Origin of the sequence: Brevibacillus daliensis (assembly GCF_021245735.1) — a bacterium.
GTDB lineage: Bacteria > Bacillota > Bacilli > Brevibacillales > Brevibacillaceae > Brevibacillus_B > Brevibacillus_B daliensis.
Map to the genome: position 1 here is coordinate 1 of NZ_JAJISB010000029.1, position 111,686 is coordinate 111,686.

A 111,686-nucleotide genomic window follows, 5' to 3' on the forward strand; every position below is an offset into this window, starting at 1 on the left:
GATGGAAAAGCTGGGCCTGAATGTAAAGTTTGCGGTTAAAGCAAAAAATATCGATGAAGAAACAAAAAAGAAGCTAGATGATATTCGAGAGCAAGTAAAAGCTGGAACTTTAACTCAGGAACAAGCAGCAGAAGAGATGGAAAAGCTGGGCCTGAATGTAAAGTTTGCTGGTGAATCCAAAAATATCGATGAAGAAACAAAAAAGAAGCTAGATGATATACGAGAGCAAGTAAAAGCTGGAACTTTTACTCAGGAACTAGCAGCAGAAGAGATGGAAAAGCTGGGCCTGAATGTAAAGTTTGCTGGTGAATCCAAAAATATCGATGAAGAAACAAAAAAGAAGCTAGATGATATTCGAGAGCAAGTAAAAGCTGGAACTATAACGCAGGAACAAGCATCTGAAGAGATGGAAAAACTGGGCTTCAAGCACGTAGTTCGTGAAAGCAAAGAAAATATCATGGAACAGATTAAAGTAGCAGCTGATGCAAATGATGCTGATACAGTGAACAAACTGCTACAAGAGTGGTTAGAGAGAATGCAAAACATGAAACACCCTGAAGCAAAGGCTGAGTAATTGGAACGTGTAAGTAGTTGGAAAAGCTAAAAATAGTGGCTAACAAGTAAGTCAATAAGTAGGCTACAGATGAGCCTAGAAGAAGAGCGGAACTGTTGGGTAAAACAGTGAAAGTAGCAATATCCTCATGTTTTAAAGGACCCTCCGACTCTCTTTATAAGATGTCATAAGGCTGGCTTTCCTAGATAATGGGAGAGCCATGCCTGCGTTTAATTGACTGGACGTTAACAACCAAAACATACCTCTTTCCCTTTCGGTATGTTTTTAGTGAATTTTGAATAAAGTTGAATCGTTTTTAAAAAAATGATAATTCGTAAAAAAACCTAATCAAAATCTTGTAGTGAATTAAAGATTCCATTTTTGATATGATTGATGTAAGAATAATGAAAAAGTGGAACCTATTTATGCAATAATATTAATAATATTTACTTTTATTGGATGCGTTTTACCTTTCTATCCTCTATGTCACAATCACAATATTAATTATTATTAGTCTCGCATTTATGCGAGGCTTTTTTCATTGTGTAAAGGAGTACAGCCCACATTGTAGTAAGAAAATCTCACCATTTTTTATATTAATAGAATAATTAAGGAGATGTAATATATGAAACGTTTACCATGCGATGGATGTAGAGGGTTGTGCTGCGGACCAGTACCTGTCACTGAAAGCGAATTTATGATAATAAAAAAGAAGATAAAATCAATGCCGACTAAGGTACTTTCAGAGCTTGAGAATCAAAAAAGATATTATGGAACATGTATCTTCTATGACCTAAATAAAGATAAGTGTGGAATTCATTCGGTAAGACCTGAAATATGTCGTATGTTTGGTTATTATAAGGAACTAGTTTGTTTTCGGGAACCAGATTTAGCAACAAAAAGCATAGAGGGTACTGATAAAAAAGAACATGTTGGGATTTTAACTCTGGATTTCACATGGAAAGACTTTACAAAGTGAGAGGCCTTTGTTTTTTTTGAACGAACGTAAATCGAAGGACTTAACTCTGGGTAGACTTTATTGGTTTTTCATAATGCGCAGTTAGAGTCTACTTTTATTGGTCTTCTTTAACTTAAGAGGGCTTTAGAAGGATAAGGATAATAAATTAGTGGCTAACAAAGTTTGTCATGAAGTAGATACTGGAATCGAAAGAGAAGCACGAGAGATAAAACATAGATTATCAATAGGATAGGCACTAAAGGGTGATATTCCGTCAAAATAAAGTTGTAGACCTTTAAAAAAAGTATTAGACTAGCCCCCAATAAGTTCAAACAAACAATCACTATATTTTGGTTCATATGGTAAAATCATACTAAACATTTTTCTTTTTTGGGGGGCTTATGAATGGCCGAAACAATTTTCAATTATAACGTTGTTCTAAAAAATGCTAGATACGTTATTGAAAGAACAAGCGAGTTTTAATTGGGATATATTTTATTCTGTTAAAAACAAAGGAGTACCTTTTTTCGTTAATGCCCCTGATGAAATTTAGTCCAATATTTCGAACAAGAACAATTGCAGTCAGGTAAAGTGCTAGACCTTGGCTGTGGTCCTGGGAGAAATGCATTTTATTTTGCTCAACAAGGTTGTGAAATTGATGCAGTGGATCTGTCGTAGAAAGCAATTGAATGGGCAAAAGAACGAGCAAAAGAAAACAATATTAAAGTGAATTTCATTAATAAAAATATCTTCGAATTAGAGTTAGAAGAAGGGGGATACGATATCGTATATGATTCTGGCTGTTTTCATTATATACCTCCACACCGACGAATGGATTATGTAAGTCTAATAAAAAAGGCATTAAAACCCAACGGTTCCTTTGCTTTAACTAGTTTTGTGTTAGGGGGAGAATTGGGAGGATCAGATATATCTGATTGGGATGTCTATCGATTACGTAGTCTTAAAGGAGGCTTGGGATATACTGAAGAAAAGTTACGAGCTATATTTAGGGAGTTTGAAGTCATCGAAATACGCAGAATGAAAGAACTTGAACCATCAGACGTTATTTTTGGTAAATCATCTTTGTTAACTTCTTTGTTTAGAAATAATTAATTCCCTAAATTTATTTCAAATTATTCAACAACTCATGCACCAGAAACCAATAAAAAAAGCGGAACCGGTAACGGAAAAGGGGGTAGTGAGATAACAAATCAACAGAAGAGCTCAGAGATAAATAAAGTAATTCTTAATCAGAATTTTCTATCTCGGATTAAAATTAATAAAATTCAGGTTTTTACCATTAGAATAGGAACACCGAAAGAAATTAGAAGGGGAGAGTATAGTAATTCATCTATTATACAGGTTTTCCCTAATTTGACAATACGGCTTGGAAGAACAGGCTGACCCCTTTGTGCAACAATTTCAATAAAAATGCTATAGAAAAAAGGAGTGTGTCGATTATGAAGATGAAAAAAACTCTCTTGTGGGAGTAATATTGGCGCTGGCTTTAGTGATTGGTATACCTACTGTATTTACTACATATTCTGCTGTGAATGCAGATTCTTCAACAAATAGTATAACTACGGTTGAAGAAAAAGTTCCTGACTATCCTGTCAACGAACAAGGACAAACTTATGGACATGTGCCTTACCATTCTGGACCAACAACACAAGAACCAGACTTAATTAGTACGGTAGGAGAAAATGGGGTTGTCGGATATGTAAAAGCCTCCGATATGGCTCCATCGGTTTCTTCACCGGAAGAGGCTATAGCCTATCAAGAATCTATGGAAGCTATCGGTTACAAATCAATTCCCCTGTATGAATCAGATGGCAAAACTGTAATCGGTGAATTTATAATGTATTCTTCAAATAGGGATTAATGCAATTAAACATAATCCAACATTCGTCAGAATACCGTGTTGCAGCTATACTCATTGCAAATTGAAGTTTAGGAGGAAACCAATGAGAGCCATTGTATGCACGAAATACGGATCACTAATTGAGGGCCAAGCATCCCAACACGCTAAGTCGGGCGTGTTGGGATGCTTGGTAGAGGACGTAACTTCTACATCTGCTTCTCAATTAGAAGCCGTGCGGCACTGAGAAAATCCTCCTGTTTAAAAGCAGATTTGTCTATATAAGAGACCATCACTGCACCATTGCAAAGCATCTTCAGCTGCGCGGCCAACTCTCTAGGATTTATAGCCCCACCCTTTCGCATGACTTCCTCTACTTTTTTCCATAGCTCTCGACGGCTTTCCACAGCTTTTTGATGGCCGGAATGATTCGAATCTGGAAATTCCACCACTGTATTCATGAATGGACATCCACGGTAATCAGGTTGATTCATCCTTTCGACCAGCTCATCAAGCATCGCAAGAAGTTGCATTTTGGGAGAATCGGGATGGCGTTCCTCTGCCTCATCCAAACGTTCCAAGGTTAGGCCTTCTCTATATTCTAAGTAATTCACTATCAAATCATCTTTACTGGCGAAATTACGGTAAAAGCTCGCCTTGGCCACTCCCGATTCCTCTATGATCCGATCGATTCCGACAGATCGCACACCTTCCTTGTAAAACAAATCAGACGCTACTTGTAATATTCGCTCTCTTGCCGACTTCTTATTATTCACAAAAATCACCCGGTTTTCAAAAATATAGTAAAAACTTCTTTACATGAGACAGATCTGTCTGTATCATAATAACCAAAGAGACAGATCTGTCTCTCATATTTTAAAGAAACATCTTGGCTGTTGTCAATCAGCAAGGGTGTCAAGAAATGGAGTGTGATCGATGTCCCCTGAAATCAAATCTGGCTTTCCCAGCGTCCATCAGCAACTAGCAAGCAATCCAGCCCGCGCAGTGCCACATTTGACACTTTCTGTCTTGCTTCTATCCACATTTATGACAATAGCGAACGTTTTTATTGTCAACGTCGCGATCCCTCGATTCAGCATAGCCTGAACGCAAACTTTTCGGACGTCCAATTTATCATCACAGGCTACACGTTGGCTTTTGACGTCGCCCTTATTGCTGGAGGTATTTGGGCGGAAAAAGATGTTGTTAATCGGTGTTGCTGGCTTTACGCTATTCTCTTTGTTTTGCGGCTTGGCTACCAGTGTGGACATTTTGACAGTGGCTCGGATCTTCCAAGGGTTAAGTGCCGCATTGATTTCACCGCAAGTATTGTCGCTCATTCAAGTAAACTATCCACCTGAAAAACGAGGTGCAATTTTCGGATGGTATGGTGCCACACAAGGGCTAGCTGCATCGACGGGGCAAATCATTGGGTGTCTGCTGTTGCAGGTAAACCCATGGGACTTGGGTTGGAGAACGATTTTCTTTTTCAGCGTAATGATCGGCTTGTTAATCTTGTGCTTGACACCCTTCATTTCGGAGTCCAAAACAGCTGACAACACCAAATTCGATTGGGCGGGAGCTTTCCTTGTCGCGGTAGGACTATTACTGCTTGTGTATCCGCTCGTGCAGGGTCAGAAGGAAGATTGGCCGCCTGTGCTCATTTTCAGTTTGATCTTTTCGTTTCCTGTCTTGGCGGCATTCGTGTGGGTTGAAAAGAGAGTCCAGCGAAACAATCGTGTTCCATTCATGCAAGTGGGTCTTTTCCGTCAACGGGAGTTCACTGTCGGCATGCTCGTCATATTTCTGCTGATGTCCTCGCAAGCCGCATTTTTTCTCATTACCGCTTACTTGCTTCAAATTGGGCTAAGTTTTACAGCATTGAAAGCAGGCTTCGTCATTTTTTCGATGGGAATAGGTTATTTTCTAGCTTCTCTGCTATCGTCCAAAATAGCCAGCAAGATTGGCCCTCATGTACTTACGATGGGTTCCATCCTGACGGCAAGCGGATATATGCTTCTCGCTTTTTTCGTTACAATGACGGGAACCTCGGCAGCCATTGTCCAATGGATTCCCGCTTTGGTCGTTCTCGGTATCGGTCAAGGTTTTATTGCTGCTCCTTTAACAAATATAGTTCTCACAAAAATACGAAAGAGTGATGTTGGTTCCGCGTCAGGGATCCTAATGACAGGGTTCCAAATTTCTTATGCGATCGGGATTAGTTTGATCGGTATCGTATGGTTGAACGGGCTTAGTTACCATGCAAATATGATCGGTACCCAACAAGCAAGCGCGCAAAACTATATCGATACTTTCAGCCTCTGTCTTTACTTACTAGCCGTGTATACCACATTCCTTATTCCGCTTGCGCATGTTCTTGTTAAAAACACCAGAACGAAAACGGCGCAATCGGTTTCAGACATTTAATCCTTACGAAAATTGAGGTGTCTATCCATGAATCAAAAGTTACACACAGAAGAAAGCGTGAAGAATGAGAGTATTATTCGCTATGTTTTGTTAGCGAATGGTTTCTCTACGGGGGCATTAGGAATCATTTTGATCTTCTTCTCACATTTCGTGGCAACCTTGACGGGACTGGATCATTCATCTGCGCTAGTCAAAGTGGGGATTTTTCTTGTAGTTTTCGTAGCCTTTGTTTTTTGGACGGTAAAACTGAAATTCATTCCACCTAGGAATGTGCTTATCTTTTCTGTGGTGGACTTTCTCTGGGTAATTGGGAGCGTTTTTCTGATTGCGACGGATGGAATCTCGTTTATGATGACGTATCTGGGAATATGGGCTGTTAGTCTTGTGGCACTCGTAGTTGGTGTATTTGCCATATTTGAGTTTAATTATTGGTGGGTAAACAGATCACTGAAGAGAGCCCCAGATTGATTTTGTTGTCAATAAATGGAACAAATCAAGCTCTGTGAAGCAAAATTCCATTAAATTTTGGGTAGTGCAACTAATCATTGCGGGAGAGCGCTACACTGGCAATGTAGAGGTCAAGGTTCGATCCCGCTATACTCCACCTATATCAACTACGGAAACGGCAGAGATGCCGTTTTTTTGTATGAAGAAAAAAGAATATCAGGCTTTAAAACTCGTACTGACTGTTTAACTAACCCCACTGTGGGAGAGCGCTGTCTAGGGATCAGAGGAGAACTTCAACACATTTGATACCTCATTTGACAACATGCTAAATCATTGTGTACACTTTTTTTATTCTGACTGTTTGGTATAAAAAAGAATTGGATAAGGTGAAATAATGCCCAAATTAGGAATGGAACCAAAGCGTCGAGCAGATGTCATAAATGCCACGTTAACCTGCATTAGCATTCACGGGATTAATGGCATGACACTGGATAAGGTTGCTGAGTATGCTGACTGCTCAAAGGGAGTTGTCACTTATTATTATAAGAACAAGGATAATCTGACGATCGAAGCCTTTAAGTCGTTCTTGGCCTATTATGGTCTAAAGATAGAATCAGAAATTGAAAATACAATGACAGCCCGGGAAATGATTGACGTTACTTTGAAACATATACTACCGCCATACCGTGATGACACGGAGAAGAGGATTAATGTTTCGCAGCTGGATGGTATTGAAAAGATGTTTATCCCGCATGAAGATCAAGCAAGGCTCTTTCTACAGTTTTTCTCAAAAGCCGTGTTGGATCGCAATTTGCAGGAAGTAGTATCCAAGAGTTATATGGCTGATCTCCATGGCATAGCAAAGATTTTTGATTACGGTAACATGATGGGGCATATGTCTGTAGAAGATTCCAAAAGTGCTGCATATGGACTGCTTGCGATGGTAGTTGGACTAAGCTTCTTTAGAGTAGCGAGCATACCGCCCATAAATGGCGAAGATAACCGATACATTTGTGAGGATTATGTGAGAAGGTTTACCGATGTATGATGAGTATAAGCTAACTAGGAGGGTGATTATGAATATAGTGAAGGTAGAAGTAGGTGGGGGAAATATTGCCGTCGTGAGCAGCAACGAGATATTAATAGGGGATGTTCAGTCAGCGTTGGATCTTATGGCAACCGTACAATATGAATCAGGCTGCAATCGTATCATTATAAACAAATCCTTACTAAGTGAAAGCTTTTTCGATTTGAAAACACGCCTTGCAGGCGAAATCCTTCAGAAGTTCATCAATTATCGCGTGAAGGTTGCAATTATTGGAGATTTTTCTGTGTATTCAAGTCAAAGCTTAAAAGACTTCATCTATGAATCTAACAGCGGAAACGATATCTTTTTCTTGCCGACCGAACAACAAGCGATTGAAAAGTTAAGCATGTTGAAGTAGAAGATGGAACGGGAGGAAGATAGATGTCAAACGCACGGCGTAGTCATGCTCAGTATCCAATGGTGAAAATTCCTGCAGGTGAAATTGAATTAAGGGATGATCGAATAAAAATTACATGGACGGTTGAGGTGGATACTTTTTTGCTTGCACCGGTTCCTGTTACGAAAGCGTTATATTTCTCGATCGTGCAAAAGAAAGCCGTACCTAATGGCGAACCACAGGTTCCGGTTGTGGATGTCTCATGGAATGATGCAATCTCATTTTGTAATTTACTATCTAAGCACTCAGGTCTAAATGAATGTTACTCAGTAAGTGATGATGGTGAGAGTGTCGTCTGTAACTGGGGAGCGGATGGTTATCGTCTTCCTACAGAAGCGGAATGGCAGTATGCGTGTAAAGCGGGAACAACTGGGTATCTATACGGTAAGCTGGATGAGATAGCATGGTATCGTGGAAATTCTGAGGGCATGGTCCGTGAGGTGGGTAGAAAGGAGCCGAATATGTGGGGGCTCTACGATATGCTAGGAAATGTTTGGGAGTGGTGTTGGGATCTATACGATGTGAAAGTATACGATTCCTACAGAATTTTCCGCGGTGGTAGCTGGGCGGAAGAGGCTAGGGGTTGTGGGGCGACGTGCCGCCGCCGCAGTCACCCTACTTTTCGAATTGATGATCTCGGCTTTCGTCTTGCTAGGTCCCTGTAAGGGGGCGAAAAACGGCAAGAGTGGCGAAGATCGTTAGGTTCCAGTACAACTCCGTATTATAAGAATAAACAAGGGATTTATCCTTGGTAATTTGATAGTGCAACTGATAAGTGTGGGAGAGTGCTTAACTGGCAGTCAAGAGTTCAGGGGTTCGATATGAAACTCTTAAATCGGGGATTTTCTACAGAACCTATTCTAGGTTGGACTTTGATTGAGGGAGAACACTTTAAAAGAGAAATTGAAGAACAGCAAAAGACCTTTCACATTTGGCTAAGGATTTTATTCAAATTAAAGAAGTATTGAGTGGCTGGTTAAAAAAGGAGGTTTTTAAAGAGGAATATAATAAATACGGTAGTTCGTTTACTTTTGAGTAATTAGTTGAATACTCTGAACAAAAATTAGAAGAAATGATTGAATATAAACGATTTCTCCATCAAAAGTTGAAAGATGCAATAAAAGAAGATGAAAGCAAAATAAGGCTCTTGTTTCCAGCAAATAAATTGAGGAAAATAGAGATGTACTACACAAACAACCAAAAAAGGATTACGTTGATGCATAACTATAATATTTGGGAAAAAGTGTTGTTTTTGCCTACTGTTTTGGACAAGAAGAAGCTTGCAAACTCCGTACAAGGCAAGACGATTGTGATAACAGGTGCGAGTTCCGGGATAGGTGAGCAGGTGGCTTATCTTTTGGCTGATTTCAACGTTCATCTGATCCTTGTGGCAAGAAGAGGGGAAAAGCTACAAAATATGAAACAGGAAATTGAAAAGAAGGCTGCCAAGGTAAGTTTCTTTCAGGCAGATTTAAGAGATACGGATGAGATGGAAGGGTTCCTAACGTTTCTTCATCAACAGCCTGTCGGGGTGGATGTCATGGTGAACAACGCAGGCCTATCCATCAGACGTTCGATTATGGACTCGTTGGATCGTTATCACGATTTTACGCGAACGATGGCTATCAATTATTATGCGCCAGTGAGATTGCTATTGTCCGTCATTCCGCAGCTTAAACAAAATAATGGACAGATTATCAACATTTCTACTATAAACACTTCGTTAATACCTATCCCTTATTGGGCTGCGTATCAGGCTTCCAAGTCAGCTTTCGATACGTGGTTTCGGTCTGCAGCACCTGAATTGAATGCGTTGGGGATCTTAACGACGTCCATCTATCTTCCATTAGTGAAAACGCCAATGATCTTGCCAACAGCTGCTTATCAAAACATGCCCGCCATGAGCCCGGGACACGCAGCCCAAATGATCGCAAAATCGATGTATACAAAACGCAAAAACATGATGCCGTGGTGGTTGATTTTTGGACAATTGGCATCCATTTTTTGTAGAGGGCTTTGGGAACGGGTCATTCCGGGAAGGCTGCGAAAAAGGAGGAAGTAACGATGCGGATCATTTATCTCTTTGATGTTCTATACAAAATGAAAATACTTTCCCCAGTGAGTTTTTATAGGTTAATCGTTGCCATTTATCAGTATGGAATCAACTTGATGACACTCTTAAAGGTTGCAGAGAGAACTCATGGTCATAAAGTCGCATTGGTGGATGAGCAGGAATCAATCACCTTTCAACAGTTGTTATCCAAATCGGAGCGCCTCTCTATCATTCTGAAGCAAAAATATGGACTTACCAGCGGCAAGAAGGTCGGTTTTTTATGCAAAAACCATGCTTCTTTGGTGAAATCCATTTTTGCTGCTTCATTCACTGGTTCAGACATTTTTTTGCTCAATAGCGAAATGAGCATAGGACAGCTTAATCAACTTCTGGAAGCTTATGATTTAGATTTTCTTGTGCATGATGTGGAGATGACTACAATAATTGAAAAATCGTCGTATTCGAATGAGAAGGTTTTGAGTTACCATGATCATTTGCCTGCCATCAATAATTTACTTCATACATTCGTTTATGATGAAAAACAAAAGCGGCAGAGAACGTCTTCAAGCAAGATCGTACTGCTAACAGGCGGAACTACGGGGAAATCTAAAAAGGTCGCACACAAACCATCCTTATTCAATTATTTGCCTCCGTTTTCAATGTTACTTACCAGACTTCAACTACTACGTTATCATACGGCTTATATCGCTACTCCTATTTATCACGGATATGGGATCGCTATTTTACTTTTGTTCATCGCATTAGGGAAAAAAATAGTCATAACATCTGGTTTTGACGCTGCAAAGGCATGTGACCTCATACAAAAGCACAAGGTTGAAGTCGTAACCGTCGTCCCGTTAATGGTAAATAAAATGCTGAAACATAATGTCGAGGACTTGAAATCGCTTGCCTGTATCGCATCAGGCGGAGCAGAGCTCAATCCGAAACTTGTAGCGGAGGTGCTTAGCAAATTAGGAGATGTATTATACAATTTGTACGGTACTTCAGAAGCTGGCTTGAATATCATTGCAACGCCACAAGATTTGAAATACTCGGCGAATACGATTGGTAAAAAAATAAAAAGCGTCAGATTACACGTGTTGGATCAGAATAAGAAAAAACGTGGAGTGGGTGAAATAGGAGAATTTTGCATAAAAAATAATTGGTCAATGAGAAATAGATATCGTTCATGGATCGAGACTGGCGATTTAGGTTACCGGGATGATTATGGGTATTATTATTTATGCGGAAGAACAGATGATATGGTGGTTTCAGCTGGTGAAAATGTTTATCCCATTGAGATTGAACAAATACTTATCCATCATCCCTCGGTAGAAGACGTAGCCGTTATAGGGGTTCGTGATGAAATGTTTGGGCAAAGGTTGAAAGCTGTTGTTCAACCAGTTCAAAATGCTGATCTTACAAAAGAGACCCTACTGGATTGGTTGCGCCCTAAAGTTGCAAGGTATCAATTGCCTAAAGAGATCGACTTTGTTGATCGGATATCCTATACACATTTGGGGAAGCGCGATAAGAAGCAGCTTAAATAGACGAAGGTGTACATTTCATTTCGATGGGCAGTGCAACTAACTAGGCTACGGTAAGGTAGCATTGAAAAAACTTATTGAACATATGGGCTTAATGAACTGCAAAAGAATAATGATTGGACACAGACCCAATAACCAAATTGCTGGGAACTTGTATGAATCTTTGGGGTTTAAAAAGGTCAGTGAAGAAGTAATAGATGGTGAAATCATACGTCTACTTCAAATTACTTAGCAAAAGGCTTTGCCTTATAGAAATCGCAATGACTGTCGATAAATGCCGACAGTCATTGCGATTTCTATAAGGGGAGAAAAAAAGAAGCGAATATTTATAACAGAAGATTTAGTAAAAACGTTCCTCATTGCTTAAAAGAATAGGTGGAAGAAACAGAAATATATAATAAACAATAGACACATTGTATAAATATAATAGATTGAATTATCTGAATATTAGTACAATATGTGTAATGACTCGTTCTGAAAATAAGAGTAACATTAGCATAATAATTTTCTTTAGAGGGTTGAGGTGGTAATAAATGAAAGGGTACAGGTCAAGTGGGTAGTTACTATTATTTTTCTGAAGGGCGTAAAATATGTATTGATTAGGGAAGTAATAGGTTGTGACCATCATTCTATGAAATAAGGGGGCAGTCTATGAATAAAAATAGAAAATCAATCTTTTCGTTCGTTCTTATCCCGATTATTCTGGCAACAACTGTTCTGAGTGGCTGTGGGAATAGCGCTAGTTCTGATAAAATGATAACGACATCTGAGATTTCAGATCCAGGTACGACAGATGTTCAAAAAACCACTTCAGAATATACGATTCCCTTAAATATTTACGATCGCCTTGTTGAAGCAATAACAGTCTCCCCAGGTAAATCCGAACTTGTTCCCGGCCTTGCAGAAAGTTGGGAAGTCTCTCCAGATGGTCTCAAATATACCTTCCATATAAGAAAAGACGTAAAATTCCATAATGGTGAAATCTTAAAAGCTGATGACGTACTATATACCTTTGATAGAATGCTCGATCCTGCAACAAAGGCATTAAATACAGATTTTCTTGACATGATAGCAGGTGCTAAAGACAGAATGGACGGTAAAGCGAACAGCGTTAGTGGAATCAAAGTAATCGATGACAATACGATAGAGATTACTTTGGCGAAAGCCTTTGCGCCATTTTTAGCTAATCTTGCAACGCCAGCAGGTTCTATTTATAATCGCAAAGCAACCACGGAAGCTGGAGAACAATTCGGAATCGACCCTCAGAAAACGATTGGTACAGGTCCATTCAAAATGAAATCTTGGGCATTAAATGACACAGTTGTATTAGTATCAAACCCAGATTATTTCCAAGGCGCCCCCAAAATTGATGGTGTCAATATTAAGATAGTTCCTGACGCTGAAACGAATCGAATCATGTTTGAAACAGGGAAACTAGACATTTTCAATTTAAGCAATTCAGCCTCGCAGATCCCGCAGTTTAGAGACAATGAGAAATGGAAGAATAGCATAGTAAGCGGGCCTATAGTAGGACTTTATTACTATGCATTGAATGAAGATATTAAACCATTGGACGATGTAAGAATAAGAAAAGCCTTACAAATGTCTATTGATCGTCAGACACTTCTTGATAAGTTGTACTATGGAGAAGGTCAATTAGTTCATGGAATTTCGCCTCCTGGGCTTTTGGGCTATAATCCAGAATTGCCAAAAATCGAATATAATCCAGAAAAAGCAAAACAATTACTGACAGAAGCTGGCTATCCGAATGGATTTGACATGGAAATTGTGCAGACAACAGATAGTCCAAATACGTTGAAAATCAATGAAGCTGTGCAGGCTATGTTACAGAAAGTTGGCGTTCGTGTAAAAATTACACAAATAGATGAATCAACCTATTTTGCAACAAGACAGGTTGGAAAGCTTCCATCGAATCAGAATGAATGGTCTGCCGATTATAACGACCCCGACAACTTCTTCTACACATTTTTCTCTCAGAAAAATAGCAAAGTCAGATCTTACAATTATAATAATTTAGAAGTGAACGCGAAACTAGAAAAAGCTAGAACAATGGTTGATCAAACCGAAAGAATTAAGTTGTACCAAGAGATGGAAAAAACCATCGCGCAAGAAGATGCAGCGTGGATTCCTTTGTTCGCTCTTAATCAATTATTTGTTGTTCAACCAAGGGTGAAGAACTTCCAAGTGGCTTGGAATGGCTGGTCATCCATGAGCTATTATGGGTTAGAAATTGTTGAGGCAAAATAGAGAATTATCCATGTAAGAAATAATAAAGATGCTTCTAGTAAAAATAACTACTGATTTCAAGTAGTTATTTTTACATAGGAAGAAACGAAGAGGAGGGGTGGTTTAGTGGGACATTATATTATTAGAAGACTTGTCATTTCCATACCTGTAACGTTTGGAATCGCACTGATTACTTTTATTCTCTTGAATGTTATTCCCGGTGATCCTGTCGCACTCATGATGAAAGATCATATCAGTGCAGATGTTGTGGCAAGAGTTCGCGCACAGATGCAACTAGATGACCCTGCTTATATCAGATTTTTTAGATTTATTTGGAATGCACTGCATGGTGATTTTGGCGTCTCCTATAAACTAAATCGATCTGTTTCATCGCTTCTTATGGATGCTTTCCCTAACACGTTGATTCTAGCGATTTCTGGGGCTTTGGTATCATGGATAATCGGCATTCCAGCCGGGGTTTTATCCGCTGTGAAGAAGCGTTCCTTTCTCGACAATTCCATTATGGGATTCTCACTTCTTGGTGTTTCCATACCCGTTTTTTGGGCAGGTCTACTTTTCCAATATATCTTTGCTTTTTGGTTAGGGATTTTACCAGTTTCTGGATTCGATGGTCCCGAATATTTAATCATGCCTGCTATTGTCCTTGGGTGGAGTTCTGCCGGAACAATTTCACGACTAACAAGATCAAGCCTACTAGAAGTTATGCGAAATGATTACATTCGTACAGCAAGAGCAAAAGGAAATCTCGAACTAAAAGTGGTCATCAATCATGCACTGAAAAATGCCATGTTGCCTGTTGTAACAGTGATGGCACTTCAAGTTGCAGGGCTTTTATCTGGAGCCGTTATAACAGAGACCGTGTTTGGAATACCAGGCATTGGGAGAATTGCTGTCAATGCTATTCAAAACAGAGATATGCCACTTCTCCAAGGGGCCGTGATGTTTACGACAGTACTGGTTATCTTAGGAAATCTGGTAGCAGACGTTCTCTATTCCCTGTTAGATCCTCGGATAAAATATGATTAAAGGAGGTACTAGAAATTGAATATCGCGAAGAATATGTTATTTAAAAAAGAAATTATCGAACCCAGTGATGAACTCGTAAAAGAGACTTTTTGGCAGGATGTCTTCAAATCATTACGAAAAGATCGAATGGCTATGGCTGGTGGTACGATCATCGCTCTGTTCATTCTGGTGGCCATATTTGCCCCCTATCTAGCTCCTTATAATCCGTACGAAGTATCCCTGGATCTTCAATTTCAAAAGCCAAGCATGGAATATTGGCTGGGTACAGATATGTTTGGAAGAGATGTTTTATCCAGAATCATATACGGTTCGCGAATTTCTTTGCTGATCGGAATTGTTCCTAGTCTGATTACGATGTTAATTGGGATCATATTCGGCATTATCGCAGGATATTTTGGACGCAAAACAGATTTTATTATCATGACCGTATCTGATATGGTTCTATCTTTTCCATCGTTACTACTGGCAATGGTCGTCATGTACACGCTAGGTGCTAGTCTTTTAAATATCTTTATCGCACTAAGTATTGTTGGCTGGGCGGGAACTGCAAGGGTGGTTCGAGCACAAACTCTTTCCTTAAAAAACAAAGAATTTGTAGAGTCAGCCAGAGCTATTGGCGTCAAGCCTTCTATCATCATGATTCGTCATATCTTACCGAACTGTATCCCACAACTCCTTGTTCTGTTTACATTAGAGATCCCGGGGTCTATCTTATCTGAAGCAAGTCTTAGTTTTCTTGGAGTAGGGGCACAACCGCCAGCCTCCAGTTGGGGACTCATGGTATCAAATGGTAAGGAATTTTTATTTAATGCCCCTTGGGTCGCAATTTCTCCGGGAATCGCTATTTTAGTGATAGTCTTGGCATTTAATTTTTTAGGAGATGGTCTTCGGGATGCCCTAGATCCATACTTAAAACAATAGGGGGAATTGTGAGATGAATGATGCTAGTACCATTTTAGAGATCAATAATTTAAAAACCTATTTCTACACGGACAAGGGCGTAGTGCCAGCGGTAGATGATATTAGCATAAAGGTTAAAAAGGGGCAGATTATTGGCATTGTTGGAGAATCCGGTTGTGGAAAAAGTATGACCTCCTTATCTATCATGCAATTAATTGCTCCCCCAGGAAAAATTGCAGGAGGAGAAATACTATTTCAAAATAAAAATCTCGTAGGAATTTCTAAAGCAGAAATGCGTTCTCTTAGAGGAAATGAGCTATCAATGATTTTTCAAGAGCCAATGACTTCATTAAACCCTGTATATCCAGTAGGAAAGCAAGTTGCAGAAACTCTACTTTTACATAATAAACATATGAAAAAAGCTGAAGCGAAGCAAAAAGTAATCGAGATGTTTAAAATGGTGGGCATTCCAGAACCTGAGGAAAGATATCGGGTCTTTCCTCATCAATTATCAGGAGGATTACGGCAAAGAGTGATGATTGCAATGGCACTGATTTGTCGATCAAAACTACTAATCGCAGATGAACCTACCACCGCCTTAGATGTCACCATTGAAGCTCAGATATTAAAGCTAATGAAAAATTTGCAAGAAGAAATTGATACCTCAATTATCATGATCACCCATAACTTAGGGATTGTTGCAGAAATGTGTGATTATGTCTATGTCATGTATGCAGGCAAGATTATGGAACAGGCTGATGTATATGAACTGTTCGATCATCCAAAGCATCCCTATACGGAAGGATTGCTAAAATCAATTCCAAGAAGCAATGTTCAACAGAACAAAGAAAAGGGATTATACAGCATCAAAGGAATGGTTCCCAATATGCTGAATTTACCAAAAGGCTGTAGATTTCACCCTAGGTGTATCTATGCAGAAGATGCATGCAGAGAAGTGGAACCTGATCTCGTGGATGTAGGTGAAGGACACTTGGTCAGATGCATAAAATACAAGAATTAGGGGGTGATGATGTGAATCGTGTACTCATGAAAGTAAGAAATGTGAAAACATATTTTCCAGTTGAAAAAGGGATGTTTCGAAAAAAATCTGCGATGGTTCATGCTGTTGATGATATCAGCTTTGATATCTATGAAGGCGAAACGCTTGCTATCGTTGGAGAATCTGGTTGTGGTAAAAGTACCCTTGGCAGAACGCTTCTCCGCTTGCTAGACGCAACAGAAGGAGAAGCCTATTTTGAAGACCAGAATATATTCGAGCTAACAAGTAAAGAACTGCGCCAATTGAGAAAACAAATGCAAATCATTTTTCAAGATCCCTTCGCTTCTCTTAATCCACGGATGAAAGTAACTGATATCATTGGAGAACCCTTGGTAACTCATGAGTCAATGAACAAAAAAGAAAAGGATGAAAGAGTTGCAGAATTAATGGAAGTGGTCGGTTTAAGAAAAACATATGGCAATAGGTACCCTCATATGTTCAGTGGAGGACAAAGACAACGAATAGGCATTGCTAGGGCTCTTGCCTTAAATCCCAAATTCGTCGTTTGCGATGAACCTGTGTCAGCTTTGGACGTATCAATTCAATCTCAGATAATTAATCTATTACAGAAGCTTCAGGAGCAAAAACAATTAACCTATCTATTTATCTCGCATGATCTGAATGTTGTACGCTATTTTTCAGATCGTATCGGTGTCATGTTTGTCGGGAAAATCATGGAGCTAGGTCCAACAAATGAAGTATATGATCATCCATTGCATCCCTATACAAAGTTTTTGGTTGCAGCAGCACCTGTCCCTGATCCTCATGAAAGAAGTAAGGAAAAGCTCATATTGGAAGGGGAGATTCCAAGTCCGATAAATCCGCCTTCTGGATGTAGATTCCATACCAGATGTCCATATGTTCAAGATAGATGTAAAAGTCAGGAGCCAGAACTTAAGCAGATAGAAGGCAGAATGGTTGCCTGTCATTATCCGCTAGTATAAGAATTTTGTGTAATAAATAAGATTAAATATGAAACAATGGAAAATTTTAAAAGGATACCATCTCTTTAATAATCAGCAAATGATATAATGCAAGTACGAGAGAAGAATGCGGTTATTTCTGTTCTTCAACATAGATTGTAGGTGGATTCATCTTGACAAAAAACAAGCCGATTTACGTTGAGAGTACGATACGTACAGATATCGAAACATTGTGGAAATACACACAAACCCCTGAACTGCACGAGCAGTGGGATTTGCGTTTTACGAAAATTTCATATCTTCCGAAAAAGACTGAAGCTGAACCTCAACGTTTTCTCTATCAAACGAATATCGGTTTTGGCTTATCAATTTCGGGTGAAGGGAAAAGTGTCGGCACTACCGAGAGAGACGAGACGAAGACTTCAGTCCTGAAATTCTGGTCTGACAACGCCATTTCACTAATTCGCGAGGGTTCGGGATTCTGGAGATACGTACCTAGTGAAGATGGGATACGTTTTTTTACACGATATGATTATCAAACAAGGTTTGGAACAATGGGCAGATGGCTGGATCGTATGTTGTTTCGACCTATGATGGGCTGGGCAACGGCATGGAGTTTTGACGCCTTGCGTCTGTGGATAGAGAAAGGAATTCATCCAAAATTATCTTTTTTGCGAGCGCTAACGGAGTTGATTTGTTGGAGCATTCTTGCTTTCATTAGGATGTATCAAGGGTTGTTTCCAAAACTACTCTACCCTCAGACCCGGGAATTACAATTATTACAAGCGACTCAACTATTCCAAGGTTATGAACAACTGGTACTGTTTTTTGTTGGTGCTGGAGAAATCGGATTTGGGCTACTCTTCTTTTTAGTAGGAAGAGGACGTCGAAAAGCACTATACCTAGGGAATCTGTTTTTGCTTGTTTTTCTTGGACTCGGGGCGTTAAGTCAACCCAACGTGTTTGTCGAGCCGTTTAATCCGGTTACATTAAATATCTGCATGATGGCATTATCCGTGATCGGAATTCTCAACCTGACGAATCTGCCCAATGCGTATGCCTGCTTGCGAAAACCTACGACCGACAAGTTAGGAACGCAAGTAAATAGCAATTTTAATTAAAAGGAGATGTAAGTAAAATTGTGCTCTATTTACCAGAGATTACTTGGAGCAGACTTCGAAAAGCTTCATCCGAAGATTCAGGAACGATTCGGGTTTTCCAGCATAGATAAGCGAGCGTCGATTGGTCGCGGAATCATGGAGAAAGTGTGGTACGGGAAAGCTTTTACACTTCCTTTTCTCTATATTGGGACCTGGAGGAACATCATGTTTCCCGAGCAAGGGCAAAACGTACCATTTACTATCGAAAATTATGCATATGTAGACAGCTTCGGCCGTGAGACGGTTACGTGGGTACGAAAATACGAGTTTTCTAATCGTCTGCGCCGCTTTGATGCAACAATGATTTACAGTGAGAAAAGGCAAAAAATCATCGATTACCTTGGAACCCACCAGCATCTTGCTGTGGAAATAGAGATGTCTGTAGTGGAAAATGGGGGAATGCATTTACGATCGGGAAATCAGTACTTTTACGAGGGATGGTTCGGTTTCAAGTTCCCAATGCTGTTTTCCGGTTACGCAGATGTATATGAATGGTACGACAAACAAAGAGAAAAGTATCGGATCGATGTCAAGATCTCAAATCCAATTTTTGGAGACCTATTTGGCTATTCGGGAGCATTTGATGTTGAATATCTACATGTAGAGCTAGAACATATACCAGAAGATGTGAAACCGGTGCGTGAAGAAAGAAGGGAATGAGGGCTGCATAATTATTTCAAGTTAAATAACAAAGGATGATACAGAATACAAAAGAGAATCGATGCAAGATTTAGCTAAACTTATATTATTAGATGTACAGTGACACAAAATTGCATACCAAAATGGTAATAGAATATCCCGTACATATGAGGTTTTTCTTAAAAAAGGTAACAAGTTTGTAGCACACTAAAATATTTGAATCCACACGGACATATGTTGCCCAAACTCCATAAACAATTCACATAGGGTAGAAGGGTAGTGTTATATAACTACCCTTATTTCTTTTTGATTATTTATTACAATACTTCTTGTATTCCATTCTTCTTCATGATTGATTTCTCGAACGGTGTATCTCCTCATATGCATATAGAAAAGAAACAAAAGCATAGGATATGGCACTGTGACACATTTTTCACACGTAAGAATAATGTATGGTTGAGGATCAGTCATTATAATGCTAATATAGCAATATGGCTATATGATTAATAAAGGATGTGTTTTTGGAATGGATTTAATCCAATTATCTGCTGCTTTTAAAGCATTAGGTGATCCTACACGGCTTAAAATCATTGCTTTGTTAAATCAAAGAGACTGCTGTGTGTGTGAATTAGTCCCGATTTTTGGTATCTCGCAACCATCCATATCGCGACATATGAGTCGCCTCAAGACAGAAAACCTGATTAAAGAGACTCGAAAAGGGCAGTGGGTTATTTACTCACTAAACCGTATTACCCTGGAACAAATCGGAATATCATTATCTCAGTTACCAGATTGTACGCTAGACTTCGAAAAGCTAAAAGAAGCAAATCTTCAAATTACCTGTGAGTAATATTATCAGACAAAGATTATGTAAGGAGGTGCCCTAATGAGCAATCAAGGTAAAAAGCGCCTTTCATTTTTAGATCGATACTTAACCCTGTGGATCTTTTTAGCGATGGGGATTGGGATTGGATTGGGCTTTATCTATCCGCAGTTTGTTTCTGGACTAAATAGCCTACAAATTGGTACGACATCGATTCCATTAGCCATCGGTCTTATCTTAATGATGTATCCACCACTTGCAAAAGTGCGGTACGAAGAGATGGGGCGGGTATTTAAAGATACAAAGGTCTTAATGCTTTCGCTGGTCCAAAACTGGATTATTGGTCCTATTTTAATGTTTGGATTAGCAGTCATTTTTTTATACGATAAACCCGAATATATGGTCGGTCTCATCATGATTGGACTTGCCCGTTGTATTGCCATGGTAATCGTGTGGAACGATCTAGCAAAGGGTGATACGGAGTATGCTGCAGGGCTTGTCGCTTTTAACTCCGTTTTTCAAATGCTCTTTTTCTCGGTATACGCATATGTGTTCGTAACGGTTATTCCAGAATGGCTAGGCTTAGAAGGTGCTGTTGTAAGCATCACCATGCTAGAAGTAGCGAAATCGGTTCTCATATATTTAGGGATTCCATTTTTTGCAGGGATGCTAACTCGTTTTACTTTGGTTAAGATGAAAGGCCGCCAATGGTATGAAAAAGTATTCATTCCTAAAATCAGCCCGATTACATTAATCGCATTACTTTTCACGATTATTGTGATGTTCTCTTTAAAAGGAGGTACCATTGTTAGTCTACCGTTAGATGTCATTCGTATAGCTATTCCGTTATTAATCTACTTTGTGGTCATGTTCTTTGTTTCATTCTTTATGGGTAGAAAACTAGGAACTAGCTATCCAGTTACAACAACGCTTGCGTTTACGGCAGGAAGCAATAACTTTGAACTTGCCATCGCAGTAGCTGTAGGTGTATTTGGTATCCATTCTGGAGCAGCATTTGCAGCTGTCATTGGTCCATTGGTGGAAGTACCAGTTATGATTGCTCTTGTTAATGTAGCATTATGGTTTAAAAAGAAATATTTTTCTGATCGACTTTCATAAAAGGACGGTCCTTGCCATGAAAAAAACAATTTACTTCTTATGTACAGGTAACTCTTGTCGCAGCCAAATGGCAGAAGGATGGGCTAAAAAATACCTAGGGGACTCTTGGGATGTATACTCTGCAGGTATTGAAGCTCATGGAGTGAATCCAAATGCAATTAAAGCAATGAATGAAGTGGGAATCGATATATCGAATCAAACTTCCGATATCATCGATCCAACCATCTTGGAAAAAGCAGATCTTGTAGTCACATTATGTGGCCATGCGAACGATGTATGCCCTGCAACACCTGGTAAAAACGATCGAGTTCATTGGGGATTTGACGATCCGGCTAAGGCTGAAGGTTCTGAAGATGAAAAATGGGCATTCTTCCAGCGTGTCCGTGATGAGATAGGAGCTCGAATTAAAACATTTGCAGATTCAAGGGAGTAGAAATCACTAAAATCTGATGTGATTGATCCGCAAAATCCTGAATCGAATATTTCCTAACGGAAGGAAAGTATTTCACACTTTGAGCCGACCCTTGTGGTCGGTTTTTACACTGGAGCAAGAAGGAGTAACTGGTTATGAAAGGCACAACCGATTTAACGCAAGGTCCTATTATGCCAACTCTGATGAAATTGACGCTTCCCATCATTGCCACCAATTTCATTTCAACCACCTATGGGCTTGTCGATATGATTTGGGTTGGCCGGCTAGGGAGTGGTCCTGTTGCCGCGATTGGGACGGCAAGCTTCTTCATCAATTTAGCGATTGCACTATCCACAATGATTACGATTGGAACGGGAATCAAGGTGTCCCATTGTATGGGGGCAGGTAAGGTAGACAAAGCTAAGATATATGTGAAGAACGGATTTATCATGTCTGTATTACTGAGTCTTCTCTATGTGGTTTTTATCTTTTTGACTCAGAATCAGCTCATTGGTTTCTTTGAGCTTGGTAGTATCGAAATTGAACGGATGTCAAAACAGTATTTATTGATTTCAATCCTGGCGACCGTATTTTCAATCCTGAATACTCTATATGCAACTATATTGAACGCGATGGGGAACAGTAGGCAGCCTTTTCAACTTTTCTCGATTGGTCTTATTTTGAATATCATTCTCGATCCATTTCTGATTTTTGGAGTGGGCAGTTTCGAAGGTTGGGGTGTTGTAGGGGCTGCCATTGCCACATTAACAGCTAATATAGTCGTGACGACACTATTCATCATTCAAACAAGAAATTTGGAATTGATCTCCAAATCATCGGTCTGGGATAGCCGTCACATGAAAGAAGTCATTCGAATGGGGATTCCGATTACCATTCAACGGGTTACATTTACGTTGATTTCGATCATCATTGCTAAGATCATTGTGCGATGGGGCGCCGATGCTATCGCGGTTCAAAAAGTAGGGATTCAAATTGAATCGATCTCCTATCTGACAATCGGGGGACTGCAAGGGGCAATCGCGGCTTTCTTTGGACAAAATTACGGAGCTCGTCGAATAGATCGTATACAACAGGGCTATCACAAAGCATTGGTGCTGACATCTGTGTTTGGCATTGTCATATCACTCATCTTTATTCTATTTCCGAAGCTGCTTTTTTCTCTATTCCTATCGGATCAGGCAAGTTTAGCGCTCGGTACCGATTACATGCGGATTATTGGATTCTCCCAATTGTTCATGTGTATGGAGCTCATGACGGTAGGAGCATTTAACGGAATCGGCAAGACCCATGTTCCGCCTATCTTCAGTATTACATTTACGGCTTTACGAATACCACTGGCTTTGATTCTATCCGAACCTTTCGGCTTGAACGGCGTGTGGATGTCGATTGCGTTAAGTAGTGTGTTCAAGGGTGTAGTGTTGGTCTTCTGGTTTAGGAGATCTCTCGGCAAAATGAAGGTCCCGCAAACCGGGATTTAAAACAAGAAAAAAGGTAGGTCAAAAAAATGAATTTGTTAAATCGAGAATTTATACAGCTAATAAGAGACAAATCGTTAAATAAAGACCTAGTTCGAGGACATTTTGGACTAGAGAAAGAAAATGTTCGGGTGGATAAAGAGGGAAAACTGGCATTGACCCCTCATCCAAAAGCTTTTGGCAGTAAAACGGAAAACCCTTATATTCAAACGGATTTCTCCGAGAGTCAAATTGAGATGATTACCCCAACCTTTGACTCACTTGATGAGGCATATTGTTTCATGGAAGCCTTGCAGGACATTGTATCCTTGGAATTGAACGAGCACGGAGAATACCTGTGGACGAGCAGTAATCCGCCCATGTTGCCCAAAGAAAAAGAGATTCCAATCGCTCAAATGAACGATCCTATTGCGGATGAATATCGGAGTGAATTGGCAGATAAGTACGGTCGTAAACGGCAACTACTAAGTGGAATTCATTATAACTTCTCGTTTGATGAGCACTTCTTAAGAAAGTTACATAAAGTTGAACGGCGTTCTGAGGATTTTAAAACGTTCAAAGATGCCATTTATTTTAGAGTTGCACGTAATCTGCTCAGATACCGTTGGTTGCTGATTTATTTAACAGGAGCAAGTCCAGTCTTTGATAAGACCTATATCGAAAAGTGTGTAGCATTAGGACAATCCGAGGATGATAGAAGCTACTACTTCCCGAATATGAACTCACTTCGAAATAGCGTTTGCGGTTATCGGAATGAGAAACCATTAATGGTTTCTTTTGATTCTACTCTGGATTATGTTCACGATCTTCATGAACTCATTCAAAGGAATGAACTACTGAGCGTGAAGGAATTCTACTCTCCTGTTCGCATGAAAACAGCGAAAGGTATTGATCCATTAAAAGAACTTGTGGAGGATGGTGTGGCTTATTTAGAGCTTCGCTTTATTGACTTAAACCCGCTTTATAAGATCGGGATGAGTATTGATACAATGCGGCTTATTCATCTGTTCCTGATCTTTATGCTACTTAAAAAGGATGAACCCTTCGGTATAGAAGATCAAAAGATGGCCGATCTAAATCATGATCAACTGATTATGGAAGGCATAAGAAGCCGTTTTCATGATGCTGTAGATCGTCCGATTACGATGGAGGAAATGGCACTAGCTTGTATAGATGAGATGCAGGAGATGTTGCGTCTCTTGTTCCCTAACGTGGAAGAGTTCTTGCCTATCCTATATGGTGAGAAGCAAAAGATTTTGAATCCTGAATTGAGTTTTGCATCGAAGGTAAAGGCTGAGATTCATGAGTCATCCTATGTTACATACCATTTGGATAAAGCAAAGCAATATGCTGAACAGAGTATACGAAACGGATACGGCTTTGCAGGTTATGAGGATCTCGAATTATCGACTCAGTTGCTATTGAAGGCGGCGGTTAAACGCGGCATTAAGTTTGATCTGTTGGATCGGGATGAGAATTTTGTACGGCTATCTCATAGGGATCACCAGGAATATGTGAAGCAAGCGACGAAAACATCCCTTGACTCCTATAGCACGGTGTTGATCATGGAAAATAAGATCGTGACGAAAGCTGTTCTTTCACAGTATGACATTCGTGTACCGTCAGGTGAGGCATTCCGAAGTCTGGATGATGCGATGTCTACTTACGAAGCCTATCGTGGCAAACCCATTGTGATCAAGCCTAAGTCCACGAATTTCGGGTTAGGCATCACCATTTTTAACCGAGACTTTTCAAGAGAAGATATGCATAAAGCGTTTGAACTTGCCTTTCAGCATGACCGGACGGTTCTTCTTGAAGAATTCATAACAGGTAAAGAGTACCGTTTCTTGGTAATGGGAGACGAGGTTGTAGGGATTTTGCATCGCGTCCCAGCGAATGTAATTGGTGATGGTATCCATACGATTGAGCAACTGGTTCATGAGAAGAATAAAGACCCTCTTCGAGGACGAGGGTATAAGACACCTTTGGAGAAAATTCAAGTTGGCGAAGCAGAAGAAATGTTCTTGAAGAATCATTGCAAGGGATGGAGTGATATTCCACAAAAAGGGGAGGTCGTCTATCTGCGTGAAAACTCCAATATCAGTACGGGTGGAGACAGCATCGACTTCACTGACGACATACCTGATAATTATAAACGTATCGCGATTCAATCTGCTATAGCTGCAGGCGCTACAATATGCGGTGTGGACATGATGATTGATGATATTCATGTCGATGCAATGGAGTCTAATTACTGCATCATAGAGATCAACTTCAATCCTGCCATTCATATTCACTGCTATCCCTACACGGGAAAGAATCGAAACGCGAATGAAAAAGTTTTGGATTTGCTTTTTGGTTAGTTCTAAAAAAGTCGTTTCCTATAGGTTTAGGAATCGACTTTTTTATGTGTGTCCGGCATGGACGTTATCTATAAGATTCAAGTCCCGAATGGTGAAGGCGGTAGTAGCTACGAGCATGCATCTCATTTATCGGATTTGAAAAATATGTTGATCTATGTGAATCTTATACTAGCCCTCGACCTCTTACATCTTTTTTATACACGGGTCCACAAAGGCGGTTACTTCAGACAATGAGTAGTAAGATTCAATAGCCCTTTGTCTTTCCAACAAGGAGAGATAAGGGTATTATTTATGTTTCGGGTCATTTTGTTGCCGGATATGACCGATAAGTTTTTACATGATAGAACGATAAACTCGAAAATTATACCAGCTATTCACTTATGATTGCATATACCAAAAAGAGATTTTGAAGATTAGAGGAGAGATTATTTTGAAAAGAAACGATGAATTAAGCATTCCTTTCAAGTGCAAAAGATCTATATGTAGGAATTATTTCATAAGCGTAATCATTTTTCTGTGCTTTTTGGTTCTTCCCGTTTCTGCTTTTGGTGAAACAGCCAAACTTATGGCTCCATCAGCAGAATCGAACGCCGCAAAAACGACATCAGATGCACTCAAAATACCATCTATTGGTTCACTCAATCTTAAACTCAAAACATCCGTACTTGTGGAACCAATAACAGGACAAGTCTTATTGTCCATAAACGCAGATCAGGCTTACGCTCCTGCAAGTATGACGAAAATGATGACAGGATACATTGTCGCGGATCAAGTAAAAAAAGGAGAAATTTCATGGGACGACGTTGTCACAGTGAAAGAAAATGCTTCTAAAACCATTGGTTCTCGTGTTTTCCTTGCGATTGGGGAAACGCATACTGTAAAAGAGCTATATACTGCGATGCTCGTACATTCCGCGAATGACGCCGCCGTTGCGATTGCGGAATACGTATCCGGCTCTGAGCAGCAATTCGTTGAACGAATGAACCAGGAAGCCCAGCGTATGGGAATGAAAAATACTTACTACATTAATGTAACTGGTTTGGACCCTGCGGATATGCCGATAACATTTCGTCCTGAGGAAAAAGCAGAGAACATGATGTCCGCAATGGACGTTGCGACACTAGTTACATCTATCATCCAGAATCACCCTGAAATTTTAGAGGTGACCACTATCCAATCCTATAAGTTCCGTGTTTCAGACAGAGAACCTCTTGTAAACACAAATTGGATGCTGGAATCAAATAAAAATACAAAATTTAAGCAATACGCTTATGAGGGTCTTGACGGATTGAAGACAGGCTTCACCGACAGTGCAGGTTATTGCTTTGCGGGTACTGCAGAACGTGATGGAATGCGATTGATCAGTGTCGTAATGGGAACAGAATCGATGGACAAACGATTCACGGAGACGAAAAAAGTGTTGGACTATGGCTTCAATCACTTTGAAGTAAAACAAGTGGTTGCCGGCAATAGTACGGCAAAAGGCGTGGAAAGTGTTCCAGTTAAAAAGGGTAAAGAAACAGAGGTTCCTGTGCTGACTGAGCAAGCCGTTCATTTTATGGTTCCAAAAGGCACCGATTCTTCTCAGCTATCATTTAAGACCAATTTCGAAGTGGAAGCGCTCACTGCTCCTTTTCATGCAGGTACAAAGACGGGGACAATTACTTACACTTACCAAATGGAGGGAATGGATACGGTCCAAGAGAAAACGGTTAACTTGGTCGCTGCGGAAAAGATGGAAAAGGCAGGATGGATCCGCCTATTGTTACGTTCTATATGGGAAGCATTTACTAGTTTTTTTTGAGTTAAACGAATCTGCAAATGGAAACTAAAGTCAGTTATAAGACCTTAAACGCTGTGTGACAATCATTGTTCCATCAATGGTTGTCACATTGGTTACATGTATTCAAAGTGGTTGACGGGAACAGGAGGAAGCTGGAATGATTAATGAGGCATATACCAAATTGCTGAGAAAAATGCTTAATATAATGAAGCACATGTCGGCTGAAGAGATATCACAAAAAAATTTAGCGTATCTAGAAGACCGGATTTGCTTCTATGAGCGTAATCCTCAAAAGTACGGCACAGAATTTGATTGGTCATTGGAAGGGTACTTTGAACCATGGGTATTACAAATTTCAACACAAGTTGATAATTGGCGTAAACAGTTGGGAATGGATCCGCTTGATCAAGTAAAGACAGAGATGACAAGTAATACTTCTAGACAAAAACTTTCTAGTCAAGCAGCCAAAAAATTACAAAGAGAAATGGAAGACTGGTTAATTGAGAAAAAAGGGAGTCGAGAGCATGAGCGAACGGTATAAAAAGCAACATAGTTGTTTCCGAGTAGCTTCAAGCCCCGCTCCTTCATCGCACCGTACAACATCCATAAAAATTGGGTTGAAGCTTACTCATTTTATCAAAAAAAGCATGAACTGTTGCGAAGAACAGGGGGAGGGCTTTATATCGGGGAAGAGAACAGTTTAAAACACAAGTAGCTATATCCTTTTCGTCTCTTGTCATATACAGCCAACCATTTCTAACCATCATCAACAGTGGCTATTGCTTGATATCACGATGTTTATCAATTCGTAAAAAATGTATGGATCTTTTTGATTTGAAAACTATTCTCCAATAATTGATGTGAAAGGTTCTGCCGGCTTCTGTCATCCCCCTAACAATAGCGCCTATGACTTAAGCTCAAATTCGTGCACGCTCAGCTCGATAGGAAAGCAGGTAGCGGTGTAGATGCTCCTTGCAATACGCGATATGGCTGTTGTCACGTGCAAGCTTGCTTGCCATAATGGCGCCCTCCAGAGTAGATAAAATCAAAGAAGACAACGAAACGACTTCAGCATCTGATCGGAGCTCCCCACTTTGAATCCCATTCTGTATAATCTCCTGAACGGTAGCAAGAAATTGTTTCATAACCCGCAGGGCTTGCTCGCGCAGTTCTGGATGGGTATCGTCGCTTTCAATCGCTGTATTCAATAGCGGACAGCCACCTATTACAGGTGGATCATTGACAGCATCCTTGTAAACGTCAAATATCACCAATGTCTTCTCAATCGCCGTATCGGCACTTTCCACCGCTTTAGAGAATCGTTCTGACAAAATAGCAGTCGCATAATCAAAAGCCTCAGCAGCAATCTGATCCTTGCTTGTAAAGTTGCGGTATATGCCGCCTTTTTTTAAACCAGTCGCCTTCATGATGTCGTTAATGGTAGAACCTGCATACCCCCTGACATTAAATAGCTCGGCAGACTTTTGAATAATGTGCTTTCGTGTTTGCTCGCCCTTTCGCATGATAACCTCCATCGAGTAGTTGTTGTTTTAAAATTGTAACATATGTCTGTTGAGAAAGGAGATTCTATCCCTTATCATAAAAGAGACCGATCGGTCCTTTTTCTACAAGAATAAAAGAGGCGGATCATGAAACTATTGGAGAAAAGTCTTTATGTCATCCTAAGCATCCTGTCTATCGGCTGGGCCGTTCACATGTTGGTCAACTATTGTATCGTCGATCCAGGGGCAACGAAGCATCTTCAGCATAAAGAGCTCGGCGAAAATTTCATACAGACACAAGGAGAGATCACTATGGAAACAGTAATCATGCTTTACGATGGAATCACTGCGTTAGATGCAATTGGTCCATACGAAGTATTTGCTGCCACACAAAAATGTAACGTGAAGTTTGTCGCTAAGAACAAAGGTCTCATCAAGCTTGACACAAAAATGGGTTATTTGCATGCCGATTATAGCTTTTCTGAAATTACCATGGCTGATCTTCTCGTGGTTCCTGGTAGCAGTCCTCCTAACTACAAAACCCCAATGAATGATGAAGAGACGTTGAATTGGATCCGCAAAATTCATGAGACGACTAAATGGACTACGTCAGTTTGTAACGGCTCTCTGATCTTAAGCGCAGCAGGCTTGTTGGATGGAGCGGTGGCAACTTCCCATTGGGGATCTTTTGACCTGCTTCAATCGCTTGGAGCTATCCCAACAGATGAAAGGGTGGTCCGCCACGATAAAATCGTAACGGCAGCTGGTGTCTCCGCTGGTATCGATATGGCGCTTCAATTGGTAGCTTGGGAAATGGGGGAAGAGGTGAGCAAAAGAGTCCAATTGATTTTGGAATATGATCCACAGCCACCATTCGATACAGGTTCAATTAATAAAGCTCCTGCACCATTGATCGAAGAGTTAAAAGGGCTCTTTGAACGAATTTCAAAGAATGATCCCGAAAAGTAATACATACTAAATTACTACGCCAAGGCCGAATAAAGTGGTCTTGGCGTACAACTCGATGTATGAAACGATATATGTTTGGGAAAATAAATGACCCTGAAAATAGTTTCAACATTGAAGAATTTATAAGATGCTTATTAAATTTTTGGGTAGACCATTATGGATTGCCCTTATTTTGAGTTTAGAGTTAAGTAGTTAGAATGTGTGTTACGATTTGTGCAAGAAAACCTGGAAGGTGACCTGCGCCGGTTAACAGAGCAAGATGATGCGGTTTTCTCCGAGTTCCAGTCCTCCGCCTCGGAACAAGACTTGGATGACGCTTATGTGGAATTGGATCATTGGGCGGTGTTCGGCTCTTTTGAGCAAAACCGCCTGGTCAGCGCCGCCAGCATGTATCCCTGGGAGAATGCGCAAATTGCGGATCTCGGCGTACTGACTCTGACGTCCTTTAGAGGAAAAGGTCACGCCCGCAAAGTGATGCGTTCAATCAGCAAGTACGCCTGTGATCTGGGATACGAACCCCAGTACCGATGCCAGCTCGATAACCAGTCGTCTACGTCGCTGGCTAAAGCGGCGGGTTTGACGCTGTTTGGAAAGTGGGAAGTGATTTCTCCCGACTCCACTGACTGAGAGTCCGACTCAAAATTAAATTCTTTTAATTCAAACTCTTGCGCCGGATGGCTGCGATGAGCAGCCAGGCTTATTCGAAAAGAATTCTTGGAATAAGCATGGGAGCATGCAGATGTCAGTTATTAAGCAATCGTTCCTGTCCGCCGATCCGATTCGCTATCCGCTGATCGCTAGTCTGAAAGAGGAAATGTTCGCTGGAAATACTGCATCGAAGGAATGATTTCACTGGGGCTCGAAGTGATTTTACAGGGCATTATACAGACACATTAGAAAAATCAAGCCCGTATCGTTTTATCGAGAAAGCTTGATTTTTTCGTATTGTAGCGTGTAATTGAACTGCTGCATAGGGACTAATACGGAACAATGGCTTCAGTCTCTTGCGAATCGGGGGATACTCGGCGGTATAGGTTTATATAAGCTCGCCCTTTTTTTGTTTGCCTCTTGCCTGATATAAGTAATTGCCATACCTACATTTTTAGATTGCCACAAACAGTCAAAACTGTTTTGCTCTAAAATATTTAGTCCTGCGCTGCCAATTAGCAGCACGACATTATAATTGCGAAGCAACAGAATATGCGCTAGCTGGTAAACTTGATCCATGCTGTACATTCTATACTGATTGTTATCTATGTAAGCAGGTAGAAGAACTCCTTTCTCTTCAAAATAACGAATTTGATGAACAGACACGTTCATAAGCTTAGCTAACTCGCTAATGGTAATTTCACTCTTCATAAACGTTACTCCTATGGATGTGTTGGGATACCTCAACAATACACCTTAGGTCAGACATAAGGTCAAGTGGTTCGTTCAAAGAATGATTGCCTCTTTTGCTGGCGTTCCGTGCGAATATTAACCACAACAGAATTTTACCGATATCTCCACAAGGTTGATCCGTTTCACATGTTACGAAAGGTTCTTGTATAGCGTGTTCAATATCTCAAAAAAGGAAGTGGTAGTCGAGGGCTTTATTTTCAAGTCCAAAACTACCACTTCCTTTTTTGAGATTCGTCAAACAGATCGATATCAAACCTTGTTTTATTAACGAATCAGAGACTGTATCGCCAATCAACGAGTCCAGACTAAGACTTTATTTTAATCGAAATAGTGTAGATCCCTATTGATAGGAGTGATGGCGATTTGTGGTTGACCTTGACACATTGTAAATAGAATGAGTTTTACCTTCGTAGAATGAGTGAAACCTTGTGAGAAGTAACGAAAACATTGCATTTTATATGCCTGCATAATGGGAAAAATATGAGGGACCGTGGCTCCAATGGCCCCATAATGGAACCAATAAAGGCGAGGGTTACAGAGCTAAGCTCGATGATATTTGGGTAACGATGGCAAAGGAGCTTCACTGTGGTGAAAATGTGCATATTGTTGTATGCAATGATGCAGAAAAAGAGCATGTCCAATCAAAATTGAATGAAACGAAAGTAACTATGGATAAAATTGATTTCTTTTTTCAAGAAACCGATGACATCTGGATAAGAGATAATGTTCCTATTTTTATGAAAGATAAGGAAGGCAATCTTTCACTAACAAATAGGATTTTCAACGGCTGGGGAAATAGATTTCCATATGAAAACGACGAGATGGTCCCAACAAAAATAAGCGAGAACTATCGTATCCCAAGAGTTGAGGCCAGTGTTTGCCTGGAAGGCGGAGGAATTGAAGTAAATAGAAAAGGTAGCTTATTGGCAGCAAAATCCTCGATCATGAATGAGAATCGAAATCCTACGCTTTGTCAGGAAGAAATCGAAAGTGCGTTAACCAAGTATCTGGGGGTAACGAACTTTATCTGGATATCCGGGCTTCGTGGGGAGGATAACCATAATGAAGTAACGGACTACCAAATCGATGGTGCAGAACGCTTTTCAAATGAAAATACCATCTTCTATGAATATGACCCTTTTGGCGAAAGTGAAGCTTATCTTTTGGAGGCGTACGAAAAACATTATCAGGAATTACGACAAGCAAGAAATACGGATGGTAAGGCATTCCAACTCATTCCAGTGCCCGTAACAAGAAACGTAGTGAAAGAAGCTGGCTCTAAAGGTTCGTATTTAAATTTTTATTTTGGAAACGAAGTAGTATTGGTTCCCATCTATGGTGATGAACATGACCGGTTAGGGCTTCAAATCATTGAAGGCCAATTCCCGGGTAGAAGAATTGTCGGTATTAATGTTAGTAAATTGTATGCGTACGGTGGCATGATTCACTGCGTAACGCAACAGCATCCTAAATAAAAAGCATTTTTATCGTTTGTTAATAGAATATTCAATATATTTAGGGGTGTTTTTGATGAAGGACAAGAGATATCCTGCAATTCCACCGAGACAGAAGACCAGATTCATATGGTGAAATATTGAAAGTTTCTCTTTAACAAGGTTCAACCTATTTGAAGCAGAAAGATGGTGGCGGGATGGAAAAGAGAATCGTTGTATCGAATGCTATCCACAATAATATCTATGTTGCGGCTCCAAATCGAGTTGGAAAAGAAGATGCTACAAATGGAAGCGGCTACATGACCTTTTATGGAACGAGTTTTGTGGCTGATCCTTGGGGAGAAATTGTATCAGATGCCCAAACCATAGAAGATGAAATTATTTTGGCAGAAATTGATTTACATGAGAAATCGACATTCTTGCTTTTTTCAATTCCTATAGTGTTCCATATTACTTAAAGAGTAAGAGTAAAAATACAGTAACATAAAAGGCTTGCACTTTTTACATATATTGAAGGTTGGTACAACCGCAAATGAATACATAGAGGTTTAGGATACAAAACCCCTTAAGCAGTAGAAGATTTGCTGAGAAAAGCATCCGAGCACTTAACTTTTTTGTGTCCAAGATATTGACTCAGATCCATTGCGAACGTAGTCAGTTTTATCACACATAAAACCCTTAGTGCGCTGCGGGTGATTGGATTCGTGAGACGACCAAAGCCCCTTTACAACTCATAAACGAAAGATTATATCGCTTTGATCTGCTTCAAATTTCGGATTCAACCCTATGGATGTATATGAAATGCCATCATCTGATCTCGGACGGAGGAGCTTTCGTCTATGCGGTCAATGAAATCGTCGATTTGTATAGACAATTGACGGCAGAGCCATCATTAACTGTCCGGCAGCGATCTACTTTATTGAAGAGGCGGCTCGAGATCAGCAGTATATGAAGTTCAGCAGGTACGAGAAGGACAAGCAGTACTAGGTACCATATCAATGTAGAATTAATAATACAGAAACTATATTGAAAAGTGTGACAATTTGTTAACATTATCCTTTTCCAATTAATGATAAAACTCAGAAATGAAGTCGCTAGAATCTCCTATTTTAAGGTGATATCTTCTAAAAAAAGAATTAAAATACCATATAAGGTAAGAAAAATAAAAATATTTGCCAAAAATACATTTTAATGGTAATATTTGTTAAAGGTTAGAAATTAGATAGAATAAAATCCTGAATCTTAGAGATACCTAATCAAATCAAATACCTTAAAAAATTTAAAATACAGGAAAAGGAATTGCATGGAGCTGACGAAGTAATGGTGCTTGAGTAAAGCAACTGTCCATCAGCACAAAGTCAGCTGAAAATCCGGCAGACAGTGCTCGCTGTAACAAGTCCACGACGGCATCTGGTTTGCGGGTAAGAGCCTCCAGCCGACGCTTGTTCAGATATTCCTTCATTTCTCAAATCCGATTCTGCAGTTTCGTCATGATGAAAACACGCGTACGCGAAGAAGCAATGAGCGATTAGATTGCTTAATTAGGTGCGAAAGTTGAGTTATACATAAGTTTTATTTCTTAAAAGCTTATATAATAGTATTTTATAACTTTGGATAAAGATTTTTTTAAAGTACTAATATTTACATTCAATCACTTTGTAAAGATTAATCGTTGTTTAGGCACGTTAATTTTCCTTGGTGAAAATAGTCCTCGCTAATAGTCTATCTTAAAGAAGATAGATCAGTGGCGAAGCTATGCCTTGTATGATAAAAACTGGATTTTGATTCAATACTAACAAAAAAAGGGCAAGGAATGGTTAATTAATTCCTTATCCTTTTTTTGTTTAGTAATAATTTTCAAACCGCTTAAAATATCAATTTCAATGGAATCTATCTTACAAATCATAACTCGGGAATGACTAAACCCTTGAAAACTAAAGGCTAATGGGATGCTATATGAACGTCAAATAACATTTTAGAAAGTCAGTTAAGGTAATGATTGAATTTGAAAGCCGAACTGAATAATTAAATACCGTTCAAAGGAGCTATAGTATGGGTTGGTATGCACTTTTTGTTGAAACTGGCAGTGAAGACATTGTTCAGAAATGCCTGAAGTTACAATTTTGCCAGAAAGATTTATATTCATGTGTTCCAAAACGGCTAATTCCTGAAAAAAAAGGAGGGGAATTTTACAATGTCGTTAAACCGTTATTCCCTGGTTATCTTCTAATTAATACGAAGATGACTCCATCCATGTATTATGAGCTTAAAAAATTACCCAAGTACTATCGATTGCTCCGTAATTCGGCGTTTGTGCTAGACAAAATATATCGAAGGTCGCAGAGATTGATTGATCTACGTATAGAAGAAGAAGGAAACCAGATCTATAATTACGACGATTTTTTTAACGAAATAGATGAGGTAGAAATAAGACAGATCCTGCAACTCATTAATAATGAGAATATTATCGAGTACTCGAACGTCATTGTGGAAAACTCTAAGGTATGTGTTCAATCGGGTCCGTTATATGGCTTGGAAGGGATGATCAAAAAAATTGACAAAAGGAAGAGGAGAGCTCGAATTGCTATCAATTTTTTTGGTGGAGAGAGATTAATTGAAGTAGGAGTTGAAATACTTGTGCCGGATAGCCAAGGTATGATGAAAGTTCATCAAAACATAGACTGATGAAAGGTTACATATACTGAAAAGAAGAGAGGTTATATTTTGTTAATCGAAAATCTTGAACTTACGAACGAACAAACGGAGAAACAAAAAGAATTTAAAGCTTTTGTCGATACTGACATTGTGCCCGTAGCAGGACACATTGACCAAGAGGAATGTATGCCTGATTCCGTCCTTCAAAAGATTATTGATAAAGGTTACTGGGGAGCAGCATTACCCGCTGAATACGGCGGAGCCAAAATGGATTATATTACTTATGGTTTGTGGAATGAAGAAATTGGTCGTGGCTGTGCAAGTTTACGGAATATTATTGGTGTTCAAGGCATGGTCTCTTCGTCCATTCTACGATGGGGGTCTCAAGAACAAAAGCAGTACTGGTTGCCAAAGATGAGTTCCGGGGAGCTCATGGCTTCTTTTGCTATTACGGAATCCCAAATTGGTAGTGACATAAAAAACCTTCAAACCAAAGCTCAACGAGTGGGTGCTGAGTATGTGATTTCAGGACAAAAAAAATGGATAACGTTCGGACAAAGAGCGGATGTCTTTTTGGTTTTTGCTCAATGCGAAGGTCAGGCCGTAGCCTTGTTATTAGAAAAAAATACACCCGGCCTAACCATTCGTCCGATATCTGGGTTATTAGGCTTCAGGGGCTCCTTGTTAGCTGAACTAAGTCTCGAAGAATGCAGAGTGCCGATCGACAATTTGGTTGGTAAAGTCGGCTTTGGGTTAACACTTGTAGCCAATAACGGTTTGACTCATGGACGGTACAGTACAGCTTGGGGAGCCGTAGGCGTGGCTGAGGCTTGTTTGAATGCGAGCTTAGACTATGTTGGTGAAAGAAAACAATTTGACCATTATTTAAAAGAGCATGAATTGATTCAACAGATGATTGCCGATATGGTTACCAATACGATGGCTGCAAGGCATCTATGTTTTCGAGCAGGCCAGTTATGGGACAAAAATGATATAAATGCCACGTTTGCTACTTCGTTGGCCAAATATTTTTCTTCCGTTCATGCCTTTAAAGCGGCAAAGGACGCAGTTCAAATACACGGAGCTAATGGCTGCAGCAGCGAATACCCCGTTCAAAGATATATGAGAGATGCCAAGATTATGGAGATTGTAGAAGGAAGTACACAAATTCAACAGGTCTTAATTGCGCAGGATGCCTTTAATATCTTAAAAAAATGATTTGAAAAATATAAAAGAATAGGAGGGATTTAACTATGGAGAATATTCATTACATTCTACTAGATAAACCAATATCAATAAAACACGTAGAGGAACTAGAAAAACGGATTTTTTTCATCTCAGCCAACATTAATCAATTTAAATTGATTAAAGGTGAAAGTACCATTAATGGTATAGAGGTCAGTCTATTGCCAGGAACCGATCCTTTGGAAGTTGAAACTAAAATAATATCCGTGATCGACAATGAAATTGTGTTTCAAAAGGTTTTACCACCACGAGTAATTTGGAAATCAGATGAAAACTACATGAATTATCAGGATGATCTTTTTGATAAGCTGCTTGAAATGGGAATGGTTTTTGAGATGGGCGAAGGTCAGGTATGTTTTGGAGAAAAGTTGATGTTTTTAATGGACACCTTAGATCGAATGATAAAAGAGATGACGATATCTAATTTTGGAGCAATCGAATATCGATATCCTACATTAATTTCCACCAAAGCCTTAGAGAAATGTGGCTATTTTAAATCGTTCCCACATTTCTTAATGTTTGTTACGAGATTACATAATGATATTGATATCTATCGTGATTTTCTAGAGGATTATAAATCTAATAAAGGGATCGGTTCTTATTTACTCCCCTATTGCCAAAATGTCGACTATTGCTTACCTCCAACAATGTGTTACCACACCTATCATCAATTCCAAAATACCCAACATGCTGAAACACAAAATCGTGTCATAACATCTATCGGAAAATCGTTTCGCTACGAATCGAAGTATCATCGCACCCTAGAAAGACTATGGGACTTTTCTATTCGTGAAATTGTCTTTATGGGATCAAGAGATTTCGTTTTGGATAGTCGTCAAAAATTTATGGAAGCATCGTTTTCTCTTTTTCAAAAATTGGGATTGGAGGGGCACTGCGAAGTAGCTAGTGATCCTTTTTTTTGCAGTGAAGACACGGCAGCGAAAATATTTAATCAAAGAATGCAGGAACTCAAATACGAGCTCCGGTTAAAGGTTGCAAGCGATCGAACCATTGCAGCAGCTTCCTTTAATTTTCACGATCACTTCTTTGGTGAACAATTTAATATAAGACGTGGTGAAACAGAATGGATGACAACTGGATGTGTAGGTTTTGGTATTGAAAGGTTGGCATATGCATTTATTAGCCAACACGGTTTGGATGAAAAACAATGGTCAAGGATTTTATCTGAAGGATGTCCAGAAACCATTCTCGCTGACTAAATCTAACCTACCCGAGAGAATACAAGGAGCATGAGCTGCGGCTTCGTGACGGGCGTCTGGAGCGTTCGATTGCTTGTCCAGTGAAGGGGCGGCTTCTCAAATCTTGTTTATAAATCTAAAAATATGGGGGTATAAATGGAACAACAGCGTTTATTTCAAATCTTAGAACTCAATGGCACATTACAGAATGACAATATGGTAATAAACGAAAAATTGGCTATGGAGATGTAAGAAGTGAAAAAACTAATCGAATTCACAAACGTAACGAAAGAATACAAAGTAGGAGAAGTGACGATCAAGGCCCTTGCTGGTGTTGATTTTTCCATATCAGAGGGAGAATTCGTCGTTGTCTTGGGTGCTAGTGGTGCCGGTAAAAGTACAATTCTGAATATCCTTGGCGGTATGGATACGGCTACTACAGGCCAAGTGTCTGTTGGTGATCAAGAAATCACAAGGTTCAACGAAAAAAAATTAACCGAATATCGCGGTGAGAAGGTTGGCTTTGTATTTCAATTCTATAACTTAATTCCGAATTTAAACGCGTTAGAGAATGTTGAATTTGCCACGGAAGTATGTAAAAACCATCTGGATGCTAAAGATATTTTATATAAGGTTGGATTAAAGGACCGTATCAGGAACTTCCCTTCCCAACTCTCTGGAGGAGAACAACAACGCGTTGCGATCGCGAGAGCTGTTGCCAAAAATCCGTTGCTTTTACTCTGTGATGAACCAACTGGAGCTTTGGATTATGTTACAGGGAAGTCCGTCTTAAAGCTTCTTCAAGACTTGAACAAGGAAACGAAGAAGTGTGTTGTTTTGGTCACACATAACTCCGCGATTGCTCCTATGGCGGATAAAATTATTAAGGTGAAAAGTGGAAGGATCGAAAGCGTTACGATGAATCATAACAAACAGAGTGTTGAACGGATCGAGTGGTAATGATGAAGTTATTATTAAAATTGTTAAGGGATATAAAACTATCGATCGGGCAATTTATCGCCTTTGTGTTGGTTATCACAGTGGGCGCTTTTTTCTATGCGGGGCTGGTCACGTTAAGCGATAATCTTAGCGCTTATACGAAGGCTTACTATAAAGAGCATAATTTAAGCGACTTGAATGTCTATTACAGCCAAATTTCCAAGCAGGACGTGGCGGGGTTAAGTGAAATCCAAGGTATAAAGAAAATCGAAGGACGGTACACCTTGGATGCGACGCAAGCTTTTGAAGATACGAAAGCTACCTTAAAGATTCATTCGATCCCTGTAAACAACGAAATCAATACGTCTAAACTGATTGAGGGCAAGATTCCGTTACAAAAGGATGAAATCTTGCTAGATTCCCATTATGCCAAGGAGCATCAGTACCAGGTCGGTGATCAAATTCAGATAAGTGTGAATGACAAGAATATGACGTTCACCATTAGCGGCTTGGGCGAGAATGTGGAATATGCCAAAAAGAACGCAATCCAAGACCATAAATCCTTCGGCATAGCGTATATAACTGAAGTGGCCATCCCTCAAATTGCAGGCGGCTTTTACTATAATGAAATCTTGATCGACGCCGAGGAAGGTTACGATATTAACCAATTAGGCCAATCAATAGAAGCACAATCTAAAGAATTCTCCTATGTAAGCCAAATTAGTAAAGAGCGGATGTTCAGTTATTCTCAACTACAACAAACGATCCATAACAATAACTTGATGAGCAAGGTTATCCCATTGGTTCTCTTTATAATCGAAGCGATAATTCTATTCCTTACCATGTCGCGGATCATTGATTCTCAACGAAATCAAGTAGGTATCATGAAGGCGTTGGGTATAAAAAACAGAAACATCATGCTTCATTATATGGGATATCCTGTGCTGGTAGGGATCACAGGCTCCATTTTAGGTTGTCTCCTTGCCACTAATGTATTTATTCCAATGATAAGAGCGTCGAATGCGAAAGCCTACGCGCTACCTGACATTATGTTCTCCCTATCCTTAACTTCTGTGATTCCACCTATCCTTTTCTCGAGTGCGTTTGGAATCCTGTCCTGCTACTTAAGTGGCAGAGCCATCCTACAAGAACGTGCAGCTCAGGCGATGCGTCCTAAACCGCCTAAGAAGATGCAGAAGCTGCTCATCGAAAGAATTCCGGGCCTCTGGAGTCATATTTCCTACAACTACAAAATCATTTTGAGAAATATATTTTTAAATAAATCAAAAGCGATAGCAAGCTCCGTTGGTGTTGTAGTGAGCACGGTTTTATTGATTACTGCTTTTGGTACGATGACATCTTTACAAAAAGTAGCTGACCAGATTGAAGAGGTGAATACCTATGATTTAAGAGTCGATTATAAGAAAGGAACAGCTCCGGATACGTTACAACTACCTAACGGCATTAAAAGTAGTTATGATTTATCCACCTTTCCCGTGGAATTCATAAAAGGTAATGATAACAAAAATGTAACCTTAGTTGTTACGGAAAAAGAAAACAATCTCATTCATTTCTTCGATGAAAATGCTAATCGGGTTGCATTGGAAGACGGTGGTGTGCTTGTACCCAAATCATATGCCGACAACTATCAGATTGCAGAAGGGGATATCATCCAAATCAAGTTCACCGGACCAGAGTTTGCTAATAAAACGATCGATATGAAGGTTTTACAAATATCCAACCAGTATTCGAACCCATCGTTTTATAGCACGCCAGCGTATCTCGAGAGTTTGGGCATCAAGTACAATCCAACCTCGCTTTTAGTGGAAGCTAGCAGCGCTACAGAACTTACAAGTGTTCGCAGTTTCTTCGAACAAGATCAACAGGTAGAAACAATCGCAGATAAGGATGATTTAAAGGCATCGGCTCAATATATTTTGAAGCAAAATAGTTTTATCTTTATCATGTTTATCATTTGTGCCGTCGTTCTTTCCTTTGGCGCCATCTATACGATATCTTCCATAAACATTTATGAAAGGAATCGTGAGCTGGCCACACTAAAGGTATTAGGCTATCCCAAGCATAAAATAAACCGGCTTATCTTCTTTGAGAACATCATACTCACCACTTTTGCGGTTCTTGTAGCATTACCGATTAGTGGTTATATGTATACCCTAGTAGTTAAGTCACTGTCGAGCGCCCATCAGCAAATTCCGAATCAATTAAGTCTGTTTGTCATGGTAATAGCTGTCATTCTTGCATTCGTGCTCACCATTCTCTCGAGCTTACTGCTTCGGAGAAAAGTGTCACGAATCAATATGATTGAATCCTTGAAAAGTGTAGAGTAGCGGAGAAACAGCCTTACGTTCTTTTGGAACTCAAGGCTGTTTTTTATATGTATCAAGAAATGAGTAATCGCTGAAAAGGAAAGAAAGGAACCTTTAAGGAGATGAGACAAAATGAGTTCAGAGAAAACGTTTACAAAACCTGAGATTATCGCGTTTTTAGCAGAATTAGTAGAAGAAATTTTGGATGAAAAAGTTGTGAATTATAATGAGCCATTTATCAGTTTAGGATTGGTATCGGTTGATATACCACTATTTACGAAAAAAGTATCGAACCAATTTGGAGTTGATATCGAAGTAGCATCGATATTTGAACATTCCAACATCAACCTGTATGCGGACTTTTTATTTAACACATTAAACAAAGTAGAAGAATATGCAGAAAATGATGAGGATACGGGTAGAGACAAAGGAGAAAATAATTCTCAGGAAGATGTAGCGATTGTAGGGATTAGCTGTCGCTTTCCAGGGGGAGCCAATAGTCCTGAGGAATATTGGGATGTTTTAATTAATGGGATTAACGGGATTTGTGATATGCCTGAGGACCGATGGGATGTAGATAACTATTTCAGTGCTGACAAAGAAGAGCCTGGAAAAATGTATTCTAGAAAAGGCGGATTTTTGAACGTACCCATTGATCGTTTTGACCAGAAGTTTTTTAATATATCGCCCAAAGAAGCCAAGTCATTGGATCCACAACAACGATTGCTGCTTGAGTTGACATGGGAGGCTTTTGAAAATGGAGGCATCAATATTGCGCAGCATTATGGAAGCAACACTGGTGTATATATTGGTATAGCAGGAGAAGAATATTCGTTTGCCCACTATAAATCAGGAGATTTAAGTAAGATAGATGCCTATTCGCTTACAGGGACAACGTTTAGTACGGCTTGTGGCAGAATATCTTATACGTTTGGATTTGAAGGGCCATCCTTTTGTGTGGATACGGCATGCTCTTCCTCCCTTACGGCACTTCATTTGGCCTGCAGAGCCATTAAATCTGGTGAGGTAGATACCGCAGTCGTGGGTGCCGTGAATTTGATGGTTTCACCAGCAGTTCATGTATGCTTCTCAAAGCTAGAAGCCATATCCACTGACGGGCAAAGCAAAAGCTTTGATGCTGCTGCAAACGGATATGGACGAGGTGAAGGTGGCGGGGTACTGATCTTAAAACGCCTTCGCGACGCAATAAAGAATAACGATAATATACTTGGTATCATAAGAGGTACTGCGATCAATCAAGATGGCAAGAGCAACGGATTAACGGCACCTAATGGTTTAGCTCAAGAGAAAGTAATTACTAAAGCGCTAAAAGATGCTAGATTGGATTATTCCGATATTGATTATATGGAAATGCACGGAACCGGTACAAAGCTGGGTGATCCTATTGAGGTAAAGGCTGTTGTTAACACTTATGGCAAAGACAGAGCTATGGACCATCCTCTTCAGATTGGTTCTGTTAAATCAAATATTGGGCATTTAGAAGCGGCAGCAGGAGTGGCTAGTATTATAAAGGTGCTATTAGCGTTCAAAAACGAGGTAATACCTGCGAATTTGAACTTTAATGAGCCTAACCCTTTTATCCCTTGGGAGAAATCACCGATATCCGTTATTGCAGAAAATAGGGCTTGGAAAAGCGATGGTAGATTAAGAAGAGTGGGCGTAAACGGATTTGGCTTTGGTGGCTCCAATGCCCACATTATCTTAGAAGAGCCGCCAAAGAAAGAAACACCACCTACAAAAGATACGGATCCCATCTCTATCGTAAAAATATCAGCCAAAAGTGATAAGTCACTATATGAAAATATTAAAAGCAATCTTGAATACTTGAAGAAAAATCCTCAGATCCCTATTAAAGATTATGCTTATACCAATAACAAGGCCAAGGTTGATTTTACTTACAGGTTTACTGCTTCTGGTAAAAACCGAGAGGAATTAATGAACAGGCTGCAAGCCTATTTGGATACGAACAACAAAGTTGGAATTTCAACGAGGCATAATGAAAAGATCGATTTGCATCAGGAAACAAAGCTGGTGTTCCTGTTTACAGGACAAGGATCTCAGTACTTAGGCATGGGGAAAGAACTGTACGATCACAATCCTTCGTTTAAATTAGCTTTTGACGAATGTGATCAATTGTTTGAGCCTTATGTAAATAAATCGTTAGTCGACATGATCTATAGCGATAAATATTCCAGCAAAGACATTGGAAGAACCCTCTATGCACAGCCTTTGATATTTTCAATTGAGTATGCATTACTAAAGTTCTGGGAAAGCGTGGGGGTTACTCCGGAAACCGTCCTGGGCCATAGTATAGGTGAATATACGGCAGCAGTCGCAGCAGGCATATTGAGTCTTGACGATGCTGTGAAACTGGTTGCGCTTCGAGGTCGATTAATGGATTCAGCTCCGGGCAAAGGTGCGATGTCTGCTATTTATACGAATAAAGCTACGATTGAAGCTTTACTAAAGGGCTATGAGGATAAGCTATCTATTGCCCTGCATAATGCGGAAGAAAGTATCGTCATATCCGGAGAGCTGGATGCTGTTGAGGAAGTTTCTAAAGAAGCGGAAAACAGAAAAATAAAAGTAAATAGATTGCATGTATCTCATGCATTCCATTCCCATCTTATGATTCCGATATTGGAACCATTTAGAGAAGTTGCGAAGAATGAGGTGGAATTTAAATATAGCAAGCTGCCTTATATATCGGCTACCCTCGGCAGAGCTGTGGAAAAAGAAGAATTATTAGACGCTGACTATTGGACGAATCATATCAAAGATAAAGTTGATTTTTATCATGCATTATCTCAATTAAAGGATGTACACAATACCATATTCCTCGAAATTGGAGCAAACAATACATTATGCTCACTTGGGAAGCTCATCCTTAATGAAGAGAAGATGTTGGTAAACTCACTGGATATGAAGAAAAATGCATGGGAGCAAATCACGCATTGCCTGGGAGAATTGTATTGCCGTGGCGTAACCATTCATTGGGAAGGGCTCGAGACAAGCTTTGATCGTGACTACAATCGTGTAGCATTGCCTGCGTATGTGTTTGATAGAGAATCTTATTGGATGCAGCCAGTATGCTCTCATGAAGACAACGTGCCCGCTATTGCAAGTAAGGATTATCATCCGCTCATTGGGCAGAGAATCAGTACCCCTTATTTTAAAAATGGAACCATATATCAGAGCACTTATACCATGGAAAATCCGTATTTTATGCAAGAACATATTATTTTCGATACGGCGATAGCTCCTGCTGCTGCCCACATGTCCATGCTTGTATCGATCGCTAAAGAATTTCGAAATCCGTTAAGCTGTACGATATCTAATGTGGAATTTCATGCCCCCCTAACAGCTATACAAGACGAAAAGCGGGTCGTGCAATTTCTTATCGAAGATACGAATCAAGATCAAATGAAATTTGAACTTGTAAGTACAGAGAAGCAATCACAGCATGAGAATTGGATTAAACATTGCAAGGGCAATATTGTGATGTCCCAGGGACATGAGCATGAGAAGCGTGTGTCGATCGACGAGTTAAAAGACAGGTATCCTGAAGTAACATCTGGAGTTAATGCTTATGATGTGATGAAAAAGTTTGGGTTTAAATTAGGAGATGGCTTTACACGAATTTCGAAAGTGTGGAAAGGTGAAGCTGAAGGAGTCTGCTTTATTGACCCCAAAAAGGACATTCCCGATGTGAAAGATTATATCGTCTACGCTGGTACCATAGACTCTATCTTCCAATCTGTATTTTTTGTTTCCGAATTGAGTATGCGGATGGATTCGCAGAGTGAGGAGTATACATTAAAGACGGCTATTCCCATATCGTTAGGTAAATTAAAGTATTACTACAGAGACGCTGGGAGCTTCTGGTGCCATATTAAGGTAGATGATTCTCAACAATCTGGGGTAGTGGGCGATATCGATGTTTACAATGAAAAGGGAGAAATCGTATTTGAAATTGAACGTATCATGGCGAAGATAACAGAGCGAGATACCTTACTCAAAGAGTTAAATAGTAACAGCGATCGTATGCTCTATAACATGGAATGGATGGAAGCAACAAGAACAAGCAAAAATGTAAAAGCGAATGGAAATGAAAGAATTGTATTATTCGGAAATGACCCGGATATCGTTGATCAATTCCATGAAAAATTGAATAGCAATGGAATATCTTCGATACGAGTCATACAAGCAGATAAATATGTCGAGCATGAGAATGATCTATTTTTTATGTCGTACACCAATAAACACGATGTTAAGAAGCTTCTGAAGAGTATCGCGAGTCGATATGAAAAAGAAAAATGTAAGCTAATCTATATAAGCACAACGGATGAGGCCAAGCTAAATCATCTACATGCAGAAGATTTATTGAGTACAGTGGAAAAGGAATGCAGTGGTTTATTGTACCTTGTACAATCCATAACAGAATTAAATTACTCACATAAAATGGCAATCAAAGTAATAACGAATAATGTACATCAGGTAGATGGCGTAGCTACATCTCTCTATCAAGCTCCATTATGGGGATTTACCGAGGTCATTAGGCTCGAGCATACGCCGTTGTGGGATGGCATTATTGATACGGATCTCCATATGTTGAATAACCATATCGATGAGATGATCAACGAAATCATGCATGGAGAAGATAAACAGGTTGTGCTCAGGGATCACCGTAAGAGGTATATTCCTAGGCTGATTCGAAACTCCAAGAGCCGTGCTAGCAAAGAGGATCTCACGATTCGGATCGATGAAGAAGCCGCATATATGATCACAGGCGGGACCGGAACAATAGGTCAAATCTATGCTGAGTATCTGATCGAACAGGGTGCTAAAAACATCGTATTATTAAGTAGAAGTCAAGCTTCGGGCACATTGCTTGAAACCGTGAACTCGTGGAAGGAAAAAGGTGTCCAGATCATCGTTGAAAAGGCTGATGTGAGTAACGAAGCTGACGTAATCGAAGTAGTACAAAAACTGAAACAGAACAACATGAAGATTAAAGGTGTCGTTCATGCAGCCGGAATCATTGAAGATAAGATGATAAAAGATCAAACTTGGAACAGCTTTGAAAACGTATTCAAAACAAAGGTAGGGGGAACCTATCACTTACATCATGCCTTAAAAGATGAGAGCTTGGATTTCTTTGTTATGATGTCATCTATTTCTTCGGTAGTGGGGAATATGGGGCAAGCCAATTATGCAGCAGCCAATTATTTTATGAATATTTTTGCAGAATACAGAAGAAGTCTGGGAATGCCAGCAATGTCAATATGCTGGGGACCTTGGGAAGAAGCTGGAATGGCCACAAGTAACAGCAATATCTTAAAGAACATCGAGAATAAAGGACTTTATGGAATGTCGAAAGAGCTTGGAAAGAAAATGATTGACAAAGTATTTCATAAGGATCTTTCTTCAATCATTGTTGTCGATGCAAATTGGGAGTTATTTAGTCAGAGAACAGGTGTAGATGAAGTGACAGCGTTTTTAACGAATTTCATTACGAACACCCCTGTGCTCGGAGAACAAAGAGAAAATACAGCTGCTAAGGAAGATGTTGTCGCCAAACTGCAAGGTTTAAGCAAAACGGAGAGAAGTGAGTATTTATTAACCTTATTGCATAGAGCAGCAGCTAACATTATCGGATTTAATGATGTCAGTCAATTATCCATAGATAGTTCCTTTACAGAACAGGGAGTAGATTCCTTAATGATTTTCTCATTAAGGAACGAAATAAAAGCTCTATTACATGTACAAGTCGATATTTCCGTATTCTTCAACTATCCGTCTTTAAGAAAATTAAATGACTATTTATTAACTGAAGCTATGAGCTTTGAAGAGAAAGAAGAGAATGTCATCGCAGCCAGTGATGAAGAATCAGTAGATGATATTTTGTCTGAAATAAATTCCTTAATCAATTAAAGACGATTGTTTACTTGTTACTTCGGAGGAGAACGTGCCAATGAAATTGTTTTGTTTACCGTTTGCAGGTGGATCTAAGCGTGCCTATTCAAACTGGAATACATTCACTACTCACGCTATGGAAATAGAAGCTATCGAACTAAAGGGAAGGGGGGAGAGATTTGGTCATGGCTTTTATCAGGATATATCAGAAGCTGTAGACGATATTTATTCGATGATAAAAGATAAAATTAAGGAGGAAAAATATGCCCTATACGGTCATAGTATGGGGACGTTGTTGGCCTACGAGCTGTACTATAAAGTTTTAGCAGAAGGACATCAGAAGCCACAGCATATTTTTTTCTCAGGAAGACAATCACCCATTGTGCAGGATAATATGTATGTTAGTTTTACAATGTCTGATGATGAATTTATTACAAAAATAATTGCACTAGGAGGCATCCATGAGGAGCTGACTCAGTGTAAAGAATTAATGGAGTTTTATTTACCGATATTAAAAAATGACATCAGGATAATGGAAACCTATGAGTTTAAGGAAAGAACGGAAAAATTAAAATGTAATATATCTGTGTTGAATGGATTAGAAGATAAGATTGATAGTATCCAAAAGATTACATGGGATGATTTATGCGAACAAAAAAGCAAGTCCTATTATTTTACGGGCAGCCACTTTTTCATTAATGATCATGTCGATAAAATCGTAAAAATTATTGAAGACGAATTATGCCAGAATAATGAGGTTGGTCATGAACAAGTTAAGCAATAAAAAGCGGGCCTTTCTTTTTCAGGGTGTTGGAGCGGACTATCGAGATTTTTTGGACAGGTTTGATGAAGAACAGCTTGGTACCCTGAAGCAATACTGTTCGACTGTGAATGAGGAGATTGGGATAGATTTGTATGTCTATCTATTTAAACCTCATGATATGGAACATATGGAATACGACAAGATGTTCTATGATTGGATTGCCATTTATACATGTGATTATATTGTTTATCAGCAATATGTTGATTCCGGAATAAAACCTGCGATGATGGTAGGGTACAGTATGGGCTTGATCACCGCTATGGCGTGTGGCAAGTCCATTTCTTTTGCTGCTGGATTGCGAATGCTTGAAACGATATACGAATATCCCAAAGGTTATGCTGATTCATGCAGTATGGGGGTTATCGTAGGCAAGACATATTGTGAGATTCGCGATATCATTGCCAATTATTCAACGGATTATGACGTTTATATCGCTAGTGAAAATAATGATACCTGTCTCGTTATTTCAGGAATCAAGGACAGTGTTCATCAGGTTTTGAAAATCGCTGAGCAAGAGGGGGCTATAAAGGCCTCATTCATCAATACGCCATATGCGTTTCATTCTCCTTATGCAGCAAGGGGGATTGACATGTTCGTAAATCTGGTTGAGGAGACTCCCATTTCTAATGGAGAGATACCGATTTTATCCGTCTTTACTCAGACTGTCATCCAAAGTGCTTCTGATTTAAAGAATGAGCTTATCAAAAATATGGCAAGTCCCATGAATTGGAATTCCTCCATTCTAAAATTAGGTGAATGGGGAATAGACAGTTTTATTGAAGTTAGCTTGGATGATTCGCTTACTAAAATATCAAGGATCATCAATCTGGATTATGAATTTTTAACGTATAAAAAATTTATGCGATTAAAAAGCGCCCTGAGCGCCATGTAAGTAAAAAACTATCAAATAGAGGTGTATAACAATGGAAGAAATCAAAAACCGTACACGCGCATTTTTAAGTAAATTTATTAAAAGTAAGCAATTAGAAGATCACGATGATATTTTTGCCATTGGGGAAGTCAATTCTCTTTTTGCCATGCAGCTGGTTATGTTTATGGAAAAGGAGTTCGGTGTCGAAATCGATAACAATGACTTGGACTTAAACAATTTCAGGTCTATTCAAGCGATTTCTACGCTTATAGCGAGAAAAAGCGCTGCGGTAAGCCAATGAGATCAAGAACGATATGGTTTTCCAATATGATTTAGGGAGAGAAGAAACATGAAGGTCATTGGAGTCATTGGTGCAGGCGTTATGGGGACTGGAGTTGCACATAATTTTGCACTAGCAGGATACGACGTAATACTCGTTGATATTTCAGAAAATATTCTTAAGAAAGCCAAAGAGCAAATCGCCAACAACATTCGTTTTCAAGGGTTGTACAACAAAGATTTCATTGCGGAGAAGCCTGAAACCATTCTCAATCGAATATGCTTTACCGTTAATTATGACTTATTAAAGGATGCAGACTATGTCATTGAGAATGTGCCAGAAAAATGGGAGATTAAAAAAGACGTATATGTAACGCTTGATCGTATTTGCCCTGAGCATTGCATCTTTTCTGTTAACACCTCTTGTATTTCAATTACGAAAGTTGCTTCACTAACCAATAGGCCAACTAAAGTTATCGGCGCGCATTATATGAATCCGGTAATCATGAAACCGGTAGTAGAGGTTATCAAAGGTTTCCATACTTCGGAGGAAACCATTGAAGCTACTATTAATCTGCTCGCTACTTTGAATAAAGAGGCTATCATTGTTAACGACCTACCGGGATTTGTGTCCAATCGTATTTCTCATCTGATGATGAATGAGGCTGCGTTCGTCGTTCAAGATCAGGTTGCAGAGCCGAAGGATGTAGACGATGTATTTAAAAAGTGCTTTGGACACAAAATGGGACCACTTGAAACTGCTGATTTGATAGGCCTGGATACCGTCGTTCATTCACTCGATATTTTATACGAGAGCTATCAGGATTCGAAGTTTCGTTGCTGCCCGCATCTTCGGAAAATGGTAGAAGCAGGAACACACGGAAGGAAATCCGGACAAGGGTTTTATTCCTACCCGATGTACGAACACAGTTTAGTGCAATGACAATGATTTGGAGTGGAATAATGTCAAGCCCATTCAGGCGATTTTTACGCTCATAGCTAGTAAAAGCGCTGTGATAGGTCAATGAACTAAAGCTATTCGCAATTTTGCACGGAAAACAGGAATCAATAGGTCTAGAACAAGAGAATCGTGTTCGGTGAGTGAGCGGGTTGTTGCTCCAAACTGAGCGCGATTCTTTTTGTTTTAGTTCTCGACTGGAGGAAAAATGGAGAACACAAGCGAACCCAAAAAGCGGTTATGGTCAAAGAATTTCTTTTTGCTCTGGCAAGGACAGCTGGTTTCTACTTTAGGCGATTCCATCTATGAAATCGCCTTAACCTTTTGGATACTCTACGAAACAGGTTCACCAGGGTTGATGGGTGCACTGTTAGCGGCATCTATGCTTCCTAAAGTCCTCATATCTCCTTTTGCAGGCGTAATTGTAGATCGTACCGACAGAAGAAAAATGATTCTTTTAATGGATTTCATTCGTGGGGTATGTATTATTTTTGTGGGTGTTGCAGCCATTTTTGGATTTCTTGAAATTTGGATGGCTTTTGTTGCAGGGATTACGCTGGGCATATGCGCTGCATTTTTTAATCCTGCAGTCACATCAACGATCCCAGATATTGTTCCCTCGTCACAAATTGTACAGGCCAGTGCCAATTTAAGCATGTTACGTGCCTTTTCTCAAGTACTTGGACCTTCATCTGGCGGTGTGTTGTATCATGTCGTAGGCCCGCCAATTCTATTCTTATGTAATGGCATTTCCTATATCATTTCATTTATTCTCGCGCTTTTTATGAAAATTCCTAAGTCAACGAGTCAGGATCAGCAATATAATTTCTGGGAGGATATGAAGGACGGGTTTAGGTATATCTGGAAGATGAAAGGACTTAGAGACTTAATTGTTTTAGCGGGTTTTTTAAACTTCTTTGCAACGATAAGTATTGTATTGCTTGCACCGATGTTTAAAAATTCAGTGAATCTGGGAGAAGTAAAATACGGGATCGCTCTTGCCATTTTTACGCTAGGTATGCTCGCGGGAATGATTTTTACATCCGTATTTCGTATCAAGCCTGAAAATAAAAGTATGGTTTTTACTGTTTCAGGGCTGTTGCAAGGGATTGTTTTATCAACCGCAGTCTTGATGAACGATTTTATACTCATGGCCATTTGGTTATTTTTCGGTGGGATATGCAATGCAATTGTAAATGTACTGATCGAATCGACAGTACAACTAACGGTGACCCAGGAAATGAGGGGCAAGGTATCCTCAATAAAGGGAACTCTCACGATGGGACTTGCGCCGTTGGCCATGTTTATAGGAGGTCTGTTAGGCGAGTTTTTCCCGATAAAATACATTGTATTTTCAGGTTTTATAGCAATAACCATATTATTTATCCCCTTACTTTTCTTAAAATCCTTTAAAACTTTTATTCAGTACAATCCAGAAAAACAAAAAATGGAATTGTAATTACTAGTGGAAAAGGGAGTGAGTGTATGGAAAAAGAGATTGAAAAGTATAAACTGGCCCTAAAAAAAGCTGCAACCAAAATAGAAGAGCTGTCCACGATTATTCATGATCAAAAAAGCAATGAAGAAATTGCTGTAATCGGTTATTCGTGTCGTTTTCCAGGTGACGCTTGGAATCCTGAAGGATTTTGGCATGTATTGGCTAACGGGATAGATACCGTCACTGAAATTAAACCGGAGCGATTTGATTATCGCCATTATTACAGTGATAACCCTGACGATGAAGGTAAAATGATTACAAAAAACGCATCATTCTTGCGTGATGATATAAAAGATTTTGATAATATCCATTTTGGCTTATCTGCCATAGAAGCTGCATCGATAGACCCCCAGCACAGGCTCTTATTGGAGGTTAGCTGGGAAGCTATGGAGAATTCAGCCCTGAATATAGAGGAGCTGAAAGGAAGCAAGGCAGGTGTATTTATTGGAATGAGCGCTTATGAATATGCCAACGCCGAATTGTTTTCAGGCGATGCTTGCGATATAACGCCGTACTCCACGGTAGGAGTCTCGCTTGGGTCGGCAGCTGGAAGACTGTCGTATTTTTATGATTTTAAAGGACCGGCGATAACCTGTGATACGGCATGCTCTTCATCCATTTCAGCATTAAATATGGCTGTAGATAGCTTGAAGAATAACCAGTGCGACATGGCTATTGTTGGGGGCTCTAATTTATTGCTCACACCAGAGCCTTTTATTGGACTTTCAAAGTTCAACGGTTTGTCCAAGGATGGAAGATGCAGGGCATTCGATAATGAGGCAGATGGCTTCGGAAGAGGGGAGGGCTGTGGCGTCATCATACTCAAAAGGTTAAAAGACGCTAGACGGGCTGGGAATGAAGTCGCAGCCCTGGTGAAAAGTGTTGCGATCGGACAAGACGGCAAGTCAAACGGCTTTACGGCTCCTAACGGATTGTCTCAACAAAGCGTAATCAGACAGGCACTACATAATGCGAAATTAACGGTCGATGATATCGATTATATTGAGACACATGGTACGGGAACGCCGTTAGGTGACCTGATCGAAGTACAATCGATATCTGAGGTTTTTAAAAATAAAAAAGACCCTATCCTAATCGGTTCAGTCAAACCCAATATCGGGCATTTAGAAGCTGCTTCTGGAATGGCCGGATTGATTAAAGTAATTTCGTCTATCGAAAACAAGAAAATCTTGCCGAACATTTATTATAAAAATCCCAATAAGAACATTTCGTGGGAGAAGGTTAAAATCGCGGACGAGCTCATGGACTGGCATAAGCCTGACGGAGTCAGAAGAGCAGGTATTAGCTCTTTTGGGTTTAGCGGAACCTTGGCGCATGTCATCCTTGAGGAACCTCCTCAGAACAAGGATGAGCAATTCGATGAATTACCAAGTCATCTGTTGACCTTGTCAGCTAAGAATGAAAAAGCTTTAAAAGAATATGTAAGCACTATCAAGGAACAACTGTTAAAGGATAAAATCTCCATCGCAGATCTCGCGTATACGTCTACTATTAGCCGATCATTTTTGAACACCAGATTTTCGGCAGTCGGGAACAGCAAAGAGGACTTGTTAGATAAAATGGAAGAGGTCCTAAACAACACCAATCATGACTTTCTCATCCAAAAGAGTACGGTTACAGACAAAAAAATAGCCTTTTTATTTACAGGCCAAGGCTCCATCTATGAAGGTATTGCTAGAGATTTCTACAAAACATCAAGTACGTTTAGAGAAACGATGAATCTGTGTAATGAAAAGTTTAAAGCGATACTTGGCCTATCGATACTTGATGGGATTTATGGGGAAGACACAACGCTGCTCAGTAGACCACTCTATTCACAGGCGGCCATTTTCTCTATTGAGTACGCCTTAACCAAGCTTTGGGCTACGCTAGGCGTTAAACCTACCGTAATCATCGGTCACAGTATAGGTGAGTATACTGCCGCCTGCTATGCAGGACTAATAAGCTTGGATGATGTTATCCTGATGATTGCACAGCGTGGAAGAATGATGGAATCCATTGATGTGGAAGGTAAGATGGTCGTCATCCTTACGAATGTGGAATACGTGAAAGCTGCATTGGAGGAAAGCGGATGCAAAAATGTTTCGATTGCTGCGATAAACGCTCCTGACAATGTTACGATATCGGGCCGAAGCGATGAAGTAGATATCGTTATTGAAACCCTACTAGCCAAACAGAGGGTCTTTTATAATAAGCTCAATATCCCTCATCCCTACCATTCCTCGTTGATGAAGGATTATGAAAGCAAGTATGAGAAAAGTATCGGTAATATTACATTCTCTAATCTACATGTAGCTATGATATCCAGCATTACGGGAAAACTTGAAAAAGAAGAGTTACTGGGCAATAGCAAGTATTGGGTGGAGCATCTATCAAAAACGGTTGATTTCCAGAGTGCCATGCAAGAAGCAAAACGACTTGGCGTGGATATCTTTATTGAAATCGGAGGAGATGCGACCCTAAGTGGGTTGGCCAACCAATGTTTAGTTGATGATGACATCATGTTTTTACCTTCCATGAGAAGAGAAACAGAAAACTACATGCAATTCTTTAACTCTGTATCTGCTCTATTTATGAAAGGTATGGATCTGGATTGGAATTCATTCTATAAATCCTATACCAAAAGAAGAGCAAAGCTTCCAAATTATCCATTTCAAAAGAAGGAACTTTGGAGAGAGGTAAAAAGAATGGATCGTAATGCTGGTGATCAAAAGAAAGCAACAGGATCAGGCATGGAGATGAAAGAAATTCCTCAAATTACACAACAACTTCAGCATCCACAAGAGTCTCAAACTCGCAGGAATAGCTTGCGATCTAACCATAAAGAGAAAATCAAATCAGAATTAAAAGAAATGATAAAGATTCTGACCGGGCTAAAAATCGAAGAAATCGAGGATGACCTCAACCTGCTTACGCTTGGCTTTGATTCTTTAGTGCTCATACAACTCAACAAACAAATTACCAATAAGTTTAACGTTTCGATCACGTTAAATGAGTTTTTTATTAACCTGGATACCGTCGAGAAGATAACCGAGCATATTAGCAAACATATTGATTGGTCTATAGACGAAGATGACAGCGCGACTATTTCTGAGCCCGTGTCTGGTGAGACAATAAATAAGATGCCGGATGCCGAGCCAATAAATAGCTTTGTAGCCGTTGGCAAGGAACAAAGTTCCTCATTGGGCGCACTCGATGGTATGGACGCTATACAGAATATCTTTACTACCCAGATGAAAATCATGGAAGAACAAATTGGTATTCTAAAGAATCTAACGAATCCCAGCCATAAGCAAACAGCAGATAACAAGCTGCCAAGCGTGAAGCATAACCAGGTCAGTGTGAGCAGTTCGAATGCAACACCTTTGACAGTGGACACAAAAAACCACTATGTTCCCTATAAAAAACTGGATTTAATCGATAATGAAAATTTCAATGAATTACAACTAACCTATATTCGAAATATAGAAAAAAAATATACAAGCTTCTCTAAAAAATCAAAAGAGAATATCCAAAGATACAGAAAAGTATATGCCAATAATAGAAATGTAGCGGGATTCAGACCTGTAATGAAGGAAATGATTTATCAGATTGTAGCTGACACCGGACAGGGATCGAAGCTTCGCGATATAGATGGAAATAACATCGTTGATTTAACGATGGGATTTGGCGTTAACTTACTTGGACATAACCCGAGCTTTATCAATAAAGCATTAACGGAGGAGCTCAGTCGAGGAATGCCTCTAGGTCCGATGGGGAGGCTGGCGGGCACCGTTGCAGAACAAATCAGCCACTTAACAGGCGTCGAGAGGGTAGCCTTTTATAACTCGGGTACAGAAGCCAATATGGTGGCCGTACGAATAGCTCGAGCAAGCACAGGCAAGAAGAAGATTGTTACTTTTGCTGGCTCCTATCACGGTACCTATGATGGCTTGCTTGGATTGTCTTCCATTGGAGATGATGGAAGCCTGACGACGATCCCGTTAGCCCCAGGTATTATGGATAGCGTAGTCAGTGACTTAGTCATGTTGAATTACAATCAAGAGGCTTCATTGGAGTTTATAAGGAATAACGCGAATGAGATAGCTGGTGTCTTAGTAGAGACCGTTCAAAGCAGAAGACCTGATGTTCAGCCTAAGGAGTTCCTTAAGAAATTAAGGCAAATCACAGAAGAGAATGGGATTGCACTAATATTTGACGAGATTATTACTGGCTTTAGAATAGGTGCAGGAGGAGCTCAAGAGTATTTTGGCATCAAGGCAGATATCGTAACCTATGGAAAAGTCCTTGGTGGCGGAATGCCCATTGGGGTTGTATCTGGAAAGTCAGAGTTTATGGATTGTATCGATGGGGGCATGTGGAGCTTTGGCGATACGTCGGTTCCACCTTGTGAGGAGAAGAGAACATTTGTTGCAGGAACCTTTTCACATCACCCGTTGGCCATGGCTGCGGCTCACGCCTCATTAACTTATATAACTGAGAATAAGAATATGCTTTATGACAAGCTGAATAAAAAAACCAATGATTTTGTGAATCGAGTAAACGCTTATTTCGAAGCTCATCATGTCCCGATAAAAGTAGTGAATTTCGGTTCATTATTCAGATTTGTGTTTCGAGGCGATTTTGAAATATTCTTCTTCGGCTTGCTGGAGAAGGGGGTGTATGTCTGGGAAGGACGGAATTGTTTCTTCTCTACCGAACACACGGATGAGGATATCGAATATATATTTGCTGCCATAAAAATGACCATTGAAGAGATGAGCCATGCCGGATACTTGGGTGAATCCCCGTTGAACCAACGTGAAAATCAGGAGATTCGCTCCACCCAAAATGAAGTACAGCAATCCGTACTTCCTATGTCATTAATTCAACAACGATTATACACACTAAGTTCAATCGGTAAAGATGACCCCTATAATATGGTGACCGTATTGAAGGTTAAAGGACCGCTGGATCGTCATAAATTTGAGACCGTACTCAATGAAATCGTTAGGCGCCATGAAAGTTTACGAACACGCCTATTTGTTGAGGATGGGGAGTTTAATCAAGAGATACTTGAGCATGTGGAGTTTAAGATCGACATAGTCAAAAAAGGATACCAAGAGGATCTAGATGATTTAATTGAAAAATTAGTTACACCTTTTGACCTAGCGGAAGCTCCTTTGTTTAAGGTCATCTTGATCGATGAGGCAGACAATGAAGGTACGCTAATTTTTAACTTTCATCATACGATAGCAGATGGAATTTCGATGAGCATATTTGTACAAGAGTTTATGCAATTGTATGCAAATGAACGTCTTTTGCCTGTGAATAAGCAGTATAGAGATTTTGTTGAATGGGAAACTCAGTATCTGATGTCGAACGAGAAGAAGCAAAGTGAACAATATTGGCTAAGCAAGTTATCGGGAGATATTAATGTACTGAAGCTGCCAACCGACTTTCCGGCACATGCCGAGTCAGATTTTACGGCAAATACAGTTCACATGAAGATTGGTTCAGAATTGGTTCATGATTTGAAATTAGTATCTATGCGCAATAAATGCTCTTTATTTATGTTGTTAGCTGCAGGATTTAATCTTTTACTTAAACAGTTAACAGGTAATGAAGAAATATGTATAGGTACCCCTGTGACGAATCGAGCAGATGGATCTTTTAATGATAGTATTGGCATGTTCACCAATACGATTGTACTTAAAAACAATCTTTCAGATGATAAGACATTTACAGCGTTTTTAAATGAAGTCAAACAAAATTGTTTAGAAGCTTATTCCCATATGTATTATCCGTTCAATTTTCTGGCAAGTCTCATTAAAAAAGCAAAAAATAGTAGGGAAGGCTTCCTTAATGTTAGGTTTGTCTATGAAAAAACGGACGAAAGAGTATTAACGATAGATAATTTAGAAATTGCACCCTATGAATATAAGAGTAAATTATCCGATTTTGATTTTGTCATTGAAATTCTTGAGGAAAATGGCTTATTTCATATTGGCATGACCTATAAAACAAGCCTATTTAAAGAAGAGACGATAGAGGGATGGGGACAATACTACAGAAATATTTTAGAGTTTATTACCCATAACGATAATGACGATAACTCTATCTTTAAACTCAAGGATTTTGCGGATATCGGACGAGATGAAACGAATAAGCTTACTCCGGATGGAAAATCGGATCGTGATGCGTTGCCGGTGCTTACTGGAAGTGTCGGCGCGGGTGTAAGTTATGAGGCTCCGCGTAATGAAATAGAAGAGGTAATAGCTAAGGTATGGGAAGTAACTTTGGGCTCAAATCCAATCGGTATCAACGATGATTTCTTTCAATTGGGCGGAGATTCGATTAAAGCCATTCAGCTTATATCACGAGCCAGAGCAAAGGGCTACAGCTTTGAAGTTGATCACTTATACAAAAACCCCACGATTAAGCAGCTAGTAAAATTTGTAGAGCAGCAGCATACCAAGCATAGTCAGGAACCATTAGCTGGGGAAGTAAAGTTAACTCCCATCCAGAGGGAGTATTTTAAACAAGAATCCAAGGATCAACATCATTGGAACCAGGCGAGAATGTTACACAAGGCGGCTGGCTTTAAGGTTGACATCATAAAGGAAGTTTTTAATAAATTAATCGCTCACCATGACGCTTTAAGAATGGTGTATAAGAATGACAATGGCAATGTGGTTCAAATCAATCGAGGTATCGATCAAAGTCTGTACGACTTGAATGTATATGAGAATGTATCGGAACAAGAAGTTATAGAAAAATGCAATGAGATGCAAAGCCGCATAGATATTCAAGAAGGACCGTTGATTAGACTGGGCTTATTCAAAATGAACACGGAGGACAAGTTATTTATCGTCATCCATGGCCTTGTAATCGATGAGGTATCTTGGAGAATCCTGCTTGAAGATTTCTCGAACGCTTACATGCAAGCGGAAAAGGGATTGAGCATCGCTTTTGCTGATAAAACGATATCCTTCAAGGAATGGTCAGAAAAATTGAATGGATATGCGGATTCCTATCCTGTTAAAAGGCAGGTTGATTATTGGAAAAGTTTACATGAAACAGCCAACAAAAAATTGCCAAAAGAAAGAGGTAAACTTGCATGGAGTTGAACAAACAAGTTCTAGAGCTTGGTGAACAAGTTACCGAAGCTTCACTGGAAACTATAAATAAAGCATACCGTACGAATATTCTTGATATATTATTATCCGCCTTAGCTTTGACGATCCGTGATTGGACGAAAGAAGAAAACTCGTTGATCACCTTGATTAGCCATAGTAGAGAAGAACTATTAAAATCTATGGATATTAGCAGAACCGTAGGGTGTTTCAGCTCACCATTTCCGGTTGTCCTAAAAGCTTATGATGATCTCGGTGATACGATAAAACATACGAAAGATATGCTGCGACGAATTCCAAATCAGGGAAGGTTCTATGGAATCATCAAGTATTTATCAAGCGAAAACTGGAACCATGTAGAACCTGAAATTTGTTTCAATTATTTAGGAAAAACAAATAAGGATACAGGAGAAAATGTATTTAAAATTACGAGTCATGGCTACAGAGACCACGCCACCAAACATCCCGCGGGTACACATTCTCTAGACATCGAAGCCATTATCATAGACGAAAAATTAACGATTTCTATAACCTACGAGCAAGATGATTTTTATGTTGAAACCATCGAGAAGTTCCTGGCCACGTATCAAGATTATTGGATCCGTTTGATTCATCACTGCACAACCAAAAAAGAAACGGAACTAACCGTAACGGATATTACGCTCGAACATATAACAATGGAAGAATTGACTGTATACAAAGATGAGCTTGCCAATATTAAAAACATCTACCCTCTTGCCCCTATGCAAGAGGGTATGCTCTATCATGCCTTGACGGATGAACTGGATACGTATATTAAACTATCGTGTTTTCAGATCGAAGGACAAATTGATTTGGAAATGTTAGATAAGGCTTTTAACACCGTTATCGAACGACATGATATTTTAAGAACCATTTTTGATTATTCTTCATTTAAACAAAATATGCAGGTCGTTTATAAAAACCGAAAAGCAGCGGTTGAATATATCGACATCACGGATCAAAGCGATAATAACGACGCGTATTTAGATCATTTAATCAGTCAATATCGTACAAGACGCTTTGACTTAAGCAAAGATATGTTACTACGAATTGTCCTCGTTCGGATGAAAGAGAATACCTATAGTATGATATTCCATCTTCATCATATTCTTATGGATGGATGGTGTAACAGCTTAATTTTAATTGAATTATTTAAAATTTATAATGAATTAAAGCATGACATTAAAGCGAGTCTGAACGAAGTAGTACCTTATCTCACTTATATAGACTGGTTGAAAAACAAAGATATAGATGAAGCAAAAGCGTATTGGAAAGATTACTTGCATGAATGTAAAGAAGTCACGAAAATACCTTTTGAAAAAGAAAATAAAACGAATGAAGTCATCAATAAAGAGATGGTATTCGTTTTAGACGAGGAAAAAACGTCATGCATAACTCGTATCGCTCAGGAAAGTAAAGTTACGGTAAATACAGTGATCCAAAGCATCTGGACGATTCTTATTAACAAATACAATGATACGGATGACATTGTTTACGGATATGTCGTGTCAGGAAGAAATGCTGAAATTGAAGGCGTGGAAGTGATTCCAGGACTGTTTATTAACACGATCCCACTTCGTGTGAAATTTACAGAAAACTTGCTTTATCAAGACTTGTTGAAGCGCATAAGCAGCATCACGCTGCAAAACACCAAACATGACTATGTAAGCCTAGCGGAGATCCAAAATCTGAGTGAGGTTAAAAATGATTTGATCAGCAGCCTCCTTGTATTTGAAAATTATCCTATCGATGAGAAGCAATTAAATGAAGAAATTTTGAAAAACAACGATTTAAAAATACTCAATTCCGTGTTTGTTTTACCTCATCAGCTTATTGAAGGAACGAACTATAACTTAACGCTAGTTGTCAATCAAGACGACAAAACGTCAATCAATTTCATATACAATGAAAACGCTTATTCTGAAGAGGGTATTTCGAGTATCATAGGTGGGTTTGATGCTATTGTTGATCAGATTATAGAAAACAGACATATTAGCATTGAAGATGTAGATATACTCGATGATGGAGACAAGCATCAAATTCTCTATGAGTTTAATCATACGCAGAGCCATTATCCTAAGGATAAAAGCATCGTCCAGCTGTTTGAGGAACAAGTAGAGAAAGTACCCCATCATACAGCATTGATCTACCAGGATGAACATGTAACTTATCAAGAACTCAATGAGAGAGCCAATCGTCTAGCCCATCATTTAAGACAAAAGGGTGTAGGGAAAAATGTCTTAGCAGCTATCATGGGGGAACGATCTGTGGAGATGGTTATCGGTATTTTGGGAATCCTAAAGGCTGGCGGAGCCTATTTGCCTATTGATCCGAAATATCCGGCAGAAAGAATAAAGACCTTGCTTGCAGATTCCAACACAGGATTGCTTCTTAGCCAATCAACCTATATGGAAGCGTTACAACATAACATCGATAGCCAAATAAACGTAGTGCTTATGGATAAAATCACTGAAGAGTTATCGTCTGAAAGCTCTGAAAATCCGCTGTGGATGAACAGCTCCTCTGATTTGGCATATGTCATGTATACATCTGGCTCCACGGGAAAACCAAAAGGGGTTATGGTTGAGCATAAAAGTGTTGTACGACTTGTAAAAAATACGAATTACGTAGAATTCTCGGAAGGTGATCGGATTTTACAAACGGGAGCCATGGTATTTGACGCATCTACATTCGAACTCTGGGGGGCCTTGCTGAACGGAATCGGATTGGTTTTGGTTGAGGAGCATACCCTCTTACATGCGGAAAGGTTAGGGCAAGAGATCAAGCGAAACCAAATTACAACGATGTGGCTAACCGCTCCGTTATTTAACCAACTGGTTCAACAGAATGTAATGATATTCACGGGACTGAAGACCTTAATCGTGGGCGGTGATGCGCTATCATGTGAGCATATTAATCAAGTAAGAAAGGCTCATCAGGCGTTGAAGCTGATTAATGGGTATGGCCCAACGGAGAATACAACCTTCTCGACCTATTATGTCATTGAGGAAGAGTTCAACAGATCGATTCCGATTGGAAAAGCGATTAGCAATTCAAACGTGTATATCGTCGATCGTCACAACCACCTACAGCCTATTGGAGTGGCTGGTGAGCTATGCGTTGCCGGAGATGGTCTGGCTCGCGGGTATCTAAACAATGCGGAATTAACAGAAGAGAAGTTTGTGCCAAACCCGTTTGAAGCGGGTGCACGGATGTATAAGACAGGAGACTTAGCTCGCTGGTTACCTGATGGGAATATCGAATATTTGGGCCGGATCGATGAACAGGTTAAAATTCGAGGCTTCCGCATAGAACCAAACGAAATTGCCCAGCAATTGATGTTGCACGAGCAGATCCAAGATGCAGTTGTAGTGGCCCGAACAGAAGTGGACGGACAGGCATATTTGTGCGCGTATGTCGTCAGTGAAGTGGAACTGTCGGCATCAGCGTTGCGTGAGCATGTATCTGCATCGTTGCCTAGCTACATGATACCGTCGTACTTCATACAGATGGAGCGGTTGCCGTTAACCCCCAACGGCAAAGTAGACCGTAAGGCGTTACCGGAACCGGACGGTGAGGTACATACTGGAGTAGAATATGTGGCGCCACGAAATGATATGGAGAAATCAATTGCACAGGTCTGGGGAAAAATACTAGGTGTAAAAAACGTGGGAATCAATGACGAGTTTTTTGCCTTAGGCGGAGATTCCATAAAAGCCATTCAAGCTATCGCTCAAATGAACAATAAAGGGTATACGTTTGAGATTAAGGATTTGATGAATAACCCCAGAATTAAAGACTTGATCATTCATATCAAGCATATGAAAAAAGCTATAGATCAGAGTGAAGTAACAGGTGAAATCGAGCTGACGCCTATCCAAAAATGGTTTTTAGATCAAGAATATATGATGAAGGATCATTTCAATCAAGATCTTATGTTGTTCAGTAAAAATGGCTTTAGAGAAGACTGGATCCAACGAGCTTTTGATCGAATTGTACAGCATCATGATGTTCTAAGAGCAATCTATGTTGACCAAAATTTTATAAATAGAGAAGTAACCAATAAGTTATATGATTTGCATATTTTTGACCTTAGGGGAAAACATATTGCAAATGAATATATAACAGACTTATGCACCGAACTCCAAGCAAGTATGAAATTAGCGAAAGGCCCGTTAGTAAAAGTAGGGCTATTTAAAACAGACAAAGGCGACTATTTGTTTGTATCCATCCATCATATGGTTGTAGATGCTGTGTCATGGAGAATTATTATGGAAGATTTTGACGCGATCTATAATGGACAAGAACAGAGATTACCTTTAAAAACAACCTCCTTTCAAGAATGGGCTTCCAAGCAAAAACAATATGCTAGCGGATTTACATTAAAAAATGAACGTAAATACTGGAATAGTCTTGGCCAATGGGAAATTAAAGAGCTTAACAAGGACAATGAACCCCCATGTATACATGGCGCTAAGATCATCAAAAAGACAATCGTACTGGATAAGGCGTATACCGAAAAGCTATTAACCAAAGTAAATAAGGCGTATTCAACGGAAATCAATGATATCCTTCTATCGGCCTTGACCTTCACGATAGCTAACTTTAACCAAACCGAACGAATACTAATTAATCTGGAATCGCACGGAAGAGAACAAATCGTAGATGATGTAGACATTACAAGGACAGTTGGGTGGTTCACCAGTCAGTATCCTGTGGTTCTGCACACCAAAGATCGTGTATCGGACTTAATTAAAAATACAAAGGATACACTAAGACGAATCCCTCGTAAAGGTATAGGCTATGGAATCCTGAGATATTTATCACCTTTTGAATTGAAGGCTATACGTAAACCAGACATAAGCTTTAATTATTTGGGACAGTTCGATGAGAATATTTCAGGTGAAAACTTTACGTTATCTGATATTTCACCGGGAGATTCGGTGAGTAAAGATAGCGGTAGATTGTATCCTCTGAATATTTCAGCAATGGTACTCCATAAACAATTTAGTCTGACCTTGAGCTACATCAGGGAAGAATTTACCGATGAAACCGTTGAAGGATTGTTACAGCGCTATATTGAGAGCCTTAAACTGATCATTGATCATTGCATATCCCAGGAACATGTAGAAATAACCGCTTCGGATCTTACAGATGAGAACATATCATGGGAAGAATTAGCTCCAAACTTCAAGCAAATCGACAATCTGAAACGAATATACCCGCTAACCCCGATGCAGGAAGGGCTGCTTTTCCATTCGATGGCGGATAAAGGTAAATACTACCATGTAAATATGGAGCTTAGGGTGATCGGAGCACTGAACGAGGAGTTATTTAACAAGAGCTTTATGGAGCTCGTTGCCCGCCATGACGTCTTTCGAACGAATTTTGACAGCAATAGTTTTAAAGAAAACATGCAGATCGTTTACAAATCCAGAGAGGCTGAGCTCACGTACCTCGATATCAGAGACTTACAGGTCGATAAGGAAGCGTATATCGAACAGCTGGTCATAGAGGATAGGAAAAGAGGCTTTGATTTATTTAAAGATATCCTAATAAGACTTTTTGTAGTGAGGATGAACGAACAGGAATACAGTTTGATTTTAAGCAATCACCATATTATTTTGGACGGATGGTCATTTGGAATCATTAGTAGTGAGTTGTTCCACATCTATAGTCGTCTCTTGCGAAATTCTCTTGTAGAGGCGAAGAAAGTAAGACCTTACGAAGAGTACATCAAGTGGATAGGTTCGCAGGATAAGACGGCAGCTCTGAACTATTGGTCGACGTACTTGAAGGGGTACGACACCACAATCGAAATTCCGTTTAAAAAAGCTTCAGCAACCCAAGGAAAACCACAAGAGGTCATTCTAAGCCTAGATAAAGGCGTTACCAAACAAATCGAGGTTCTGGCAAAAAATAATAACGTTACAATCAATACGATCTTCCAAAGTGTATGGGCGATCCAGCTTCAAAGATACAATAATGTGGATGATGTCGTATTCGGATTTATTGTATCGGGTAGAACAACTAAAATAAATGGAATTGATGAAATGGTAGGCTTGTTTATAAATACCATTCCATTGCGAGTGAATACAACTCATGAGAAAAGATATAGGGAAGTGCTACAGAAAATAAAATCGGATTTCAATGAGAGCGAGCCTTATCAATATTGTTCGATAGCTGAAGTTCAAAAGCTTACTGAGGTTGGTACTGGTCTCATAAATGGGCTGATGGTTTTTGAAAATTATCCGATTGATCAAGATATGATTAATAAGGATATTCAGGATCAGGTAAATCTCCAAATTTGTTCTGCTCGGATTTTTGAGGAAACGAACTACAACTTTAATATCAAAGTCATTCCAGGGGAAGAACTGGTTCTCAAATTTGATTACAATGATGGGATATACGATGAAGAGGAAGTCAATAAAATCAAAGGCCACTTCTTCAATATTTTAAACCAGGTCATTACCAATCCGAATATACAGATCGATGATATTGAGATTGTGGGAACTGATGAGAAAAGCGAAGAATTGGTTACCTTTAACGACACCTTTATGGATTATCAAAATGAGGATACGATTCAAAGTCTCTTTGAATATCAAGTCACGAGAAACCCAGAAAAAACAGCGGTTATATTTGGCGAAGATACAATAAGCTACGGTGAAATAAATAAGAGAGCGAATGCATTAGCCAAACTTCTCAGGGATAAAGGCATAAGTGTAGAGTCCATCGTACCGATCATGATCGATCGGTCCATTGACATGGTTGTCGGCGTACTTGCCATCTTAAAGGCAGGCGCTGCCTATCTACCTATTGATACGAACTATCCTGAAGACCGAATCAATTATATTTTAAAAGATAGTAAAGCTGAGGTTATGCTTTCTACCCATAAAATTGCGCAAATGAGAACACTTGAAATCAAAGAGGTTATTGATTTAGAAAATGAGGGGCTGTATGCGCTCTCTGTTGAACAAATCGATAATATCAACCGTTCCAATGATTTGGCCTATGTGATCTATACCTCGGGAACGACCGGGAAGCCTAAAGGAGTTATGGTAGAGCATAAAGGTGTTATTAACTTGAAGCATTGGTTTGAGAGCGATCTTGGGATAGGAAACGATGAAAATATATTGCAATTCTCAAGCATTGCGTTTGATGCGTTCTCATGGGAGCTATTTATGACGGTATTGCTTGGTAATACACTCTGTATACCTGATAAAGATGTGTTGCTCAGCACTGATTTGTTGAACGAATATATGAGAACTCACGGGATCACAACCATAACTCTACCTCCATTTGTAGCGGCTAATTTAGAGGCAGGGAACGGATTGAAACGGGTGATTACGGCAGGAAGTGAACTAAAATACGAACAAATCTCACATCTACTTGGAAAAGTAGAGGTTATAAACGCATATGGCCCGACGGAAGATACCGTATGTACAACAACTTGCAAGCTATCCCAGGATCATAAAGCGAAAATATCTATTGGAACTCCCATAAGAAATCATAGGGTATTGATACTGGATACCCATAATAAACTGGTACCAACGGGTGTAAACGGTGAACTGTGCATCGCAGGTGTGGGGTTAGCAAGAGGATACCTGAATAATGAAGAATTAACGAAAGAAAAATTTATAAATAATCCTTATCAGCAAGGAGAGATCCTATACAAAACAGGAGATGTGGCGAGATGGCTGCCCGATGGAAATATCGAATATGTAGGAAGAATCGACCATCAGGTTAAAATAAGGGGATATCGAATCGAAATAGGTGAAATTGAACAGAACCTGTTACAGCTGCCAGAAGTGTCTCAGGTTGCAATTATTGATAAGGAAATGGATGGAGCGAAGTATCTCTGTGCCTATTATGTGTCTGAAAAGGAAATAGCCATCCATATATTACGGGAATCTTTAGGCAAGAAATTGCCTACCTACATGATACCCGCGTATTTCATTAGAATGGAATCGTTACCATTTAATTTAAACGGTAAAGTTGATCGAAAGCTATTACCTGAAATTGAAGGCATAATAAAGACGGGCACTCATTATGAGGAAGCCGAAAATGAAATAGAAATTCTGATGATAGACATTTGCAAGGATGTATTAGGATTGCAGCACCTGGGCGTAAGGGACAATTTATTTGAAGTTGGGGGAGATTCAATACGAATTGCAAAAATATACAAAGAGTTAAAAAAGGTAAATATCCACATTTCAATTAAAGATATTTTCTATTATGAAAATATACGTGATATCTATAAAAACTGGGCGAATAAAGAAATGGATTTCAAGGAAGAAAGGCATGAGGGCAAGGATCGTATTTCACCGAGCTTAACGAAATGGAAGCAAGCACTAACCGACCAACTCAACGAATTTAGCAGTACGATTGTAAGCCACAGCGAGATTATGAGGGTTTATCCACTATCAGCGATGCAGAAAATCCTACTGGATACCAACCAAACGTATAGTGGGGCGATAATGGATTTTAACCATAAGGTCAATGTGCAGCTGCTGAAAAAAAGCATTGAATGTGTCATTAACGAACAAGGTTTATTAAGAAGTATTTTAATAAAATCAGATCATCAAACCATGATCCAAGAGTACAACGTGGTTAAGGGCATTGATATACCCTATTTAGACTTGGAGAATGCGAGTGAAGAACAGAAAGAAAATATCCAGGCCTACATCCATGAGCTTTATGGAGAACATTTAGAACGCACAGATGTTTTTAATAAATTGTTGTATAAAATGATAATGATCAAATTATCTGACAGTCACTATAAGGTATATATGCCCTTTAACCATCTAATCTTTGATGCGATGAGCTTCGAAATAATCCAAGCAAGTATACGACAAGCATATTCAAACAATGGTGAATTAATGGGACATAACATATTGCAATATGAGCATTATGTTAAAGAACTGTTGAAAGGACCTCAAGGGATATCGGAAAAGGAACTTATCGAGAGATTTAATCTAAATAATTTTCATGATAGCTTTAGCCAGTACTTCAAAAAATATAAGGAAGCATCATTAATAAATACAACAATTACCATTCCGTTGGCAGAAGAAATTCGCGAATCCGTACAAGAAATGTCATGGGATATATCCTTAAAAATATTTTTGAAAATTTTAGAGCTTAATTTCGAACTTGATACGATACCGTTTGCACTTATGCATACAGGAAGAAAATATAAATCTCATAATTATTACCATACAATTGGGGCATTTATTGATATTCTGCCTCTAAGCTTACCACATGATCAACATCTAGCTTTTGAAGAAATAAATGAATTAATTAGCTTTGCATACGAGAAAAATATTAACTTTGCAGCATTGTTGTCACATGAAGAACCGAAGAACAAGTATAAAAAGGTGAGGGGTGCATTAAAAGATATCTACAGCTCAGAAACGATAAATATTCCGATTTTTAACTATCTGGGTCTGTATGATTCACAATTAGAAATGAAGGAAGAGCTTAGCGGAATTAAGCAGATGTACGGTAGTAAGACAAAGAATTTATCTACCGAGATAGTTATTGCAGTACAAGAGGATGAACTAATGATTAGGTTATTTTGTGAGGAGCATAAAATAACAAGGATTACAAAAGAGCTCCATAACTATATTAATATGTGTAGCAAAGTCCTGTATTGAAATACGGATGCCTTGCGGGTAGAGAATCCGATTGGTTCTCAAGGCTTCAATCAGGTGATAGCCCGAGGTAGCGTAGCTGTCGATGACGCGTGCGCAAGTGAACCACGGATCCACGAGCACGTACCCACCATGAGGCGGGAGGGGAATTGTGGCAGCCATGTCGCACGCGCGATCGATATTAAACTTTACCGTCCGCAGAAGTGTTTGTTTTGTCGTACAAATCGATCGAATAAATCAAGGACATATCACGACATTGAAGAATCGTTGCCTGAACCTGGTGGCCCCAAACGACTTTTCCCTTCAGATGTGAATGATGAAAACCCGTCTGCTCGATTGGAGATGTCGCCTGTGACGAAAACTTACTTTTCTCGCAAATCGTATCATCATCATGAATCACAAATAGAGGCTCCGACATACGCTTGGACTCGCCCAGCACATGACGGACGGACTCTGCCTTAATTTTATTTTGCAGCACCGCTTCGTCCCACTTGCCTTCGGCCAGAAAATGGCCGATTGTCGTACGATGACAATGGCTATACTCTGCTAGATCCACAACCTTGCCACGAAAATCTTTAGCAGTAGCTGCCGCCAAATAGGTCACAACTACTGGTAAACGTACTAACTTAAGCGTTGTTTATAAAATGAAGCCCCTTTTATGGAGACGGATGCAAATATGAAAAATATTTATGCAGTAACTATCAGAGATAGAAACTATATTGAAAATATATTTGAAACTTTAATGTTATATATATCCAAAGACAGACAAGCAAGAATCAAGAGCTTCTATCGAAAAGAGGATTCTTACCGTGCGCTTCTTGCAGATGTTTTGATTAGAACGATTATTTTCAGAGATTTGGGAATCAATAATAGTGACATTATTTTTCATACGAATGAGTATGGAAAGCCCATCTTAAGTAACGAAAAGGGGTTCCACTTTAATATATCTCATTCTATGGAATGGGTCGTATGCACTACAAGTGATCGACCTATAGGAATCGACATCGAATACATTCAACCTATTGATTTTGATATTGCGAAGCGATTTTTTTCAATGGATGAGTATGAGGATTTAATGAAAGTGTGTATTAACCGCAGGTTATCCTATTTTTATGATCTTTGGACATTAAAGGAGAGTTATATAAAAGCAATTGGAAAAGGTTTGTCCATTCCATTACATTCATTTTACTGCAAAGTAGGGGATGACGGGATTATCAGAACAGATGAAAACATGGATGGTTGGATTTTCAGTCAATACAACGTTGACAGCAATTATAAATTATCAGTATGTGAAAGTAAGGAAGGGGAACAGAGGACAAAAGATATAAATGTTATAGGGATTAGCGAGCTTTGTGATACTTTTATGTCTGGATTTAAGGAAAATGTTTCCCCCAGCCTAAGATAACCGTTATAATCAAATTTTTGATTAGAAAAAGGTTATCTTATAAAATGAACATAAAGAAGGTACTGATAGAAGTATCTTCTTTTGTTTTATACAACACCGAGTGTTTATATAAAATCCAAATGAATAGAACCATATTGAACAATCTAAACAGAAGTAGCGATGATAAATGAAATCTTTAGAAGCAAATAACTACATGAAGTAATGGCATAATAAAAGAACAAACTGACATGCTGTATTGATAAAAATAACGGGGATGAAAAAACTCGACTATGCGAAACATGAGTTATGAGAATAACGATTAGAAAAGTAAATGTATCCTACAAAAGTGTGACACAAACTTGTATACTTCATAATAAATTTTGGTATACAAGTTTGTGTCACTAGACAATCAAAAGTTAACATAATATTAACTATGTAAACTTTCCGTGTTTCAGTTCTTAAAACAGCCATTTCATGCACTGAAATACAGAAAGAAAAAAGACCTACATTAATTACTTTTCTTACAGCCCCCATCATTTTTCCTTCCATTTTTAAACTATATCAGCTTTACATACAATGCTGTAAATCTATTTATCCCTCCATGATTCCATCCAAAACCGTATTGATTGATCTTGGGACTCATCATTTGTAGTCACGTTGATTTAGAGAATAAAACATGTGTATGTAAACACACTATCCATTCTAGATAGATCTTCTACTGTATACAATCCACCAGCTGAATATGCCTTATTAATATCAATATCAGAGGCTGCAATGAGATTTCCATGGGTATTTTACCCATAGCCAGATGTTTTGGCCTTTAAAATGGCTCTCTCAACATCTAAACCAGTATACGTCATCGACAAAGGATCAAATTTTTTTGTTTAACCACTTCAGCATATGTCTCACCACAAACAATCTCTAAAATCCTACCAAATATGGTTCAATCATTTTAGATCAACTTAAGACAAATACTCGAAATACTTACTGATCGTTTTACGTTGCATGTGATTACTTTATTTTTCGGTTTATTTGTTTACATAATATATATTATCGGACTCAATGTAAAAATATATTGTACTCCTTCTCTACAATTTATAGACTGTCAAGTTGTCTGGCGACACAAATATTGATCATAACTTACTGATTGCATCATGTATGAGTTATTATTGTACACAGAAAATATAGTATTAGACTATATGATCCTCCATAAATAAAAGCCAGTCAAAACACGAAAATAAAGTGTTAGACTGGCTTTTATTTATGGAGCTATTGAACCCGTTAATTCAACAATTTAAGATTTATTCAGAAATTAAACTATTAAGATTACAACATTTTAATGCTCTATATATGTCGTTATTATTTAAATCTTTTTCGATACGACCAAATTTTTCAGATGTCATCCAACTAAACAGCGGTCTATCTAATTCAAAAATATCTATCTCTAATCCACCTATATTTGTATCAGTACCTATATTCTTAATATTAAAATTGAAGCAGTTAGTTATAAATTTCTCTTCAATTGATTTTCCTTCTTCATCCACCACATAATTTTTTTGTTCAACAATAGAAATCTCATTATCTCCCGTAGCCTTCCAACTAAATAAAGTAATATCATAATACCAGGGTCTCAAATAAGCATAGAATCCATTTTCATTCACATCAAAGGATATAATCAAGTCTTCAAAAGCATCATAATAAAAAACACAGGACGACCATACTCCAACTAAATATGATGATAGTAAAGTACTATCTTTATCACTCATTATGTCACCTCTACTAGACCTCTAAAGATCTCATGAATTATCGATGTCCATTAGCTGAATAAAACCTAACAACTTAAAGACAGGTAATGTTTGTTCATATTAACGCTAAATAAGATTATTCAAAACATGCTTAAAAAGTTTGATAAATTATCTGTTCTTCTTATCAGTCTCAAATTCTTGTACAGAACTTCTTGCATCTTCCTCATCGTATCTCTCATGAAAATTATCATTAGTATAGTCTGAAATTACACTTCTCCAAAAAGCCTGTGCTGGGTAATTCTTTTGTATTTGTATAATTTTCCATTTACCTGGAAACATATCAAATATTCTTTTAGCCGCTTTTCTTCCTACTCCTTTACCGTTATAATTCTTCATAGTAAAGAACTGTTCAATAGAATTCGGTTCTGTATTTGTTTCGCTTCTAACTAAAACAAAACCTGCTAATTCACCATCAACTTTAATAAAGAACGGATGATAGTTGGATTTTGTCCAATAATCCTCAAGGTTAAATGGTTTAAAAAGACCTTTATCATTTAATTTTATAGTGTCCAAATATATACTAAACTCGTATTTGTAAAATTGCACTAAGTTTTGAAGTATAGATTCCTCTTCTAATGTCACTTTTTCCAAAGTAATGTCCATAATAACCTCCTAAAGACAAGAATTATTCAAATATTATTTTAAATCATACTATTATTCTACCTCCATGCTGGTTTTTATTAAGTCAACCTGTACTTGGAAGCATAATTTTAAATAAATAGTAAGGCTCTCGTAAGGAGCTTCTGCTCATTTTTGAAAAAAGCAATTATGAAATTGATTCGATTATTTACTAACAACAAAACTCCTTATTTGTAAAAACAGCCTTAACAATAGCCAAAATGAATTTTGGATACTCTATATGACTATCATACTAAATCAAGGAGATTGTTTTTTATTTTGTATTTTTTATTACATGAATGAACGGATTACATTGTTCTCATTCCCTTCAAAAAATGAACTAGTTAGCTTGCTTTAAACCATTAGGAATCACTGATTTTGACAACCAATGTTGGTCCGTTTGCACGTGGTTTTTCCGAACAAATTTGGCAACAGAATTTTTAAAATCATCGTACTGAAATCCGTCTGTTGTTCGTACCACGTACCCCTCTTGTTCGCCGCCAAATACAGATATTTTGCTGTAGCATTTTTTTATCGTCTCTTCATTCCAAATTCCTCTGTATAGAATAGGCGCTGTTTCTAAACCAAGCAAAGCAGCCCATTCAACTGTCTTATCCCAAGACAAACACTCATTTTTTGTACTCCGTATTCTCGTCATTACGAGCGACTGTAGCTTGATAGAGAACTTGTTCGTGTTCATATCAAGAAAAATATTCCAACAAATACACTGTCTGCTCCACCGGCTTCAACAGGGCGAGTACCGTTCCCCCGCCAATAACCGACATAAAGCGATAGCGCTCAACCGCACCGCAAACCAGACTCTCGTCAATTCCGTAATCGTGTGTGACGTTCCATGTAAGGTTCATGAAAAACTCTTCACTCATCTCTTGGGCGGTCTCTTGATCGATCAGCACATCCTCGTCATTGTGTCCCCAGCCCTCCGTCAGCTCGGTGATGTGCCGGAATTCACCGGTGCGTTCATAATAATATTTGGTGAATTCGTAGCTGTAAAATGCTTCGGCATAATAATCTGCGTTAAAATTGGCCACCTCGGACAAATCAGCTTGAATTCGCCCTTTGTATTCTGCGACAGTTATTTTGTCATTCAAGTAATGATCCTTGTTTTCCGCAAAATCAGCTTGCAGAAAAGCATGCACATCTGGCACATTCTCCTCGCCAAACACCTGGAGGTCACCAAGAAATTCGTATTTTCCTGCTACGTAACGGAAGCCCCAAAAGTTGTTTTCTGAATTTCGATATTCCCCCTCGCAGTAGAGACCATCTGTTCCCAAAAGATGAAGGGAATATGCAGTGCCTTCATGCACATAAGAAAAGGTGAGCAATGGTCTGAAATAGCAGGCCAGACTCTCATCCACAAAAACATCGTTTGCTTTTGGGTATAGGGTGATCTTTTTCTCGTCTAGGTTTTTATCCATCTCTTTTCCCCTCTTTCTCTTCTTCTAAAGCCAAGGACCAAACAAGTTCCGTACCTCATGCTCGGAATAACCATCTTCACCACGCCAATTTACGACGGCAAAAAAGTCATTTTTCCCGCCACGACCGGGCCTGTCCTTGCTAGGAGCCAAAATACCCGCCGTAGCTAGAATTTCCATGAACACATCCCGCTCCTGCTTGTTGGAAGGAAAAACACCGTGGAGCCGCTTCTCTAACTGACGGGCCGCGTCGGTTGGCTCACTACTGGAGATGGTTTCGAGCACCTGACGCAATATAGCCACATCCTCTTCTTGTACATCAATGCCCTCTTCCTTGCTCAAAAGCTCCAGATCAAGTAGCACATAAAGAATGTGATTAAGGCGAACGCCTCCCCACTTAATTCGCTCGAAATTCAGTACATTTAGATCTTCATCTTGATAGAACTCGCGGCTAGCGATATGGTAGCTGTCACAGATATGGCAATCACCATACATTGCGTAGTTGCTGCCGTTTTCGGGATGGGTATACTTCCCTGCGTTACTTTCAAACGTATGCGCTGTGAATTGTTGAGACAAAGCCCAACTGGAAAGCGCGCTTCGCAAATACACCTTTCTTGTGGAGAGGCTATGCAAAAAAGCAGTGGCTACTTGCTCTTTTGTAACATTTTTATGTATGTCGATGACCTTCCGCACACATTCATCATGACTGATCGTAAACAACTCAAACATCAAACCCTTGCTTTTCGCATATTCAAAATCCGTTCCAGAAAAATTGTACGGGCGATCCTTCCAGCCTTGGCTGCTCCAGAATGTTTTCATTAAAATTTGCTTCGCTTTTTTATCCATAACCATCTCTCCCCAGTCCATATTAACATGGAATTGCTTTCGTTAAGGTCAAAATTGGAAACTCTTTAGCGCTTTGCGCTGGCGTCCAGCGTCATCTACATGTACTTAGCGTTACGCTGTTAATAGATCAATTATCAAGGGTTCGTTAGTTTTTTATAGAATAATGATTGTGTCCCCAGTCATAAGTAAGCTCCAATGTAATGCTCAAGGTGAAGTTTTCCTGTAATCCCGTCCCTTTCGCACGTTTGGATTGCAGTGGATTGATGATCGTCAATTTTAAACATTAACTGTAACTTGCTTTCATGTTATAATGCTAATATTCAGTTGTAAGTTATTTTACTTTTAAGGAGGGAATACCTGATGAAAAAGAGATCGATAAAATATTTATCTTTTGGTATTGGGTATTCTACGGCTGTTTTTTTCTAGAATTGTTTTTGACGGGATAAGTCTGTCTAAAAATGAGAGAAATGATAAAACAGTGTAAATATATAACACATCCATAGGTTATGTATTTCCTATTTAAAAGGAGACTTTACAAATGATGAACGTAAATAATAATGTAATTAAAAGGTATAATCCCGAGAATATAGCGAAACCGGTTGGAAACTATAGTCATGTAACGAAAATAAGTAAAAATGCTGAAATATATGTATTTTCTGGTCAAATTGGGATAGATCAAAACAATAATATCCCCACAGATTTTAATCAACAAGTAACAAATACAATGAGCAATATTGTTGAGATCCTTTCTTCTCAAAAGTTGACTCCTGATAATGTAATTAAAATCAACATTTGGGCCACAGAAGAAATTGATTGGGATCATTTCTATGAAATATGGGATAGAGTATTCGGTACCACTCCCCCTTCAATGACGATTGCTTATATTAAAGGGTTAGGTTTGCCTGAATTAAAAATTGAATTAGATGTTTGGGCTGCAGGTTGATTTTTAAAGCTCTGAAAAAAGTGCCTAAGTGATATTATCCCCTCATGGAAAACGGTTAAAAAGAGCTCATGTTATGATGAGTTCAAAAACTGTTTATCGGAGGGGATTATTCATGTCTACATAAGGTTAATAATTAACGAAAAACCCGTAAGAATTGAAATGGAAGCGGTTCAACTTCATGTAGAAGAAAACATGAGTTTTCGCAGATCAAAGAAAAGCGCCGCTGCGCCGCCTTTATCTTTCAAAAAAATAGACCCTATCCATCTGAGGTCTACTTATACATCACTCATTTTATCAGATCAAGCTGTTAAAATAATCGGCTTACCTTCGCGCTCATTATCCAAATAAGAAAGCCTTATATTTTGTGAAGTATTATATTTTCGTATCATTTGCTTCTTTACCTTCTTCTGCTCCTCCCAAAGCCATTCTCTCAATCAATATTTTGATAGAATATTTCGTAAAATCAATCCCTATTCATTTGTGAGGATTTTAGAGTAAATCCTTCATATCCTTTTGCTGCAATTTCATCGCATTTCTGACGGTATGCACCTACTCCACCAAGATAAATCAAAAATCCGCGCGGCTTACCGTCAATATTTGCTCCCGTGTACCAAGAGTCGGTCTTCGTGAAGAGTGTTGCCTCGGCCACTTCTTGGCAGTGCTTACTCCACACTTCTTCCGCTTCAACGCTTGCCTCAATCGTATCGATATCATTTGTGTGAAGATATTCGAGACAATCTGCAATCCATTCTACATGTTGCTCAATGGATACAGGTGCGTTACTGAGTGCGGAAGGACTTTCGGGACCGGTAATCATGAACATGTTTGGGAAACTAGCATTAGCGACACCGAGATACGTTTTTGTCTTTGTTCCCCCAGCCCATTTTCCTTTTAAGGTTACTCCACCTTTGCCATGGATATCGAACTTCATCAATGGACCTGTCATTGCGTCATACCCAGTAGCAAAAACAATCACGTCCAATTCGTATTCCCTCTCAGCAGTTCGCAGCCCGTTGAACGTGATCTCCACAATCGGAGCTTGTTTCATGTCGACCAAGGTGACATTCTCACGATATAGGTTTCATAATAATTTGTATCCTTGATTGGACGTTTGGTGCCGTAATGGAACGATGGCAACAGTTTCTCGGCTACTTTGGGATCATGTACGATCCGACGTATCTTGGAGCGTAAGAACTCCGACACCGTTTCATTTGCTGCTTCATTAATCAATAGGTCGTTATACGTTTCTAAGAAGGTCTTGCCTGTCTCCCATGCTTCTTCATATACCGACTTACGTTCCTCTGCTGTAGCTTCCAGTGCCGAACCAATCGGTGGCAACGACGGGGTTCCGTAAAAGGAGTCACGCATTTGCTTCTTAATCTCATGAAAGTTTTCTTTTGTTTGTTTAACGAACGCTGGGTCGTAAGGATGATTTCTCACTGGGACACTGTACCCCGGAGTCCGCTGAAAGACAGTGAGATGACCTGCCTCTTCAGCGATGACTGGAATGGCCTGAACGCCGCTTGAACCCGTACCAATTACTCCAACACGTTTACCCTTGAAATCTACCTTTTTATCACGAGGCCAGTTACCAGTGTGGTACCATTCCCCCATGAAGCTATCCAAGCCTTTGAACCTTGGAACATTTACGCTAGACAGCCAACCTACCCCTGTAATGAAGTATTTTGCAGTGACGCTGGTCCCATCATCGAGATGAATCCGCCATTGATTATTCTCCTCATGATAATGAGCAGATTGAACCCGCGTTTTAAACTGGATGTCTGGACGCAGATCAAACCTATCGGCTACGAAGTTAAGGTAACGTAGGATTTCCTGCTGATCTGGATATCGAGAAGTCCAATTCCATTCTTTATATAGTTCTTCTGAAAAAGTGTAGCTATAATAGATGCTTTCCGAGTCGCTGCGTAATCCGGGATAACGATTCCAATACCATGTACCACCGACACCATCACCCGCTTCGAAAACACGCGTTGAAAAACCAGTCATTCGTAAGCGATATAGCATATACAATCCTGAAAAACCAGCTCCGATAACAACTACATCGAAGTTATTCATTAGATTTGGTTGAGTCGAATTCATGAAGGATCACCCTCCTAACAGATTATTTTCATATTCTGCAAGCGACTTACATTAACCCTATGGGTCATTGCTTGATCTGTTTTATTGAAAAATTCTGTTATTCTTGGAGGCTTAGCAAAGGCGATCCTTGGTCTAGACTTCCACTTTATTTGAAGTGCTGCTGTGCTCTAGTAATTTGATACACTTTTGCATACAAGATATCTTTAAAAATGGAAAATTCCTCTACCGTGAGCGTTTGAGGATAGCTCATCATTTTGAGCGGTAAATCAGGCTCCCCTTTTGCTGCAAGGATCGGATGGCGTCCCGGATCGGCTCCAGAATATTATTCTCGGGCGCAAGCATTCATTAAGGTAAAGACTTTATTTTTAACACTTGCGCCAGACCTGATTAGTTTGATCAAAAAACTATAAATATCGCCTGTTGATTTGTTGGGCTGCCATCAAACGGTGGTACATATCCATATTTGGTTTAGTCAACTCAGTCCACTCAGTCCACTCCGGTCAACCTCCTTTCTGGGATAAAAGGTACTTCTCATATAGATTCCTTCCTAACTTCTTTTTAGTTCATCAACTGCTGGAGATACACGTTTAATAAAAAATGTAGCCAGTAGTCCCAACAGTAAGCAGCATGCCAAGATCGAAAAAGTAAGTACATAATTCCCAGTGTTGAGTAACATTACGGCTAAGATTGGCCCTATAGTAGCACCCAAGTTCACAATAACCGTATAAATGGAAATCGCCGCACCTCTTGCAGCTCCTCCCAGTTCACCGACCAGTGAAACCAACGATGGGATAGCAACCGCAATTCCGGATACAAACACAACGCTCATGACAATTATAAACACCATGTTTGCACCAAGTCCTAAGAGGATCAATCCGATAGCAGATAGGATTATTGCGCTTCTAAGTATCGGTATCACGCCAAATTTCTTAACCAGCCCACTCGCAAAAAGAGACATTAGCATCCCTATGATCCCTAATGAACGCACATATAGTATTTGTTGATTCGTGAACCCGAAAAGAGGGCTGCTTAAAAAATCCCCCAATGCACTGTACATGCCTACAAAAGAAAGCAACATAACCAATGCGATTACATATGCTAACCATAGTGACTTTTGTGACAGTGTGTTTCTCATTTGTTTAAATGTTTCCGCAACACGAACCCCATTCGCTGGAAGGTTTGGTATAAAGAATAACATTAGTAGTGTTAGTATAAAATATATGGCCGCCAAAATGATGAATACATATTGCCAACCTAGATGAAAACTTACAAAGCTACTGAACACCTGCCCGATAATTCCAGCCATAAGAAAACTTGCACTCATACAGCTGATTGCAAATACTTTTTTATGTTGCGGGAACAATTCCATTACATAGGGAAGCACTACGGGAGAGAAAGTAGCCGCAGCAAAGCCTTGTATTGCTCTGAAAAGAATAACGGAGAGCAAACTGCTTTGAAATCCTAGAAAGATAGTAATAATCGTTAATGCAGCTAATCCCCCAAGCATGATTCTTTTTCGGCCAAAACGATCTGATAATGGACCAAACAACAAGGCTCCAGCAGCGAAACTAAACGTAAACGAGCTACTTGCCCATACTGCTTGACTATCTGAAACCGAAAACTCCTTTGAAAGTACGGATATTAACGGAATTGTAGCATAGAAGCTGGACATAATTGCTAATCCTGAAAAAAACAATATCAATGTAATGAAAGAATAATGTTGTTCTTTCACTTTTAACTTCAAATCATTCATTTTTTCACTCCATAACATATTAACTCTTCAACTTAACGAAGGCCACCGATCCATACGGTCCTGCGGTTTTAGTTGAGATCTTTTCTGCTCACTAGAACGAGGTTCATTTTTGCTCTTCAGGTCGTGTTAATGCTAATTTATTATATTTGATATGAATTTTTTCAATTTTGTAACACCAATGATGAATTGTCTGAATTTCATCACCTCCTTAATCAGCACATCTGAACTCGGGAGACTGTGGTACGTACATTCCCCATCCAACTTTTGTACGGAGATATTAAAGACTTTTTATATCCGTGATTTGTCCGCATATATACTCCTGCGGACCGAAAAATCTTCCTCCGTCAAATCCATATTTACGCTCATAGCGGTTCGGCTGCCATCTGCTGCAGCAAAAACCACTTGGGAAGGAGCCACGTACGAAGCATCTCTGGCGATATATAAACCTGCTATTGAGGACCTCCCCTTTTCGTCGGTTTTAATCCCGCCCGCCTATAATGGCGCAATCGTAACTCATAACACTCAACTACTCTAATACAGATATGAAAGACTTATTATATCCTTAATTAAGCGAAAAAATTCTGATACTTAGGAACTGCACACCTCCTTTCGTCATTAAATGTGTTACATTTAAGCTTGTGATTGCTTTAGGGCCAAGTCGGTCAATTTCGTGTTTTTGAGATGGCTTTCCATTTTCTCTTCCGCTTCCTTCATAACAGCTTGAATTGAGCATTCATCACCGTGAAAAAAATCACATTCAAACAAGGAGGCAGTGCCCTCAATAGCGTGGATAATATCCAAAAAAGTCATGTCTTCTTTTTTGCGGGATAAGCGATATCCCCCGTTGACTCCGGAAACAGACTCGATCATCCCTGTTTTTACTAGCCTTGTTAAAATTTTAGAAAGATAGGTTGGCGAAACACCTTGCATTTCTGCTAACTCCTGAACACCTATCGGCTTAACCGGTGAAGCTTCAAAAAGCTTGAGCATGGTGTGCAGAGCATAATTCGTTGCTTTTGTAAATTTCACGGTAGCACCTCATTCAAAGATATCTTATGTCTATAATATCCTTGAAGTCGCTAATATGTCAAGTAGTACATTTTCATAAAATTCCACGAAGACATTAATTTTAACTTGAGGTACACAAAAGGAAACGGACGCTCCCCTAATTTGATTTGCAAATCATTCCAGACCACATTTATTGTTCTAACAAGATAAAGAGGTGTACTTTCTTTAAAAACTATTTCTTGCTTCCGACACGATACTTCCTATCCGTTTCAAGGACAATAAATCGTATTCAAAGCGATAACTCTCAGCCGCACCGAAGCTCTATTCGATTTTTATTGTGCAAAGCATTCCGCTGTCACGTATATTATTATTTGAAAAGTACAAAAAATCGTTATACTGGTTATAGTATAGTGAAAATATCAATAACACTGGGGGCAAAGAAAATGGTAGAAGAAATGATCCTGCTAGATCATGTAGGAATAAATGTAAGATATTCATTAAATGAGAATCCCGTTGTGTTATTTCTTCACTTTAGTGGTGGAAATTTAAACATGTGGGAAGGAATCATACCGCAATTTGAAAAGAATTACAGTATCATTGCCCCTGATTTTAGAGGACATGGCAAATCCGACAAGCCCGAATCAGGATATCACATTGATGATATGGCTCATGATATTTATTTATTGTTGCAGCGATTAAACGTAAACCAATGCCATATCGTGGGTAGTTCAATGGGCGCTGAGGTTGGTCTTAGCTTAGCTGCGTCACATCCAAAGTTAGTTCTATCCCTGATTTGTGAAGGCGCTTTTTATAATGAGTTTGGGAAACACGGGCTATTTAATGGAACAGTGGAAGAGATTGAACAAAGAAAAGAAGTCCTGCGGGCACAATTGGCTGAAAGAAAAGAACTTATATTTAATACGAAAGAAGAGTATATCGAGAAAGAACGAGCAAAATTTACCCAACAAGGATTATGGAATGAAAATTTCTTAGCCTTTTTCGAAAATAATTTACAACCGCTAATGAACGGTACTTTTACTTATTGCTACTTAAACCGTGTGAGAACAGAATATATTCAAAAATACTGGGATGTGAAGTTTGAGGAATATTACAAGAAGGTACAATGCCCTATTTTATTTCTTCCCAGCGAAGAAGAGTGGGAGAATGAGACAATTAGAAGCATTCTATATACGTTCGCTGGTCTATTAGATACATATGAAATTGAGCGAATAGATAATTCTATTCATGCTTATGTCTGGATGCAACTTCCGACTCCAGTAGGCGAAGTAGCAAAGAGATTTATCAGAAAGCATGATGAATGATTGTATAAATGGATAATCCCCCCTCCATATAACGTGGCTGTTATCTATACCTATTTTATACAACGATCACACTTTCCGCTTCCGCTCATCTTCATAAGCATGATCGAGAAAATCCAATAAACAAAGCACAGATCTCTTCGCTTCTGATGTCACCTGTGCTTTGTTTCAATGTTTTATTACTCCTTATTTCGCAATCAAAACGGATTGTCCAGTCGTTGCATCGATATGAACTTTTTGATTCGCATTCGCTATTCGTGGCAGTTCCTCATAGATTAGGCGTATTTTGTTATCCTCAGTAATAAAGTAATAAAGCTTAAGCTTATAGTGTTTCATCCACTCTTGTGCAGCTACTTCCGGAGTTACAACAGTTTTAGAATCTGGCAGTTCCTTTGAAAAGTCAGTGATCTTACCTGTCATTGAGTCTACTTCTACCCGATAACTACTGGTAGCAGTACGTGTAGGAAAAACAGGTATACCCTGATAACTACTGAAGAACTGGTATGCATAATCCCCTTCCTGAAGCCCGTCCTTTATTTGAATGCTATAGCCTAGTATCAGCTCCGTCTCCCAAGGGTCCAAATATCTCTGCACAAATTTGATTGCAGCTTTTCTTGCATCCGTTTCTTTGATCGTGCCTTTTTTAGGACTATCGCTACTACTATCAAACACCTGAATTACTCGACCACTAGCTTTATCTGTAATTAGATTTACATGTCCAAATTTGTACCTAACATCTTTCCCATCGTTCATATCAATCGTTTCTACATCAGAAGGTTGCAACTCTTCCATTTTTACATTAAATTCTTCCTGAACCAGTGCTCTCGCTTGCTGCTGGTTGTGTACTTTCTTTGCCTGTGTAGGTGGCTGCACAGGAATTGGCGTATCATTATTCCAATCTTGTTCAAAATAAACACCAAAGTTCGATTTGCTAGAGTAATTATAATAAAGAGGTTGCCCTGTTTGGGCATCGAATTGCATAGGAATGGGAGCTAGGATCGTTTGATTCAGCTATCTTGTTTTTGTGACAGGTCCTACTAGATTTTACTCTTTTGAAATTAGTTAGTGATAATAAGTCGTTTCTGAAACAACACAAAGAAATCGAGCTTCTGATTGATTCTGTCAGCCAGTAGCTCGATTTCTACTATAAGAGAGACGTCATTTTAAATATTGCTTCTATTCATAGTTTACGTTTAGGACTGTATAGTGCATTACTTATTTCCATATCCTCTCAACGTGCTCCAATATATTACGATCAAATGTCAATCTATATATATCAGGCTTCGAAGTAGCATTCCAAAAATCAAACCCATATTTATCGTCAAAATAATTCATTATTATTGTCATTATATTACCATGTGTGCCGATGACGATATTTTTTCCTCTATGTTCTTCTAAGAGTCTTTCTATGATGGGTATAGATCTTTGTTGTGCTTTACGTGTAGATTCGCCGCCTTCTAAAGCCAAATCTTTGTTATTAAAAGATCTACGAATGGCATCATACAATACATCCCACGGGGCCTTATAATCCAGGCCCTTTATTGGACGCTCGACTAGTTCTTCATATTCTACGATATCTAGGGACTTTTGTTCAGCTATGTATTGAATTGTCTGTTTAGCCCTGGTATAGGGGCTGGAGGCAATATAATGGACATCAACGTCACTGAAAAACTCAGAAACTTGCTTCGCTGCCACAAAACCTTCTTCCGAAAGCCCCCGAGTTCTCTCTTGACCGAATTCAAAAGGTGATTCAGCATGCCTTACCATGTAGATTGTGGTTTTCATAGATCCTCCTAAATACAGTTTTATTCAACCATACCAATTCGCGTATGCTGCTTTTCCAGTCAGCGATCTCTAGCTATCGAAAGTATAACCCTCTATACAACATACATCTCAACCACCAAGACAACCTTATTTCCAATTATATATAAATTATATAATCCCTCATGTTCACTCTTGTCAAAATCTTCACTGTTTATGAAAGTAGGTACGAGTGCGTTTAGAACATAAAACGAGTCTGACCCTGCTAGTAATTTATCACGTTCCTCTTTTTCATTGACTATCACAAAATTGTTAGGAGCAGTAAGATCTATTTTGAACTCCGCATAATCTACTCGAATGCTAACTCCGTCTTTTGCTAATGTAGCTTCTTTTATATATCCTTGTTTATAAGTAATCCCAGGGAGATTAGTAAGTAACGTCTGATTCATATTGCTCCGATTTTTTAGGGTTGTTATCTCCCCCATTATAAATTGAATTTCACCTTGTAATTCCTCAATGATTCCTTTTTGAACGGCTAGTTCCTTTTTCGAATCATCCAGTTGTGTTTCTAATTGTTTCAGCTCATTTGTCGCAACTACTATTTGTACCTCATTGTTTTTCATATCATTACTTGTACATCCCATCAATATCAATACAAGAGCATGTAACAAAAAAAGCTTATAAAATCTCATAACATCCTTCTCTCGTTACTCTCATTGAAAAACCAAAAAATATCCTTTTTCTTTAGCCAATCTTGGAAAAACAATAAAAAAAGGGGGCATCTCGCCCCCTTTTAGAAATTTTGCCGACTGACGAAATCTTCTTTACTTTGTTATGCTCACTTCCTCTTTGCCAGTCTTATACGTATAAATTTCTAACACTGCATGATCTTGTTCATCTCCACTTGCCACAACCTTAAAGGAATGATTCACTTCATTTTTCCCAGGCGTGTAAATATGACTACTAAAAGTGGAAGAAGCATTGAAAATTGCTTCCACGATCTTGCCAGTCGTCTCATCAATGATCACCAAGTTAATAGTGGGCATTTTGTCAGTCAATTCCTTTATATCAATCGCTAAAGTTTCGCCGTTCTTTATGACAAAGGCAGCACCGAGCTGTACCCCTTGTTTTGCTAAAGTTTCTTCCGCCTGATTTATTTCACCGATATCATTGAGATTAGTTTTGGGTAGCTTAGCTTTTCCGTTAAAAATGTCTGTTATTTTTATTTTTTTGTCATACGAAGTATACATTTTATGACCAACGATGGCGCCGCTTGTCTTTTGGTATAGTCTATAAGTAAACTGTTTCGGAGTAATAACCTCCTCTATTACATAAACTCCCCGCTTCATAAGCTCTTTGATAAATGCCTGATGATCATACTTATATTTTGGGTCCTGGTAGTCCAAGTCAAAAGTAATTTGATTGACTATCATCTGTTTAATCACTTTATCGTCTATGTAATCCTTCGCGTGTTCACTGAAAGCAACCGTTACCGTATGGCCTTCTATAGACATCGTTTTGTTGATCATGTTCGCAGCTGACTCTTTATCCTTCCAATATTTTTTAATTTTATAGTAAGGCTCTGTGCGGTTGAAGTAACCGATCTTTCGTCCTTCAGCATCAATATACAAATGTTCGCTTATATGCATCGACTTTGTTCCAAGCGCGAGTTCCACATTTTCTTCAAGCGTTTCGAACGTATGGTAATAGGTCATAATGCCACCGCTATCTTCCGTAAGAGGCTTGGATTTCTCAGCAAAAACTACGGAGGATGAGAAGACTGACACTGTTGCAATTAGAACAACAAGGAAGATGCCTAAGACCGTTTTTTGGCTTCCCGTATTTCGTTTCATTATTAGAGAAAACCTCCTATACAACTGATTATTGGGTTGAGCCAGATTGCTGTTCAGAACAGGCGAACTTGAAGCAAAATGTAAAATCATCTCGCTGTATCGCTTCTTCTCAGCAGTTTTCAAGCCTTTCGTTATTTGTTCATCTACGGCGTATTCGCAGGCCTCGCTAATATTAGCTAAAGCAAGATAAGATACCGGATTGAACCAATGCAGGCAGTTGACCAACACCGCCATAAGCTTAATCCAAGCGTCTCTTTGCTTGTAGTGGATCCATTCATGCTGCAGCGCAAGTTTGTAATCATCTGCATTTATGTTCGCGTTTGGCATTACGATTGTCGGCTTGAAAAATCCAATTAGCATAGGAGAGTGCACATAATCGCTGACTACCACTTTCAGATCTCCTATACGATCGATCGGGGAGGATTGAATCGCTTGCTTTTTAAAGCGAAAGTAAGCGGAAAAATAACGGTACAACATTGCTAAACAACCGACCATCCAGATTCCAAGTATCCACTGATCTACAGATAAAATAGAAAAACCTTGGTTTTCAGACGTAGTGCTGGCACTTGCCGTCTGGTCAGGCATTGACGTTCCGATCGGTGCAGTCATCTCTATAACAGCGCTCGTTGAATCTGGTTGCACCTGTTTTTCATAAAAGGAAAGCAGCGGTTGATTCATTGACATGTTAAAGTGCAGCGGCAAAATAAAAAGCGATAATGCCATCAAACTGGCGTAATAATACCAACGGCCACCATATTTTGAGGCCAATTTCGTTCGTAGCAGAATGAATAATAAGCTTGCAACACTACCAGTAAGAGAGGTCATTAACAACCATTTAATCATAGCTGTCCACCTCGCTATTTATGAATGCCCGAAGCTCTTCGATATCCTTCTTTGTCAAATTCTCAGCCTGGAACAATGAGCTAATCAAACTTTTGGCAGAACCATTATGGATGGAGAGTAGAAAGCTCTTTGTTTGCATTTTTCTGTAATCCTCTTCGCTTATAGCTGCCCAATATTCATGAGCATGCGAACGTCCGAGTTTCACGGATTGCAACGCCCCTTTGTCTAGTAACCTACCGGCAAGTGTGAGAATAGTCGTCTTATTTTTGTCAGGAAAATATTCCATGATTTCATTGGTAGTCATCCTTCTTCCACTTTCCCATAGGACTTGCATAATCTCCATTTCAGCTTTTGTGATTTGCATAGCGGTAAGTCGCCTCCTTTTATTCTACATTACGTTTTTTATTCTACAACATGTTGAAACGAAGTGCAAGCCGAAGTCGAGCAAACATTAATTGGCCAATCCCGTAAAGATAAGGACGTATTAAAGGAACTGTTGATTTTGTATTTGAAAGTAAACAATGACTATCATTTCTATGATTTGGTCAACGTTATTCGACAAAGGTGGATGTCTCAAAAGAAACGCTATTGGGTGATCTAAAATCCGCCATGGCGGAAGAAGAGGATAAGCAGTTGATTGAAGAAATGCAGCGGAACAGCCGCGTACACCCATTATAAAAGCTTTAGTGAAGTCGTTGAGTGATTCGTGGACATTTATTAAAATGTATATTGTGAATCATTGTACATAATTTGATTTCGTGCAATTCGGAAATAAAAGTAAGCCTATGACCCATTTTTACACGTGTCTCGGCTGAACATATGAATAAACTCGAGTTCCTTAGCGTGGGTTTTATGTCATTTGGTTGGCGGTATCCCTATTTAGGAAAATTAAACTTAAAAGGGGATGTTTCTATGGTTAATCCAAAAGAAACCAATAAACAAAGTGACACAAAAGAAATCTTTTAAGCAGGTACTGATTACGTCGAGGCGTTAGAACAGTTTATTATGATCCTCGATTTCGAGGATTTTTTCTTTCCTCCCTACACTCTTTGCTTTGTAAAGATAAAACATACTGTGACTCCTTTTGGATAACACTAACTTTATTCTTAATGAGGAGGGATTTGCATGGATGAAACAACAAATAAAGGTGACTTAAAGAACCAAGAGAAAACTTTAAAAACTAAGGGATTAGCCGATGCTGAAAAAGAAGGCACACAGACAAAAACGGTCAAGTCCGAGATGATCCGCGCCGAAAATGCCGATAGCATTTACGAGTACCCCGTCAGGGGACTAAGTCGTCGCGGTATCCGCAAATTTTAAATGATCAACTCGTGCCGGAAGTGTCCGGCCTCCGCAGGTTCCATCGGCGGCGGGAAACGATCTGCTTGGAGCTGTAGTAGCTGCTTGCCGCTCCTTGCTGGTCCCCGCCTTACGAAAGCCTGCTGTATGGAAGCAGCCGCCGCGTAAATGCTTCCCTACGTAAGTGATAATCCCGTCTTTTGGTTTCGGTCCATGTCGCTAGAGTAATATTTTGATCCTCGATCATCCTTACGATGGCGTACATAGTCGAGTGCCTGTTTTCCGTTAAGCAGCTGCGTACCTGGTTGCAAGTTAATATGGGTACCATCTGTTGAGTCTGTATAAACCATTCGTTTATCTACGGTTACTTCAATACCATTAAGTTGATCAATAATTTTGGTGAATCCTTCAAAGTCAACTAATACATAATGTTGGATGGGAATCCCTAACAAATTGCTTAGTGTATCCTTTAATAAGCTAGCACCTGTTACTGTAATGGGTTTTTTTTGACTTTTGGCATTGTTACGGGCGATCTCTCCCCTCGCATAGGTGGAATTTACTTTATAGTGCCGGCTGTATCCTGGTATCTTTACTTTCGTATCACGTGGAATGGAAAGGAGTGTCATTTTTTTATCTGTAGGTTCAAGAACTAGAACCATAATGACATCCGTATTAAGACTTCCCCCTTTCTTTCTTGTATCTTTCCCAACGATTGCGATCGATATGGGTTGAACGAATGATGGATCCGCAACAAGTTGATTGGTATCCGGTACAGGAAGCGGTTGTTCTATCGGTATATCAATCTCTGGTACTGCTACGTGTACAGAACTGGATATAATCAAGTTAATAAGAGCTACAAGCTCCTCCTGGGGAATATCATCGCCGTTTGATACGATGTTTGCGATCAGTTCCATTTTTTCTTGTGACAGGTTTTGATTCTCTTGAACAACTTCGCCTAGCTGCTCCTCTTCTAAGAGCTTTGCTACATCTTCATCTATTTCTTCCTTCAATTCTTCAAGTGTTGGTTCATGTACTTGTGATGTTATAGATTGTCCGCTCGCTGATACATATAGTAAGGTGTCATTTATTTTGTTATAGATGAGAAATCCGGCTATGCATAAGCTAAGTAAAAATACTAGATATAGCTTTTTTTTACTCATTAGTTGGTAATCTCCCCTTTTCTATTGTCCTGGTCCTTTCAATATAAAAAAATAGATATATCAATGAAAAAACCCCTATGCCTATCCCTTGAAATAAAGGATAAGCATAGGGGTTTTCCCTTTGCCTACAGAATTATTATTGTTTTATCATATCACATTTGGTCAAAAAGAAGAGTTAAAGGTGCCCTATTATTACGCTTTGAAAAATTTATAATAGTAGTGTAATTATCTGCTTAATCTTACCTAGGTTTCGAGGGATCTATATAACCTAATGGATTATTCCATACATACGTATACCGATTCAAACTTAGCGGATTATTTGGCACTCTCCAAAAAAAAGACGGCTATCAAAAAAACATAGCCGCATCGATTCTTTATGCTTATTTATCCATATCCCATCTGAAATATTTCGAGATATTAAGTAGTGTTTCTTCGTCCTCTTCTTCTTGACTTAAATTTATTATCCTCTCAACGGTAGTTACTACTTTGCCGTGGTCATAATCATTCATTATAAGTAACCCTCGTCCTATCTCTAAATGTGTTGATTCAACAATCTTACTCAGTCTTTTCGTGCTTATAACTTCGAAAGAGAACATATCTGTAGATCCTAGAATATTCTCTAATCCAACATCAACTTGATAGGAGATCAAGAAGTCATCTGCTTCTTCACCCCAATACTCATTAACATTTGTAATAGCCTTTACTACTATCAAAAGTGATCACCTCTTAATCAAGAATATCAATGTGAACATTTTTTATTTCAATTCTTTTTTCTCCTCCTACTGTATTAAAGAAACTATTTTCCTGGAAATTTGTTAATCGTTTCAAGATTTGTCATACCATTGATTTATAACTTAAAGGTATACAGGTATTTTATCAGGACACGTATGGTAAGCCAGTATGTGTCTAAGATCAACAAAAAGCCGGTAACTCCAACATTAAGGAATTACCGGCTTTATTTATATACATCACCACGGGATCCAATTGATTCAACGTAAACGACCTTTTCTTCATGATCGACATAAAATAGAATACGAAAGGTCCCCACTCTCAGACGATATAATCCCGTATACCCTTTCATGGTCTTAATATCGCCTTCAGGTGGGACTTCTAGGAGTCCTTCCATCCCTAGCCCAATTCGTTCCCTTACTGACCTCTCTTGGGTAGACAAATATTTAATTGCGCGTCGGCTTACAACTAACCTATATTCCAAGTTCATGCTTTGCTTTTTCCCACGAAATATATTCGTCATTATTATTTAATTGGTCATTTTCTTCCTGGCTTAAAGGTATATCATCAGGTTCTGCTGCATCGATTGCACTCCAGGAGGATGGTTTTTTTTGAGAACGATCGATTAAGTATTTCATAAAATCAAATACAGTTTTTTTATCAGTCTCACCTAATTTATCAATTAAGTTATGAAGGTCTTCTTTTCGTACTGCCATGTTATCGCCTCCACATAAATATTTTCAAAAGAATACTGTTTCTTTTACTGTTTTTCAAGTTGAAGTTACCTACATTTTACTCTTTTATTGCAATTATATACAAGATGGAAATGATTTAATGACCCATACTCTCTTAATAATGTACTGAGGCATTCCAATGTCGTTCTGCAGTAAATCTACAATAATAATGAAAAGTGCCCTCGATTAGTTCATTTTTACTTACTCGCGTTCTTCAATTGGAAATGAGAGCTCTTCAAAGGGGACTTTATTTATTTGCAAGATCATCCATGGCTTGAAGAGATAGTTTAAATGCTTTAATTCTTCTTTCTAAAAGCGTTTTTTGAGGGCTACCCGCTTTTGACTTACCATAAATGTTCTCAAGTGATGGGAATAAACCAGTCAAAACATTGCGAGCTTCTGCTAAATCTTTCTCGGTGTAATGATGAGGTCTTAGATTCCAAGCAGTTTCTAGCATGGCTAAGCCGATGTATAAAGCTTTGAGGCGTTTCTTTAATAAGGTAGTGTTAGCACCTTTCTGAGTCATATTAGCTAAGGCGTTTTCGGATTTACGGATTGTCGATTGGAAGGCTTTGATTGATTCCAATTTATCTTCATCTGATACGTTTTCCATTTAGTGCTGACCTCTCTTTGTCTCTAAATTATTTTGCTTGATACTCGTAATAATCGTTGAGAACTCCACTCATTATATAGCTTCTAACCATAGTCAGAGACTATTGGAAGGGTAATTTTCTCGACAAGCAATTTCACATCATGAATATCATTTTACGCTACTTAGAGGAATTGACCAGGATTTAGTTTTAGGTTTTAATTACTAAGCAAAAAAATGAAGAGAGAAGCACTACCGGGTTAATTGGTAGTGCTTCTCTCTTCATTTTTTTGCTTATATTAATGCTGTTCACCGATTTTACTTAGCTTCTGTTCTGAAATGGGCTATTTTAATATTGTCCCAATAACTATCAATTTTATAAGATTCATTGTCTGGTAATAAGGTTACTCGGCCTGCTTGTTGCATGACCTCATCATTCAATGTGCCTTTTAGGTAAATCTTGTAACCGATATCAATTGAACCTGAAACGTCATTTCTTTTGAAATTAGTAATTTCTACATCTTCTACAGTTAAAAAAATGTCATTATATGCCAAAAAAGAAGCGGTATGACCTATTCCTGTTTTATGAAAATTTTTTGTTTCCTTCTCAGTTATATAAGGTTTTGCTTTATCTTGTATCACTATTATATAAGCAGTGAAATCGTTGGGAGTTTTTTTATACTCCTCTTTTTTAACTTCATAATTAATTTTACTAAAGCTAATCAATAGTTTTTTAGCCTGTTCTTTTAATTGTTCATCCGAAACGTCTGATGAACATGCAGTTAAACTAAACAATAACACAATAGCTGTAAGTATGATCCTCAAATGGATTCTACCTCCTTTTGTGGTAATTATTTGGCAAATAAATTATATCATATTACAAAAAAAGAAATGGTTTTTATCTATAGAAACTAATTTCTTCTATTTTTATTTTAAATTGTATTATTTTCTATAAATCGATTGTGTTTTTTGTGAATATTTTACTTTGTTAAGTAAGGGGTATCCCTAATCTTTATATTGGGGGAGGGCTATGCTTAACATTGAAGATAATATACAGAAAGAAAAATGTTCAAAATCCTACAGAGGATTGCTTGGAATCTACCATATCGGGTAAGGAAAAAGAATTCAAAAGAAGTTCTTGTTTCTGATGACATTGTTATTTCGGTCTTTGATGATAAAAAAATTTCTTCAATTTATGTAGAAGAGATCATCGATCATATACCCTCGGACAAAGGGAAGTATATTATCCGAAAAACAATAGTAGATGGGCTTACAGAGAAAGAAGTGGCTGCTAAATTAAACATGACTCAACAGGGGGTACATAAGTGCAAAAAGAAAAACTTAGAGATACTGAGACAGCAGAAATACAATTTAAAGAATTATTAGAAAAAGCAAAAAAAGGTGATACAGAATCTTTGGCAGGTTTATTAGAACAACTTGGATGAAGTATATAATGCCCTAACTGGGGTCCTACCAACAAAACGCGCAAAACATACGCTAAGCAAATTTCGACATGAAAAAAGCCGAGCTTTCCTACGGCAAGGAACGCTTCGGCTATTATACTAATCTTCAATCAAACCCTACGTTTACTAACTCCATTGAAACACCAATGTACGGCAAACAGATGGGACAGCGGAACAATAAGCAATCCATAAGCCGCAGTCAGAAGTACAATTCCTATCGCATTAGGTCGTTGTAGCATGACAACGATGACCACAAGTATGATCCCCACAAGCAGTTCCTTGGCCACGCGGCTCTGAAGAATTCGCATCCAAGATCGGCCTGCCAACCGCAATGGGAAGTCACGCTTCGACTGTAATGTTGCTGTGATCAATGCACTGATTGCAGTAGCAACACTGAAAGCAACCACCAGTGCAATCAGCGAAAGATTCTGCAACCACACAAGGTATGCTGCGAACTGCGCTTGTAGTACGCCCTCTTCGGCAATGTAAACAACTTTCAGTTCACCTTTGATGCCACGATCCCGTAGCGCCTGTAAATCAAGACTGTGTCGTTCTAATAATTGTTGCGTAGCAGTTACACCAGTGAACACTATGTTGTCACTCGAGATCATGGATGTCAAAGTAGAATCATTAAAGGTGTCGTACAGCGAGGGAACGACAGCGAGTAGGATATCATCTCCAAAGTGGAGACTTTCGCCCCCTCCCCCTTGAGCCACCGGAAGTCGGGATCCCTCGACCGGTTGGAGGAATTGTAATTGTTCGAATAGATTCCCAGAATGCTCCTCCCTCGACAAAATATCAATCTCTTCTTGAATTTCGTGAACAAGATCTTCTGAAATGTTGTGGTGCGAAACAGGCACTACAACCGGCTTTTTCGCACCCATAGTAACTAGGTCAAGCCAACGCTGGTTTACGAAAGAGACGGTGGAGTACTTACCGAAATCAACCGTTGACCACATTTCCTTGGTGTAAGTATAGGAAAGTGCTACTGCTTCAATCGATTCCGCATCCCTTACCATCTCGCCGATCAATGGCTCCATTCGATCCATTTCGTCAATGTCTGTTGCGAACACAATTGACACTTGGTCTGCAAGTCCCTTCCACTGTGCCATTTCAGTTGCCTTGGCAGATGATTGTTTATATGTAGACCAAGCAGGAGCAGAAGTAGACACCACTAAAACGAACGTTAGCGCCTGAATCACAATCGCCACCGAACGCAAGCTTTTTACAGCCGGTTGTCTAGTGGCAAGCATGACAGCACTTGGCCACGCAAAGGCTGACATAATAAGCGCAGCAAGTATGGATATGGCAATAACAACGACTTGAAGACTAATCAGTACTTTGAGGAAGGTACTGACGTACATCCAGCCATGAAAAACACCCACATAGCTTGCTGCAACCATAGCTACAGCCCCCGCCGAAACGAGTAACGCCCCACCAAACTCCGTGAGGTCCTGTATCTGAATCCGCATAGTCGGAGACCCACCAAGAACTCGAAGGGCACGTCCTCGCGCCCTTACTGACAACCAGAACAGCGCTAGCGATGCAAGAATTACAGTAGCAAATCCCCTTTCCAGCACAACGAATACAAGACTGTCCAATATTGAGGCATCCCATCGGCCTACCTCCACCCCCGCACCTTTCAGAGTTTCTTCAAAATCATCCAAATTAGCAGTATTCCCAGTTACGAGGTATAACCCATCAGGATAGGAATTGGCAAGCCGATCTTTGCCAACAATCTTGCCTGTATCGTCGCCGCTAAACCAAGTAAATTCATCGGGCAGCCCTTTATCGTTGAGCGTAGCAAAAATCTTTCTATCTCCATCGCTGGCAAGATCTGGAGCAATCTTGACCAGACCAAGCCCCAGGCGTGTATCAAGTTCTTCTAACTTCGAAAACGCTTCAGTGATAGAGAATCCTGATTCGTTGAAGTTAATATTAAGCCTGCTTTCACTTCCAATAGCCTGTGGGAAGTCTCGATCATTTAGGTCGGTAATGATTGCGGCCAACAGTGCAAGCAAAGTAAACAATGCTACCGAAACAGCCACTATGATACGTTTATACATATTCATCTCTCTTTTTCACCCCTCTTTCTTTTTAAATGCGAGAGACAACGTTTGGGGATAATTAGCTGAAAACCTACGCTAGCGCTTCTCCAAATGAACTGGAACCCCAAATCCTTCGCTATGAGTAAGTAGGTTGTTGATGGCATTACGCTCGGATTTCGACTCATATCTCACCAAGACAAGCCCCCGTTCCTGATTATCTGGACATGGCTTGCCTACTTCCACTTTAATCCCATCTCCCAGCTCTTCTATTTCCTTGGCGAAATTTTCGTGATTGTCCAAGGCAACAGTGACCTCTGCAACGGTCGGTAGCTGGTCGCATGGAGGGTGGGTGTCTTTTGGTGATGCCGTTATCCAACCATTTAAAAACGCAAATGCTCCTACTAACAATAGTAAGCCAACAATGACACTGATAATAATCTTAGAAGTTGATTTCATAAGTATCCTCCTCGTTAAATATTTTTTTAATTAATGTGATGAACTGTTGGAACCGATCTGATGCATTGCACCGCACGCAGCAATCATCTCGGAATCATGCGTTGACACGATGACCGTCCGGGCACGCACAGCAAAATCCGCAAGCAATTCGATGACCATCTGCCGGTTAGTTGCATCCAGTGAAGCAGTTGGCTCATCAACAAACAGGATATTAGCATCCTTGTAAATGGCACGAGACAAAGCAAGTCGCTGTTTCTCGCCTCCACTCAGGTGTCCAGCCAACTCATTTTCCCTACCTTTTAGACCCGTCTGTTCAAGTGATTGTTTCAACCGTTCTTTGTATCCCGAGAAACGTTTTCCAATGACGCTCGCCTGCATAGTGACATTGAAGGCAACCGACTCCTCATCCATAATGCCATAATCCTGAAGTACGAATGCCGCGTTATCGCGCCAGAACCGACGTCGTGCCGCGGTGCCGTACCTTGTGACATCTTTCCCGTCAATTAAGATGCTTCCTTTATCCACCGGAAGCAACAATCCGAGACAATGTAGGAGTGTGGTTTTTCCAGATCCACTTGCGCCAACGAGGGCTGTCATAATACCGGGCTTGCAACGAACGGACTCACCGTCAAGCACAAGCCGCCCACCAATTGCTACTGAAATGTCTTTAGCTTCAATTAACATTTGCACCACCACCTAATTCAACGTCTGTTGAGAACATTACCAGCATAGTGAACATCCCTTTGGTAGTTTGATTCAGGTCTTTCCATCTTTGCGTATATAAAGGTTTTTCCATTTATTTCATTCCTTCCAATTCAATAATGAATGGTTCACTGCGAACAATCAGTTTCAATATGTAGTATAGGGCAAAAAAATAAACACCATTGAAATGGTGTCTTAACAGAACCTTAATTTTAGTAAGGAAATAAAATTTTTATCTTCGTTCCTTTATTTGGCTCACTTTCGACTTTAATCTGTCCCCCTTGTTTTTCAATAAACTGTTTAGCAATGGACATTCCCAACCCTGACCCGAGATGTGACTTGTCCGTCGTCGTCCCCCGGTAATATTGATTAAATAATTGTTGAATTGTTTTATCATCCATTCCGATGCCATCGTCTTTAATTTCTATTAAGGTTGAACCTTCTATTGTTTCTATGGAGACAGTAATCGTTGTTTCACGGGGATTATGATAAATAGCATTCATAATGAAATTTTCTAGTGCTCTTTTTAATAATGTCTGATCAAAAGATAATAAAATATCGCCTTCATCCTTGAATTTTAAATGAATAGGATAGTCATTAGCCATCGGATACTGACGAAGATCTTCCAAAACATTTTTTACAAAAGTGACCAGATTTGTAGTACTTAAATTCAAAGGAATTTGCATTTTATCAAACTCATAAACACCACCTAAATCATCAATTAACTGCTCCATATATAATGATTTATCTTCAATAATATTAGCAAATTCCTTAATTTCTTCTTCATCCCATTTATGTTCGGAACGAAGCATGGCTGCATAACCTTTAATGTAAGACAACGGTGTTTTTAAGTCATGTGTCACCCCTGAGGTCCAGTTCTTCCTTGTTTCATCAAGTTCTTTTCGTTCTTTCTCTGCTGCATTGAGTTGATATGTTAAACCATCAAGCTTTGATTTAAGTTCCAAAAACAGACTAAACCTCATCTTATTTAAGGGGAAATCCTTTATTGTATCAGGCATTTTAAAAACCCCAAGTGATAATTGATCAATCCAGCGTATAAAAAAGAAAAGAGGCTTCCTGATTTGACGGTCGATAACAAGTCCAATCAGAATAAGCATTCCAATGAATAGTAGTGGGAATAAAACATATGTCACCAATCCATTAATTCCTAATGGAATGTTCAAAAAGTTAAGGACTGAAAATCCCGTAATAAAAAAAATAGCACCTATGGTCAATAAAATAATTATTAATATCAATGAAATTTTGGTTTCTAATTTCATTGGGGACTCCTTTGTTTTTCATTATTTAGCATGTAACCCAATCCCCTCACATTTTTTAAATACTTGGGATGTTTAGGATCTTTTTCAATTTTTTGACGCAGACGACTAATATGGACCATAACCGTATTTTCTTTCCCCACAATACTGTAATCTCCCCAAACTTTTTCATATAGATGGTCTACGCTAAAAACCTGATTGGGATGCTGGCACATGAATTTTAGTAATTGGAACTCCTTGGCTGGGCAATTTACTTCTTTTCCTTCCACAATCAACCTTGCTTGGTCATAATGTAAAACGAAATGCTCTGTTTGAAATACCTGAGCTATCTCCGGTATTGTTTTCCTTTGACGATGTAGAATGGCTTTGATTCGGGCAGCGACTTCGAGGGGATTAAAAGGTTTCGTTATATAATCATCGCCACCCATAGAAAAGCCAGTTAATTTGTCAATATCAGTAGTACGTGCTGTTAAAAAGATAATGGGTACATCTGACATTTCCCTAATTTGTTGACACAAATCGAAACCGTTTGTATCAGGCAACATGACATCGATCAATATTAGATCAATCCTGTGTTCCTGTACCTTTTTCAATGCTTCAGCACCTGACTCGGCTTGGTATATCTCTTGAAATCCTTCCTTATCTAACAGCCGTTTTAGCATTTTAATTAATCCTACTTCGTCTTCTATAATGAGTATACTTTCGTTCACATTTTTCCTCCTCGTGAGTAGGTATCTTATACCAAACATATAACAACCAAAAACCACGGCATTAAACATCTGTCACCTAATGGTTTGAATCTATAATAAAAAACCCTTACTGTTTGCTACCTTTATAATTTTTCTCTTTTTGAATTTTATAATTTGGGTGTTTTTGCCCATCCCCCCGAAAAGGTGGAATAAGGAGTACTTCACTAAAAGACTAGGGAAGTACTCCTGAAACATTGCTTACTCTGTTTCCGGTATTACGTTTAATTGCGCTAATTCCTGTATGATTGCCTCCATGTCAACAGACTCTTGTTGTATATTAAACTCGTATCTTCCATAGAAGTTAATATGTTGCCATGCAACTGGGGATATTTTTTTCATAACATCCGAATCCAGACCCTTTGTTTCTCTGTAAGCCAACATATTAGATAAAATACTAGCATTGTAATAAATAATGCAATTGGAGAGTAAGAGACTGCATTCGCCCCAGATATGTTGATCATTTTCATTTTTAAAACGCAATTTTCCAAAATTAGCAAAGGATACTGCTTTGCTTCCCCCCGGTTTAATGCCTTTTGCACATTCCGTCGTAAAGGTGGAGAATCAATATAATCCAAAAAATATAGACTTCTTATGATGTTATCGTACTCCCATAAAGCACGTTTGGTTTTGTTCTTCCGTGCATAAGCACTTAACTTACCAATAATAATGCTTTGTGTGGTTGTTTTAACCGCAAGAGATAGCATAATTCGTTGAATATTTTCCCATTCTTCTATAATAAGATTCGTATTTATCTTCCGAACTGGCTTTATCAGTTTATCTTCATATTGGCTTGGATGTTTGAATCCGTAAAGAGATTTGTTGAACTTATCGTGAATATCCTTGTAGCGTGGAGCAAACTGATAGCCAAAAAAGTGAAGAATAGCAAAATTCACTTCGTTGGTCCCATGTGTATCCGTGGAATGCACATCAGGCTGAATATCAGTTGTGTTGTTAAATAAAATATCAAATACATAATGACTTTCATGCTCATTGGCCCCAATGATTCGGGCGTTAACAGGGATATGGTTGGCTACCATTGTGTAGGAAACAATCCCTTTACCAAGGCCAAAGTATTTAGGTGAATGACGGGAATTAATGGTATTGATTCGAGTCTCGGCTTTCTGTCCATCACTACTAGAATGAATCGTCTCCCCAATGTCATAATGTTTAAAGATTGGAAGTTTGGCTATTGCATTACTAATACAATCATTAGCCTCTTTTAAAGTCTCCGGACGAATAAAGTTATCAGATGTGGCAGCCAGTAACGGATAGCTAATATCAGAAATTTCCCCCATTCTCCCTAACCCCATGTTGGTTCCCCAAGCAATCAGACAGGCGACAAGAATTCGATTTTCTTTATTCTGTTTGGCATAACGTCCTAAGATGTGCTCAAATGAGTCAAGGAATTGACAGTGCTGTTGAACAAAATGCAAGACACTCCTAATGTTTATTTGCTTTAATGTATCGTAGAATGAGTGATTAATAGATTCTGTGTCCCGAGTATAAGGTAATGTCCATCGGGTATGTGAGCCCCGTTTTTTGATTTGAAGATGCTCATTTTCCCCAGATGAAATACTCTGGTTAACTTTAGTAATTCGATCTTCTAGTCGCTTCTCAAGCTCCACTAAATGACTATGAATGGGTTGGTTGAAAATCGTCAGATTAGTATCAGCGATCAACATTTCTTTCTGTTCCCATTGACGATCATTGATCAGGTCGTCCTCAAAACTGCGAAATCGGATACTATCACGACAAAAAATATCTCCTGCTTCCAAACGCTTGCGTAGGAGGCGATAGACTAAAAATTCATAGCGGTCTGCTAAAATTGTTTTTTGTTCATAGATATAACGCTTCACACCATCGGATATGAAACCATTCGGCAAATCATCTGAGTGATATTGTCCTAATGCTTTATTCTTATTAAAAGCAGTTTTCATAAAATTCACAGCTTTAATTAATGGATCATTTGGTGAAGGAGCTACGAAATCAACCTGCAAAAATATAGGTCTTAAATAACGTTTAAATCGTCGTGCCTGCTGATCAATATGTTCCCATTGGAAGGCAGTTTCATCATATTTTATATTTGTAGTAATCTGTTTCGCTACGGATTCCAGTTTCTGACGTTCCAGAATTGTAAACGCACGGTCTTGAATATCCTTAAAGGGAGTATTGGCAGGAATATGATCATCAGTGAATATTTTAAGCAGTTCCCCTGCTTTTTTCATGTCTTGATTACTCTCTGTATAGCACTCGTAAACTCGTTCTTTTGCTGCTAATTTAGCTTCATCTGCATAACCTCTTACGCTATATATGAGGGTGTTGATCAGGTTGTCATGCATCCGTTGATAACGATGGGATACAAAACAAAACAGATAGACATAAACAATCCATACATTCAGCCGTTTGAGCTTGTAGACAGAGTAGTAACTTACTAACGAAGCATAGTACTTGATGCTTTCGTTAGAAACACCTAACTTTGGTAACAGTTCTTGAGCAAGGTAATATAAATGCTGTATTTGTTTACCACGATTCATTTCAAGCTTTATTTCAGTGGCGCTAAAGTCTTTCGGTTCGTGTTTTAGTAGTGTTATTTCATACAGCCCCGAAGAGTCCTCAAGTAATCGATCTAAGGATTCAATATCAGTCTGTTTAAGACAATCCTGCATCAATGTGATTAATCGGTTTTGCTCGTGGGTTATTGCCTGTCCTGTCATATCTTGCATAAAACTATAGCCGGGAACAACAATGCAGTTTTCAGACAAATAATTCATGATTTCTCGAAAAATATAAATAGGCTTACCACAAAACGCTGCAGCCCTTTGAGCCTTCTCCTCCATCTTACGCCGTTCTTTAGCGCCGCAACTTTGGTAGTTAAATAATTTAAGAATCAATTGTTGTTGTTTTAACCTAGTGGACTTATCAATTGAACTCAGGTCAATAATTTTACTGTTGTTGAAATGTTCCTTCAGAATATATTGAAGATCCTCTTCTACCTCATGGAGGTCAAATGTAAAAAATAGTTGTTTGGCTTTGAAATAACCCAGTTGTAAAACGAAATAAGCCTTAGATTTGACAGAACGCAATGTGTGTAGCAGCTCTTTCTCTGGCTGTGAAAGAGAAAAATAAGAACAGCGATCTTCGTATGAGAAGCTTGGTCTGTCATAAATGATCTTTATTTCATCGTCACTAAGAATCTTCAACCGTTTTTGGTTCGTTGTATTATTCTCCATATTCATATTCCAATCTCAAATTCCCTGACTACTTTATAAAATGAGTTCTTTTTCAACCCAAGTAAACGCATGAACTCAACGCCCGTGATCTCTTTATTTTTCCACTTCGGATAGTGAGAATCTAATAATTGGTGCTGTTCATGGGAAAGGGTCCGTAAATTAAGCTTTGGTCGTCCCAAATGTTTACCTTGAGATTTGGCGAGTGCTATGCCTTCGGCTTGGCGCTGTTTGATTTTCTTTCGTTCTTGTTCGGCCACATAAGAGAGAAGGCTTAGAAACTGATCTTCCATTAACTTTCCGATATCTCCCATCTCACTATATTTACGACTATCAAACAATGTTTCGTTTTCCAACACGACAATATCTGCTTGAATGTTCCTTGTGATGTGTTTCCATTCGTGGATAATCCCTTCGTAATCCCTTCCCAATCGATCTAGGGCATCCAGATAAAGGAGATCCCCTTTTCGCAGGATACGCTTCATCGTCTGGTAGCTGGGGCGATTAAAGTCTTTTCCACTTTGTTTATCAACAAAGATCATTCGCTCTTCGATGCCTAAAGCTAACATTTTTTTCACTTGACGTTCTTCATTTTGATCTGTAGACGAAACGCGAACATAACCGATCTTCACAACGAACTTCCTCCAGAAGATTTATTTTCTTCTATCATTCTACTATATTTTGTTTCCAAAGGTATGATCAGTTTAATAAACGTTTATAAAATGTTTTTCATACATTTTTAAACGCATAAATCAGCCTGTATCAGATAGGTTTTAAAAGTACACCTTTAAGGAGACTTAACAACCGCTTATCTGAAACTTAGTTGTACCAATGGTTTCAGCCTGTTCGCCTTTTTCAGGGCGTTGGGCAAAAACACCCCATTAGCATTTGGAATACCGTGTATCTGTCACAAGCTATTGAACACTTTAAAGATATGGGAAAATATCAAGAGGAATTGCTTCCACACATCTCACCGTTAGGATGGGAACTAGGAGAATATTCATTTAAAACGGAGGCTTCGAACTCCATACATTCCTTGCGTCCACTTAGAAAATAAAGAACCTTGATTTTTCTACTTAGCATAGAAAAATCAAGGTTTTACCTTCCATAAAATGTCTTAACGTATAATATCTGCGTTTTGTCGGTGGTACCCCTAATAGCAAAATTTTCCCCTTCTCAAATGTTTCTTTTATGTTAGGAATGATTAATATTATTTTTAAAAGAATTGAAGATAGCTAATCGAAAACAATTCCAGAAAAACGCTTATGGTATATGCCTTATCAATATTACGATGAGTTTGTTAGAGGTGTAGTGGATAATTCAAGTCAATTGTTCCCTAACTCCATTTCAGCAGATTCAAATTTTTCCACTTTAGCAGATTTGCAATGGGCCCGATCGGTGAATAAAGGCTATGATTATAATTCTCATTTGAACACATCAAAGACTTTGCTTTCACCATCTTCATACGGGCAATTAACAATTTGTAGGTCTTTCATTTCCCATTTTGCGGAGCGAAGATATATAAATGACTTATCAAATTCTACAATATTGTGACTCGTACCATATTGTAAATCGTCGTATTGCTCATGATAACCTGGTTGTTCAATAGTTTTAGGACTAAATAAATTTGATGGCTGTTGTGTAGTTTTTTTGATTATTCTAGTACTAATATCATATTGGTGAGTAAATATATATTTATTAGACGACATAGACATATCATCATTTCCAATAAAGATTGTTGTACCATCTTGCGATACAGATGCCAACATCATTGAGATGCCATATGACTTAATTTGCTCATATGAAATTCGATTAGTAACAATTGAATCTTGCATATTATATACGACTACTCCAAATGTACCCTGCATAACTGCTATCTGGTTATCGGCATATAAAAGTCGGGGCATCTCGGCACCAATATTCATTTGTTCAATTTCAGACAGGTCCACCGCTAATTCTTCACCTTCAGGTAAGGTAATATTTTCATTACCAGAACCCTGTGCAACATGCTCGTTTTCCGGAACTACAATTGGACTTTTTAGAAAAGATAGGCTTAGTACGAGAAAAATAATTGCTGCAGAAGCCAAAACTGTCCAATATAACGGATTAGCGCTTCTTGATTTATAAAACTCTTGTTGAATTTTTAGGTGAATTTTCTCACTTTCTTCAGTCGAAAATTCAACATTTTCATCTAAATAACTCTTCACTTTACCTGATATCTTCTTATCAAAGTTATTCAAGTTGACTACTCCTTTCAAGTTTTCTTTTAAGGGCTTCTTTTCCACGTAACAGTCTTGATTTTACGGTATTTATACTAATATTTAAGACATTACTTATTTCCTTCATGTTCATTTCCTGATAGTAATAAAGAATGAGAACTTCTTTGTATTTTCCTGAAAGACTAGCGATTTGTTTTATTATTTCTTTGGAATGTTGTTGCTGAAATATATTCATTTTCGGATGAATGACTTGTATTCAATGAATAAATTTCTGGTTTATAAATTAGATTCTTAATGCTCCATCGCTTACGATGATCCTTACATTTGTTAATCGTAATTCTAATTAACCAAGTCTTATAACTAGCTTCATGACGAAAATTGGCCAAGTTTTGATAACAAGTTATGAAAACTTCCTGAATGATATCTTCACATTCAACTCGATCATTTACATACAAATAGGCGATCCGTTTTAACTCTGATCCATACTTAACCATTAACTGATGCAAAAGATCATCACTAGTTATTTCTAAATCATTACTTTCTTGAATAAGCACCGCTGCCCCTCCCTTCAAAAGATTAGACGAATGTAAAGCTGCTTTTGACCCGTTTAAATTGGAATTTCGTTTATCGTATCCTAATTAGTTTACTAAAGACAAAAAAAGACTCACTGGAAAATTAACGGGTTCGGTTGATGGGGAGAAAAGTGCGATAAACGGAGCAACAATCCATCTAAAACATGAATCGCATCCCTTGAATTTGTATGAATAATCTTGGTGTAGTAAGAGGAGAATTGATCACTAGTAAAACGGTAGATGGTGGCTCCTTTTCCGGTTCCATAATGTGGATTTGCATCTGCATGTAGAGATGAAACACCTGGCTGCATTTACCATTTTAATTCGGAGAAAGCGATTTTATTAGATTCTTTAAGACCATTGAAACTTTCTTAACGTTGTTAAAAACGGAGGTCTCGTCAGGAAAATTGGCTTAGCGTTGTAAATCCGAAATGTTGGCTGTACCCCTATAAGGAAGCGTCCATTCTTTATTTAACAGGGATTTGTTTATCGGAAGATCCCTTAATCCACCTTTTCGAGGGGATGGGCAAAAACACCCAATTTCTTTGGTTCCGATAAATAGATCTCATAGATTTCACTTCTTGAAACACTTGTGGAAAAAGCTTTACAGCTAATTTTTTTCTTAACATTCCAATCCCCCCTCACTAAGCATAATAATAATATGTCTTTCCTTCAAATAATCTTGAAAAATTCAATAAACACTTGTATACAAAATTAACGCAATTTTATCTCCGATCTAGTTATAGCATTAAAATAGACGAGAATTAGGCGAACTAAGTCTCGTCTATTAATTGGAGTATTATGGCAAAAGAGGATGAATTAATTGTGCTGCGTGAGCTCGTGTTAAAGATGCTTTTGGTTTAAATGAATTTTCTGGAAACCCTTTGATAATATTTGCCTTCACAGCAGCTCCAACAAGAGATACGTTCTTTATGGTGTTCTTATCCTTAAATGTTAGTGCTTTGCTGTCACCTTGGAGATTAAGAGCGCGTGCTAAAAGAACTGCACTTTCTTCTCTCGAGATAGGACTAGATCCTTTAAACTGACCATTATATTCTTATGGAACTACAATACCTGCAGCTACAGCTGCTTGTACATACTGTGACGACCAATGATTATCTGGTACATCTTTAAAAATGGTTTTCCCAGTTGTTCCTAATTATTCCGCTCGATACTAGCTTATCAATTACCCCTATGGCCCAATGGGAAGCGGGAACATCAGTAATATAATGCGGTTGGGGTGAAATATTCGGAGCGGTAATAGTTTGATTACTAGTAACCTGTATGATTTGAGATTGCTTTTTCCCATTTATATAAAGCTGATAATCTCCAATTGGTAAATTAGTGAATGTAACCTTTCGATCTGATGAAGTAATCTCTCTTACTGTTGTATTAGGCTGCATTAATTTTACTTTTACGTTTCCGCTGCCTCCACTCCACGTAATCATCTTGGAAGTAGAGTCCTGGTTATAATCGGTTACCGTAATATCTTGAATCATTTGGGATTTATCTTCACCAAAGAGGATCTCTCCCACTTCTTTATTTTCAATTAATAGGGTATATTTCGTATCTGGTTCAAAATTAAAGAAGCTAACCTCTTGATTCTTCGTTTTCTTTTTATCCATAATTTTCGAACCCAGTTTAACACTAACTTCTACTTCCTTATTCTCTTTATTTGCTGTAGATTTCCAATCCCAAGTTATATCTACAGACATGTCCTCCGAATACTTTTGAATATCAAGATTTTTCACATCTGTATGCTTACTTTCTTCAGTTAAATCATTAATAACAAAGGACTCAACAAAGTCATCATCGATATATAACTTATATTTCGTATCAGGATCGAGTTCGGTAAAGGATATAACCTTTGCTGATGTTTTTTCCTTTTTCACTACATCCTTTCCATCTCGAATCTCTACAAGAATCTTCTTAGAAGATCCCTTCCACTTTACCTTTATCGATGTATCGCTGCTTTTCTCTACGGATAAATCATAGTCATTGTCACTACTCTCCACTAGCTCATCTAGAGCAAATATGGCGTAAGCTTTACCAGCTATATAGACCTGGTACGCTTGATTAACATCTAAGTCACCAAACCTTGCTGTCTTCTCTGCTGTTTTCAACTGAAAACTAGCTTCTTTTGATCCCTTTTCTTTTACTTCTACCAATACCTCCCCACTCGTTCCCTCCCAAGAAATCTTGACTCCTTTTTTCCCATCTTCTGTAACCTTTACATTCTTTGCTACTTGATTTTGAACAGGTGTAGAATCACCGGTATGAGTGAAACTTCCTAGTTTTACATCATTAATGTAAACATCAAATGTCCCGCTTGGTACGTTAGGAATGGTCATACTAGTAGTCCTTGTCTGGGAGCGGAATTTCTGTGTATTTCCTTGTTTTATAATGACAACCGTTAATCCTTCAGTACCTTCCCATTGGAGTAGCTTAGAATTTTTACTAGTTCCGTCTGAAACTGTTAGATTTTTTGGCATGTTCACATTTGGATTGGGGTTAGGTGATGGATTATCTGTAGAATGTGAAAAAGCTCCTGCTTTCTTCCCGTTTAAGTAGACATCATATTGACCAGGTGGAATTTTTGTTATGGTAAGTGTCGCCTGTCTTGTAGATGCTGTGTAATTAATTTTTTCATCCTGTCTAAGTTCTACCTTGGTCAATCCTGTTATTCCTTTCCAAGATAGGATTCTGCTATCTGGTAATGAACCTGGAACGATTTCTAGTTGATTCTCCATTTCTTTACCATGTTCTGTTTCCTGTAAAGGCTCTACAATGATCGAACCTGCTATTGTCCCATTAAGGTATACTTCGTAATCACCCGCTTTTAGACCTGAAAAGGTGATGGTCTGTACATTTGTTTCATTAGCATACATGACTTGGTTGTTCTGCTTAAGTTCTACAGTGACCAATCCAGTTGTGCCACTCCATTTCAATATTTTCGTAGTTGGTACATTACCATTGGATACAATAAAATTGGTAGGAGCGGTAACAGGAGCAGCGTATGCCTTTACGGGAGTTACAACTGTTTGACAAACACCTAAAGAGATAATGGAAGCACATAAAACGTAACAGACTTTATTTTTAACTTGCATGTAAAATAATTTCCCCTTTCTACCATACAAATAAAGAAACCCCCTTTAATCTCTAACCAAACTAGAGAACAAAGGGGGTTTCCCATTCGTGTATGTTATTGGCTTTATTATACAGTAAATCCATATCATTCGCTAATGCTAGATATTCGATTTATTCTTTTAACCATCCAATGGATGTTAAATCAATAATTACTGACATAGCGCAATTTGGTGCTTCGTTCTTCATAATACGTGAATAGGCTCGTAAATGCTCATTGGTTAGAACCGGAACATTCAAAAGTTCTCCTTCTATATACACTATTATCATCTTCATTAGTAACCCCTCTTATCTACAGTAGACCTAAATGGGTGAACCATTACTTATCAGAACATTTGGTATTTTCTTACATCAATATAAGTGGTTATTCTTTCTAACTTGAGATAAATGTGTCCTTTTTGCGAGTCATGTGTTCTGGAATATGGTCCACACAATACTTATTTCTTATCTCATAATGAAGTAAGGCTTGCTCATCAATTTTGCTGAGTTCTTTTTTGCAAACAACGCATTTATCACTGGTTGTTTGAGATGTAACCTCTTGCAACCCAATACCAGGATTCTTTGCCCATTCTCGATATGGAGCTAAATCCACCCATCCCATTTCAAAATGGTCGCATGCATCACGTAGAGCATCAGCAGCAGCGGCACGTTTCGCATCTTCATAGTTTCGAAATTTCCCTGGGTTGTCGTGATAAGTTTGTAAATCATGAAAACCCATTCCTTCATGTTCACGATGTAGGATTTTTAATACTCCATTTACCTGTACTTTGTTTGACTCACGGTCTATTACCTCACTGGTAATCTTCCAAGACCATAAGGAACCCACTTCTTCATTCAACCTATGAATGTACACCCGTGAAGGAATGTAGGCCCCATTTCCATCTCGATTACGAAATTGTACGGAGCCCAACGGAAAAGGTTTAGTCAAGTTATCCTGAATCCTCTTCCATAGCTGTTCCAATTCGTCGAAGTTTAAATGTTCAAATGGCATTAAAACCACCTCTTTTTGTATATTTGAATACCAAATTCATTATAATTAATCTTTCAATTACTTTCAGAAAAAAGAAGATCACTGAAGAATCATTTCAGTGATCTTACAATAGTATTTATTTTCTGGTTTATAGCTTATATACAATTTGAGAACAAACAACAGTAAGGAACAAAAATCCTTGATTTGGCAGCCATATTTATCGTTGATGGTAAAACGGCCAACTGCCATTAAATACACAAGTTTTTATGAACAGTTGCCAATCGAATGGCAAGCCTATCTCTCAAATTGTACGGATCCAGAGTAGCAGGAAGCTCTTCGGCTACTGTCCGTCATTCTGAAAGACGATGATATGAAAGTACCTACGCAAGCATTGCAGCTTGCATCTGAAAATGGTCACCCATCGGTTGATTCGATTAAGCAAATCTATTATCAACTGATAAATGGGCGTGGACAAAGGGATACCATCCATCCGAAAGGTTTTGTTCCTACCGTTCCAAATGCCACTAGAGGATTAGCACATTATAATCAATTCTTTTAGGGAACGGGTGGAGATCGCTAGTGAACTTGTTAATAAAAGAATACGCAAAACGTCTAAAGTTAAGTTGGATAGGACAACATTATCAGGAGGTTGAAGCGAATACAAATGAGGAGTATTTACATAGAATTTTAGAAAACGAGTTGCAACAACGAAAAGCTAGAAAAATCAATCTACTATTTAAGCAATCTTCCTTGCCAAGAATAACGGAAAAGCCATTTGACTGGAGTCACATTCAAATGGGACAAGGTCTCACGTCAGATCATGATCGATTATTTCATCACTCTCATTTGATCATCTTCAATGGCGAAAGCCATCGATACAAAGAATCGAACTACATGGGAAATAATTTAGGGGTTGGTAAGTGGTACATTTTTAATTGCCATTTGGTACATTTCTTACTTACCAAAACAAACGTTAATATACTTCTAATTTAGCTTCAGAAAGTCTTAGCATTATAGCCTCTGCCTTTAAAACTAGAGGATTACTCTACATTTGAACAAAAAAATCCCCTTCGGTAGACATTAATGATTTCATAATAACATGAAGTCTTACTGACTACTGTCAGGGGACCATAACAACTTTTTTTCTTGTTTTTTTATTGTTCTTTTCCGGTATAAACAAATACTACTTCCGAATTTGAAAGGAGTTATTCAAAAGTACTTCAGTAAGTAACATTGGATTGAGTTATCTTTTCAAAATAAATTTCATTTTGTTTCTTTTATCCGACTATACCCTGTTGCTTTAACCCATCTTTCTGCTAGTTCTTTTGCTATTTCTTCTTCAGATAAGCTTGTGCCAGTTAATTCTCCGTAGTACTGTTCAAATTCCGATTTACCTATTACCACAGAGTAATTTGCCGTAATGCCTCCTGTTGGTCTAAAATGACTTTCAACTAGAGCAATAGGTAAGTCATATTTTCTATTATATAAATAAACCCATGCTCTCATAGCCGCTTCCACTTCAAAATTTTTTACATCATCTCCCCATTTTTCTCCCTTAGTTGATATAAACAATCTAAATTTATCCTCTTCCACTTCTTGTTCGGGTAATTTTTCATATAAATAACTATTCAAATCATTAAAAACCTCTTTATTAACTCTATCTAGCCACAACTTACTTACCTCTATCTGCTTAATAGAATTATATTCTCTGGATAGTTCACTTATTATTTTTTTATCACTTACACTGTCACCTGGCATACTTGGCCTCTGATATAGTACTATCAACCAAGATAAAATTACTACAACTGTAAGAACTAAAGCTCCTGTAAATAGTATTTTTTTCATTAAATACCTTCTTTACTTAATATTTTCCCAGATCTTATCAAGTGTTACTGAAAGATTTGATATAGAGGGGGCTATGGCCCAAGGTTTATTAGAAAAATAACTTGTATGGGCCGCAGCTCCATTTGCAAGTTGTTCCAAAAAAACAGTAAAACTTTTTTCTGGTAACGGCTCATATCCTTCTGTCCAAATACCCAATATTGAAATGGGATCATTATATGCACTTAAAAAAGTTGTTTGGTTAATAACATGTCTATTTGTACTTTCAACCCTTGGTGATCCAACTTGTACCATTTCATGGACAAGAATCTTATCATCATTGTTTAGTTTTTCAGAAGCTCTGAATCCGGATACCCCTCCTCCACTATGACCAATTATTACTATCTTCCCTGATTGGTAAGTACTTTTTATATATAAATATGAAGGGGATAAGTAGTAAAAGTAGCCTTTTTCTTTAAGATCCTGAATTATAAAATCTAATTGCATAGTTGCTAAATTTACCATTTCTTTTTTGTTATTAGTATCAATTTTATCTGTTGTGCCATAAGGAAAAAAACTTTCCACCTGTACAGTTGACCCTTGATCTGCATACCTCTTTATTATATCTATTTTAGCAGATTCAAAAAGTGATGAATTACTTAACATCCCTCACAGAAAATAAATCGTATAATCTGGATTATTTGCAGTTAGTTTCGAATAATTTCTTTCTACCGCTCCTCTATCATTTGCAGCATCTATTGCATTTTGATTAAGAGGTGTTAACTGAATAAAATCATCATGAATTTTTATACCTATATCCCTTTTTTCTTTTAGCGCAACGGCATTGTACCATATTTCATTTTCTAATCTAAAATAATCTTCTTTTTCTATTAAATCTTCTAAGTTATCTAAACCAAAAGTAGGTATTTTTACATAAACTCTTCCATCTTCATAGCGACGAGCATAATCGTTAAATATATTTGATGGCTCTTCATCAGGTAACGTGATCGCTAAACCGAAATCCACATAGTTAATACTATTGTCAATTGCTACAAAATTAAAATAGCTAAAAAAGGTTAATGGAACATTTGAAGAATTATAAATAACTATTTTTCCTCTTTCAGGAATTGGTTTAGCGGATATTGCATTTTGAGACTCTGTATATATACTTCCATCAGCATTATACGATGTGTAGCTATATCTACTTCCATCAGATACATTATTTTTCAAGATTACAGATCTATCAGTAAGATTTTTAAAAACAATGCTTTCCTCAGGTAATAACGTCACTCTTTTAACTGCCTCATTTGGACTTCTTTCTACATCAAATACATCTCTGTTATACGTAAGTGTTACTGGAGTTGGTGAATTGACTGTAACAACCAATTTGGCATTGTCTATTACAGAAATTACGTTTTTCTTTTCATCAATGTAACTATAAAGCCCATTTCCTTTCGCACTTTAGATAGCATAATCAAATAATCCTTCATTTATTGAGGAAGCATCAGTGATTATTTTTTGGGAGCTATCATATAAATTTTTAAAAATGTACGTTTCGCCTTCTTCAATTGTTAGTGTCTCTAATGCAGCTTGATTTGAGTCTTCTCCATAAAATGCCAGGTTATATGTATAAAACAGTACGGGTACTGTAGTTGTAACTGTTATAATAACATACCCACCAACAGGAACTGTTGGGGATAATGTTGTATTATTTCCTTGAGACTTTACTGTTCCATCAGCATTATATAGAACATAGTTAAATTTCTTTTTGGTACTAGCATTATCTTCTAATGCCATAGCCTTATTACTGATATTGATAAACATATAACTTTCTTCTTGAAATAATTCTTTTTTGAGTAAAGCTTCTGAGTCATATATTTCAGATTTGAATATACTATTATTGTAAACAAACGAAGATTCATCTGAAATAGAGGTTATAACGATATAACCACCAGCAGGCACTGAATAACTTGTATTTTTTTCCATACCTAATTTATAGGGTGTATCATCCTCTTTATAAATTGCATAATCAAATAAGCTATCTTTTGTGTCATCTATATCAAGAAGTTGGTTAGTTTCAGTTTTGTTGTAAAAAATATAACTCTCTTCTTTACTTATCGTTAACCTTTCAAAAGCACTTTCTTCTATTTTCTGATATGAAATAAAACCATTTAATACAGAAAAATCGAGTGCATCATAAAAAACATTGGAAATAACAAGTTTATTTTCAGAAGGAATATCTGGAAGGCTATATTTATTTATCCCCTTTTTAATAAGTGAATCATTTTTATCATATAATGCATAATCAAAATACACTTTACTAGAAGAAGTAATGTCAGTTAAAAGTTTTACATTACCAGTATTTATATTATGGAATATGTAATTTTCTCCATTCTCTATCGTAAGTTTTTCGTAGACTCTCTCATCCCTTGAGTCATATGTAAAATCATCATTAATTGTAAAAGTAACATCGTTTGGTGAAGTTACCGTTATTATTATGCTTCCACCCATAGGAACAAAAGGTCTTCCTGTAAAGTCTAACTTTCCTATAGAAAAATCTCCTTTTTTATCAAAGGAAACAAAATCAAAATAACGTTTATTAGCATCAGAAGAATTATTAATTAAAGTCTTAGTAGCTGTGGTAGAGGTATTAAATATTTGGATCTGAGTCAATATCTTGGACACAAAAAAGTTAAGT

The 111,686-nt window shown here is 38.6% G+C and carries 86 protein-coding genes and 12 pseudogenes; 51 read left to right on the forward strand and 47 right to left on the reverse strand.

All coding sequences use genetic code 11. The features are described from left to right. The 4 genes and pseudogenes from LM917_RS18160 to LM917_RS18175 all read left to right on the forward strand — a co-directional run. A pseudogene (locus tag LM917_RS18160) lies at positions 1-574 on the forward strand (hypothetical protein); the annotation flags it as partial. Between the two features lie 604 nt (positions 575-1,178). After that, a complete protein-coding gene (locus LM917_RS18165; protein WP_232699112.1) occupies positions 1,179-1,532 on the forward strand; it encodes a YkgJ family cysteine cluster protein in 354 nt (117 codons plus the stop codon). 384 nt (positions 1,533-1,916) lie between these two features. Further along, positions 1,917-2,624, forward strand: a pseudogene (locus tag LM917_RS18170) (class I SAM-dependent methyltransferase). A 382-nt stretch (positions 2,625-3,006) separates the two neighbouring features. Beyond that, positions 3,007-3,393, forward strand: a complete 387-nt coding sequence (locus LM917_RS18175) for a hypothetical protein (RefSeq protein WP_232699113.1) — start codon at positions 3,007-3,009, stop codon at positions 3,391-3,393. 185 nt (positions 3,394-3,578) lie between these two features. On the opposite strand, the gene LM917_RS18180 is transcribed toward LM917_RS18175, so the two are convergent. Continuing rightward, positions 3,579-4,145 carry a TetR/AcrR family transcriptional regulator gene (locus LM917_RS18180; RefSeq protein ID WP_232699114.1) on the reverse strand — a complete coding sequence of 189 codons (567 nt, stop codon included), beginning with the start codon at positions 4,143-4,145 and terminating at the stop codon, positions 3,579-3,581. Positions 4,146-4,542: 397 nt separating this feature from the next. Here LM917_RS18180 and LM917_RS18185 point away from each other — a divergent pair, with 397 nt between their 5' ends. The 22 genes and pseudogenes from LM917_RS18185 (at position 4,543) to LM917_RS18290 (ending at position 27,840) form a co-directional block, all read left to right on the forward strand. Further along, on the forward strand, positions 4,543-5,796 hold the full coding sequence (locus LM917_RS18185; RefSeq protein WP_255668417.1) for an MFS transporter: 1,254 nt from the start codon (positions 4,543-4,545) through the stop codon (positions 5,794-5,796). Between the two features lie 27 nt (positions 5,797-5,823). Then, a complete protein-coding gene (locus tag LM917_RS18190; RefSeq protein WP_232699116.1) occupies positions 5,824-6,264 on the forward strand; it encodes a hypothetical protein in 441 nt (146 codons plus the stop codon). A 373-nt stretch (positions 6,265-6,637) separates the two neighbouring features. Then, a complete protein-coding gene (locus LM917_RS18195; protein WP_232699118.1) occupies positions 6,638-7,291 on the forward strand; it encodes a TetR/AcrR family transcriptional regulator in 654 nt (217 codons plus the stop codon). Positions 7,292-7,319: 28 nt separating this feature from the next. Beyond that, the gene (locus tag LM917_RS18200) at positions 7,320-7,688 is read left to right on the forward strand and encodes a DUF4180 domain-containing protein (protein WP_232699119.1); all 369 of its coding nucleotides are present in this window, start codon (positions 7,320-7,322) and stop codon (positions 7,686-7,688) included. A gap of 23 nt (positions 7,689-7,711) precedes the next feature. Beyond that, positions 7,712-8,392 (forward strand): formylglycine-generating enzyme family protein, encoded by a 681-nt coding sequence (locus tag LM917_RS18205; protein ID WP_232699120.1) that lies wholly within the window; start codon positions 7,712-7,714, stop codon positions 8,390-8,392. A gap of 551 nt (positions 8,393-8,943) precedes the next feature. Further along, positions 8,944-9,789: an SDR family NAD(P)-dependent oxidoreductase gene (locus LM917_RS18210; protein WP_232699121.1), complete on the forward strand. Its 846-nt coding sequence runs from the start codon at positions 8,944-8,946 to the stop codon at positions 9,787-9,789. 2 nt (positions 9,790-9,791) lie between these two features. Beyond that, positions 9,792-11,330, forward strand: coding sequence for an AMP-binding protein (locus LM917_RS18215; protein ID WP_232699122.1), 1,539 nt, complete (start codon positions 9,792-9,794; stop codon positions 11,328-11,330). Between the two features lie 55 nt (positions 11,331-11,385). Further along, positions 11,386-11,559: pseudogene (locus LM917_RS18220) on the forward strand (GNAT family N-acetyltransferase); the annotation flags it as partial. 419 nt (positions 11,560-11,978) lie between these two features. Beyond that, positions 11,979-13,595 carry an ABC transporter substrate-binding protein gene (locus LM917_RS18225; protein WP_232699123.1) on the forward strand — a complete coding sequence of 539 codons (1,617 nt, stop codon included), beginning with the start codon at positions 11,979-11,981 and terminating at the stop codon, positions 13,593-13,595. Between the two features lie 105 nt (positions 13,596-13,700). Further along, positions 13,701-14,621, forward strand: a complete 921-nt coding sequence (locus LM917_RS18230; RefSeq protein ID WP_232699124.1) for an ABC transporter permease — start codon at positions 13,701-13,703, stop codon at positions 14,619-14,621. A gap of 15 nt (positions 14,622-14,636) precedes the next feature. After that, positions 14,637-15,542, forward strand: a complete 906-nt coding sequence (locus tag LM917_RS18235) for an ABC transporter permease (protein ID WP_232699126.1) — start codon at positions 14,637-14,639, stop codon at positions 15,540-15,542. Between the two features lie 13 nt (positions 15,543-15,555). Beyond that, positions 15,556-16,542 (forward strand): ABC transporter ATP-binding protein, encoded by a 987-nt coding sequence (locus tag LM917_RS18240; protein ID WP_232699128.1) that lies wholly within the window; start codon positions 15,556-15,558, stop codon positions 16,540-16,542. A gap of 11 nt (positions 16,543-16,553) precedes the next feature. Further along, on the forward strand, positions 16,554-17,525 hold the full coding sequence (locus tag LM917_RS18245) for an ABC transporter ATP-binding protein (RefSeq protein ID WP_309241962.1): 972 nt from the start codon (positions 16,554-16,556) through the stop codon (positions 17,523-17,525). A 152-nt stretch (positions 17,526-17,677) separates the two neighbouring features. After that, positions 17,678-18,625, forward strand: a complete 948-nt coding sequence (locus tag LM917_RS18250; protein ID WP_232699130.1) for a DoxX-like family protein — start codon at positions 17,678-17,680, stop codon at positions 18,623-18,625. Between the two features lie 18 nt (positions 18,626-18,643). After that, a complete protein-coding gene (locus LM917_RS18255) occupies positions 18,644-19,324 on the forward strand; it encodes a DUF4166 domain-containing protein (protein ID WP_232699132.1) in 681 nt (226 codons plus the stop codon). 505 nt (positions 19,325-19,829) lie between these two features. Continuing rightward, positions 19,830-20,153, forward strand: coding sequence for an ArsR/SmtB family transcription factor (locus LM917_RS18260; protein ID WP_232699133.1), 324 nt, complete (start codon positions 19,830-19,832; stop codon positions 20,151-20,153). Between the two features lie 36 nt (positions 20,154-20,189). Further along, positions 20,190-21,245, forward strand: coding sequence for an ACR3 family arsenite efflux transporter (gene arsB / locus LM917_RS18265; protein WP_232699134.1), 1,056 nt, complete (start codon positions 20,190-20,192; stop codon positions 21,243-21,245). A gap of 16 nt (positions 21,246-21,261) precedes the next feature. After that, positions 21,262-21,678 carry an arsenate reductase (thioredoxin) gene (gene arsC / locus LM917_RS18270; protein WP_232699135.1) on the forward strand — a complete coding sequence of 139 codons (417 nt, stop codon included), beginning with the start codon at positions 21,262-21,264 and terminating at the stop codon, positions 21,676-21,678. A gap of 134 nt (positions 21,679-21,812) precedes the next feature. Beyond that, positions 21,813-23,156 (forward strand): MATE family efflux transporter, encoded by a 1,344-nt coding sequence (locus LM917_RS18275; protein WP_232699136.1) that lies wholly within the window; start codon positions 21,813-21,815, stop codon positions 23,154-23,156. A gap of 26 nt (positions 23,157-23,182) precedes the next feature. Continuing rightward, a complete protein-coding gene (gene gshAB / locus LM917_RS18280) occupies positions 23,183-25,516 on the forward strand; it encodes a bifunctional glutamate--cysteine ligase GshA/glutathione synthetase GshB (RefSeq protein ID WP_232699137.1) in 2,334 nt (777 codons plus the stop codon). 430 nt (positions 25,517-25,946) lie between these two features. Next, entirely contained in the window at positions 25,947-27,320 is a 1,374-nt protein-coding gene (locus LM917_RS18285) for a D-alanyl-D-alanine carboxypeptidase family protein (RefSeq protein ID WP_232699138.1), read from the forward strand. Between the two features lie 136 nt (positions 27,321-27,456). Next, positions 27,457-27,840 carry a hypothetical protein gene (locus tag LM917_RS18290; RefSeq protein ID WP_232699139.1) on the forward strand — a complete coding sequence of 128 codons (384 nt, stop codon included), beginning with the start codon at positions 27,457-27,459 and terminating at the stop codon, positions 27,838-27,840. Between the two features lie 376 nt (positions 27,841-28,216). On the opposite strand, the gene LM917_RS18295 is transcribed toward LM917_RS18290, so the two are convergent. Beyond that, positions 28,217-28,822 carry a TetR/AcrR family transcriptional regulator gene (locus LM917_RS18295; RefSeq protein ID WP_232699140.1) on the reverse strand — a complete coding sequence of 202 codons (606 nt, stop codon included), beginning with the start codon at positions 28,820-28,822 and terminating at the stop codon, positions 28,217-28,219. A gap of 291 nt (positions 28,823-29,113) precedes the next feature. On the opposite strand from LM917_RS18295, the gene LM917_RS18300 reads away from it, so the two are divergent. Both LM917_RS18300 and LM917_RS18305 read left to right on the forward strand, forming a co-directional pair. Then, a complete protein-coding gene (locus tag LM917_RS18300) occupies positions 29,114-29,770 on the forward strand; it encodes a DJ-1/PfpI family protein (RefSeq protein ID WP_232699216.1) in 657 nt (218 codons plus the stop codon). A gap of 201 nt (positions 29,771-29,971) precedes the next feature. Next, positions 29,972-30,397, forward strand: coding sequence for a GNAT family N-acetyltransferase (locus tag LM917_RS18305; RefSeq protein WP_232699141.1), 426 nt, complete (start codon positions 29,972-29,974; stop codon positions 30,395-30,397). Between the two features lie 546 nt (positions 30,398-30,943). Here the strand turns inward: LM917_RS18305 and LM917_RS18310 are convergent. Beyond that, a pseudogene (locus LM917_RS18310) lies at positions 30,944-31,129 on the reverse strand (MerR family transcriptional regulator); the annotation flags it as partial. 470 nt (positions 31,130-31,599) lie between these two features. On the opposite strand from LM917_RS18310, the pseudogene LM917_RS18315 reads away from it, so the two are divergent. From LM917_RS18315 to LM917_RS24805, 3 genes and pseudogenes are all read left to right on the forward strand, one after another. Further along, a pseudogene (locus tag LM917_RS18315) lies at positions 31,600-32,646 on the forward strand (agmatine deiminase family protein). 176 nt (positions 32,647-32,822) lie between these two features. Beyond that, positions 32,823-33,083, forward strand: a complete 261-nt coding sequence (locus LM917_RS18320; RefSeq protein WP_232699142.1) for a nitrilase-related carbon-nitrogen hydrolase — start codon at positions 32,823-32,825, stop codon at positions 33,081-33,083. A 242-nt stretch (positions 33,084-33,325) separates the two neighbouring features. Continuing rightward, on the forward strand, positions 33,326-33,577 hold the full coding sequence (locus LM917_RS24805; protein WP_373688805.1) for a condensation domain-containing protein: 252 nt from the start codon (positions 33,326-33,328) through the stop codon (positions 33,575-33,577). A gap of 354 nt (positions 33,578-33,931) precedes the next feature. Here LM917_RS24805 and LM917_RS18325 read toward each other — a convergent pair. Continuing rightward, positions 33,932-34,090 (reverse strand): annotated as a pseudogene (locus tag LM917_RS18325) (IS4 family transposase); the annotation flags it as partial. A 587-nt stretch (positions 34,091-34,677) separates the two neighbouring features. Between LM917_RS18325 and loaP the strand changes: the two are divergent. The 13 genes from loaP (at position 34,678) to LM917_RS18390 (ending at position 68,166) form a co-directional block, all read left to right on the forward strand. After that, positions 34,678-35,310 carry an antiterminator LoaP gene (loaP, locus tag LM917_RS18330; protein ID WP_232699143.1) on the forward strand — a complete coding sequence of 211 codons (633 nt, stop codon included), beginning with the start codon at positions 34,678-34,680 and terminating at the stop codon, positions 35,308-35,310. 39 nt (positions 35,311-35,349) lie between these two features. Next, the gene (locus LM917_RS18335) at positions 35,350-36,498 is read left to right on the forward strand and encodes an acyl-CoA dehydrogenase family protein (RefSeq protein WP_232699145.1); all 1,149 of its coding nucleotides are present in this window, start codon (positions 35,350-35,352) and stop codon (positions 36,496-36,498) included. A 35-nt stretch (positions 36,499-36,533) separates the two neighbouring features. Continuing rightward, complete coding sequence (locus LM917_RS18340) at positions 36,534-37,745, forward strand: class-II aminoacyl-tRNA synthetase family protein (protein WP_232699147.1); 1,212 nt, start codon at positions 36,534-36,536, stop codon at positions 37,743-37,745. A gap of 234 nt (positions 37,746-37,979) precedes the next feature. Continuing rightward, positions 37,980-38,684, forward strand: a complete 705-nt coding sequence (locus LM917_RS18345; protein WP_232699149.1) for an ABC transporter ATP-binding protein — start codon at positions 37,980-37,982, stop codon at positions 38,682-38,684. 2 nt (positions 38,685-38,686) lie between these two features. Further along, complete coding sequence (locus tag LM917_RS18350; RefSeq protein ID WP_232699217.1) at positions 38,687-41,011, forward strand: ABC transporter permease; 2,325 nt, start codon at positions 38,687-38,689, stop codon at positions 41,009-41,011. 111 nt (positions 41,012-41,122) lie between these two features. Continuing rightward, complete coding sequence (locus tag LM917_RS18355) at positions 41,123-46,945, forward strand: type I polyketide synthase (protein WP_232699150.1); 5,823 nt, start codon at positions 41,123-41,125, stop codon at positions 46,943-46,945. A 40-nt stretch (positions 46,946-46,985) separates the two neighbouring features. After that, complete coding sequence (locus tag LM917_RS18360) at positions 46,986-47,711, forward strand: thioesterase II family protein (protein ID WP_232699152.1); 726 nt, start codon at positions 46,986-46,988, stop codon at positions 47,709-47,711. Then, positions 47,692-48,642 carry an ACP S-malonyltransferase gene (locus LM917_RS18365; RefSeq protein ID WP_232699154.1) on the forward strand — a complete coding sequence of 317 codons (951 nt, stop codon included), beginning with the start codon at positions 47,692-47,694 and terminating at the stop codon, positions 48,640-48,642. The genes LM917_RS18360 and LM917_RS18365 overlap by 20 nt, the downstream gene beginning before the upstream one ends. 31 nt (positions 48,643-48,673) lie before the next feature. After that, positions 48,674-48,922 (forward strand): acyl carrier protein, encoded by a 249-nt coding sequence (locus tag LM917_RS18370; RefSeq protein WP_232699156.1) that lies wholly within the window; start codon positions 48,674-48,676, stop codon positions 48,920-48,922. A gap of 48 nt (positions 48,923-48,970) precedes the next feature. Next, complete coding sequence (locus LM917_RS18375; protein ID WP_232699157.1) at positions 48,971-49,843, forward strand: 3-hydroxyacyl-CoA dehydrogenase family protein; 873 nt, start codon at positions 48,971-48,973, stop codon at positions 49,841-49,843. Between the two features lie 223 nt (positions 49,844-50,066). Next, a complete protein-coding gene (locus LM917_RS18380) occupies positions 50,067-51,317 on the forward strand; it encodes an MFS transporter (RefSeq protein ID WP_232699158.1) in 1,251 nt (416 codons plus the stop codon). A gap of 26 nt (positions 51,318-51,343) precedes the next feature. Next, entirely contained in the window at positions 51,344-58,486 is a 7,143-nt protein-coding gene (locus LM917_RS18385; RefSeq protein WP_255668414.1) for a type I polyketide synthase, read from the forward strand. Further along, on the forward strand, positions 58,477-68,166 hold the full coding sequence (locus LM917_RS18390) for a non-ribosomal peptide synthetase (protein ID WP_255668415.1): 9,690 nt from the start codon (positions 58,477-58,479) through the stop codon (positions 68,164-68,166). Before LM917_RS18385 ends, LM917_RS18390 begins: the two co-directional genes overlap by 10 nt. Here LM917_RS18390 and LM917_RS18395 read toward each other — a convergent pair. After that, positions 68,140-68,770: pseudogene (locus tag LM917_RS18395) on the reverse strand (transposase family protein); the annotation flags it as partial. The gene LM917_RS18390 and the pseudogene LM917_RS18395 overlap by 27 nt on opposite strands. 51 nt (positions 68,771-68,821) lie before the next feature. On the opposite strand from LM917_RS18395, the gene LM917_RS18400 reads away from it, so the two are divergent. Further along, entirely contained in the window at positions 68,822-69,568 is a 747-nt protein-coding gene (locus LM917_RS18400; protein WP_232699161.1) for a 4'-phosphopantetheinyl transferase family protein, read from the forward strand. Positions 69,569-70,848: 1,280 nt separating this feature from the next. Here the strand turns inward: LM917_RS18400 and LM917_RS18405 are convergent. From LM917_RS18405 to LM917_RS18425, 5 genes and pseudogenes are all read right to left on the reverse strand, one after another. Continuing rightward, positions 70,849-71,313 (reverse strand): hypothetical protein, encoded by a 465-nt coding sequence (locus LM917_RS18405; protein WP_232699162.1) that lies wholly within the window; start codon positions 71,311-71,313, stop codon positions 70,849-70,851. 147 nt (positions 71,314-71,460) lie between these two features. After that, positions 71,461-71,955 carry a GNAT family N-acetyltransferase gene (locus LM917_RS18410; RefSeq protein WP_232699163.1) on the reverse strand — a complete coding sequence of 165 codons (495 nt, stop codon included), beginning with the start codon at positions 71,953-71,955 and terminating at the stop codon, positions 71,461-71,463. Between the two features lie 355 nt (positions 71,956-72,310). Next, positions 72,311-72,619 (reverse strand): annotated as a pseudogene (locus LM917_RS18415) (RNA ligase family protein); the annotation flags it as partial. Positions 72,620-72,671: 52 nt separating this feature from the next. Continuing rightward, a complete protein-coding gene (locus tag LM917_RS18420) occupies positions 72,672-73,406 on the reverse strand; it encodes a hypothetical protein (RefSeq protein WP_232699164.1) in 735 nt (244 codons plus the stop codon). 24 nt (positions 73,407-73,430) lie between these two features. Beyond that, on the reverse strand, positions 73,431-74,249 hold the full coding sequence (locus LM917_RS18425) for a hypothetical protein (protein WP_232699165.1): 819 nt from the start codon (positions 74,247-74,249) through the stop codon (positions 73,431-73,433). 538 nt (positions 74,250-74,787) lie between these two features. Here LM917_RS18425 and LM917_RS18430 point away from each other — a divergent pair. Then, the gene (locus LM917_RS18430; protein ID WP_373688802.1) at positions 74,788-75,192 is read left to right on the forward strand and encodes a RidA family protein; all 405 of its coding nucleotides are present in this window, start codon (positions 74,788-74,790) and stop codon (positions 75,190-75,192) included. Between the two features lie 463 nt (positions 75,193-75,655). Here the strand turns inward: LM917_RS18430 and LM917_RS18435 are convergent, their stop codons facing one another. The 5 genes and pseudogenes from LM917_RS18435 to LM917_RS18450 all read right to left on the reverse strand — a co-directional run bounded on the left by LM917_RS18435 (position 75,656) and on the right by LM917_RS18450 (position 80,074). Beyond that, the gene (locus LM917_RS18435; protein WP_232699166.1) at positions 75,656-76,249 is read right to left on the reverse strand and encodes an NAD(P)/FAD-dependent oxidoreductase; all 594 of its coding nucleotides are present in this window, start codon (positions 76,247-76,249) and stop codon (positions 75,656-75,658) included. Continuing rightward, on the reverse strand, positions 76,237-77,292 hold the full coding sequence (locus tag LM917_RS18440; protein ID WP_232699167.1) for a flavin-containing monooxygenase: 1,056 nt from the start codon (positions 77,290-77,292) through the stop codon (positions 76,237-76,239). Before LM917_RS18440 ends, LM917_RS18435 begins: the two co-directional genes overlap by 13 nt. 547 nt (positions 77,293-77,839) lie before the next feature. Further along, positions 77,840-79,045, reverse strand: a complete 1,206-nt coding sequence (locus tag LM917_RS18445) for an MFS transporter (RefSeq protein ID WP_232699169.1) — start codon at positions 79,043-79,045, stop codon at positions 77,840-77,842. A gap of 288 nt (positions 79,046-79,333) precedes the next feature. Next, a pseudogene (locus tag LM917_RS24655) lies at positions 79,334-79,537 on the reverse strand (hypothetical protein); the annotation flags it as partial. 138 nt (positions 79,538-79,675) lie between these two features. Then, on the reverse strand, positions 79,676-80,074 hold the full coding sequence (locus tag LM917_RS18450; protein WP_232699171.1) for an Rrf2 family transcriptional regulator: 399 nt from the start codon (positions 80,072-80,074) through the stop codon (positions 79,676-79,678). Between the two features lie 350 nt (positions 80,075-80,424). Here LM917_RS18450 and LM917_RS18455 point away from each other — a divergent pair, with 350 nt between their 5' ends. Beyond that, positions 80,425-81,375: an alpha/beta fold hydrolase gene (locus tag LM917_RS18455; protein WP_232699172.1), complete on the forward strand. Its 951-nt coding sequence runs from the start codon at positions 80,425-80,427 to the stop codon at positions 81,373-81,375. Positions 81,376-81,558: 183 nt separating this feature from the next. Here LM917_RS18455 and LM917_RS18460 read toward each other — a convergent pair whose 3' ends face one another. The 5 genes from LM917_RS18460 to LM917_RS18480 form a co-directional block, all read right to left on the reverse strand. Beyond that, positions 81,559-82,353 carry a hypothetical protein gene (locus tag LM917_RS18460; protein WP_232699173.1) on the reverse strand — a complete coding sequence of 265 codons (795 nt, stop codon included), beginning with the start codon at positions 82,351-82,353 and terminating at the stop codon, positions 81,559-81,561. A gap of 234 nt (positions 82,354-82,587) precedes the next feature. Further along, positions 82,588-83,157, reverse strand: coding sequence for a histidine phosphatase family protein (locus tag LM917_RS18465; protein ID WP_232699174.1), 570 nt, complete (start codon positions 83,155-83,157; stop codon positions 82,588-82,590). Between the two features lie 92 nt (positions 83,158-83,249). Then, on the reverse strand, positions 83,250-83,825 hold the full coding sequence (locus LM917_RS18470; RefSeq protein ID WP_232699175.1) for a hypothetical protein: 576 nt from the start codon (positions 83,823-83,825) through the stop codon (positions 83,250-83,252). 132 nt (positions 83,826-83,957) lie between these two features. Beyond that, entirely contained in the window at positions 83,958-85,829 is a 1,872-nt protein-coding gene (locus tag LM917_RS18475) for a M56 family metallopeptidase (RefSeq protein WP_232699176.1), read from the reverse strand. Continuing rightward, a complete protein-coding gene (locus tag LM917_RS18480; RefSeq protein WP_232699178.1) occupies positions 85,822-86,193 on the reverse strand; it encodes a BlaI/MecI/CopY family transcriptional regulator in 372 nt (123 codons plus the stop codon). The genes LM917_RS18475 and LM917_RS18480 overlap by 8 nt, the downstream gene beginning before the upstream one ends. Positions 86,194-86,954: 761 nt before the next feature. Here LM917_RS18480 and LM917_RS18485 point away from each other — a divergent pair. Continuing rightward, a complete protein-coding gene (locus LM917_RS18485) occupies positions 86,955-87,149 on the forward strand; it encodes a hypothetical protein (RefSeq protein WP_232699180.1) in 195 nt (64 codons plus the stop codon). 155 nt (positions 87,150-87,304) lie between these two features. Here the strand turns inward: LM917_RS18485 and LM917_RS18490 are convergent, their stop codons facing one another. The 14 genes and pseudogenes from LM917_RS18490 to LM917_RS18555 form a co-directional block, all read right to left on the reverse strand. Next, entirely contained in the window at positions 87,305-88,288 is a 984-nt protein-coding gene (locus LM917_RS18490; RefSeq protein WP_232699182.1) for an LCP family protein, read from the reverse strand. 380 nt (positions 88,289-88,668) lie between these two features. Beyond that, a complete protein-coding gene (locus tag LM917_RS18495; protein ID WP_232699183.1) occupies positions 88,669-89,001 on the reverse strand; it encodes an Imm8 family immunity protein in 333 nt (110 codons plus the stop codon). A 242-nt stretch (positions 89,002-89,243) separates the two neighbouring features. Continuing rightward, positions 89,244-89,507: a type II toxin-antitoxin system RelE family toxin gene (locus LM917_RS18500; RefSeq protein ID WP_232699184.1), complete on the reverse strand. Its 264-nt coding sequence runs from the start codon at positions 89,505-89,507 to the stop codon at positions 89,244-89,246. Continuing rightward, positions 89,491-89,733 (reverse strand): hypothetical protein, encoded by a 243-nt coding sequence (locus LM917_RS18505; protein WP_232699185.1) that lies wholly within the window; start codon positions 89,731-89,733, stop codon positions 89,491-89,493. The genes LM917_RS18500 and LM917_RS18505 overlap by 17 nt, the downstream gene beginning before the upstream one ends. A gap of 265 nt (positions 89,734-89,998) precedes the next feature. Continuing rightward, the gene (locus LM917_RS18510) at positions 89,999-90,364 is read right to left on the reverse strand and encodes a hypothetical protein (RefSeq protein WP_232699186.1); all 366 of its coding nucleotides are present in this window, start codon (positions 90,362-90,364) and stop codon (positions 89,999-90,001) included. 294 nt (positions 90,365-90,658) lie between these two features. After that, a complete protein-coding gene (locus LM917_RS18515) occupies positions 90,659-91,165 on the reverse strand; it encodes a hypothetical protein (protein WP_232699187.1) in 507 nt (168 codons plus the stop codon). 748 nt (positions 91,166-91,913) lie between these two features. After that, positions 91,914-93,404 carry a bacteriocin-associated integral membrane family protein gene (locus LM917_RS18520; RefSeq protein ID WP_232699188.1) on the reverse strand — a complete coding sequence of 497 codons (1,491 nt, stop codon included), beginning with the start codon at positions 93,402-93,404 and terminating at the stop codon, positions 91,914-91,916. Positions 93,405-93,487: 83 nt separating this feature from the next. Beyond that, a complete protein-coding gene (locus tag LM917_RS18525) occupies positions 93,488-93,682 on the reverse strand; it encodes a hypothetical protein (RefSeq protein WP_232699190.1) in 195 nt (64 codons plus the stop codon). Between the two features lie 265 nt (positions 93,683-93,947). After that, positions 93,948-94,307, reverse strand: a complete 360-nt coding sequence (locus LM917_RS18530) for a hypothetical protein (protein ID WP_232699192.1) — start codon at positions 94,305-94,307, stop codon at positions 93,948-93,950. A 30-nt stretch (positions 94,308-94,337) separates the two neighbouring features. Continuing rightward, positions 94,338-94,991, reverse strand: coding sequence for an ABC transporter ATP-binding protein (locus tag LM917_RS18535; RefSeq protein ID WP_232699194.1), 654 nt, complete (start codon positions 94,989-94,991; stop codon positions 94,338-94,340). Between the two features lie 230 nt (positions 94,992-95,221). Next, positions 95,222-96,289 carry a sensor histidine kinase gene (locus LM917_RS18540; protein WP_232699196.1) on the reverse strand — a complete coding sequence of 356 codons (1,068 nt, stop codon included), beginning with the start codon at positions 96,287-96,289 and terminating at the stop codon, positions 95,222-95,224. Then, the gene (locus tag LM917_RS18545) at positions 96,286-96,996 is read right to left on the reverse strand and encodes a response regulator transcription factor (RefSeq protein ID WP_309241963.1); all 711 of its coding nucleotides are present in this window, start codon (positions 96,994-96,996) and stop codon (positions 96,286-96,288) included. The genes LM917_RS18540 and LM917_RS18545 overlap by 4 nt, the downstream gene beginning before the upstream one ends. A 237-nt stretch (positions 96,997-97,233) precedes the next feature. Continuing rightward, positions 97,234-100,265 (reverse strand): annotated as a pseudogene (locus tag LM917_RS18550) (Tn3 family transposase). 2 nt (positions 100,266-100,267) lie between these two features. Further along, positions 100,268-100,894: a recombinase family protein gene (locus LM917_RS18555; RefSeq protein WP_232699197.1), complete on the reverse strand. Its 627-nt coding sequence runs from the start codon at positions 100,892-100,894 to the stop codon at positions 100,268-100,270. A gap of 248 nt (positions 100,895-101,142) precedes the next feature. On the opposite strand from LM917_RS18555, the pseudogene LM917_RS18560 reads away from it, so the two are divergent. Then, positions 101,143-101,319, forward strand: a pseudogene (locus tag LM917_RS18560) (Tn3 family transposase); the annotation flags it as partial. 367 nt (positions 101,320-101,686) lie between these two features. Here the strand turns inward: LM917_RS18560 and LM917_RS18565 are convergent. The 9 genes and pseudogenes from LM917_RS18565 to LM917_RS18590 all read right to left on the reverse strand — a co-directional run bounded on the left by LM917_RS18565 (position 101,687) and on the right by LM917_RS18590 (position 107,188). Beyond that, positions 101,687-102,502: a hypothetical protein gene (locus tag LM917_RS18565; RefSeq protein ID WP_232699199.1), complete on the reverse strand. Its 816-nt coding sequence runs from the start codon at positions 102,500-102,502 to the stop codon at positions 101,687-101,689. Next, on the reverse strand, positions 102,495-102,716 hold the full coding sequence (locus LM917_RS24810) for an RNA polymerase sigma factor (RefSeq protein WP_373688803.1): 222 nt from the start codon (positions 102,714-102,716) through the stop codon (positions 102,495-102,497). Before LM917_RS24810 ends, LM917_RS18565 begins: the two co-directional genes overlap by 8 nt. Next, on the reverse strand, positions 102,664-103,035 hold the full coding sequence (locus LM917_RS18570; protein WP_232699201.1) for a sigma-70 family RNA polymerase sigma factor: 372 nt from the start codon (positions 103,033-103,035) through the stop codon (positions 102,664-102,666). Before LM917_RS18570 ends, LM917_RS24810 begins: the two co-directional genes overlap by 53 nt. 143 nt (positions 103,036-103,178) lie before the next feature. Further along, positions 103,179-103,364 (reverse strand): annotated as a pseudogene (locus LM917_RS18575) (Tn3 family transposase); the annotation flags it as partial. Positions 103,365-103,852: 488 nt separating this feature from the next. After that, positions 103,853-104,077 (reverse strand): S-layer homology domain-containing protein, encoded by a 225-nt coding sequence (locus LM917_RS24815; protein WP_373688806.1) that lies wholly within the window; start codon positions 104,075-104,077, stop codon positions 103,853-103,855. 33 nt (positions 104,078-104,110) lie between these two features. Continuing rightward, positions 104,111-104,191: an S-layer homology domain-containing protein gene (locus LM917_RS24820; protein ID WP_373688807.1), complete on the reverse strand. Its 81-nt coding sequence runs from the start codon at positions 104,189-104,191 to the stop codon at positions 104,111-104,113. Then, the gene (locus tag LM917_RS18580; RefSeq protein WP_232699202.1) at positions 104,184-106,160 is read right to left on the reverse strand and encodes a hypothetical protein; all 1,977 of its coding nucleotides are present in this window, start codon (positions 106,158-106,160) and stop codon (positions 104,184-104,186) included. Before LM917_RS18580 ends, LM917_RS24820 begins: the two co-directional genes overlap by 8 nt. A gap of 151 nt (positions 106,161-106,311) precedes the next feature. Next, positions 106,312-106,467 (reverse strand): hypothetical protein, encoded by a 156-nt coding sequence (locus LM917_RS18585; RefSeq protein WP_232699203.1) that lies wholly within the window; start codon positions 106,465-106,467, stop codon positions 106,312-106,314. A 103-nt stretch (positions 106,468-106,570) separates the two neighbouring features. Then, entirely contained in the window at positions 106,571-107,188 is a 618-nt protein-coding gene (locus LM917_RS18590) for a Rad52/Rad22 family DNA repair protein (protein WP_232699204.1), read from the reverse strand. 349 nt (positions 107,189-107,537) lie between these two features. Between LM917_RS18590 and LM917_RS18595 the strand changes: the two genes are divergently transcribed. After that, entirely contained in the window at positions 107,538-107,726 is a 189-nt protein-coding gene (locus LM917_RS18595) for a hypothetical protein (protein ID WP_232699205.1), read from the forward strand. A 20-nt stretch (positions 107,727-107,746) separates the two neighbouring features. Next, positions 107,747-108,160: an ATP-binding protein gene (locus tag LM917_RS18600; RefSeq protein ID WP_232699206.1), complete on the forward strand. Its 414-nt coding sequence runs from the start codon at positions 107,747-107,749 to the stop codon at positions 108,158-108,160. Between the two features lie 270 nt (positions 108,161-108,430). On the opposite strand, the gene LM917_RS18605 is transcribed toward LM917_RS18600, so the two are convergent. The 4 genes from LM917_RS18605 to LM917_RS18620 form a co-directional block, all read right to left on the reverse strand. Next, the gene (locus LM917_RS18605) at positions 108,431-109,012 is read right to left on the reverse strand and encodes a hypothetical protein (RefSeq protein ID WP_232699207.1); all 582 of its coding nucleotides are present in this window, start codon (positions 109,010-109,012) and stop codon (positions 108,431-108,433) included. A gap of 12 nt (positions 109,013-109,024) precedes the next feature. Continuing rightward, positions 109,025-109,654 carry a hypothetical protein gene (locus LM917_RS18610; protein WP_232699209.1) on the reverse strand — a complete coding sequence of 210 codons (630 nt, stop codon included), beginning with the start codon at positions 109,652-109,654 and terminating at the stop codon, positions 109,025-109,027. A 3-nt stretch (positions 109,655-109,657) separates the two neighbouring features. After that, positions 109,658-110,278, reverse strand: a complete 621-nt coding sequence (locus LM917_RS18615; RefSeq protein WP_232699211.1) for a hypothetical protein — start codon at positions 110,276-110,278, stop codon at positions 109,658-109,660. Between the two features lie 171 nt (positions 110,279-110,449). Continuing rightward, positions 110,450-111,686, reverse strand: a 1,237-nt coding sequence (locus LM917_RS18620) for a hypothetical protein (protein WP_232699213.1), incomplete at its 5' end; no start/stop codon positions are given.

Excerpts from the sequence above, each read along its gene's own strand:
- LM917_RS18290 (WP_232699139.1), top strand. The coding sequence starts at position 27,457 with ATGATTAATGAGGCATATACCAAATTGCTGAGAAAAATGCTTAATATA.
- arsC (WP_232699135.1), top strand. The coding sequence starts at position 21,262 with ATGAAAAAAACAATTTACTTCTTATGTACAGGTAACTCTTGTCGCAGC.
- LM917_RS18375 (WP_232699157.1), top strand. The coding sequence starts at position 48,971 with ATGAAGGTCATTGGAGTCATTGGTGCAGGCGTTATGGGGACTGGAGTT.
- LM917_RS18195 (WP_232699118.1), top strand. The coding sequence starts at position 6,638 with ATGCCCAAATTAGGAATGGAACCAAAGCGTCGAGCAGATGTCATAAAT.
- LM917_RS18470 (WP_232699175.1), bottom strand. The coding sequence starts at position 83,825 with ATGAGATTTTATAAGCTTTTTTTGTTACATGCTCTTGTATTGATATTG.
- LM917_RS18475 (WP_232699176.1), bottom strand. The coding sequence starts at position 85,829 with ATGATTAAATGGTTGTTAATGACCTCTCTTACTGGTAGTGTTGCAAGC.
- LM917_RS18225 (WP_232699123.1), top strand. The coding sequence starts at position 11,979 with ATGAATAAAAATAGAAAATCAATCTTTTCGTTCGTTCTTATCCCGATT.
- LM917_RS18205 (WP_232699120.1), top strand. The coding sequence starts at position 7,712 with ATGTCAAACGCACGGCGTAGTCATGCTCAGTATCCAATGGTGAAAATT.
- LM917_RS18505 (WP_232699185.1), bottom strand. The coding sequence starts at position 89,733 with ATGGCAGTACGAAAAGAAGACCTTCATAACTTAATTGATAAATTAGGT.
- LM917_RS18595 (WP_232699205.1), top strand. The coding sequence starts at position 107,538 with ATGAAAGTACCTACGCAAGCATTGCAGCTTGCATCTGAAAATGGTCAC.
- LM917_RS18380 (WP_232699158.1), top strand. The coding sequence starts at position 50,067 with ATGGAGAACACAAGCGAACCCAAAAAGCGGTTATGGTCAAAGAATTTC.
- LM917_RS18275 (WP_232699136.1), top strand. The coding sequence starts at position 21,813 with ATGAAAGGCACAACCGATTTAACGCAAGGTCCTATTATGCCAACTCTG.
- LM917_RS18430 (WP_373688802.1), top strand. The coding sequence starts at position 74,788 with ATGATGAACGTAAATAATAATGTAATTAAAAGGTATAATCCCGAGAAT.
- LM917_RS18210 (WP_232699121.1), top strand. The coding sequence starts at position 8,944 with ATGCATAACTATAATATTTGGGAAAAAGTGTTGTTTTTGCCTACTGTT.
- gshAB (WP_232699137.1), top strand. The coding sequence starts at position 23,183 with ATGAATTTGTTAAATCGAGAATTTATACAGCTAATAAGAGACAAATCG.
- LM917_RS18530 (WP_232699192.1), bottom strand. The coding sequence starts at position 94,307 with ATGAAATCAACTTCTAAGATTATTATCAGTGTCATTGTTGGCTTACTA.
- LM917_RS18440 (WP_232699167.1), bottom strand. The coding sequence starts at position 77,292 with ATGAATTCGACTCAACCAAATCTAATGAATAACTTCGATGTAGTTGTT.
- LM917_RS18425 (WP_232699165.1), bottom strand. The coding sequence starts at position 74,249 with ATGGATAAAAAAGCGAAGCAAATTTTAATGAAAACATTCTGGAGCAGC.
- LM917_RS18480 (WP_232699178.1), bottom strand. The coding sequence starts at position 86,193 with ATGCAAATCACAAAAGCTGAAATGGAGATTATGCAAGTCCTATGGGAA.
- LM917_RS18240 (WP_232699128.1), top strand. The coding sequence starts at position 15,556 with ATGAATGATGCTAGTACCATTTTAGAGATCAATAATTTAAAAACCTAT.
- LM917_RS18165 (WP_232699112.1), top strand. The coding sequence starts at position 1,179 with ATGAAACGTTTACCATGCGATGGATGTAGAGGGTTGTGCTGCGGACCA.
- LM917_RS18500 (WP_232699184.1), bottom strand. The coding sequence starts at position 89,507 with ATGAACTTGGAATATAGGTTAGTTGTAAGCCGACGCGCAATTAAATAT.
- LM917_RS18490 (WP_232699182.1), bottom strand. The coding sequence starts at position 88,288 with ATGAGTAAAAAAAAGCTATATCTAGTATTTTTACTTAGCTTATGCATA.
- LM917_RS18355 (WP_232699150.1), top strand. The coding sequence starts at position 41,123 with ATGAGTTCAGAGAAAACGTTTACAAAACCTGAGATTATCGCGTTTTTA.
- LM917_RS18340 (WP_232699147.1), top strand. The coding sequence starts at position 36,534 with ATGGAGAATATTCATTACATTCTACTAGATAAACCAATATCAATAAAA.
- LM917_RS18485 (WP_232699180.1), top strand. The coding sequence starts at position 86,955 with ATGGATGAAACAACAAATAAAGGTGACTTAAAGAACCAAGAGAAAACT.
- LM917_RS18260 (WP_232699133.1), top strand. The coding sequence starts at position 19,830 with ATGGATTTAATCCAATTATCTGCTGCTTTTAAAGCATTAGGTGATCCT.
- LM917_RS18610 (WP_232699209.1), bottom strand. The coding sequence starts at position 109,654 with ATGTTAAGTAATTCATCACTTTTTGAATCTGCTAAAATAGATATAATA.
- LM917_RS18215 (WP_232699122.1), top strand. The coding sequence starts at position 9,792 with ATGCGGATCATTTATCTCTTTGATGTTCTATACAAAATGAAAATACTT.
- LM917_RS18420 (WP_232699164.1), bottom strand. The coding sequence starts at position 73,406 with ATGGATAAAAACCTAGACGAGAAAAAGATCACCCTATACCCAAAAGCA.
- loaP (WP_232699143.1), top strand. The coding sequence starts at position 34,678 with ATGGGTTGGTATGCACTTTTTGTTGAAACTGGCAGTGAAGACATTGTT.
- LM917_RS18365 (WP_232699154.1), top strand. The coding sequence starts at position 47,692 with ATGAACAAGTTAAGCAATAAAAAGCGGGCCTTTCTTTTTCAGGGTGTT.
- LM917_RS18200 (WP_232699119.1), top strand. The coding sequence starts at position 7,320 with ATGAATATAGTGAAGGTAGAAGTAGGTGGGGGAAATATTGCCGTCGTG.
- LM917_RS18535 (WP_232699194.1), bottom strand. The coding sequence starts at position 94,991 with ATGTTAATTGAAGCTAAAGACATTTCAGTAGCAATTGGTGGGCGGCTT.
- LM917_RS18400 (WP_232699161.1), top strand. The coding sequence starts at position 68,822 with ATGGAGACGGATGCAAATATGAAAAATATTTATGCAGTAACTATCAGA.
- LM917_RS18460 (WP_232699173.1), bottom strand. The coding sequence starts at position 82,353 with ATGCAATTCGATGCCCAAACAGGGCAACCTCTTTATTATAATTACTCT.
- LM917_RS18585 (WP_232699203.1), bottom strand. The coding sequence starts at position 106,467 with ATGATAATAGTGTATATAGAAGGAGAACTTTTGAATGTTCCGGTTCTA.
- LM917_RS18385 (WP_255668414.1), top strand. The coding sequence starts at position 51,344 with ATGGAAAAAGAGATTGAAAAGTATAAACTGGCCCTAAAAAAAGCTGCA.
- LM917_RS18590 (WP_232699204.1), bottom strand. The coding sequence starts at position 107,188 with ATGCCATTTGAACATTTAAACTTCGACGAATTGGAACAGCTATGGAAG.
- LM917_RS18510 (WP_232699186.1), bottom strand. The coding sequence starts at position 90,364 with ATGGAAAACGTATCAGATGAAGATAAATTGGAATCAATCAAAGCCTTC.
- LM917_RS18190 (WP_232699116.1), top strand. The coding sequence starts at position 5,824 with ATGAATCAAAAGTTACACACAGAAGAAAGCGTGAAGAATGAGAGTATT.
- LM917_RS18580 (WP_232699202.1), bottom strand. The coding sequence starts at position 106,160 with ATGCAAGTTAAAAATAAAGTCTGTTACGTTTTATGTGCTTCCATTATC.
- LM917_RS18370 (WP_232699156.1), top strand. The coding sequence starts at position 48,674 with ATGGAAGAAATCAAAAACCGTACACGCGCATTTTTAAGTAAATTTATT.
- LM917_RS18445 (WP_232699169.1), bottom strand. The coding sequence starts at position 79,045 with ATGAATGATTTGAAGTTAAAAGTGAAAGAACAACATTATTCTTTCATT.
- LM917_RS18320 (WP_232699142.1), top strand. The coding sequence starts at position 32,823 with ATGGAAAAGAGAATCGTTGTATCGAATGCTATCCACAATAATATCTAT.
- LM917_RS24810 (WP_373688803.1), bottom strand. The coding sequence starts at position 102,716 with ATGAATATATTTCAGCAACAACATTCCAAAGAAATAATAAAACAAATC.
- LM917_RS18360 (WP_232699152.1), top strand. The coding sequence starts at position 46,986 with ATGAAATTGTTTTGTTTACCGTTTGCAGGTGGATCTAAGCGTGCCTAT.
- LM917_RS18605 (WP_232699207.1), bottom strand. The coding sequence starts at position 109,012 with ATGAAAAAAATACTATTTACAGGAGCTTTAGTTCTTACAGTTGTAGTA.
- LM917_RS18300 (WP_232699216.1), top strand. The coding sequence starts at position 29,114 with ATGGAAACAGTAATCATGCTTTACGATGGAATCACTGCGTTAGATGCA.
- LM917_RS18465 (WP_232699174.1), bottom strand. The coding sequence starts at position 83,157 with ATGAAAACCACAATCTACATGGTAAGGCATGCTGAATCACCTTTTGAA.
- LM917_RS18390 (WP_255668415.1), top strand. The coding sequence starts at position 58,477 with ATGGAGTTGAACAAACAAGTTCTAGAGCTTGGTGAACAAGTTACCGAA.
- LM917_RS18405 (WP_232699162.1), bottom strand. The coding sequence starts at position 71,313 with ATGAGTGATAAAGATAGTACTTTACTATCATCATATTTAGTTGGAGTA.
- LM917_RS18410 (WP_232699163.1), bottom strand. The coding sequence starts at position 71,955 with ATGGACATTACTTTGGAAAAAGTGACATTAGAAGAGGAATCTATACTT.
- arsB (WP_232699134.1), top strand. The coding sequence starts at position 20,190 with ATGAGCAATCAAGGTAAAAAGCGCCTTTCATTTTTAGATCGATACTTA.
- LM917_RS18540 (WP_232699196.1), bottom strand. The coding sequence starts at position 96,289 with ATGAAATTAGAAACCAAAATTTCATTGATATTAATAATTATTTTATTG.
- LM917_RS18350 (WP_232699217.1), top strand. The coding sequence starts at position 38,687 with ATGAAGTTATTATTAAAATTGTTAAGGGATATAAAACTATCGATCGGG.
- LM917_RS18295 (WP_232699140.1), bottom strand. The coding sequence starts at position 28,822 with ATGCGAAAGGGCGAGCAAACACGAAAGCACATTATTCAAAAGTCTGCC.